The 110,861-nt window shown below is 69.4% G+C and carries 109 protein-coding genes and 1 tRNA gene (2 of these 110 cut by a window edge); 49 read left to right on the top strand and 61 right to left on the bottom strand.

Annotation, left to right across the window (positions count from 1 at the left end; genetic code table 11):
- On the bottom strand, positions 1-1,158 hold the 5' portion of the coding sequence (locus ACOZ35_RS05930; RefSeq protein WP_424015512.1) for a DEAD/DEAH box helicase family protein. It extends 225 nt beyond the left edge of the window; the window shows 1,158 of its 1,383 coding nt (coding positions 1-1,158); it begins with the start codon at positions 1,156-1,158; its stop codon lies beyond the left edge, outside the window.
- A gap of 49 nt (positions 1,159-1,207) precedes the next feature.
- On the opposite strand from ACOZ35_RS05930, the gene ACOZ35_RS05925 reads away from it, so the two are divergent.
- Positions 1,208-2,164, top strand: coding sequence for an alpha/beta hydrolase (locus tag ACOZ35_RS05925; protein ID WP_424015511.1), 957 nt, complete (start codon positions 1,208-1,210; stop codon positions 2,162-2,164).
- A gap of 84 nt (positions 2,165-2,248) precedes the next feature.
- Here ACOZ35_RS05925 and ACOZ35_RS05920 read toward each other — a convergent pair whose 3' ends face one another.
- Positions 2,249-2,698 carry a universal stress protein gene (locus tag ACOZ35_RS05920; protein WP_424015510.1) on the bottom strand — a complete coding sequence of 150 codons (450 nt, stop codon included), beginning with the start codon at positions 2,696-2,698 and terminating at the stop codon, positions 2,249-2,251.
- 82 nt (positions 2,699-2,780) lie between these two features.
- On the opposite strand from ACOZ35_RS05920, the gene ACOZ35_RS05915 reads away from it, so the two are divergent.
- Entirely contained in the window at positions 2,781-4,379 is a 1,599-nt protein-coding gene (locus ACOZ35_RS05915) for an amidohydrolase (RefSeq protein WP_424015509.1), read from the top strand.
- Positions 4,380-4,504: 125 nt separating this feature from the next.
- Positions 4,505-4,756 carry a hypothetical protein gene (locus ACOZ35_RS05910; protein WP_209544147.1) on the top strand — a complete coding sequence of 84 codons (252 nt, stop codon included), beginning with the start codon at positions 4,505-4,507 and terminating at the stop codon, positions 4,754-4,756.
- 31 nt (positions 4,757-4,787) lie between these two features.
- Here the strand turns inward: ACOZ35_RS05910 and speB are convergent, their stop codons facing one another.
- The 4 genes from speB to ACOZ35_RS05890 form a co-directional block, all read right to left on the bottom strand.
- Positions 4,788-5,654: an agmatinase gene (gene speB, locus ACOZ35_RS05905; protein ID WP_424015508.1), complete on the bottom strand. Its 867-nt coding sequence runs from the start codon at positions 5,652-5,654 to the stop codon at positions 4,788-4,790.
- 5 nt (positions 5,655-5,659) lie between these two features.
- The gene (locus ACOZ35_RS05900; protein WP_424015507.1) at positions 5,660-6,037 is read right to left on the bottom strand and encodes a translation initiation factor IF-5A; all 378 of its coding nucleotides are present in this window, start codon (positions 6,035-6,037) and stop codon (positions 5,660-5,662) included.
- Between the two features lie 76 nt (positions 6,038-6,113).
- Positions 6,114-6,398, bottom strand: coding sequence for a hypothetical protein (locus ACOZ35_RS05895; RefSeq protein WP_424015506.1), 285 nt, complete (start codon positions 6,396-6,398; stop codon positions 6,114-6,116).
- Entirely contained in the window at positions 6,398-7,552 is a 1,155-nt protein-coding gene (locus tag ACOZ35_RS05890; protein WP_424015505.1) for an aminotransferase class I/II-fold pyridoxal phosphate-dependent enzyme, read from the bottom strand. Before ACOZ35_RS05890 ends, ACOZ35_RS05895 begins: the two co-directional genes overlap by 1 nt.
- Before the next feature lie 605 nt (positions 7,553-8,157).
- Between ACOZ35_RS05890 and ACOZ35_RS05885 the strand changes: the two genes are divergently transcribed.
- Positions 8,158-9,213 (top strand): AI-2E family transporter, encoded by a 1,056-nt coding sequence (locus ACOZ35_RS05885; RefSeq protein ID WP_424015504.1) that lies wholly within the window; start codon positions 8,158-8,160, stop codon positions 9,211-9,213.
- 76 nt (positions 9,214-9,289) lie between these two features.
- Positions 9,290-10,936, top strand: coding sequence for a succinic semialdehyde dehydrogenase (locus ACOZ35_RS05880; RefSeq protein WP_424015503.1), 1,647 nt, complete (start codon positions 9,290-9,292; stop codon positions 10,934-10,936).
- A 61-nt stretch (positions 10,937-10,997) separates the two neighbouring features.
- On the opposite strand, the gene ACOZ35_RS05875 is transcribed toward ACOZ35_RS05880, so the two are convergent.
- Complete coding sequence (locus ACOZ35_RS05875) at positions 10,998-11,588, bottom strand: FAD-dependent oxidoreductase (RefSeq protein ID WP_424015502.1); 591 nt, start codon at positions 11,586-11,588, stop codon at positions 10,998-11,000.
- Between the two features lie 171 nt (positions 11,589-11,759).
- Here ACOZ35_RS05875 and ACOZ35_RS05870 point away from each other — a divergent pair, with 171 nt between their 5' ends.
- Positions 11,760-13,481 (top strand): S8 family serine peptidase, encoded by a 1,722-nt coding sequence (locus ACOZ35_RS05870; RefSeq protein ID WP_424015501.1) that lies wholly within the window; start codon positions 11,760-11,762, stop codon positions 13,479-13,481.
- 43 nt (positions 13,482-13,524) lie between these two features.
- Here ACOZ35_RS05870 and ACOZ35_RS05865 read toward each other — a convergent pair whose 3' ends face one another.
- The gene (locus ACOZ35_RS05865) at positions 13,525-14,457 is read right to left on the bottom strand and encodes a hypothetical protein (RefSeq protein WP_424015500.1); all 933 of its coding nucleotides are present in this window, start codon (positions 14,455-14,457) and stop codon (positions 13,525-13,527) included.
- Between the two features lie 161 nt (positions 14,458-14,618).
- Here ACOZ35_RS05865 and ACOZ35_RS05860 point away from each other — a divergent pair.
- Positions 14,619-14,692 (top strand) — tRNA-Tyr (locus tag ACOZ35_RS05860).
- Positions 14,693-15,008: 316 nt separating this feature from the next.
- Here ACOZ35_RS05860 and ACOZ35_RS05855 read toward each other — a convergent pair.
- Complete coding sequence (locus ACOZ35_RS05855; protein ID WP_424015499.1) at positions 15,009-15,515, bottom strand: hypothetical protein; 507 nt, start codon at positions 15,513-15,515, stop codon at positions 15,009-15,011.
- A 112-nt stretch (positions 15,516-15,627) separates the two neighbouring features.
- Between ACOZ35_RS05855 and ACOZ35_RS05850 the strand changes: the two genes are divergently transcribed.
- Both ACOZ35_RS05850 and ACOZ35_RS05845 read left to right on the top strand, forming a co-directional pair.
- Entirely contained in the window at positions 15,628-16,902 is a 1,275-nt protein-coding gene (locus tag ACOZ35_RS05850) for an IS4 family transposase (RefSeq protein ID WP_424016034.1), read from the top strand.
- Between the two features lie 10 nt (positions 16,903-16,912).
- Positions 16,913-17,299, top strand: coding sequence for a hypothetical protein (locus tag ACOZ35_RS05845; RefSeq protein ID WP_424015498.1), 387 nt, complete (start codon positions 16,913-16,915; stop codon positions 17,297-17,299).
- 180 nt (positions 17,300-17,479) lie between these two features.
- Here the strand turns inward: ACOZ35_RS05845 and ACOZ35_RS05840 are convergent, their stop codons facing one another.
- Both ACOZ35_RS05840 and ACOZ35_RS05835 read right to left on the bottom strand, forming a co-directional pair.
- Complete coding sequence (locus tag ACOZ35_RS05840; protein ID WP_424015497.1) at positions 17,480-17,656, bottom strand: hypothetical protein; 177 nt, start codon at positions 17,654-17,656, stop codon at positions 17,480-17,482.
- Positions 17,657-17,881: 225 nt separating this feature from the next.
- Complete coding sequence (locus ACOZ35_RS05835; RefSeq protein WP_424016038.1) at positions 17,882-18,298, bottom strand: type IV pilin; 417 nt, start codon at positions 18,296-18,298, stop codon at positions 17,882-17,884.
- 203 nt (positions 18,299-18,501) lie between these two features.
- On the opposite strand from ACOZ35_RS05835, the gene ACOZ35_RS05830 reads away from it, so the two are divergent.
- The 6 genes from ACOZ35_RS05830 (at position 18,502) to ACOZ35_RS05805 (ending at position 27,351) form a co-directional block, all read left to right on the top strand.
- Entirely contained in the window at positions 18,502-19,278 is a 777-nt protein-coding gene (locus tag ACOZ35_RS05830; RefSeq protein WP_424015496.1) for a hypothetical protein, read from the top strand.
- Between the two features lie 80 nt (positions 19,279-19,358).
- Positions 19,359-20,600: a hypothetical protein gene (locus ACOZ35_RS05825; RefSeq protein WP_424015495.1), complete on the top strand. Its 1,242-nt coding sequence runs from the start codon at positions 19,359-19,361 to the stop codon at positions 20,598-20,600.
- Positions 20,601-20,667: 67 nt separating this feature from the next.
- Entirely contained in the window at positions 20,668-21,252 is a 585-nt protein-coding gene (locus ACOZ35_RS05820; protein ID WP_424015494.1) for a DUF7437 domain-containing protein, read from the top strand.
- An 11-nt stretch (positions 21,253-21,263) separates the two neighbouring features.
- Positions 21,264-21,797 carry a hypothetical protein gene (locus tag ACOZ35_RS05815; RefSeq protein WP_424015493.1) on the top strand — a complete coding sequence of 178 codons (534 nt, stop codon included), beginning with the start codon at positions 21,264-21,266 and terminating at the stop codon, positions 21,795-21,797.
- Positions 21,798-21,880: 83 nt separating this feature from the next.
- The gene (locus tag ACOZ35_RS05810; RefSeq protein ID WP_424015492.1) at positions 21,881-24,463 is read left to right on the top strand and encodes a PD-(D/E)XK nuclease family protein; all 2,583 of its coding nucleotides are present in this window, start codon (positions 21,881-21,883) and stop codon (positions 24,461-24,463) included.
- Positions 24,460-27,351: a UvrD-helicase domain-containing protein gene (locus ACOZ35_RS05805; protein WP_424015491.1), complete on the top strand. Its 2,892-nt coding sequence runs from the start codon at positions 24,460-24,462 to the stop codon at positions 27,349-27,351. Before ACOZ35_RS05810 ends, ACOZ35_RS05805 begins: the two co-directional genes overlap by 4 nt.
- A 24-nt stretch (positions 27,352-27,375) precedes the next feature.
- Here the strand turns inward: ACOZ35_RS05805 and ACOZ35_RS05800 are convergent, their stop codons facing one another.
- Positions 27,376-29,061, bottom strand: a complete 1,686-nt coding sequence (locus ACOZ35_RS05800; RefSeq protein WP_424015490.1) for a histidine kinase N-terminal 7TM domain-containing protein — start codon at positions 29,059-29,061, stop codon at positions 27,376-27,378.
- A gap of 156 nt (positions 29,062-29,217) precedes the next feature.
- On the opposite strand from ACOZ35_RS05800, the gene ACOZ35_RS05795 reads away from it, so the two are divergent.
- The 4 genes from ACOZ35_RS05795 to ACOZ35_RS05780 all read left to right on the top strand — a co-directional run bounded on the left by ACOZ35_RS05795 (position 29,218) and on the right by ACOZ35_RS05780 (position 32,394).
- Positions 29,218-29,574, top strand: coding sequence for a hypothetical protein (locus ACOZ35_RS05795; RefSeq protein ID WP_424015489.1), 357 nt, complete (start codon positions 29,218-29,220; stop codon positions 29,572-29,574).
- A gap of 78 nt (positions 29,575-29,652) precedes the next feature.
- The gene (locus ACOZ35_RS05790; RefSeq protein ID WP_424015488.1) at positions 29,653-29,922 is read left to right on the top strand and encodes a hypothetical protein; all 270 of its coding nucleotides are present in this window, start codon (positions 29,653-29,655) and stop codon (positions 29,920-29,922) included.
- 158 nt (positions 29,923-30,080) lie between these two features.
- On the top strand, positions 30,081-30,965 hold the full coding sequence (locus ACOZ35_RS05785) for an IS1595 family transposase (RefSeq protein WP_424013737.1): 885 nt from the start codon (positions 30,081-30,083) through the stop codon (positions 30,963-30,965).
- A 64-nt stretch (positions 30,966-31,029) separates the two neighbouring features.
- Entirely contained in the window at positions 31,030-32,394 is a 1,365-nt protein-coding gene (locus tag ACOZ35_RS05780; RefSeq protein ID WP_424015487.1) for an MFS transporter, read from the top strand.
- 15 nt (positions 32,395-32,409) lie between these two features.
- Here ACOZ35_RS05780 and ACOZ35_RS05775 read toward each other — a convergent pair whose 3' ends face one another.
- Positions 32,410-33,516: a radical SAM protein gene (locus ACOZ35_RS05775; RefSeq protein ID WP_424015486.1), complete on the bottom strand. Its 1,107-nt coding sequence runs from the start codon at positions 33,514-33,516 to the stop codon at positions 32,410-32,412.
- Between the two features lie 127 nt (positions 33,517-33,643).
- Here ACOZ35_RS05775 and ACOZ35_RS05770 point away from each other — a divergent pair, with 127 nt between their 5' ends.
- The gene (locus ACOZ35_RS05770; RefSeq protein ID WP_424015485.1) at positions 33,644-34,534 is read left to right on the top strand and encodes a DMT family transporter; all 891 of its coding nucleotides are present in this window, start codon (positions 33,644-33,646) and stop codon (positions 34,532-34,534) included.
- A gap of 15 nt (positions 34,535-34,549) precedes the next feature.
- On the opposite strand, the gene ACOZ35_RS05765 is transcribed toward ACOZ35_RS05770, so the two are convergent.
- Together ACOZ35_RS05765 and ACOZ35_RS05760 are read right to left on the bottom strand one after the other, a co-directional pair.
- On the bottom strand, positions 34,550-35,707 hold the full coding sequence (locus tag ACOZ35_RS05765) for a Fic family protein (RefSeq protein WP_424015484.1): 1,158 nt from the start codon (positions 35,705-35,707) through the stop codon (positions 34,550-34,552).
- A 133-nt stretch (positions 35,708-35,840) separates the two neighbouring features.
- Positions 35,841-36,203, bottom strand: a complete 363-nt coding sequence (locus ACOZ35_RS05760; protein WP_424015483.1) for a DUF2249 domain-containing protein — start codon at positions 36,201-36,203, stop codon at positions 35,841-35,843.
- 43 nt (positions 36,204-36,246) lie between these two features.
- On the opposite strand from ACOZ35_RS05760, the gene ACOZ35_RS05755 reads away from it, so the two are divergent.
- On the top strand, positions 36,247-36,987 hold the full coding sequence (locus ACOZ35_RS05755; RefSeq protein WP_424016037.1) for a helix-turn-helix domain-containing protein: 741 nt from the start codon (positions 36,247-36,249) through the stop codon (positions 36,985-36,987).
- A 47-nt stretch (positions 36,988-37,034) separates the two neighbouring features.
- On the opposite strand, the gene ACOZ35_RS05750 is transcribed toward ACOZ35_RS05755, so the two are convergent.
- The 10 genes from ACOZ35_RS05750 to ACOZ35_RS05705 all read right to left on the bottom strand — a co-directional run bounded on the left by ACOZ35_RS05750 (position 37,035) and on the right by ACOZ35_RS05705 (position 46,759).
- Positions 37,035-38,024: an ABC transporter permease gene (locus ACOZ35_RS05750; RefSeq protein WP_424015482.1), complete on the bottom strand. Its 990-nt coding sequence runs from the start codon at positions 38,022-38,024 to the stop codon at positions 37,035-37,037.
- Positions 38,021-38,878, bottom strand: a complete 858-nt coding sequence (locus ACOZ35_RS05745; protein ID WP_424015481.1) for an ABC transporter ATP-binding protein — start codon at positions 38,876-38,878, stop codon at positions 38,021-38,023. The genes ACOZ35_RS05750 and ACOZ35_RS05745 overlap by 4 nt, the downstream gene beginning before the upstream one ends.
- Entirely contained in the window at positions 38,875-40,386 is a 1,512-nt protein-coding gene (gene nosD, locus ACOZ35_RS05740; RefSeq protein WP_424015480.1) for a nitrous oxide reductase family maturation protein NosD, read from the bottom strand. The genes ACOZ35_RS05745 and nosD overlap by 4 nt, the downstream gene beginning before the upstream one ends.
- Positions 40,387-40,391: 5 nt before the next feature.
- Positions 40,392-41,144, bottom strand: coding sequence for a hypothetical protein (locus ACOZ35_RS05735; RefSeq protein ID WP_424015479.1), 753 nt, complete (start codon positions 41,142-41,144; stop codon positions 40,392-40,394).
- 4 nt (positions 41,145-41,148) lie between these two features.
- Positions 41,149-43,068, bottom strand: coding sequence for a TAT-dependent nitrous-oxide reductase (gene nosZ, locus ACOZ35_RS05730; RefSeq protein ID WP_424015478.1), 1,920 nt, complete (start codon positions 43,066-43,068; stop codon positions 41,149-41,151).
- A 240-nt stretch (positions 43,069-43,308) separates the two neighbouring features.
- Entirely contained in the window at positions 43,309-43,848 is a 540-nt protein-coding gene (locus ACOZ35_RS05725; protein ID WP_424015477.1) for a halocyanin domain-containing protein, read from the bottom strand.
- Positions 43,849-43,981: 133 nt separating this feature from the next.
- The gene (locus ACOZ35_RS05720) at positions 43,982-44,524 is read right to left on the bottom strand and encodes a DUF2249 domain-containing protein (protein ID WP_424015476.1); all 543 of its coding nucleotides are present in this window, start codon (positions 44,522-44,524) and stop codon (positions 43,982-43,984) included.
- Positions 44,525-44,617: 93 nt separating this feature from the next.
- Complete coding sequence (locus ACOZ35_RS05715) at positions 44,618-45,328, bottom strand: alpha/beta hydrolase (protein ID WP_424015475.1); 711 nt, start codon at positions 45,326-45,328, stop codon at positions 44,618-44,620.
- Positions 45,325-46,323 carry a VOC family protein gene (locus ACOZ35_RS05710; RefSeq protein WP_424015474.1) on the bottom strand — a complete coding sequence of 333 codons (999 nt, stop codon included), beginning with the start codon at positions 46,321-46,323 and terminating at the stop codon, positions 45,325-45,327. Before ACOZ35_RS05710 ends, ACOZ35_RS05715 begins: the two co-directional genes overlap by 4 nt.
- Positions 46,324-46,393: 70 nt before the next feature.
- A complete protein-coding gene (locus ACOZ35_RS05705; protein WP_424015473.1) occupies positions 46,394-46,759 on the bottom strand; it encodes a hypothetical protein in 366 nt (121 codons plus the stop codon).
- 123 nt (positions 46,760-46,882) lie between these two features.
- On the opposite strand from ACOZ35_RS05705, the gene ACOZ35_RS05700 reads away from it, so the two are divergent.
- Together ACOZ35_RS05700 and menD are read left to right on the top strand one after the other, a co-directional pair.
- Positions 46,883-47,281: a DUF5830 family protein gene (locus ACOZ35_RS05700; RefSeq protein WP_424015472.1), complete on the top strand. Its 399-nt coding sequence runs from the start codon at positions 46,883-46,885 to the stop codon at positions 47,279-47,281.
- A gap of 99 nt (positions 47,282-47,380) precedes the next feature.
- Positions 47,381-49,318, top strand: coding sequence for a 2-succinyl-5-enolpyruvyl-6-hydroxy-3-cyclohexene-1-carboxylic-acid synthase (menD, locus tag ACOZ35_RS05695; protein WP_424015471.1), 1,938 nt, complete (start codon positions 47,381-47,383; stop codon positions 49,316-49,318).
- Positions 49,319-49,344: 26 nt separating this feature from the next.
- On the opposite strand, the gene ACOZ35_RS05690 is transcribed toward menD, so the two are convergent.
- Positions 49,345-49,794, bottom strand: a complete 450-nt coding sequence (locus ACOZ35_RS05690) for a hypothetical protein (protein ID WP_424015470.1) — start codon at positions 49,792-49,794, stop codon at positions 49,345-49,347.
- Positions 49,795-49,865: 71 nt separating this feature from the next.
- Positions 49,866-50,231, bottom strand: coding sequence for a BsuPI-related putative proteinase inhibitor (locus ACOZ35_RS05685; RefSeq protein ID WP_424015469.1), 366 nt, complete (start codon positions 50,229-50,231; stop codon positions 49,866-49,868).
- A gap of 123 nt (positions 50,232-50,354) precedes the next feature.
- Here ACOZ35_RS05685 and ACOZ35_RS05680 point away from each other — a divergent pair, with 123 nt between their 5' ends.
- Both ACOZ35_RS05680 and ACOZ35_RS05675 read left to right on the top strand, forming a co-directional pair.
- The gene (locus tag ACOZ35_RS05680) at positions 50,355-51,182 is read left to right on the top strand and encodes a DUF2797 domain-containing protein (protein ID WP_424015468.1); all 828 of its coding nucleotides are present in this window, start codon (positions 50,355-50,357) and stop codon (positions 51,180-51,182) included.
- Entirely contained in the window at positions 51,179-51,838 is a 660-nt protein-coding gene (locus tag ACOZ35_RS05675; protein WP_424015467.1) for a trimeric intracellular cation channel family protein, read from the top strand. The genes ACOZ35_RS05680 and ACOZ35_RS05675 overlap by 4 nt, the downstream gene beginning before the upstream one ends.
- Before the next feature lie 37 nt (positions 51,839-51,875).
- On the opposite strand, the gene ACOZ35_RS05670 is transcribed toward ACOZ35_RS05675, so the two are convergent.
- The 5 genes from ACOZ35_RS05670 to ACOZ35_RS05650 all read right to left on the bottom strand — a co-directional run bounded on the left by ACOZ35_RS05670 (position 51,876) and on the right by ACOZ35_RS05650 (position 57,816).
- Positions 51,876-52,922 carry an ABC transporter permease gene (locus ACOZ35_RS05670; RefSeq protein ID WP_424015466.1) on the bottom strand — a complete coding sequence of 349 codons (1,047 nt, stop codon included), beginning with the start codon at positions 52,920-52,922 and terminating at the stop codon, positions 51,876-51,878.
- Positions 52,915-54,957 (bottom strand): PrsW family intramembrane metalloprotease, encoded by a 2,043-nt coding sequence (locus ACOZ35_RS05665; protein ID WP_424015465.1) that lies wholly within the window; start codon positions 54,955-54,957, stop codon positions 52,915-52,917. The genes ACOZ35_RS05670 and ACOZ35_RS05665 overlap by 8 nt, the downstream gene beginning before the upstream one ends.
- The gene (locus ACOZ35_RS05660; RefSeq protein ID WP_424015464.1) at positions 54,954-56,006 is read right to left on the bottom strand and encodes an ATP-binding cassette domain-containing protein; all 1,053 of its coding nucleotides are present in this window, start codon (positions 56,004-56,006) and stop codon (positions 54,954-54,956) included. The genes ACOZ35_RS05665 and ACOZ35_RS05660 overlap by 4 nt, the downstream gene beginning before the upstream one ends.
- A gap of 108 nt (positions 56,007-56,114) precedes the next feature.
- Complete coding sequence (locus ACOZ35_RS05655) at positions 56,115-57,197, bottom strand: succinylglutamate desuccinylase/aspartoacylase family protein (protein WP_424015463.1); 1,083 nt, start codon at positions 57,195-57,197, stop codon at positions 56,115-56,117.
- A 103-nt stretch (positions 57,198-57,300) separates the two neighbouring features.
- Entirely contained in the window at positions 57,301-57,816 is a 516-nt protein-coding gene (locus ACOZ35_RS05650; RefSeq protein ID WP_424015462.1) for a CNNM domain-containing protein, read from the bottom strand.
- Between the two features lie 482 nt (positions 57,817-58,298).
- On the opposite strand from ACOZ35_RS05650, the gene ACOZ35_RS05645 reads away from it, so the two are divergent.
- Complete coding sequence (locus ACOZ35_RS05645) at positions 58,299-58,745, top strand: SRPBCC family protein (RefSeq protein ID WP_424016036.1); 447 nt, start codon at positions 58,299-58,301, stop codon at positions 58,743-58,745.
- 53 nt (positions 58,746-58,798) lie between these two features.
- On the opposite strand, the gene ACOZ35_RS05640 is transcribed toward ACOZ35_RS05645, so the two are convergent.
- Together ACOZ35_RS05640 and ACOZ35_RS05635 are read right to left on the bottom strand one after the other, a co-directional pair.
- Positions 58,799-59,281: a VOC family protein gene (locus ACOZ35_RS05640; protein ID WP_424015461.1), complete on the bottom strand. Its 483-nt coding sequence runs from the start codon at positions 59,279-59,281 to the stop codon at positions 58,799-58,801.
- A gap of 123 nt (positions 59,282-59,404) precedes the next feature.
- Complete coding sequence (locus tag ACOZ35_RS05635; protein ID WP_424015460.1) at positions 59,405-59,854, bottom strand: DoxX family protein; 450 nt, start codon at positions 59,852-59,854, stop codon at positions 59,405-59,407.
- Between the two features lie 69 nt (positions 59,855-59,923).
- Between ACOZ35_RS05635 and ACOZ35_RS05630 the strand changes: the two genes are divergently transcribed.
- Positions 59,924-60,340 (top strand): winged helix-turn-helix transcriptional regulator, encoded by a 417-nt coding sequence (locus ACOZ35_RS05630; protein WP_424015459.1) that lies wholly within the window; start codon positions 59,924-59,926, stop codon positions 60,338-60,340.
- 468 nt (positions 60,341-60,808) lie between these two features.
- Positions 60,809-61,309 (top strand): hypothetical protein, encoded by a 501-nt coding sequence (locus ACOZ35_RS05625; protein WP_424015458.1) that lies wholly within the window; start codon positions 60,809-60,811, stop codon positions 61,307-61,309.
- Positions 61,310-61,319: 10 nt separating this feature from the next.
- On the opposite strand, the gene ACOZ35_RS05620 is transcribed toward ACOZ35_RS05625, so the two are convergent.
- Positions 61,320-61,598: an acylphosphatase gene (locus ACOZ35_RS05620; protein WP_424015457.1), complete on the bottom strand. Its 279-nt coding sequence runs from the start codon at positions 61,596-61,598 to the stop codon at positions 61,320-61,322.
- Positions 61,599-61,681: 83 nt separating this feature from the next.
- Here ACOZ35_RS05620 and ACOZ35_RS05615 point away from each other — a divergent pair, with 83 nt between their 5' ends.
- The 5 genes from ACOZ35_RS05615 (at position 61,682) to ACOZ35_RS05595 (ending at position 68,686) form a co-directional block, all read left to right on the top strand.
- Positions 61,682-63,208, top strand: coding sequence for a phosphomannomutase (locus tag ACOZ35_RS05615; protein ID WP_424015456.1), 1,527 nt, complete (start codon positions 61,682-61,684; stop codon positions 63,206-63,208).
- 242 nt (positions 63,209-63,450) lie between these two features.
- Positions 63,451-64,533: a BMP family lipoprotein gene (locus ACOZ35_RS05610; protein WP_424015455.1), complete on the top strand. Its 1,083-nt coding sequence runs from the start codon at positions 63,451-63,453 to the stop codon at positions 64,531-64,533.
- A 142-nt stretch (positions 64,534-64,675) separates the two neighbouring features.
- The gene (locus ACOZ35_RS05605; RefSeq protein ID WP_424015454.1) at positions 64,676-66,328 is read left to right on the top strand and encodes an ABC transporter ATP-binding protein; all 1,653 of its coding nucleotides are present in this window, start codon (positions 64,676-64,678) and stop codon (positions 66,326-66,328) included.
- Positions 66,325-67,647, top strand: coding sequence for an ABC transporter permease (locus ACOZ35_RS05600; RefSeq protein ID WP_424015453.1), 1,323 nt, complete (start codon positions 66,325-66,327; stop codon positions 67,645-67,647). The genes ACOZ35_RS05605 and ACOZ35_RS05600 overlap by 4 nt, the downstream gene beginning before the upstream one ends.
- Positions 67,640-68,686 carry an ABC transporter permease gene (locus ACOZ35_RS05595; RefSeq protein ID WP_424015452.1) on the top strand — a complete coding sequence of 349 codons (1,047 nt, stop codon included), beginning with the start codon at positions 67,640-67,642 and terminating at the stop codon, positions 68,684-68,686. Before ACOZ35_RS05600 ends, ACOZ35_RS05595 begins: the two co-directional genes overlap by 8 nt.
- A 39-nt stretch (positions 68,687-68,725) precedes the next feature.
- Here the strand turns inward: ACOZ35_RS05595 and fer are convergent, their stop codons facing one another.
- Positions 68,726-69,526: a ferredoxin Fer gene (gene fer / locus ACOZ35_RS05590; RefSeq protein WP_424015451.1), complete on the bottom strand. Its 801-nt coding sequence runs from the start codon at positions 69,524-69,526 to the stop codon at positions 68,726-68,728.
- A 158-nt stretch (positions 69,527-69,684) separates the two neighbouring features.
- Here fer and ACOZ35_RS05585 point away from each other — a divergent pair, with 158 nt between their 5' ends.
- Together ACOZ35_RS05585 and ACOZ35_RS05580 are read left to right on the top strand one after the other, a co-directional pair.
- A complete protein-coding gene (locus ACOZ35_RS05585) occupies positions 69,685-71,055 on the top strand; it encodes a geranylgeranyl reductase family protein (protein WP_424015450.1) in 1,371 nt (456 codons plus the stop codon).
- 4 nt (positions 71,056-71,059) lie between these two features.
- Positions 71,060-71,521: a Rieske (2Fe-2S) protein gene (locus tag ACOZ35_RS05580; RefSeq protein ID WP_424015449.1), complete on the top strand. Its 462-nt coding sequence runs from the start codon at positions 71,060-71,062 to the stop codon at positions 71,519-71,521.
- 524 nt (positions 71,522-72,045) lie between these two features.
- On the opposite strand, the gene ACOZ35_RS05575 is transcribed toward ACOZ35_RS05580, so the two are convergent.
- Both ACOZ35_RS05575 and ACOZ35_RS05570 read right to left on the bottom strand, forming a co-directional pair.
- Entirely contained in the window at positions 72,046-73,326 is a 1,281-nt protein-coding gene (locus tag ACOZ35_RS05575) for an amidohydrolase (RefSeq protein ID WP_424015448.1), read from the bottom strand.
- Positions 73,327-73,412: 86 nt separating this feature from the next.
- Positions 73,413-73,892, bottom strand: a complete 480-nt coding sequence (locus ACOZ35_RS05570) for a pyridoxamine 5'-phosphate oxidase family protein (RefSeq protein ID WP_424015447.1) — start codon at positions 73,890-73,892, stop codon at positions 73,413-73,415.
- Between the two features lie 120 nt (positions 73,893-74,012).
- Here ACOZ35_RS05570 and arcS point away from each other — a divergent pair, with 120 nt between their 5' ends.
- The gene (gene arcS / locus ACOZ35_RS05565) at positions 74,013-75,866 is read left to right on the top strand and encodes an archaeosine synthase subunit alpha (RefSeq protein ID WP_424015446.1); all 1,854 of its coding nucleotides are present in this window, start codon (positions 74,013-74,015) and stop codon (positions 75,864-75,866) included.
- A 31-nt stretch (positions 75,867-75,897) separates the two neighbouring features.
- Here arcS and ACOZ35_RS05560 read toward each other — a convergent pair whose 3' ends face one another.
- Entirely contained in the window at positions 75,898-77,508 is a 1,611-nt protein-coding gene (locus ACOZ35_RS05560; protein ID WP_424015445.1) for a SufS family cysteine desulfurase, read from the bottom strand.
- 40 nt (positions 77,509-77,548) lie between these two features.
- Here ACOZ35_RS05560 and ACOZ35_RS05555 point away from each other — a divergent pair, with 40 nt between their 5' ends.
- On the top strand, positions 77,549-78,190 hold the full coding sequence (locus tag ACOZ35_RS05555; protein WP_424015444.1) for a type 1 glutamine amidotransferase: 642 nt from the start codon (positions 77,549-77,551) through the stop codon (positions 78,188-78,190).
- Between the two features lie 160 nt (positions 78,191-78,350).
- Here the strand turns inward: ACOZ35_RS05555 and ACOZ35_RS05550 are convergent, their stop codons facing one another.
- The 6 genes from ACOZ35_RS05550 to ACOZ35_RS05525 all read right to left on the bottom strand — a co-directional run bounded on the left by ACOZ35_RS05550 (position 78,351) and on the right by ACOZ35_RS05525 (position 84,381).
- The gene (locus ACOZ35_RS05550; protein ID WP_424015443.1) at positions 78,351-78,776 is read right to left on the bottom strand and encodes a universal stress protein; all 426 of its coding nucleotides are present in this window, start codon (positions 78,774-78,776) and stop codon (positions 78,351-78,353) included.
- Positions 78,777-78,944: 168 nt separating this feature from the next.
- Positions 78,945-79,235 (bottom strand): hypothetical protein, encoded by a 291-nt coding sequence (locus tag ACOZ35_RS05545; RefSeq protein ID WP_424015442.1) that lies wholly within the window; start codon positions 79,233-79,235, stop codon positions 78,945-78,947.
- 189 nt (positions 79,236-79,424) lie between these two features.
- Positions 79,425-80,960, bottom strand: a complete 1,536-nt coding sequence (locus ACOZ35_RS05540; protein ID WP_424015441.1) for an MATE family efflux transporter — start codon at positions 80,958-80,960, stop codon at positions 79,425-79,427.
- 97 nt (positions 80,961-81,057) lie between these two features.
- The gene (locus ACOZ35_RS05535) at positions 81,058-81,498 is read right to left on the bottom strand and encodes an EamA family transporter (RefSeq protein ID WP_096393129.1); all 441 of its coding nucleotides are present in this window, start codon (positions 81,496-81,498) and stop codon (positions 81,058-81,060) included.
- A 30-nt stretch (positions 81,499-81,528) separates the two neighbouring features.
- Positions 81,529-83,316 (bottom strand): histidine kinase N-terminal 7TM domain-containing protein, encoded by a 1,788-nt coding sequence (locus ACOZ35_RS05530; protein ID WP_424015440.1) that lies wholly within the window; start codon positions 83,314-83,316, stop codon positions 81,529-81,531.
- A 99-nt stretch (positions 83,317-83,415) separates the two neighbouring features.
- Positions 83,416-84,381 carry a UbiA family prenyltransferase gene (locus ACOZ35_RS05525; protein ID WP_424015439.1) on the bottom strand — a complete coding sequence of 322 codons (966 nt, stop codon included), beginning with the start codon at positions 84,379-84,381 and terminating at the stop codon, positions 83,416-83,418.
- A 179-nt stretch (positions 84,382-84,560) separates the two neighbouring features.
- Here ACOZ35_RS05525 and ACOZ35_RS05520 point away from each other — a divergent pair, with 179 nt between their 5' ends.
- Positions 84,561-85,328 carry a VOC family protein gene (locus tag ACOZ35_RS05520; RefSeq protein WP_424015438.1) on the top strand — a complete coding sequence of 256 codons (768 nt, stop codon included), beginning with the start codon at positions 84,561-84,563 and terminating at the stop codon, positions 85,326-85,328.
- A 62-nt stretch (positions 85,329-85,390) separates the two neighbouring features.
- Here the strand turns inward: ACOZ35_RS05520 and ACOZ35_RS05515 are convergent, their stop codons facing one another.
- The 9 genes from ACOZ35_RS05515 to ACOZ35_RS05475 all read right to left on the bottom strand — a co-directional run bounded on the left by ACOZ35_RS05515 (position 85,391) and on the right by ACOZ35_RS05475 (position 93,054).
- On the bottom strand, positions 85,391-88,102 hold the full coding sequence (locus ACOZ35_RS05515; RefSeq protein WP_424015437.1) for a PAS domain S-box protein: 2,712 nt from the start codon (positions 88,100-88,102) through the stop codon (positions 85,391-85,393).
- Between the two features lie 120 nt (positions 88,103-88,222).
- Positions 88,223-88,657, bottom strand: coding sequence for a Zn-ribbon domain-containing OB-fold protein (locus ACOZ35_RS05510; RefSeq protein WP_424015436.1), 435 nt, complete (start codon positions 88,655-88,657; stop codon positions 88,223-88,225).
- A complete protein-coding gene (locus ACOZ35_RS05505) occupies positions 88,654-89,820 on the bottom strand; it encodes a thiolase domain-containing protein (protein ID WP_424015435.1) in 1,167 nt (388 codons plus the stop codon). The genes ACOZ35_RS05510 and ACOZ35_RS05505 overlap by 4 nt, the downstream gene beginning before the upstream one ends.
- 115 nt (positions 89,821-89,935) lie before the next feature.
- The gene (locus ACOZ35_RS05500; RefSeq protein WP_424015434.1) at positions 89,936-90,688 is read right to left on the bottom strand and encodes a proteasome assembly chaperone family protein; all 753 of its coding nucleotides are present in this window, start codon (positions 90,686-90,688) and stop codon (positions 89,936-89,938) included.
- 102 nt (positions 90,689-90,790) lie between these two features.
- Complete coding sequence (locus tag ACOZ35_RS05495; RefSeq protein ID WP_004595878.1) at positions 90,791-90,970, bottom strand: RNA-protein complex protein Nop10; 180 nt, start codon at positions 90,968-90,970, stop codon at positions 90,791-90,793.
- A gap of 33 nt (positions 90,971-91,003) precedes the next feature.
- Positions 91,004-91,804: a translation initiation factor IF-2 subunit alpha gene (locus ACOZ35_RS05490; RefSeq protein ID WP_424015433.1), complete on the bottom strand. Its 801-nt coding sequence runs from the start codon at positions 91,802-91,804 to the stop codon at positions 91,004-91,006.
- 18 nt (positions 91,805-91,822) lie between these two features.
- Positions 91,823-91,996: a 30S ribosomal protein S27e gene (locus ACOZ35_RS05485; protein ID WP_004595868.1), complete on the bottom strand. Its 174-nt coding sequence runs from the start codon at positions 91,994-91,996 to the stop codon at positions 91,823-91,825.
- 2 nt (positions 91,997-91,998) lie between these two features.
- Positions 91,999-92,280, bottom strand: coding sequence for a 50S ribosomal protein L44e (locus tag ACOZ35_RS05480; RefSeq protein ID WP_008004085.1), 282 nt, complete (start codon positions 92,278-92,280; stop codon positions 91,999-92,001).
- A gap of 96 nt (positions 92,281-92,376) precedes the next feature.
- Positions 92,377-93,054, bottom strand: coding sequence for a cyclase family protein (locus tag ACOZ35_RS05475; protein WP_424015432.1), 678 nt, complete (start codon positions 93,052-93,054; stop codon positions 92,377-92,379).
- 132 nt (positions 93,055-93,186) lie between these two features.
- Between ACOZ35_RS05475 and ACOZ35_RS05470 the strand changes: the two genes are divergently transcribed.
- Positions 93,187-95,316: a S9 family peptidase gene (locus tag ACOZ35_RS05470; RefSeq protein WP_424015431.1), complete on the top strand. Its 2,130-nt coding sequence runs from the start codon at positions 93,187-93,189 to the stop codon at positions 95,314-95,316.
- Positions 95,317-95,372: 56 nt separating this feature from the next.
- Here ACOZ35_RS05470 and mce read toward each other — a convergent pair whose 3' ends face one another.
- Positions 95,373-95,759 (bottom strand): methylmalonyl-CoA epimerase, encoded by a 387-nt coding sequence (gene mce, locus ACOZ35_RS05465; RefSeq protein WP_424015430.1) that lies wholly within the window; start codon positions 95,757-95,759, stop codon positions 95,373-95,375.
- A 130-nt stretch (positions 95,760-95,889) separates the two neighbouring features.
- Here mce and ACOZ35_RS05460 point away from each other — a divergent pair, with 130 nt between their 5' ends.
- Positions 95,890-96,693 (top strand): formate/nitrite transporter family protein, encoded by an 804-nt coding sequence (locus tag ACOZ35_RS05460; protein WP_424015429.1) that lies wholly within the window; start codon positions 95,890-95,892, stop codon positions 96,691-96,693.
- A 33-nt stretch (positions 96,694-96,726) separates the two neighbouring features.
- On the opposite strand, the gene ACOZ35_RS05455 is transcribed toward ACOZ35_RS05460, so the two are convergent.
- Positions 96,727-98,400 carry an acyl-CoA mutase large subunit family protein gene (locus ACOZ35_RS05455; RefSeq protein ID WP_424015428.1) on the bottom strand — a complete coding sequence of 558 codons (1,674 nt, stop codon included), beginning with the start codon at positions 98,398-98,400 and terminating at the stop codon, positions 96,727-96,729.
- A gap of 129 nt (positions 98,401-98,529) precedes the next feature.
- Here ACOZ35_RS05455 and ACOZ35_RS05450 point away from each other — a divergent pair, with 129 nt between their 5' ends.
- Positions 98,530-99,195 carry an O-methyltransferase gene (locus ACOZ35_RS05450; protein WP_424015427.1) on the top strand — a complete coding sequence of 222 codons (666 nt, stop codon included), beginning with the start codon at positions 98,530-98,532 and terminating at the stop codon, positions 99,193-99,195.
- Positions 99,196-99,241: 46 nt separating this feature from the next.
- Entirely contained in the window at positions 99,242-101,884 is a 2,643-nt protein-coding gene (locus tag ACOZ35_RS05445; protein WP_424015426.1) for a PAS domain S-box protein, read from the top strand.
- 61 nt (positions 101,885-101,945) lie between these two features.
- Here the strand turns inward: ACOZ35_RS05445 and ACOZ35_RS05440 are convergent, their stop codons facing one another.
- Entirely contained in the window at positions 101,946-102,344 is a 399-nt protein-coding gene (locus ACOZ35_RS05440) for an OsmC family protein (protein WP_424015425.1), read from the bottom strand.
- 177 nt (positions 102,345-102,521) lie between these two features.
- A complete protein-coding gene (locus tag ACOZ35_RS05435) occupies positions 102,522-103,244 on the bottom strand; it encodes a metal-dependent hydrolase (RefSeq protein ID WP_424015424.1) in 723 nt (240 codons plus the stop codon).
- 104 nt (positions 103,245-103,348) lie between these two features.
- On the opposite strand from ACOZ35_RS05435, the gene ACOZ35_RS05430 reads away from it, so the two are divergent.
- From ACOZ35_RS05430 to ACOZ35_RS05405, 6 genes are all read left to right on the top strand, one after another.
- Positions 103,349-104,431: a double zinc ribbon domain-containing protein gene (locus ACOZ35_RS05430; protein ID WP_424015423.1), complete on the top strand. Its 1,083-nt coding sequence runs from the start codon at positions 103,349-103,351 to the stop codon at positions 104,429-104,431.
- Positions 104,432-104,509: 78 nt separating this feature from the next.
- Positions 104,510-105,253: a fumarylacetoacetate hydrolase family protein gene (locus ACOZ35_RS05425; RefSeq protein WP_424015422.1), complete on the top strand. Its 744-nt coding sequence runs from the start codon at positions 104,510-104,512 to the stop codon at positions 105,251-105,253.
- Positions 105,254-105,492: 239 nt separating this feature from the next.
- Positions 105,493-106,959 carry a GTPase gene (locus ACOZ35_RS05420; protein ID WP_424015421.1) on the top strand — a complete coding sequence of 489 codons (1,467 nt, stop codon included), beginning with the start codon at positions 105,493-105,495 and terminating at the stop codon, positions 106,957-106,959.
- A gap of 51 nt (positions 106,960-107,010) precedes the next feature.
- Positions 107,011-108,105: a histidinol-phosphate transaminase gene (gene hisC / locus ACOZ35_RS05415; RefSeq protein WP_424015420.1), complete on the top strand. Its 1,095-nt coding sequence runs from the start codon at positions 107,011-107,013 to the stop codon at positions 108,103-108,105.
- A complete protein-coding gene (locus ACOZ35_RS05410) occupies positions 108,102-108,653 on the top strand; it encodes an adenylate kinase family protein (RefSeq protein WP_424015419.1) in 552 nt (183 codons plus the stop codon). Before hisC ends, ACOZ35_RS05410 begins: the two co-directional genes overlap by 4 nt.
- Positions 108,654-108,679: 26 nt before the next feature.
- Complete coding sequence (locus ACOZ35_RS05405) at positions 108,680-109,282, top strand: CDP-alcohol phosphatidyltransferase family protein (protein WP_424015418.1); 603 nt, start codon at positions 108,680-108,682, stop codon at positions 109,280-109,282.
- Between the two features lie 16 nt (positions 109,283-109,298).
- Here ACOZ35_RS05405 and ACOZ35_RS05400 read toward each other — a convergent pair whose 3' ends face one another.
- Positions 109,299-109,949, bottom strand: a complete 651-nt coding sequence (locus ACOZ35_RS05400) for a hypothetical protein (protein WP_424015417.1) — start codon at positions 109,947-109,949, stop codon at positions 109,299-109,301.
- Positions 109,950-110,021: 72 nt separating this feature from the next.
- Positions 110,022-110,408, bottom strand: a complete 387-nt coding sequence (locus ACOZ35_RS05395; RefSeq protein ID WP_424015416.1) for a hypothetical protein — start codon at positions 110,406-110,408, stop codon at positions 110,022-110,024.
- Between the two features lie 72 nt (positions 110,409-110,480).
- Here ACOZ35_RS05395 and ACOZ35_RS05390 point away from each other — a divergent pair, with 72 nt between their 5' ends.
- Complete coding sequence (locus ACOZ35_RS05390) at positions 110,481-110,717, top strand: hypothetical protein (RefSeq protein ID WP_004595847.1); 237 nt, start codon at positions 110,481-110,483, stop codon at positions 110,715-110,717.
- Between the two features lie 36 nt (positions 110,718-110,753).
- On the opposite strand, the gene ACOZ35_RS05385 is transcribed toward ACOZ35_RS05390, so the two are convergent.
- A protein-coding gene (locus ACOZ35_RS05385) for an MFS transporter (protein WP_424015415.1) crosses the window boundary here: on the bottom strand, positions 110,754-110,861 show its 3' end. 1,077 nt of this gene lie beyond the right edge of the window; the window shows 108 of its 1,185 coding nt (coding positions 1,078-1,185); its start codon lies beyond the right edge, outside the window; it ends in the stop codon at positions 110,754-110,756.

Raw genomic sequence — 110,861 nt, 5'->3', positions numbered from 1 at the left:
GCGGAAGCGTTCGAGGATCTCGCGGCGCTCCTTCGCGCCCGTCTCGGCGGTGATCGCGGGGAGGAGGAAGCGCTCGGAGAGGCGGTAGACGAGGTCCGTATGGGCCGTGAACACGATCACGCGGTCGTCGCGGTGGCGGTCGAGGATCTCCGCGAGCCGGTCGACCTTCCGGTCAGCGTTCATCATGATCTCGCGGGCGTCCTGCTTCGCGAGGAGCGCCTCCCGGGCGGCCGGATCGTTGCCGGAGCGCTTGACCAGCTCCTGGTAGTCGCTCCCGCTGGAGAAGGTGATCCCCGCGTCGCGGACGTACTCGACGAAGGTGCCCTGTTTCTCCTCGTAGCGCTCGCGTTCCGCGTCGGTCAGGTCGACTTCGATTCGCCGGATGTCGTAGGGCGCGAGGTGGTCGCCCGCGAGGTCGTCCACGTCGAGCGCGTAGACGCGGTCGCCCACCAGCTCCGCGACGGCCTCGTGAGCGCCGTCCGGGCGCTCGAAGGTGGCGGTGAGCCCCAGCCGCGCCGGCGCGGCGAGCAGGCGCGCGGCGTCGCTGTACCCCTCGCCGCCGAGGTGGTGGACCTCGTCGAAGACGACGAACTCGAAGGCGTCGCCCACGCCGTCCGCCTTCAGGTACGCCGAGTCGTACGTCGACACCGTGATCGCCTCACGGCGCTGCTCGCCGCCGCCGAACCGCCCGATCGGTACGTCGAACTCGCGCTCCAGCTCGCGCTGCCACTGGTCGAGCAGGTCGACCGTGGGGACGACGACGAGCGTCGGCACGCCCAGTTCGACCATCGCGCGGATCGCGATCACTGTCTTGCCCGCGCCGGTCGGGAGCTCGATCACCCCGCGGTCGCCCGCCTCGTGCCACGCGTCGAGCGCCTCTCGCTGGTACTCGCGGAGCTCGTAGTCCGTGACGAGCGCGTCCGGCAGCCCGACTTCCTCGGCGGCGCGGTCGCTCGCGTCGAGGACCCGGTCGTCGACGGAGACGCCGGCCACCCGAAGCGCGCGCCGGAGTTCGGCGTAGCGGTGCGCCGGCGCGCGACCGGTCCCCGTCCGGGGGTCGGTCTCGACCCCGGGCAGCGGGGGGAGGGTGTCGGCCGCGAGGTCGGCGTCCGCGTCGACCCGGATCGTGCCGTCCTCGTAGGTCACCCGGACGTCCATCGCCCGGAGTTGCCGACCGACTTACAAAGGCCCACCGCCTCGCCCCGGTATGCGCGCGGCCGAACTCGACCCGGACCTCGCCGCGGCGATCGCCGAGATCGAGTCGCTGGGACTGCCCGCGTGGAGCGACCTCTCCGTCGATGCCGCCCGCCGCCTCGAAGACGACCTGTTCTCCGGGGCACCCGAGCCGTCCGTGGCCGAGGTGAGGAATTTCGCGTTCGACGGCCCCCACGGCGAGGTGCCGGTGCGGGTGTATCGGCCCGAAAGCGCCGTCGAAACGGCGGAAGGTGCGTCGCCCGCTCGCGCCCTCGTCCACTTCCACGGCGGCGGGTGGACGCTTGGCACGCTCGACTCTGTCGACGGGATCTGCCGCGAGCTCGCGGTCCGCACCGACGCGGTCGTCGTCTCCGTCGACTACCGCCTCGCCCCGGAGTACCCGTTCCCGGTCGCGGTCGACGAGGCCGCCGCCGCGGTCGAGTGGGTCGCGAAGACGGCCGACGAACTCGGCGTCGACTCCGACCGCATCGGTGTCTCTGGCACCAGCGCCGGCGGCGCGCTCGCGGTCGCGGCGTCGCTCCGCGCCCGGGAGGTCGGCGACCTCCCCCGGCCCTCGGGCCAGTTCCTCCTCTACCCGATCGCCGGTCACGACTTCGAGACGGACTCCTACCGGGAGAACGCGGACGGCCCGCTGCTCACCCGCGACGACATGCGGTGGTTCTACGAGCAGTATCTCAGGAGTCCGGTCGACGCCGCGAACCCCTACGCGGTCCCGCTCGTGGCGGACCACCTCGGCGACCTGCCGCCCGCGACGGTCGTCACCGCCGGGTTCGACCCCCTGCGCGACGACGGGGTCGCGCTCGCGGAGCGGTTCGAGCGTGAGGGGACCCCGGTCGAACACCGTCACTACCCGGCGATGGCACACGGGTTCTGTAGCCTCGCGGACCGCGTCCCGAGTGCGGAGGCCGCGCTATCGGCGGTCGCGGCGGACGTGCGCGAGCGTTTATAAACACCCGCGAGGCGCCGGCGTCAGCCTCGCGCCTCGGGTGTCGACGCCGGTCAGGCGTCGACGCCGGTCAGGGGTTGACTCCTGTCAGGCGTCCACCGTCGTCTTCACGATGCTCACCGGCGCGGGCGACTGCCGGGAGACGCGCTCGGTGACGGAGCCGAGCATCCTGCGGTAGTCGCCGGAGCGCGTCTTCGACCCCATCACCGTGAGGTCGACGTCCTCCTCGTCGGCGTAGCGGAGGATCTCTTCGTGGGGGACGCCGTACCGCAGGGCGGTGACCGCCTCCACGCCGGCGTCACGGGCGTGCTCGGCGACGGCGTCGAGCGCCTCGCGGCCGGTCTCTTCGAGCGTCTCCTCCGCGCCCTCGGCGCCGTCGACGAACTCGTCGCCGGAGTAGGCGTTCACGACGTCGCTGTCGACGACGTAGAGCACGTGGAGCGTGGCGTCGTAGCGGTCGGCGGCGTCGATCGCGTGGTCGATCGCGCGGTCGACGCCGACGCTTCCGTCGGTGGGCAGGAGGACGTTGTCGTACATACGCGGCGATTCGTCGGGCGCCCGAATAAATCGGTCGCCGTTTCCCGAACGGTTAACACGCTGTGTGCCCCCCTGAATTCCCATGACCGAGGCCGCGGACCGAATCTTCGTGAACGGGGAGGTACACACGCTCGCGGACCCGGACGACGGCGGCGACGCGGTCCGCGAGGCCGTCGCCGTGCGCGACGGCGAAATCTTCCGGACCGGCCGGACCCACGACGTGGAACTGCTCGCCGGCGTCGACACCGACGTGGTCGACCTCGACGGGCGCGTCCTCCTCCCCGGGTTCGTCGACGCGCACACCCACCTGACAACCGTCGGTCGCTATCTCGTCCACGCTGATCTCTCCGCGGCGGACTCCCCCGACGAGGCCGTCGACCTGCTCGCCGAGCGCGCGGCGGAAGTGGAATCGGACGAGGACGGAGCGGAGAGTGCGGAAAACGCCGACTGGGTGCTGGGCTACGGCTACGACGAGTCGACGTGGGACGAGTCGCGCTATCTGACCCGCGCGGACCTCGACCGCGTCTCGACGGAGCGCCCGGTCGCAGCGTTCCGCGAGGACATGCACGTCGCCGCGGTCAACGGCGTCGCGCTCGACCGGTTCGCCGAGGCGCTCGCCGAGGCGCCCGACGAGACGGTGCCGACCGGCGACGACGGCGAGCCGACCGGCGTCCTCCTCGAGGCCGCCATCGACCCGATCTATCGGGCCGTCGAGCCGGGACCGGCCGAGACGCGCGCGGTCGTCGAGGCCGCGCTGGCGCACTGCGCTGAACGCGGAATCACCGGCTTCCACGACATGGTCCGCGACTCGCACGCCCCGCGCGTCTACCGCGACCTCGACGCGGCCGGCGAGCTGACCGCCCGCGTCCGGATCAACTACTGGAGCGACCACCTCGACGCGGCGCGGGAGGTCGGCCTCGCGACGAACGCTGGGAGCAATATGGTCGAGACCGGCGCGATCAAGTCGTACACGGACGGGAGCCTCGGCGGCCGGACCGCCCGCCTCTCGGAACCGTACGCGGACGCCCCTGACGAGACCGGCCAGTGGGTCGTCGACCCCGAGGAGCTGAACGAAACGGTGGCGGACGTGACCGACGCCGGGTTCCAGTTCACCGCCCACGCCATCGGCGACGAGGCGGTCGACGCCGTGCTCGACGCCTACGAGGACGCCTCGCGGACCGACCCGGGCGAGGCGCGCCACCGGATCGAACACGTCGAGCTGGCCGACGACGACGCGATCGAGCGGCTCGCGGAGACGGGCGTCGTCGCGAGCGTCCAGCCGAACTTCCTGAAGTGGGCCCGGGAGGACGGCCTCTACGAGGAGCGACTGGGGGAAGAGCGGACGGCCCGGACGAACCGCTACCGCGAGATGCTCGACGCGGGCGTCGAGCTCGCCTTCGGCTCGGACGGGATGCCGATGGACCCGCTGTTCGGCGTCCACCAGGCGGTCACGGCCCCGGCCGAGCCCCAGCGGCTCACCGTCACTGAGGCGCTGCGCGCGTACACGAGCGGCGCCGCGTACGCCGGTTTCGACGAGGACCGGCTCGGAACGATCGAGGCGGGGAAGCGGGCCGACCTCGTCGCGCTCGACGCCTCGCCGTGGGAACGCGACGACGCGATCGACGAGATCGACGTCGCGCTGACGGTCGTCGACGGCGAGGTCGTGTTCGACGGGCGGTGAGTCGGCACCGAGGTCGTGTTCGATGGCCGATGAGTCGGCGCGCACGGGCCCGGCCGGGACCCGTGGAACCCGCAATCGCTGCCAGAAAACGGCAGTTATTAATCGTGTAGATTCAATTCAGCGGTATGGCAGAGATAGCCATCGAGTACGCCGCGGGGGACCGCCTCCGGTCCGAGGCCGAGACCGCCCGACGGCTCATCGACGCCTACCTCGGCGACCGTCCGGACGTCGACCGCGTCACGCTGTCACCCTCCGGCGAGTCGGTCTTCTGCGTCAGCGTGGAGGGCGACCGCATCTGGTGTACCGACCCCCGCGAGTGGATCGACGCGATGGAGGCGGTGACCGCCGCACGGCGCCGGCTCTCTGAGGTCTCGTAAGGTCCGCCGTTCCGCAGCCCGGTGCCGTCCCTCACTCCGAGCTGTCGGTCCGGTCGTCGTCTTCGGCCGCCTCCGACGCGTCCGCGTGCGAGTACGCGAACTCCCGCAGCAGCTTGCCCGCAACCGCCGCCGCCTGTCCGTCGTCGCGGTCGTTCACTTCGACGACGTCGAACCCGTCGGCGAGCGGCGCGACCGCGCGGACGAGGTCGCGGACCTCTCGGGGCTCCAGCCCGAACGGCTCCATCGTTCCCGTCCCGGGCGCATAGGCGGGGTCGAGGCCGTCGATGTCGACGGAACAGTAGACGGAGTCGTCGTCGGCGAAACCGTTCTCGTCGAGCGCGTCGAGCCACTCGCGGGCGTCCTCGGGCGCGACGACCTCGACGTCGGCGTCGGCCGCGCGGTTCCACTCCGCCTCGGATCCGGTCCGAGCGCCGACGATCACGGCGCGGTCGACGCCGAGGTCGTCGAGGCACCGGCGCGTGACGCAGGCGTGGTTCCACGGGTTCCCGTCGTACGCCTCGCGGAGGTCGAGGTGCGCGTCGGCGACGACGAGCACGTCTGGGTCGACGGCGTCGACGCCCGCGTACGTGACGGTGTGCTCGCCGCCGAGGAGGAGAGGGGTCGCGTCGTCGTAGACGACGCTCCGCAGCTCGGCGGCGAGGTGGCCGAGGTACTCGGGAACGTCGTCCCACGGGCGGACGTCACCGGCGTCGTGGACGCCCAGTGCGGAGAAGCGACTGTCGGTGCGGCGGTCGTAGTCGTCGTACGTCTCGGCGAATTTCCGGACTCGGTCCGGTCCGAACCGAGTGCCCGGCTGAAAAGTGGTCGTGGCGTCGAGCGGAGCGCCGACGACCACGTAGGAAGCAGCTTCGCGGTCGGTCGTCGCCCCGGGGAACATACCGACTACCCGATGATCTTCCGTTGGCCCTCGTAGTCGAGGTACTCAATGTTGTCGTCCGAGGTGAAGTCCTCGCCCTCGGGGATGCGCATCGTGAACGTGTCGTAGGTGTCTAAGTCCATCACCTGGACCTCGTCGCCGCTGACGTTGACGACCTGGCCCTGCTTTCGCTCGATGATCGGGACCCACACCTTTGCGTCGACCGGCTGCGAGAGCGAGCGCTTCTTGTCGTCGAAGACGCCCTTCCCCTCAACGCGGGCCTTCGCGCTGCCGTGTTTGCCGGGTTTGGCGGTGCTGTAGTGATTGATCTTACAGGGCGCGCTGTCCATCATCACGTAGCTGCCCTCCTGGAGTTCGCGAACCTGCTTCTGCTCTCGCGGCATGATCTGCCTTTCCCGCGGCGCGTGTATAAACGGTTTGGAACGCCGTCGGGCGTGGATTCACCGGTGGTGGCGGCGGTCAGGGGTCCAACTCGTCGACGTACTCCTCGGGCTCCTCGTCGTCGTCGACGTTCCCGTCCGGCGGGACGAGCTGTCCCGTGTACAGGTAGCTGACGAGGAACATGACGATGAAGCCGACGCCGACCGCGGCCGTCGTCCGCACGACGAACGGGAAGTCGACGAAGTAGAGCGCGCGGTCCGCGATCGCGATGGCGACCGCCGCGGTCACCAGTATCTTCTGCTCGTCTGTGGGGTCGCGGACGAACTCGACCACGTCCTCCTTGAGGTCGCCGAACAGACCCATCAGACGTCACCCCCGCTCGTCGCGGCCGAGTCGGATTTCGCTGTTTGCTCCTCGATCACGCGACTCACGCGGTTGAGCCCCTCCTCCAGCTCCTCTGTCGGGAGGCCGAACCCGATCCGGAAGCGGTCCGGGAAGCCGAACAGGTTCCCGGGCGCGAGGACGACGCTCGCCTCCTCGACGACCGTCCGGCAGAATTCCTCCGCGTCGTTGAAGCCCTCGGGGACAGTTACGAACGCGTTGACGCCGACCGGATCGAGCCAGTCGAGGTCGTGGTCGTCGACCCAGTTCGCGACCGTCTCGCGGTGCTCGGCCGCCAGCTCGCGGTTCTCCGAGAGGATCCGGTCCTCGTGCCGCCCCATGGCTTGCTTCGCGACGTGCTGCCCGAACAGGCTCGGCGAGATGGTGGTGTAATCCTTCCACTGCCACGCGCGCTCGACGACCGGTTCCGGGCCCGCGATCCAGCCGAATCGCAGTCCCGCGAGGCCGTACGCCTTCGTGAGGCTGGTGGTGGAGATGCCGTGCGCGCCGTAGCTCGCCACCGGCGGCTGGGGCTCCTCGGCGAGCAGTCGGTACACCTCGTCGCAGAGCAGGTAGGCGTCGTGATCGACGGCGACGTCGTAGGCCGCCCGCATCGCGGCCTCGTCGTGGTACTGTCCGGTGGGATTGTTCGGGTTGTTGACGACGATGACGGCGGTGTCGTCGCGGGCCGCGTCAGCGACGGCGTCGGGGTCAAGCTCCCACTCGGGGGGCTCCAACTCGACGCGGGTCACCTCGCCGAACGCGTCCGGGACGGCGTGAAGCGCCTGATAGGTGGGAGTGACGACGACGGCGTGGGTGCCGGAGCCGACGCCGGACTCTCCGTTCTCCCCGTCAACGGCGCCCTCGTCGCCGAGCAGCGAGAGGAACGTCAGGAAGTTCGCCTCTTGGGTGCCGCAGGTGAACAGCACCTCGTCGGCGGAGCGGTCGTAGCGGTCGCCGACGGACGCCCGGAACTCGGGGTCGCCGTTCGTCGGGATGACGTAGCCGAGCTTCCCGGGGTCGAGATCGAACCGACTCGCGTCGAGCGACCGGATGCCGCTTTCGGCCAGCATGATGTCGGCCTCGTGTTCGTGCTCCGCGAACCAGCGTTCGAGGCCGAACGGGTCGATGCGCATACCTGTCTTCGGGTGGGCGCGAGGTTAGGTGCTGTGGTTGCTGGTGGTAGTCGAGAGGCGGGCGTGTTCCGTGTTAGGACTTCGAGACTTCGACAAGGAACGCTTCCAAATCTTAGTGGATTGCTTATAAATGGCTGATAGCGGATCGGCGGTGAACATCTCCAAAGCTCCAGCCGCTCGCTTATAAATCGTTGTCTGTGGATCGACGGTGAACACCTCCAAAGCCCCAGCCGGGAGGCGGGCGCACGCTCGCTGCGCGCTTCACTCGGTCGCTCACTCCGTTCGCTCCCTCGCTCCAGTGCTTGCTTCGCCTGCGCCCGCCTCCCGGCTGCCCCTTTTAGTCCCGCCCCGCACCGCTCCGCACAGCACCTCACACCTCCCCAGCCTCGCGGTTCCCTCGGGGCTCCCTGCGGTCGCCCCTCACTCACCGCGTCCCTCGCGCGTGCTCCTCGCGGCCGCCTCCGGCGGCCACTCGGAGGCACGCGCCACCGCAGCAGGCGCGCTATTTATAAATGAACGAGTCGACTGCGCGGATTATTTAAATACTCACTCGCGGTTGCCGCGGCCACCGCAACGACTTTGCTCGCCGATTGCGACACGCCGACATGGTTCTCAACCGGCAACGGCTGCTGGGCGTGCTGCTCCTCGCCTTGGCGACGCTCGCGGCGGCCGTGCTGGCGGAGGTGTTACGGACGGTCGTGTTCGCGGTCACCGTCGCCTACGTCCTGTTCCCGCTCCGGCAGCAGCTCGTCGATCGCGGCCTCTCGCGGCGGATCGCGTGCGCCGTTGCGACCGCCGTCGCATTCGGCGGCGCCACGCTCCTCGTCGCGCCGCTGTTGTACGCGCTGTACCGGCGCCGCTCTCAGCTGATCGAGATCCTCGAACGGATCCCGGACCTCGTCCCGATCAGCGTCGGCGGCTTCGAGACGGTCGTCGAGATCGCGCCGTTCGTCACGGCCGCAGAGGCGTGGGTTCGGGGAATCGCGATCGCGGTCGCGGGCGCGGCGCCCGTGCTCGTCTTGGAGCTCGTCGTGTTCACGTTCCTCGTGTACGGCATCCTCTACCGGCCGGGAGCGGTCGGGACGGCGGTCTTCGGCGTCGTCCCGGCCGAGTACCACGACATCCCCGCCCGACTCCACAAGCGGACGCGGGAGACGCTGTACTCGATCTACGTGCTTCAGGCCGCGACCGCGGCGGGGACGTTCCTCCTCGCGCTCGGCGTGTTCTGGGCGCTGGGCTACGGCTCGCCGGTCCTGTTGGCCGTCATCGCGGGCATCCTTCAGTTCATCCCCGTCGTCGGCCCGAGCGTCCTCATCGTCGCGCTCGGGGTCGGTGACTTCCTCGTCGGCGAGACCGCACGGGCGGTCGCCGTGGTCGTGATCGGGCTCGTCGTCGTCGCCTTCGTCCCCGACGCGGTGATTCGGACCCGGCTCGCGGGCTGGACCGGGAAGATCTCTCCCGGGCTCTACTTCGTCGGGTTCGTCGGCGGCATCCTCACGCTTGGCGCGGTCGGCGTCATCGTCGGCCCCCTCGTCGTGTCGCTCTTGCTCGAAGTGATCGACATGCTCTCGGAACACGGCGCGTCGTCCGAGGGCGTCGAGGATGAGTCCGTCGCGGCGGCGGCCGAGTCAGGCGAAGGGAGCGATGACTCGGCGGACTGACCGGCCACCAAGCGCCTGAATTCACTCTTCGCCGCCGGTACGGCTTTCCCTCCGCCGACCGTCTCTCCGGTATCTGATGGCCTCGACGGATCCACCCACCGCTGTCGCCGACGCGCCGACGCTTACAGCGCGACGGCTCGACGGCCTCGCCGACCGCGTGGCCCGAGCGCGGCCCGCGAACGACGGCGACGACCCGAGCGGCGACCCAGACGCGCTCGACGTGTTCGCCCCGGCGACCGACGAGCGGATCGGGAGCGTCCCGGCCTGCGACGCGGACGACGTCGCGGCCGCGGTCGAGCGCGCCCGAGCGGCCCAAGAGGAGTGGGCCGAGACGCCCGCGGCGGAGCGCGCGCGGATCGTCGAGCGGTTCGGCGAGCTCGTCGCGGACCGCCGAGAGGAGCTGCTCGACGTCCTCCAGATCGAGACGGGCAAGTCCCGGCGCACCGCGGTCGAGGAGCTGTTCGACGTACCGAGCGGCTGCTCGTACGTCGCGAGCGAGGCGCCCGACGCGCTCGCCGAGGAGCGGCGCCGGGGCGTCGCGCCCGGGATCACGACCGCGACGGTCACCCGCGAGCCGGTCGGCGTCGTCGGCGTGATCTCTCCGTGGAACTACCCGCTCACGCTGTCGATGGCCGACGCGATCCCCGCGCTGGCCGCGGGCAACGCGGTCGTGCTCAAGCCCGACGAGAAGACGCCGTACGGGGCACTGCTTCTCTCCGAACTGCTGGAGCTCGCCGGCCTCCCGGACGACCTCTTTCAGGTCGTCACGGGCGAGGGCCCGACGATCGGCCCGCCGCTCATCGACGCGGTCGACTACGTCGCGTTCACCGGCAGCACGGCGGTCGGGCGGACCATCGCGGAGCGCGCGGGGCGGAACCTGATCGGCTGCTCGCTGGAGCTCGGCGGCAACAACCCGCTCGTCGTGTGCGGAGACGCGGACGTCGGCGAGGTCGCCCGCGGCGCGGTCCAGGCCTGCTTCTCGAACGCGGGCCAACTGTGTCTCTCGGCCGAACGGATCTACGTCGTCGACTCCGCGTATCAGGACTTCCTCGACGCGTTCGTCCGCGAGACCGAGGCGCTGACGCTCGGGGTCGGCTACGACTACGACGCCGACCTCGGCTCGCTCGTCGACGCCGACCAGCTGGCGCGCGTCGAGTCGCACGTGGAGGACGCCCGCGAGCGAGGCGCGACCGTCGAGACCGGCGGCCGGGCGCGCCCCGACGTGGGGCCGTACTGCTACGAACCCACCGTCTTGACCGGTGTCGACCCGGACGCGACGCTCGCCTGCGAGGAGACGTTCGGTCCAGTCGCCGCGGTGACGCCGGTCCCGGACGCGGCGGCCGCAGTCGAGGCAGCCAACGACTCGCCGTACGGACTCAACGCGAGCGTCTGGACCGCGAACCGCGAGCGTGGCGCCGAACTCGCCCGCGAGATTGACTGCGGCACCGTGAACGTCAATGACGCGTTCCTCGCGACGTGGGGCGCGAACGACGCGCCGATGGGCGGGTTCGGCGACTCGGGACTCGGCCGCCGACACGGGCCGGAGGGGATTCAACGCTACACAGAGACCCGAACGGTCGGGGTCTCGCGGGTCGGCCCGCTGACCTTCCCGGATCGAATTCCGACCGACTGGTTCGTGCGGGGCGCGTTCGCCGCGATGCGAGTCGGTCGGCGGGCGCGGCGCGGCGTCGACGCGGTCCGGCGGCGCCTGTCGCGTCGCTGAGCGGGTCGAGTCGAGCCGAGTCGACTCGACGGCGCCCGTTCGACGGCGCCGAGAAGGGTGGTTACTCCTCGTCGTCGATCAGGTCGCCGAACACGGACGCCGCGGTGTCGGGGACGTCGAAGTCGTGGTAGTGTTCGCCCTTCTCGTTCGAGAGGATGTTGAGCGCGGCGGCGGCGCCGTCGCCCGCGGAGATGACCGCCTGCCACTCCTCGGCGCGGGCCATCGCGCCGGTCGCGTAGACGCCCTCGACGCTGGTCTCCATCGAGACGCCGACGCTGACGGTGTCGTCGTCGTCGAACTCGCAGCCGAGCGACTCCGCGAGGTCGCGGTTCGCGCCTGTCGCGAGAACGACGTAGTCGGCGTCGTACTCGGCGTCCTCAGTCGAGACCGTGAAGCCGCCGTCGGCCGCCTCGACGCCGGTGACCTTCTCGCCCTGGTGGCGGTCGACGCCGAAGTCGTCGACCTGCTGGCGCGCGGTCGCCATGAACTCGCTGCCGCCGACGGAGCCCACGCCGAGGTAGTTGAACAGGTGCGCCTTGTGCATCCACGTTCCGTCCGTGTCGAAGAGGGTGGTGTCGAGGCCGTTCTTGCTCGCGAACAGTCCGGCGCTCAGCCCCGCCGGGCCACCGCCGACGATTACGACGTTTGTCATACGTGACACAACGCACCCCGACGCATAAGGGTTGACGGAAGCGGGGATCAGCGAGGGTGCGGTGCGAGGAGAGCGGTCCGCACAGCCGGCGTGCCCCGGTCGACGCGCGACGAGCCGAGTCACACGACCGAGCAGAAGGTATTTGCGCCGACCCCCGAAGGGTGGCGTGTAATGAACGGTCGGTCGCGGAACGAGTCGACGCGGGGGTCGCTTGGGGAGGGACGGTCCCGGTTCCGCGACCCGCGTGTCCGCGTCGCAGTCGCGGTCGCGGTCGGCGTCGTCCTCGTCGCGCTCGCGGCCGGGACCGCCGCCGTCGCGGCCGCCGACCCCGCCGCGGCGTCGGTCCACGACGGAGCCCCCTCGACGACCGAGCGGGTCGGGTCCCCGCTCGCCGGCGAGAACGGGACGGTCGAACTCGTGGTACGGTTCGATCCGGTCGACGACCCCGCGGTCCTCGGCGCGACGGAGGGGGTTCCCGCGACAGGCGCGAACGCGACCCCAACCGTCGCCGACCTCCGGGAGCACGCCGACGCCGAGCAGGCGGCCTTCGAGTCGTTCGCGGCCTCGCGGCCCGGCGTCACGGTGGAACGCGAGTTCTGGCTGGCGAACGCGCTGCTCGTCACCGTCGACGCGGGGCGCGTGTCGGCGGCCGACCTGCGCGCGGTCGAGAACGTCTCCCGGATCCACGAGAACGTCGTTATCGAGCCGATCGAGGGCGCTGTCGACCCCGCGCCGGGAGGGACTGTGAACCCCCAGCTCGGCGCCGACCCGAGCGGCCGGGCCGTGGCCGGGGTCCGGCGGATCGGCGCGCCGACCGCGTGGGGGGAGTTCGACACGCGGGGTGCGGGCGCGACCGTCGCGGTCGTCGACACCGGGGTCGACCCGGGCCACCGGGACATCGACCTCGCGGGGTGGGCGTCGTTCGACGAGAACGGGACGCTCGTGAGTGACGACGTCGCGGACGCGAGCGATCCGGACGGCCACGGGACCCACGTCGCGGGGACGGCGACGGGCGGGAACGCCTCGGGGACGTACATCGGCGTCGCGCCCGAGGCGACGCTGTACGGGATCGACGCGTTCGAGGAGAACGGGACGGCGACGTTCGCCGGGGTCGTCGCGTCGATGGAACACGCGACGACGACGGCCGACGCCGACGTGCTCCAGCTGAGCCTCGGCGCAAACGGCACCTTCCGCGGGTTCATCGGCCCTGTCAGGAACGCCCGCGCGACGGGGACGATCGTCGTCGCCGCCGTCGGCAACGAGGGCGCAAACGCCTCCTCGTCGCCCGCCAACGCGTACGACGCGGTCGCCGTCGGCGCGGTCGACGAGGAGCAGCGGGTCCCGCCGTTCTCGGGCGGCCAGCGGATAAATTCGAGCGAAGCCTTCGGCGAGCATCCGGCGGACTGGCCCGCGACGTACGTCGTCCCCGACGTGACCGCGCCCGGCGTCAGGATCCCGAGCGCCGCCGCCGGCACGCGCGAGAGCTACGTCTTCCGACAGGGGACGAGCATGGCGGCGCCGCACGTGAGCGGGGTCGCGGCGCTCGCGGTCGCAGCGACCGACGGGAGAGCCGCCGCCCCGACTATCGAATCGGCGCTCGTCGACACTGCGGTCCACCCCGAGAACGCGACGGTGCCCGACGCCCGATACGGGCACGGCGTCGTCGACGCGCCCGCCGCCGTGAGGGCCGCCGTCGAGGCGGCGCCGCCGGAGTCGGTCGCGAGCGACGCGAACCGGACCGAGACGAACGCGACCGACGGGGCGGCCGGAGGCGATTCGGAGGGCGAACGCGACGATACCGACAACAGGACGCCCGGATTCGGCGCCGTCGCCGCGGTCGTCGCCGTCGCGTTCGCGAGCCTGACCGCGGCCGCCCGCACAGGGAAAGAGTGAGGGCGCCGGTCGCCGTCGACGGCGTCGTCGACCGAGTTCGCCGTCACTCCGCGAAGTCGCTGAGCGAACCGTCGTCGTCGCCGCGGTCATCACCCGAATCACTGTCTCCGTCGCTCGTATCCCCGTCGTCGCTGTCGCCCGTCTCTCCGGCGTCGCCGTCGCTGGCGCCCGAACTGGTCGCGTCGCTCGCGCTCGGATCCTCGGCGTGCGATTCCGAATCCGCCCACGGGTCGTCGGGATCGACCGGCTCGACGGCGCGGTCGAGCTCGTCCGCGTCGTACTCGACGTCCTCGTCGAGGATCATCGCGAGGCGCTGCCAGCGCGCGCTCTGCTCGTCTTCGCCCTCCGGCCCGACACGGGCGCCGTGGGTCTTGAAGAATCGGGTGCCGCGCCCGCGCTTCGACCCCTCGCCGGTGTGGCCGTCGAAGACCGCGTCGAACCTTCCCTCCGGTTCGAGGTCGCCGACGGGGAAGTCGTGGGCGGGCTCTTCGCCGCGCTCGCGGGCCTCGGCCCGGATGTCGGCGACGGCGGAGAAGTAGGCGTCCGCGTTCGACGCCTCGCGGGTCGAGCGGGCGCGGGCGACCGCGAGCGCAGCATGGATCGCACAGAGGCGGCCCTTCCACGCGTCCGGCTCCCAGCGCTCGGTGGCGAGCTCCTCGTAGCGCTCGATCAGGAGCGCGACCTCGTCGCCCGCGCGGAGGTCCTCGACGACGTAGAGGTTGAGGCGGTCCCAGAGGTTCCACGCGTACCCGGAGCGGGCGAGCTCCCAGGCCGCCCACGCGGCGACCTCCTCGTCGGAGCGCCGGACCGCCTTCTGGAGGAGGCTGGAGACGACGTAGCGGCTGTACCCACCGTCCGTCTCGTTGGCCGCCTTCTCCTCGCCGAAGTCGTTCTCGCCCGTCGCGTCCGGCGTCGTCTCGGTTTCGAGGCTCCCGTCCGACCCGAACGTCGCCTGTCTGTCGTCGCCGTCGGCCATGCCCTCGCTCCCGCCGCGAGCGACTTAACTGCCGCGCGGCGAGGCGGTCCAGTCGCGACGAGAGCGGCGTTCGAGTCCGTCGATCCGCGCCGCGGTACGGCGGATCACACCTGCTCTGAAAGGGAACCCTTAAGTCGAATCCGGCGGCTATGTTTCGGTAACCGCCCTTAGCTCAGCTTGGTAGAGCAGTCGACTGTAGATCGACTTGTCCCCCGTTCAATTCGGGGAGGGCGGACTGAATTTCTACACTTGTGAGCGATAGCGAGCGGTTGATGGCTTTACTTTTCGCGAAGGACAAGGTTGGGTGAGTTACCACCGTACCAATTCTTCGTGGGCGCGGCGCTGCCGCTGTTCGGTTTCGCGTCGATCTAGCCGTACTATCCGGCGACGGGCGCGGGCTTCGCGTTCATCGGCCTGCTGGTCGCGCTCGACGACGTGATTGAGCATATGACACCGTATTCGACGCCGCTTGATCAGGTGTGGAAGCGGGTGCTCCACCCGTTGGTAAAAAAGATAGAGGTCTGCGTGGGGTAAACCAGGTCTATCGGAGCTTAGAGGTTATCTTCGATGGCATCAATCGCATCTTGCTGTGCTCTGGATAGATCTTCGAACGATTCTCGAATTCTTTTCTCGCGTTGTTTGCTTGCCCTATTCCCAAATCTCCCGAGCGTAACCAGCCTGATGACTCGATCAAGCAGTGCCCCAATATTTTCGAAATATTCCGTTAAAAAGTCCATCTCAGCGGTTGTATCTAATTCACGTTGTGTCTCTAAGCTATTCTCGACTTGCTCCAACCGCGTGTAATACTCTACGATCAGATCAACCTCCTCGTCACTCAACAATCCAATCATGTCCGCGTTTGATTCATATATTGTAGAAGGGGCTGTGATCCCCTCAACGCTCACTCCCACCTGATAATTCTCAGCGAGATCCTCATAATAGCGCACCTTCCCAATTTCCTCTTTCAACCCACGACGAAGGGATTGAACCTCTCGCTCGTATTCTTTCTCTCGTTCCTCTTTCCGCATTTCACGGTCTGCCTTTGTTTCTTCAACCATTCGTCTTTAGCTAAGCGAAGAACCGCATGACAGCAGCGGCTTATCGAGGCTACTTTTTGAGAGGAATGAGGAGGCGGCAAGTGTGCACCAAGACGCCTCCTCATCAAGAATCATGCGTCGGCTTACTACACTGTTTCCCTCTGAGTTCCTCGAAGAGCACGCCGAGGAACTCGGCGTGGTCGAGCGTGAGGGCAAACTTCAGATTCCCGTCCTCGTGTGGGCGCTCGTGTTCGGCTTCGCCGCAGGCGAGAGCCGAACACTCGCTGGATTTAGACGCAGCTACAACTCTACAGCCGATGAGACGATCTCTCCCGGTGGCTTCTATCACCGGTTGACACCGTCACTTGCAGAGTATCTCCGCGACCTCGTCGAGCGTGGTCTCGACGAGGTCGCTGTTCCCGACGCTGTTGACGCTGATATCAACCGATTCAGGGACGTGATGATCGCTGATGGAACGGTGTTGCGGTTGCACGAGTTCCTTTCCGACGAGTTCCAAGCTCGCCACGAGGAGCAGGCTGGAGCGAAGCTCCACCTGCTCCACAATGCCACCGACCAGACGATTGAACGGATCGATGTGACCGATGAAAAAGCGCACGACAGTACGCTGTTCAAGACGGGATCGTGGCTGCGTGGACGGCTGGTTTTGTTCGACCTAGCGTACTTCAAGTACCGCCGCTTTGCGCTGATCGACGAGAACGACGGCTACTTTGTGAGCCGGTTGAAGCAGAACGCGAATCCGGTGATAACAGAGGAGTTACGGGAATGGCGCGGGCGCGCCATTCCCTTAGAAGGGGAGAAGATCCACGACGTGGTCGGTGATCTCTCGCGGGAGTACATTGACGTAGAGGTCGAAGCGGAGTTCAAGCGGGGTCAGTACGAGGGAACACGGTCGCTAGACACGAAGCGGTTCCGCGTCGTCGGCGTCCGGGACGAGGACGCCGACGACTACCATCTGTACATCACAAATCTACCGAGAGAAGAGTTTTTCCCGGCAGATCTAGGGACGCTATATCGGTGTCGATGGGAGGTAGAAACGCTGTTTCGTGAGTTGAAGACGCAATACGAACTAGATGAGTTCGACACGAGCAGCCCTGTTGTGGTGGAGATTTTGCTGTATGCGGCGTTGCTGTCGCTGCTAGTGAGCCGTGAGTTGTTGGATCTGGTCTCCGAGCAGGCTGACGACGAGATCGTGTTTCCACCGGAACGCTGGGCGGCGACCTTCCGGTCGCACGCCCAGCTCATTCTTCACGAACTCGGTGAGTTCCTCGGCTACTCACCACCGCCGCTGTTGGAGCGGCTGATCGAAGACGCACAAAAGATCCACCAGCAACGACCGATCTTACAAGAGACGCTCGCTACCGCTACTCAACCAAGGTGTGAGGCTTAACTAAAGACGAATGCTGCGCGAGGTAATTCGTGAGATTGAACAGCGAGCTGAGGCGCGAAAGGAGACACTTTACTCTACGTTCCAAGGATGGCTGAGGCTTAGTTCACACGAATCGGTACAAGACGAATTGACTCAACTCCGGGCCCAAGACGAGGAAGATTTCTGGATTGTGATCGACGCTCACGATGTCGCCGCAAACGTATCGTGCGAAACAGAGCTAGCGACAACGAATCCAGCAGAATTCGCTGATGACCAGATCAGAGAGGAGATTTTGGGGGCAACGGCCATCGATAGTATCGAATTAGTGTTTGTTTCGAGCGAATACTCGCCATCAGCGCTCAGTGACGATCACAGTGACGGGAGCGTCCCGATGGATGTATCTGGAGACGATGCCTGACCACACTACTATCGGATCCTCGCCGCGTTGATTTGTACTTCTCGGGAGTGACTACGATAGTGCGTCTCCCCGGGATTCGTCCTATTCGTGATCTCTAAGTCCCGAGCGCGGACCGTGCGCGACGACACGACTGTTATCTCTCTCCCTTCCACTCGGTACCACACGAGCGCGTAGCCGCCGTCAGCGTCCGCGAGCGTCTCGTGCTGGTCCTCCCAGAAATTGAACGTCGGTCGGCACGCCGTTGACCATCGACCCCTTCACGTTCCACGGGCGGCCGTACTCATCGCTCGCGTCGAACTTGAGCCCGTCCACGACCGGGTAGTCAAGCGCGATTGAGTAGTGGTGTGTTGCCCACATATCGACATGTTTCTCATCCAAATGATTCGCCGATGAGCGTGGTCATCGACACCGCGCTCGCGAACCTGATTCAACCAGATCGAACATCCGTGAAGCTTGTGACAAATTCGATCCAGCGATGATCCAGTGATTCAATATCGTTGTCGTCGGCTTACGATCTAGGGCTCGTGCCGAGAACCGATGGCAGTAGCTCTCTAACCTGAATTAAAAATAGAAGGTGTCAGATTAGACTCCAGAGAAGTCGACTTCTTCTTCGAAGATCGCATTCCCGCTCGGATCGTGGATGATACGCACTGTTGCGGAGTCACCAGTCGGACTGGGGTATGACGCGTTTCTCGACTCACCGCTTTGCCAGTCACCGCCGCCGATCGCGCTGCCCTCTCTTGTTCCGTCGACGGACACAGTAAGGTCGTCCCCGTTAATCGCCTGACCGCCAGTTTTTGCGAATGTGATATTACTCGAATCGACGTTCTGGATGTCGAAACTCGCCTGCGGCGCGGTGTCACCTAATTGATCGCCGAGTCCGAGGACGAACGTCCCGATAACGGCCGCCAGGATGACGGTAATCGCGACCATGAGGATGACGCCGATGACGGGACTCACTGCCCTGTCGTCCGCGTTGGATTGATTGTTTGGTTTCATTGTTTGAACCCAGCGGCCACCGCCGAACGAAATTCCCGGATACTCGGGCGCCGTCATTGACGCCCAAGAAACCCCGATTTCGTCCGGATCGGTTGCTGGTTGCTACAGATTATGCGTGGCCTACTTATGTACTTACTGGCGCGAGTATCACCGGAGAAAATTAGACGGACAGCGTCAAATCAGTTGGCCGAATTACATCAGCTATGAAACCCACGGCGAAAGCCCTCTCCCGGACCTACAGCGATCGCGTGTATCCGGACCCGTGGGAGAAGGTCCTCGACTACCGCCGCGTCCGCGAGTACGCCGCCGACCACCCGAACGCCGGCCGGGTTCGCGTCGGCCGTGCGCTCCACCTTCCCGCCGAGCGCGTCCGCGGCTGGCTCGAAGACGCCGTTCCCGATCCGGTTCGAGGCGTCAATACGGCGATCGATCGCGGTTGGCTCGACCCAAACCCCGAGGAGGAAACAGCTGGCGCGCTCGTCGACCTGCTCGCGCACGTCCTCGCCGGCGGGAGTATCCCTGCCGGGAACTACGTCCCGGCCGTGACGCCGGGCGAGCGAGTCCCCGCCGCGGAGATTCGAGCGGCCTTCGAGCGCGTCGGCGTCGAGACGCGCACCCGCAACGCCGACACGTCCGGCCGCGCGACCGAGATCGTCCCCACCTGTGACGGCACGGTCCTCGGTCGATGCCTCGTCGCGATGGGCGCGCCGACCGGCGTGAAAACGTCGCTCGACGGCCTCCCCGCGGTCGTGTGGGACGTCCCTCGACCGGTTCGGCGATCGTTCGCGCGGATCTACGTTCGACACCGTGGGCTGAACTACGCCGACAAGTCCACGACGCGCGTCCAGGTCGAACGGCCGAGTTCGTTCATCGCGGAACTCCGCGACGTACTCGACGACGTGATCGACGAGCGCGTGACCACGGCCGACGCCGGGCTCACCATCTCGGCGGCCGCCGCCCGCGAACTCGGCGTCGAGTAGCGCCGCCGGGTCAGTCCGCCGTTCTTCCCGCGCTCACCGATACCCCCATCTTCATGAGCCGGTGAGAGCATTGTCCTGTCATGGCAAGCGCGGCGTCGCCGCTCTCGGAACCGCGCGTGTTGGCACACGCGAAGCGCCGTCTGTTTCCCGACGACGCGGACGACGGGTACGCGGTCGTCAACACCCAGTTCTCGTCCGACCGGTGGCTCGCGAACGAGGCCATCGATCCGGCGATCACGGACGAACTGGCGCCGTTCAACCACGTCCGCGTCGGCTCCGGCTACCCCGACCTCGTCGGCGTGCGGCTGCTGAGCGACCAGCTACTGGCCGTGGACCGACTGGGCGACGACCCGCCGCTGGTGGTCGTCGAGGCGAAGGGCCACACGACTCGGAGCGACGCCGACGTCGAGCGCGGCATCGTCCAGGCGTACGACCGGCTCCACGAGGCGAACGCCGCGTACGTCGCGGTCCCGGCGGACACCGTCTCGCAGTCCGCGCGGACGCTGGCTCGCGAGCTGAACGTCGGCGTCCTCGGCGTGGCCCCCGACGGCACCGTCGATCCGGTCGAGACGCCGCGCGTCGTCGGGAACCGAACGACGACCGAGACGACGGCCATCCGGTTTCAGGCCAGCGCGCAGGGCGTCGCCGGCAAGTCGTTCGGCCTCAACCACCCGAAGAACTACCTCGCGTACCCCCTCGCAGTCTCCCACGAGCGCGACACGGAGCGAGTCCTCGCGGAGCACGTCGTGCGCGCCACCGACGACGCCCGGACCGGAGCCGCCTTTCTGAACCTCATCGACGACCAGCCCGCCGCTACTCGGCTGACGCCCCTCGGCCGGGAGGTCGTCAGGTTCGCGTTGCGGGAGTACGGGTCGGTGGACGCTGCGCTCCGGGCGTTCGACGACTGGAAGCGCTCGCGGGAGCGCTTCTGTGACCTGGCGCCGAAGTGGGGCATGCTCACCAGGCGCGTCGTCTACGACTATCCGGCGACGCAGCTGCTCGTCGAGGAGCTCCAGCACATGCACGAGGACGGGATCAGCGAGCCGAGCCTTCCCGACGTCGTCGAGTACCTCCACGCGCTGCACCCCTCGTTCACGATCGAACTGTTCGTCCGCGGGGACGACGATGTCCGGAGTCGCGTCCTGAACGCCGACGGGGAGTTACAGCGCGAGCCCCTCACCGACGGGGATGTCTACCATTCGCCCACCGTGTTCCAGCTCAAGGCCATGCTGTATCACGCCGGTATCCTGACTTCACGGGGTGCGGAACCGTCGAATCTGGACCCCGCGGCCGACGTGTGGGCGTTACGCGAGTCGGTGTAACTCGATTCGGTCTCGGTTCCGAGACGTGCCCCAAGCGTTATTACACAATACACGAATTATGTATTGTATGTCAAAAACCGCCGAGAGCCCTGAGAGCGCCGTTAATGGCCTCCTGTCGGTGGCTCAGCTCTTGGAGGAGCCACGACTGGCGCGGTTGTACACGTTCGTCCTCCGTGAAGGAAATGTCACGATTGACGGCGTCGTTGACGCATTGGAGATGCCGCGGACGACCGCGTACTCGGACACGGGCACGCTCGTTGAGCTCGGGGTATTGACGCGAGACGAAGAGCAGAAGACGCACATCTATTCGGCGGTCCCGATCACCCTCACCGTCGATCTCGACGGGGACGAATACACGGTTACTCCGACCCTCATCGAAGCGATCGGACGCGCACCCCGAGATCGGGACCTCGATCTCCTGCTCGAAAAGCACGGCCTGGGAAAGCTCGCGGCCGCACTAACGTACGCGATCCCCTACGCCGAAGGCGAGATGTCAGAGCGGGTCGCCGCCCGTGAACTCGATCTGCAGCCCGCGTTCGCTATCGCCGTCTTACAGGCCCTCCGAGAGGTCGTCCTCGACATGGAGTCGGTCGACCCGTACTTCGAGGACATCCGGGGTGCCCGCGAGCGACCGCCCGAGACAGAGAACTGACGGCAGCAGCGATGAGTGAGGCATTCGATCCGATACAGGCGGACGTTCTCTGGGTCGCGGATACGGGGCTGTTCGTCGCCTGTGGCCGCCAGCAGAACAACAAGTACACCGCGCTGGAGCAGTTCACCCGACGGAACGATATCACGTTGGTGATTCCACAGCGCGTGTACGACGAACTCGGCGGCGCACCGGATCGGAGTACACCGGGCCAGACTCCGATCAACAGCGCGATCGATGCGGGGTGGGTGGCGGTCGCTGACGAACCTGACTACACGAACAGCACCGTGTCGCAGGTGATGGACGACGTGCGGACGTTCATCGCACGGACGTCGAACCGACGGGAGGACCAGATTGAGAAAGCGGATACCGCGCTCGCGGCAGTTGCGGCGGAACGTCTCGGCGCGGGCGACGGAGAGTTCGCGTGTGTCGTGACAACCGATATCGACGCCGGTGAGGGGATCGTCTCCGTACTCTCGCGAAACGGGTTCGACGATCGCGTTCAGTTCAAGAACGGTTTCGAGTTGATCGAGGAGATCACCAGCTGAAGAGTAACGTATCGCTGTACGGGTGAGACGAGCGAGGCGGCGTCCCCGCTATCTTTTTGTGACTCGTCCGGCTCGCGGTAGTCGTGCCTATTCGGAGAGCGAAACCCGCGGAGTCACTCTACGCGGAGGTCGCCGACTACGACCTCGTTGTGACTCCCGACGCCGCGCTGGCGAGCGCGATCAACCGCCGACTCGACCGCCCCCACTTCGGGACGTTCGCGACCACGCCGCGCCGTCTCGCCGCCGGCCGGCGCGAGCAGGCGGAGGACCGTCGCGCGTTCCTCAAGCTGGTCACCGAGACGGACCACGACTGGAAGGCGGTCGCGTACGCCGTCGGGAACGTCCTCCAGTGTTGGGAACACACAGGCCGCCTCGACGCGATCTTAGCGTACGACGCGTACGTCGACGACGCGACCCGCGAGGTCGTCGAGGTGATGCGCACCCTCCGCACGACGTCGAAGCGGCTCTCGGAGTTCGAAATAGACGACGGGCAGTCCGTCGCGGTCGTCGGCCACGACCAGCTGACCGAGCTGGAGCGGAGCGTCCTCCCGGACGCGTTCGACCGCGTCGACCTCTTCACCGACGAGGCGTTCGACTACCCGCCCTTCCACGTCTTCGAGTCGGCGACGGACATCGTCGCCGCGCTCCTCGACACGGTCTCGGCGCGCAACGCCGAGCACGTCGCGGTCGTCCTCGACGGCGGCGGGAAGTACTCCTCGCTCGTCGAGTCCGCGTTCGAGGCGGCGGACGTCCCCTTCTACGGCGGCCCGGGATTCGCAGACGACCCGCACCACAGGGCGTTCGTCCGACTTCTCCGGCTCTGCTTCCGGGGCTCTGAGACGACCGTCGGCGACGCCGTTCCGGTCCTCACGCAGCTGGGAATCGACGCCCCGATAGCCGACCACGAGCGACGTCTGGCGGCGGTCGACGGACTGAGCGTCGAGTGGCTGCGGACGTTCCGCGACCGTCTCGAGGACCGGACGTTCGCGGAGGCGCTCGACGCGTACGCGTCCGAGGCCGGCGTCGAACTGAGCCGGCTCGACGAGGAGCTGGGGAGCCTCGGGCTCGCCGACGAACCCGTAACGGACGGCGCCGTCGACCGGCTCGCCTACTACCTCCAAACGTACGAGGTCCCGGTCGACAGAGACAACGAGGGCGTCCTCCTCGCCGACGCGAAGTCCTCCGCCTACGTCGACCGTCCCGTCGTCTTCCACCTCGGCATGGGGGAAGAGTGGACGCACTCGGCGCCCAAGCGACCGTGGGTGGACACCGAGACGCAGTTCGAGCGCTACGTCGGGAGCTTCCAGCGCCTGCTCCAGAGCGGCGACCGGCAGTACTACCTCGTTCAGGACGCGGCGGGCGGCGAGCCGATCACCCCCTGTCTGTACCTCGGCGACCTGCTCGACGAGGAGTTCGACCGGTTCAGCGACCTCGAATCGGTCGAGCATCGACGGCGACCGCGGTCGACGGGTGACGGCTTCGACCGCCGATCGACCGGGATTGATCCCCAATCGGTCGAGACGGTCAGCCAGTCGACCCTGAACAGCTACGTCAACAGCCCGCGGGACTACCTCTTCGGGCGGCTCCTCGACACCCCCGATCAGGAGCGGTTCGTCGAGGGGAACCTCTTCCACGACTTCGCGGAGTTCTACGTGAACCACCCGGACGTCGTCGCGGCGGCCGAGGCCGACGATCTCGTCGACGCCATGATCGCGGAGGCCGAGGCGTTCTTCTCGGCCGCCGACGAGACGCTTCGTCGTCGGAAATACCGCATCGGCATGGACCTGATCGCGGAGTACCTCGACGAGGAGGGGCCGGAGTCCGACGACTTCCTCACGCCGGCGTCGGGGTGGGGGACCAACTTCTTCGCCGAGCACTTCGACGAGCCGGTCGACTCCCCGCTCACCGAGCGCTGGTTCGAGGACGACGCGCTCGGCGTGAAGGGGAAGATCGACCTCGTGCGGTCGCCGACCCAACTCCTCGATTACAAGAGCGGACGCAAGAAGCGAGCCTCGCAGGTCGTGGGCGGCGCGGCGCTCGACCCGCCGGCGGACACGCCGAACTTCCAGGCCGCGCTGTACATGACCTACTACCGGACGGTTCGCCCGGACGAGCGGCTGGAGTTCACGTTCTTCCACTTCCTCGAACCGATGGCCGACGTCATCGCGGGCGACGCCGACCTCGAAGACGCGCTCACGACGGTCACCTACCACCCGGTCGCCTTCGACGAGTACGTCGGCTCCCGGGAGGCCTTCGAGCAGCTGCTGGACGGCTACGCAGACTGCCGTGAGACGTTCGAGGACCTCGGATACGCCGCCTACGAGGAGATCGTGGCGCCGCTGACGTTCCCCGAGACGACGGACAGAGGGGAACTGCGCGACTCCGAGTTCGCCGAGCGATTTACTGCCGCGGTCGACGCGGAGACCGCAGCGGACGTCGACGCCGAAAAGGGGACGGATCAGGCGATCCGCGAGTTCAACGGCGTCCGCAAGCAGGCGTTCTTCCGCGAGGACCTGGACGCCTTCGAGGCGTTCGTCGACGAGCGCCTCGACGAGCTCAACGCCCGGCGGGCCGGCGCGGAGCGGTTCCCGATCGACGGGCTCGCCGGCGAGCCGAACTACCGGCGCGTGGACAACCGCGACCTGCTGCTGGAGGGCGACCGATGAGCGAGCCGACACCGAACGACGCCCAGCGGGAGCTCATCGAGTCCACGGAGGGGTCGTACCTCGTCGACGCCGGCCCCGGGACGGGGAAGACGTTCGCCGTCACCCGCCGCTACGGCCGGATCGTCGACCGACCGGACGTGGAGCCGGACGACGTGCTGCTGGCGACGTTCACGCGGAGCGCCGCGACGGAGATGAAAGAGCGGATCGTCGACCACAGCGGGTACGGGCTGCGGGAGCTGGCCGACGCGCCCATCCGGACGTTCCACTCGCACTGCCACGAGCTCCTCCAGGAACACGGGTACGCCGCGCCGACGCACCTCGGCCTCGACGAGCGGATCACGGGCTCGACGCGGATCCTCGAAGACGAGCTGATCGAGGCCGAGCGGTTCCGCGAGTTCTTCGGCGGCTTCCGCGACGACCACCCGGAACACGCCGACTTCTACCGAGCGCTCTCCGCGCCGGGCGAGCTGCTCGACCTGATCGAGGAGCTCGCGTCGAAGGGGATCTTCCCGACGACGGACGGCTGGTACCGGGACGGCGAGTCCCACCTCGACGGCGACTTCGAGGAGTTCGAAGCGCGGTTCGACGCAGCGAACCAGCCCCGGAACGACGGCCGGAAACAGTCGGAGCTGCGCGAGGATCTGAGCGGCTTCGGCCGGGACAAGGCGTACCGCGCGGACGCGCCGTCGAAGTCGACGCTTCGGGGCGGCCGCGGGACGAAGCGGCTCGACGACGACGTGGCGCGGCAGGTCTTCTACGAGGAGCGGGACGGGCTCAAGGCGTTCGTTCACGACGTCTACGTCGAGTACCTGCGGTTCGCGCTGCGCCGGAACTACCTATCCTTCAGCTTCCTCCAGCTGTTCGCGTTCGTCCTCCTCTGCGAGGACGAGCGCGCCCGGGAGGCGGCGGAGTTCGAGTACGTCATGGTCGACGAGTTCCAGGACACCAGCGAGGTCCAGTTCAAGCTCGCGCTGCTGCTCTCCGGGACGGACAACTTCTGCGTCGTCGGCGACTGGAAGCAGAGCATCTACTCGTTCCAGTACGCGGACGTGGACAACATCTTAGAGTTCGAAGACCGGTTGGAACGGTTCGCTGCCGACCTCAACGCCGACGCGGATCGGGTCCCCTTCGACGCGCCCGACCCGACCCGGATCGAACTGCGGGAGAACTACCGGTCAACCGAATCCGTCATCGACCTCTCCGAGCGGGCGATCGTGACGCCAGCCTCGAGCGGCGACGCGGTCGAGACCGATCTCGACGATGTCGTCGGGCTCTCCTCGAACGCCGCCTTCGACAACACGGTCGTCGAGGGGATCCGCCACGAGGACGAACACGAGGCCGTCCTCTCGAAGGTCCAGGAGATTGTTGGCAGCGACGACTATGCCGTCGAGGGCGAGGACGGCGAGCCGCGCCCGCCGGAGTACGGGGACGTCGCGGTGTTCACGCGGACGCGGGACTACGGACGGGAGCTGCTCGACGTCGCCGCCGAGTACGACTTCCCGATGGCGTACGACGGCGGGGTCGAGCTGTTCCGCACCGATCCGGCGAAGCTGCTGCTCGCGTGGCTCCGGATCCTCGAGTCGGACGCCGAGCGCGGCTGGGCGGTGGTGCTCGAACGGATCGGGTACGCGTTCGACGAGATCGACCACGCCCTGGAGACGGAGTCGTACCCGACCGAGCCGAGGGAATTCCGCGACGAACTCCGCGAACTGGAGTCGGTCGGGGCGGTGGCGCGCCGCGTCCTCGACCGCTACGGGTACACGGGCGACGTCGCGGACGTCCTCCTCCACACGGTCCAGTCGGTCCACGACTCGACGACGGCCACCCGCGGCGACGTGATCCGGCACATCGAGCGCGGCGTGGAGACCGGCAGTACCGTCGACGTCCGCGCAACTGCGGGCGACGACGCGGTGACCGTTCAGACGATTCACACCGCGAAGGGGTTGGAGTACCCGATCGTCGTCATGGCGAACATGAACGAGGGGCGCTTCCCGCCGCGGGCCGGCGGGTCGAGCGTGATCCAGTACCAAGATCCGGTCGGCCTCCGCCAGCGGAAGATCTACTCGGAGGAGGCAGATCACCCGCACGTGTACGACAACTGGCGGCACGACGTCATCAGGCGTTGTCTCCCCCGGGCGTACGACGAGGAGCGGCGCCTGCTCTACGTCGCGGTCACGCGAGCGGAGAACCACGTCGTGTTCGCGGCCGGGGAGGATCCGAACACGTTCCTCGAGGAGCTCCCGGTCGCCGTCGAGGAGTTCGAGCCGGACGTCGAGCCGCTCGACCGCGGCGAGCCCGCCGACGCGGAACTGCCGTTCGCGGTGACGGCGCCCGACGGCCCGATCGGTCACTCACCGCACTCGCTGATGGACGAGTCGGTGTTCGAGGATGCGGGCGAGCGGACGGAAGCCGGCCCCGAGCCCGAGACGGAACCCGAGACGCGGGGGATGGACTTCGGCTCGCGCGTCCACGACTTCGCGGAGGCGTACGCGCTCGGCGACGACGTGACGCCGTCGAATAACCACGAGCGCCGGATCGTCGACCTGCTCGACGGCCTGTCGGGCGAGAAATACGTCGAGGAGCCGGTGACGCTCCCGATCGACGTCGACGGACGCCGCGTCACCGTCTCGGGGATCGCAGACCTCGTCCACGTGACCGGCGACCGGGTCGAGGTGATCGACTACAAGACGGACTCCACGCGGCGCGCCGAGTCGGAGTACAAAAAGCAGCTCAGCGTCTACTACCACGTCCTCGACGAGTGGTTCGCCGACAAGGCGGTCGAGACGAGCCTGTTCTACACGAGCGACGGGACGCGCGAACGGATCGACCCGCACTCGATCGAGGAGCTGCGAGCGCTCGTGCGGGCGGCCGAGTCGGATCCCGAGTGACGCTCCGAAGAGTCGGGCCTCCCGTCACTCGGTCAGGTCCGGCAGCGTCACCGTGAGCACGTTCCCGTCGTCGTACTCGAAGTCGATGCTCCCTCGCAGGTTCTGGACGCACCAGTAGACGATCCACAGCCCGATCCCCTGCCCGTGCTGGAGCGGCGTCTCGTCGCCCGCGCGGAGTGTCTCGACTTCGATGTCTGGGATCCGCTCGTTGTCGTCGCGGACCTCGAAGGCGACGTCGCCGTCTGGCGCCTCGGTGACGCTGACGAACACCGCTCGGTCGGACGCCTCCGAGTGAACGATCGCGTTCTCGACGAGATTTCCGAGCAGCGCCGAGAGCAACGTTGGATCCGTTCGAAGGCGGAGATCCGATGGCGTGACCGTCCACTCGACCGTCGCGTCGTCTTGGACGGCGGAACGGCTCGCTTCGACGTCGGAGAGGACGGCCGACACGGAGAGGCTCGTCGGCTGTCGGTCCCGTTCTTGAAGGCGTTCGAACGTGCGCGCCTTCTCGCCGATGGCGAGCAGCCGATCGCTCGCGGCGCCGATCTTCCCCGCCCGCGCCGCCTGCTGCGGGTCGGCGGCGTCGGCTTCGAGCAGGCTCGCGTAGCCGCCGATGACCGTCGTCTCGTTGCGGAGGTTGTGTCTGAGAACTCGATTTAACACCGCGAGCTGCTGCTCTCGCTGCCGGTCGGCGGTCACGTCGTACAGGACGAGCATGCTCCCGACCGCGGCGTCGCTCTGGTCGGTCAGGCTCGTGTACGACACGGCGAAGGTCCCGCCCCGCTCCGCGCCGAGCGTGATCTCGCCGGTCTCGCGAAGCGTCTCCAGCTCGACGCCGAGGGCCGCGTCGAGGGCGACGGGAAGTGGATCCGAGAGCGCGGTCGGAAACAGCGCCTCCGCGCGGTCGTTCACCCGGACCACCTGCCCGTTCGTGTCGAGGATGAAGACGGGGTCGGAAAGCGACTCCAGCCCGGTCTGTTCGGCCATGCGCTGCGTCGCCGGGTTCGTCGCGAACATGTGCGTCCCGACGAACGCGTACGCGTCGAGCGCGACGTGGACCAGCATCAGCGGCGCCGTGAGATGGAGCTGCGGAACCGGACCCAGCCCGAACAGCCACACGGACACGCCGACCGACGGCGGGACGGTGCTCAGAGTGACCGCCGTCGCCTCGCGCCGGTACAGCGGCCCGTAGCTCAGTATCGCACCGATCAGCAGGAGCGATCCGACGCCGGCGGTGCCGATGGAGAACAGCAGGGCGAAGACGCCCCACGGCTGGACCGTGTACGTGGCCGTCGCCAGCCCGAACACCGGTGCGAGCTGGAAGTCGGCCCACACCAACTGATACACGGGGTTCGTCGCGACGAACACCACCGTCAGCAGCGGAACGGCGGCGGCGACGCCGAAGAGCGGCGTCCGAATGAGCTCCCCGCGCCCGGTGTAATCGAGGCCGAACGCGAGGAAGAACGGCCCCATGAAACAGACGCAGACGAACGAGATCGCGCCGAGCGCGGTCCGAAGCGTCGGGTCGGAGACGAGGAGCGCAGCCCCGTAGGCAAAACAGAAGACGGCGACGGACGCCATGTTGCCCATGAACCAGTCTGCTCCCGACCGGTCCCGCTGGCGGTACAGGTACTGTAGCAGGTACAGCGCGCCGAAGCTGGCGCCGAAGGAGGCGAGGACAAACCCGATTCCGAGCGCCCCCAACGTCATTTCTCGTTGATAACTCGGCACGGAGTCGACTATAAGATTGTGAACTGTCTCCGGTCATCGCCCCGCTCGAATCCGACGCGGATCGGTCGAACCGGGAGGCCCGACGTTCATCCGGCACAAGCTTGATGCCTATTAGACATATAATAGGAAGTGAATATGCCCGAAAAACATCAAACGATCGCGGGAGCAACCATCGACTACGGCGCCGCCGACCGCCTCTTCCCCGTCGAGGAACTGGACGCGACGGTGGTACAGTACCGGGACGCGCAACTGGCGCTCGACGACGTCGACGGGTCGGCCGTGGTCGCCGTCGCGCCAACGAACCTCGCGAGCGGCTACCGCCTCGCTCAACACCCGCTTACCGCGATCCGCGTCGACACGCTCCCCGCCGCGGTGCGGACGCGTCTCGCCGACGAGCTCGACGCTCCCCTCGACGCGTTCGAGTTCGTTCGGATCGGAAAACGGAACAGCGAGAGCGCGAACCGCTCGCTCGCCGAGTTCGCGGATGCTTGACCCCCGATCCGTGGGGGGCTGGGCGCCTGACCGCGACCGTTCCCGCCGTCGCATGACCGCAACCGCACGCACCGACGCATGACCGAGAGTCTCGCCGAGGAGTACCCCGAGGCTGCCCCGTTCATTCAAAAGGCCGTCGACAGACACGGCGAGGAGTGGGTACTTGAGAACTACTACCGAGAGATCTATCCGCTCGGGCAGGTGATGCGGGTTCCGGAAAAGGAGGAGCTCCCGTTCTACGATCCGGACGAACACGAGGCGATGACGAACGAAGAGAAAGCGGAGATGTACGGCGCGTGGGCCGAATACCGGGAGAACCTCAAAAACGGGACCAAGCCGGGAGAGTGACCCCGCCCGGCTTCCCCGAGGGGCCCTGTCGGTCGGGACCGGTTTCGGACGGGAGCGTGTCGCGTGGACGCTCTTCTGTAGGAGATTGTTGATACTGCTGAGCTGTCGCTGTGGAGTCGAAGAGGACAAGGACACCGCGTCAGCGGTGTCCGACACGAATGATTCCGCTGGATGTGTTTGGGTCGGAATCGGTCGCAGCGGACCTGTTACAGCAGGTTCGCTGGCGTGACGGCGTTTCCTGTCCTCGCTGCCGTTCTGACCGAACGGTCAGAAACGGCAGCTATGGGCAGTTTCAGCGGTATCTCTGTAAGGATTGCGGCCGCACGTTCAACGACAAGACCGGCACGATCTTCGCTCACTCGAAGATCGCACTCCGCAAGTGGCTGTTTTCGATCTACGCGTTTTTGCGGTTTAACACGAGTCTCAGGCAGTTACAATGCGAAATCGAGGTCGCCTACAAAACGATTCACAGGCGTGTCGAGCGCTTCGCTGAAGCGCTCGACGCGCCGTCACTCGATCTCCGCGGCCCGGTTGAAATTGACGAGTTCTACGTCTCTGCCGGCTTGAAAGGCCGCGAGCGCGACCAGTGGTCGCGCTCTCGCGGCCTCTCTCGACGCGGGCGCGGAACGTATGATCAAGACAAACCGCCCGTGTTCGTTCTCGTGGATCGTGGCACCGAGCAACGGTACGTTGTGCCGGCGAAATCCGCAGACGAATCGACGATCCGGCTCCTGCTGGCAGACCGCCAGCAGGAGCCTCTCACTGTCTATACAGACGGATTTCGTGCGTACGATCCGCTTACTGAAGACGAGCAATTCGACCGCGAATACGTCGTTCACGGAGACGGTGAGTACGCCGACGAGACGGTCCACGTGAACACCTGCGAGAGCCACGCGTCGCTGGCGCGACGGTGGCTCTCGCCGCATCGAGGCATCTCAAAAGATCGCCTCACACAGTATCTCCGAGCGTTCCAACTCAGACGAGAACTCTACCGCAAACCCGGACGAAAAGCGCTCAAACACGCCGTCAAAGCAACTCTCTGAAATCAACAATGTGCTACACAAGAGCGCGCGTGGATTTTTGCCGACGCCAGCCGCAGAGGGTTCCATGAGCGACGACCCGGCGGGCACCGAGGCGGAAGGGTCCGGCGCGCTCGACGGGTTTCGGCGGTTCTTCGCGCTGGAGCGAGACGTCCTCGTCCTGTCGGTCGCGCTGTTCGCGTTCAGCCTCGGCTTCCAGATGACGAACCGGTTCCTCCCGGAGTACCTGGTCGCGCTCGGCGCGTCCGGCTTCGTCGTCGGGCTCTTCGGGACGTTCGGCAACGTCATTTCGGCGCTGTACCCCTATCCCGGCGGCGCCGTCTCGGATCGGATCGGCTCTCGATACGCGCTCACCCTCTTCGGCCTCCTGTCGACGCTCGGCTTCCTCGTCTGGCTGGTCGCGCCCGGCGTCGGGTCGTTCACCGTCGGCGGGCTCACCGTCGAGCCGTGGATCTGGATCTTCGTCGGCTTGGTCCTCGCACAGGCGTGGAAGTCGTTCGGGCTCGGCGCGACGTTCGCGGTGGTGAAGCAGGCGACGGCCCCCTCGCGGCTGGCCGCGGGGTTCGCCAGCACGGAGACGTTCCGGCGGACGGCGTTCCTCGTCGGCCCGGTGCTGGCGGCCGTCCTCATCGGGCTTCGCTCCGAGTTCACCGTGAGCTTCCAGTTCGTCCTCGCGGTCGCGGTCGTTTTCGGCGCTCTCGGCACGCTGGTCCAGCACGTCCTCTACGACGCGAGCGACGACTCCTTCGGCGGTTCGTTCGCGGGCCTCGACCAGGTCCGTCGGGACCTCCGTGAGATGCCGGCACCCCTCCGGCCGCTGCTCGTCGGCGACACGCTCGTGCGGTTCGCGAACGGGATGGTGTACGTGTTCTTCGTTCTCGTCGTCACCCAGTTCTTCGAGGTCGGCCTCGATACCACCGTCGCGCTCGGCGGGTTCGCGTACGGCGTCGACCTCTCCCCGCAGGCCTTTTTCGGCTACCTCCTCGGCATCGAGATGCTCGTCGCGCTGTTGATCATGGTCCCCGCCTCGAAGCTCGCGGAGCGGGTCGGACTGAAGCCGGTCGTCGCGGTCGGGTTCGCCGTCTACGCCGTCTTTCCCGTCGTGCTGATCTACGCGCCGGCGCTGGCGGGATCGGCGCTGCCGCTCTGGGCCGTGATGGTCGCCGTGTTCGCGTTCTCCGGCCTCCGGTTCGCCGGGCTGCCGTCGCACAAGGCGCTGATCGTCGGACCGGCGGAGCAGGGAACCGGCGGCCGCGTCACCGGGACGTACTACCTGATACGGAACACCATCGTGATCCCGAGCGCCGCCGTCGGCGGTTACCTGTGGGACTTCGTCAGTCCGGAAGTCGCGTTCACCGTCGCGGCCGTCATCGGTGCCGTCGGCACGGGATACTTTCTCGCGTTCGGCGAGGAGTTCGAGGCGTACGCCTGAGCCCGAGTCCTCCACTCAGTCGGCCGGCTCAGGCCGATCGCCGCCATCGACCCCTCGCTGCCGTTCCGGAAGCGGCCCGTCGTACCCCTCCGGGACGTACGGGCAGAGGGGGTCGCTGCCCGTCGGGTCGCCGGTGGCGGCGTACGCCCGAGAGCGGCTCCCGCCGCAGACGTGCCGGAACTCGCAGGCGCCGCACTTCCCCGAGAAGCCGTCGGGGTCGCGGAGCGACTCGAAGAGGTCGGAATTGCGGTAGACGTCGACGACCGACCGCTCGCGGACGTCGCCGGCCGACTCGGGGAGAAAGCCGGACGGGTACACCTCGCCCGTGTGACTGACGAAGGCGAACCCGCGCCCGGCCGTGATCCCGCCGCGTCGCTGAGCGGCGCCGTCCGTCTCGCCCGCCTCCGCTCGCTGGATCCCCACCCGGCGGTAGAACGGAGCCTCGGTCGTCTTCACACCGAAGCGCTCCTCGTCGGACACCTCGTGGAGCCACGCCATGGCGTCCTCGGCGCGCTCGGGCGAGACCGGGTCGAGGACGCGCCCGCGACCGATCGGGACGAGGAAGAAGACGCTCCAGAGGACGGCGCCGAGCTCGCGAACGCGGTCGCGGATCGCGGGGAGGTCCTCAACCGTGTCAGCGCAGACGGTGGTGTTGACCTGGAGCGGGATCCCGGCGTCGCGGGCTGCGCGGGCCGCCTCGACCGTGTCCTCGAAGCTCTCCTCGCCGCGGAAGGCGTCGTGGCGCTCGCGGGTCGACCCGTCGAGGCTGAGCGCCATCCGCGCGATCCCCGCGTCGCCGAGGTCGCGGACGCGCTCGGGCGTGAGCGACCGCGTCCCGCTCGGCGTGATCGTCATCCGGAGCCCGCGGTCGTCGCCGTGCGCGACCAGCTCCGTGAGGTCGTCGCGCGCGAGCGGGTCGCCCCCGGAGAGGACGACCAGTTGCCCGTCACCGAACTCGGCGGCGTCCTCCAGCAGTCGCTTTCCCTCCGCGGTCGTCAGCTCGTCAGGGTGTCGCTGCGGTTTTGCGTCGGCCCGGCAGTGCCGACACGCGAGCCCGCAGGCCTGCGTCACCTCCCAGATGAGGACCAGCGGCCGCCGGTCCGTGTCGAGGTCGTCGAACATCGCTTACGCCCGGCTACGATCCCGATCCGTTTGGGGTCGTTCCCGAACGTGTTCCCCACTGGTGGCAGCGAGCGGTAGCCGAGGTAGTTCGACGGGTATTTCGCCGGGGGCGGCGACCTCCTCTTGAATGAGTCGCTACCGGACGGCCGGCCGCTTTCTGTTGCTGTGTGCCGTCTGGGGAACGGCGTTCATGGCGACGGACGTCGGCCTCGCAGATCTCCCCGCGGTACCGTTCGCAGCCGTCCGCTTCGACGTCGCCGCCGTGCTGCTGTTCGCTGCCGTCCTCGCCTCCGGTGTGGACATCCGTCCCAGGACCCGCGACGACTACGTCTACGTGCTCGTCGGCGGTGCCCTCATCATCGGCGCCCATCACGCGTTCCTCTTCGCCGGCCAGCGGTACGTCACGGGGGGCGTCGCCGCCGTGCTGTTGGGGCTCGTCCCCGTGGTGACGCCCGCGCTCACGCGGCTCGTCTCCACCGACGAGGAGTTCACCGCCGCGACCGCGCTCGGCGTCGCGCTCGGGTTCGTCGGCGTCGTCGTCATCGCCGACCCCGACCCCGCGAACCTCGCGGACAGCGTCCTCGGTGTCGCGCTCGTGCTCGCATCCGCGCTCGCGTTCGCCGTCGCCGCGGTCGTCACCCACAGCCGATCGCCGTCGATGCCGTTCCTCTCCACACAAGCGTGGATGATGGCTGTCGGCGCGGCGGTCCTCCACGCCGCCGTCCTCGCGCTCCCCAGTCAGTCGTTCGCGACCGCCGCGTGGACCCCGTCCGCGCTCGGCGCCGTCGCGTATCTCTCCGCGGTCGCCGGTGTCGGCGGCTTCCTGCTGTATTTCACTCTCCTCGACGACCTCGGCCCCATCGAGATGAGCTTCATCGAGTACGTGATCCCCGTGTTCGCGGCGCTGGCGGGCTGGCTCGTGCTCGGACAGGAAGTGACGCCCGCGACGGTCGTCGGGTTCGCGTTCATTCTGGCGGGGTTCGTCGCCGCGAAGTGGCGGACGCTGCGTGGGATATAGTGCGTATAAGCGCTGCTACCGCCGTACCGGCCGTTCGAGAATGTCGAATATGTCGATTGCTTTGTACTCGCGATTTCGCTGTCGGCCGGTCGCTTCGACAACGAGGCCATCCGATTCGAGCTCTCCAATCGCATTGTAGGCAGTCTGTCGACTCACATCGAACCGGTCCGTGACATCCTCTGCGGTGAAGTACGGTAGTTCGAACAGTCCTCGGGCGAGCTTGTGGCTTGTCTTTTGGTTCGGATACTGCGCTTCGTACCCTCGCCGGAGTTCGAGTAATTCGAATGTTCGCTCGTAGGAATCCTTCGCTTGTTCCTCAATGCCCTCGATAAAGAACGCAATCCAATCGCGCCAGCGGCCTTCTTCGCTAACCGCACGCATCGTCTCGACGTACTCCTGTTTGTTTCGATTAAAGTAGGCACTCGGATAGAGGTACGGATCAGACAGATAGCCGGCCTTGTGTAGCTGGAGGACGATCAAGATGCGTCCGAGACGACCGTTGCCGTCCGAGCAGGGATGAACCGTTTCAAACTGATAGTGAGTGATCGCAAGGTCGACCAGCGGATGATACTCACCGTCCATCTGTATATACGCTTCAAGCGAATCCATCAGCTCCGGGACGCGGTCCGCCGGTGGTGGAACGAACGGAGGCTGTTCGCGACGTGGCGACGGAATATGAACGTCGTCATCTCGCCACTCACCAACGACGTCGCCCTCGTTCCGAACTCCTTCGAGTAGTGTCTCGTGGAGCGATTTGAGCAACGCGACCGAAATTGACTCACCGCTTTTAATTGCGTCAAATCCGTCCCTGAGTGCGCGCTCGGCGTTGAGAACTTCCCGTAAGTCGCGGCTCACACGCCCAGAATCGCCGGACTTCCGGCGTGTGTGATACGCGTAGACTTCGTCCATCTCGACGTCTGCGCCCTCAATTTCTGCTGTTTCGACTGCTTCGAGCCGAAGGAGCGACGTATACAGTACCGGTGAGAAATCGACAATCGGGCTAATCCCGTCGATGCGTCCGAGTTGGAACGTCGCATCCGATATCGTCGATGCGAGATCCTCGTCGATCTCGATCGGCGACGAGAGCGGCAACTTCTCTGGAATGTAGTAGGGGCGTGGATGCGACTGTTGGTAGTGCCCCGGCGCATCTGGTGGTAAATTCTCTGTTCTCATTTTGAATTAGTTGGCATCTAACGCGCCTTAATCATATTGATTATAAACACATTTGGATAAGAGGGGTCGAAGACAGTTCCAAATCAAATTCTAGTCATCTCGTTGTGCTACAACTGCTTCCGTTCGTGCGTCGCTAACGTCTCTGATTAGCTCTTTCTTCATCGCCGGCGATGGTAGGACGAGAGCGGCCGGCGCGCTCGCCGTTGGCCGGCCAGATCGCCGTGACGACCGCGTCGGTCGCGTCTGTCTCGACCGCTGCGTACGCGAACCCGCGGTCCTCCAGCCGCGGGAAGAGGAACTGTGGGGTCCGGTCGTTGTACTGGACCAACACGTCGTCGTCGCCGAGTGTCTCGACGCGTTCGAGCGTCTCGCGCAGCGGCTTCGGCGGCCCGAGGTTCCGAACGTCGAGGGAGACGGTCTCCCCGTCCGTCGGCGCGTCCGTCCGCTCGGCCACCGCCCGTTCGACCGCCGCCGGATCGCCGAGTTCGGAGCTCATGTTTGACGATACGGAGCCGATCCCCGAGTCGTTTGTGACGAACATGTTCCGGCGAGCGCGGAGCCGAAGGTACTTCCACGCCGGCGCCGAAGCGGCGGGTATGGCACAGGCACGCCTCCGCGTGACGATTCCCGACGGGCCGTGGGTCGGCGACGTCTCGCGGGAGTACCCCGACGCGCGGTTCCAGGTGTTGACCGCGACGCCCGACGACGGCGCGGGGTTCGCGCTGGTTCGGATCACCGCGGACGACACGGACCCGATCCTCGAGACCATCGCCGATCACGACACGATCACGCACACCTCCGTGATGGCCGAGGACGACGGGATGATCACCGTTCAGGTCGAGGCGCTCGTCCCGCTGTTACAGATGGTCGCGCGCAAGGCCGGCGTCCCCATCGAAATGCCGGTCGAGATCCGCGACGGCGTCGCCCGCGTCGACGTGACGGGCGACCACGAGCGTGTCGCGAAGTTCGGCGAGGCCCTCCGCGACGTCGGCGCGGAGTTCGAGGTCGAGTACGTCCAACAGCGCGTCAACCCCGGCGGGTCGCTCACGGAGCGCCAGCGCGAGGTCCTCTTCGAGGCGGTCGACCGCGGCTACTACGACGTGCCCCGAGAGACCACGCTCACCGAGGTAGCGGATCACGTCGGCATCGCGAAGTCGACCTGTAGCGAGGTGCTCCAGCGCGTGGAGCGTACCATCGTCCGGGAGTTCGTCGACGACCTCCCGCGACGCCCGGTCGACTTCGAGTCGCCCGAGGACGACGGGATCGAGCGGATTCAGTAGCGGCGACCGAGAAGAGTCAGCACGGTCGCCGCACGCGACCGACTTTTTCAGAGCCGACGGCGACGGACGAGCAGCGCGGCGACCGCGACGGGGACGACGACCCACGCGACGAGCGACGCCGCGAGCGCGACTGTCGACAGTCCACTCCCGGCGAGGACGGCGGTGAACCCGCCGCCAGCGGTGGTGCCGAGCCCGCTCAACACGAACACGCGGAACGCGCTCACCGGGTTCGAGTACACCAGCGCCGACAGCGCGGCGTCCGGCAGCTCGGTGGCCGCGACGATCCCGAGCGCGAGCAGGTCGTGGACTAACACGAACCACACCCACACGAGCAGCGCCGCGCCGAGCGCGTGAGTCTTCTCGCGGGCGACCGTCGACAGCAGCAGCGCGACCGCGAGGAACGCGGCCCCCACGGCGACCGTCCCGCCGAGGAACCCGAGGAACGCGGAGAACGCGTCCGTCCCGAACTCGCGGACGATCAGCGCGCCGCTGAAGCCGAAGCCGAGTATCGTCGCGCCCGCAAGCACCGCCAGGCGTCCGAGGTACGTCCCGGCGACGACCTCGCTCCGGCGGACCGGCAGCGAGAACACGACAGCGAGCCACCCCTCGTCCTCGCGGCCGACAATCGCGTCGTAGCCCAAGGCGAGCGCCGCAAGCGGGACGAGGTAGGCGGCGAGGCTCGTCAGCGACGCGACGACGCGCTCGGCGCCCGCCGGCCCGACCGCGGAGCCGCTGAAGGTTAAGATTACGCCGCCGAACACGACGAACAGCGCGGTGAGCGCGAGTGCCCACCGGCTCCGGACCGCCAGCCGGTACTCCGTGACCGCGACGACGAAGACGTGCCGGAGCGCCCCGCGGGCGCCGCCCGCGGTCGCCGTCTCGGTCGGCTCGGCGGTCGCCGTCGACTCCGAGTCGCCGGTGTCCACGTTCGGCCCGCCGTCGAGCGCGCCGACCGCGCCCGCCGCGTCCGGGTGGCCGCCGTCGGGACGCGTCGCTTCCTCGGTCCCTGCGTCGGACCGATCGCGTGAGTCGCTCATGGCGCCACCTCCTCGCGGTCGGCGGTCGCGTCGTCGGCCCGACCCTCACCGACTCGCGCGTCGGTCGTCGAACGACGCGCCGCGTCGTCTCCGACCGCATCCCGGAACGCCGCCCGGAGCCCCTCGCGGTCGCGACCGGGGCGGGTCTCCGAGTCGCCGTCGCCGTCGCGGTCGGTGGCGGCCTCGGCCTCCGCGGCGAGCTCGTCGACGGTCCCAGCCGCGCGCACCTGTCCGTCGTGGAGGACGGCGGCGCGGTCGCAGAGCCGCTCGACCTCCCCCAGCACGTGCGAGCAGAACACCACCGTCGCGTCGGTCTCCGTCGTTATCTCCTCGACGATGGCGTGGAACTCGTCGACGCCGCGGGGGTCGAGCCCCGCCGTCGGCTCGTCGAGGATGAGCACGTCCGGGTCCGGGAGCAGCACCGTCGCCAGCCCGAGCCGCCGCTGCATCCCGTTCGAGTAGCCCGAGACGCGGCGGTCGGCCTCCTCCGGTGTCAGCCCGACGCGCTCGATCGCCTCAGCGATCCGGCCGTCCTTCGGGAGGCCGCGCATCGCCCGGTGAACGCCGAGGACCTCCCGGCCGCTGAGCCCGTCCGGGAACCCAATGTGTTCGGGGAGGTAGCCAACCCGCTCGCGGATCCGCCGCCCGTCCTCGGTCACGTCGGTGCCGCCGACGCTGACGGTCCCCGCGTCCGGTCGGTCGTGGCCGACGAGCAGCCGGAACAGCGTCGACTTGCCGGCCCCGTTGGTGCCGATGATCCCGAACGTCGAGCCGCTCGGGATCGCAAGCGAGAGCCCGTCGAGGGCGGTCACGTCCCCGTACGTCTTCCGCACGTCGGTCGCGTCGATTCTCATGGTGTGTCCTCCGTGTCCGCGGTTCGGTTCGCGGCGCCGGTCGCGTCGCCGCCGCGCTCGCCGCCGCTCGCCGCGTCGCGCGGCTCGTAGGCCCGCCAGTCGTGGTTCGGCTCGACGAGCGGGTGCCGGTCGACGACGCCGGGCGTCTCGATCACCGGGAACGAGCTCTCGGCCAGCCGCACCGCCTCGAACGCCGGGCTGTTCGCGAACGCTGCGGCCTGCGGGTTGTCGGCCACGAGGTTCTCGACGATCCCGATCGGTCGGTGCCGGATCTCGCTGACTCCGTCGCCGTCGCGGTCGGCCACCTGCGCGCCCGACCAGTAGTTGCCGCGCTCGCTGCCATTCCACGCGACGAGCGAGTTGCGGGCCGTCCGGACCGCGCGCTCGTTGCGGACGAAGCTGTTGCCCGCGACGACCTCGCTCCCGCTCTCTGCGGCGCTGTGGATCCCGATCCCGTTGCGGTAGATCAGGTTGTCGACGAGCCGATTCCCCTGGGCGTTGTAGAGGTAGAGCCCGTTGCGGTTCGCGACGAGGTGGTTGCCGGCGATCGTCGACTCCTCGATATCCTTCGCCATGATGCCGTGCCCGCTGCTGTCGTCGTTGCGCAGGGCGGTGTTGTTCCGGACGGTCAGCCCCTCGCTCACCATCAGCGCGTAGCCGACGCCGTTGTCGGCCGCGACGTTGTCGACGAGCGTGTTGTCGTCCGAATACATGTAGTGGACGCCGTAGCGCGTGTGGCGGATCGTGTTGTTCTCGGCGCGCACGTCCGTCGCCCACGAGAAGTAGATCCCGTCGCGGGTGTCCGTGATCTCGCTGTCGCGGACGACGGTCCCCTTTGTCTCGTACAGGTGGATCCCGTTGCCGCGGTCGGTTTTCGGGTACACGTCCTCGCGGCCGTCGATCCGCACATCCTCGATCACGGCCTCGTCGACGCTGTCGACCCAGATCCCGTACGCCGTGTCGGTGATCCGGACCGACTCGATCCGGGCGCTGTCGCCCGCGACGAAGACGCCAGCGTCCTCCGTGCCGAGGTCGCTGCCGGAGCCGCGGACCCAGACGCCCGAGACGGTGACGTTCTCGCCGCTCACGGTGAGCACGCGCCCCTCGGCGCCGCCGTCGATCACGGCGCCGTCCTCGCTCGCGACGATCCGCAGGTCGTCGACGCTCGCGTTGACGCGCTCATCGAACCGGCCGTCGAGGACGATCGTGTCGCCCGGCTCGGCGGCGTCGATCGCTGCCTGCGCCGAGGCGAACGACTCGCCGTCGACGGTGGCGGTCCCGTCGCGGTCGGGCGCGGTCACGCCCGTCGCGGCGAAGTCGGTCGTGACGTCGAGCCCGGGGGCGCCTGAGGCGTTCGGGACGGCGGCCGACCCGCTCGCGTCCGCGGCGCCGCCCGCCCCCCCTGCGCCCGCGCCGGCCACCGGGAGCGCCACGCCGAGCGCGACCGCGACGACCGCGACGGCGCAGGCGGCCGCGAGGAAGCCGACCTCGAAGCGGTCACCCGACATGGCGATCACCCGACATGGTCGCCCCCGCCGACGTCGCGGTCTCGGTCGGCGCTCTGGTCTCCCGTGACGCGCTCGCGGATTTTTCCGGGGAGCGCGCGGGCCAGTTCCGGGAGCTCGCTCACGGTCGCCTCGATGTCCCGCGCGAGGTAGGCGGCCACGAGCAGCAGCACCGCGAAGACGGTCATGTACCCGCCGGGGCCGAACCACGCGAAGCCGCTGATGTTGGCCACCTCGTAGGGGCCGAGCAGGGGCGGCGTGAACGACTCGATGCCGCGGAGCGGCGCGTCCGGATCCAGCGAGTGGCCGGCCTGATACAGCCGGTACTGGATGAACGCGAACATCCCCACGAAGACGGTGATCGTCCCGACGAGCTGGGCAGTGAGCCCGGCCTTCAGCTTGCGGACCGTCGGCGCGAACGCGACGAACGCGCCCGTCAGGGCGAGCCCGACGAACACGACCGGCCCGAGCAGCCACTCGGGGACGTCGATCGCGGCCTCGTTGACGGGGTAGTTCGGGTCGATGAACACCGGGTCGGGGTAGTAGAACCCGGCGTACTTGTTGAGCCCCTGTACCTCGGCGAAGTCGCCGCCCAGGCGCGGGTAGGCGTACAGCTCGATGAGCAGCTCCTGACCGGGGTACTGCGGCGCCGTGAGCGTGATCTTCCACACCGGGACCAGCAGCGCGCCGACGAGCAGCGCCGCGGCTACCAGCGGGAGCGCGCGTCGGATCTCGGCCAGCCGCGCGAGCGACGAGTTCATGGCGTTACTCCTCCGGTTTGACGATGAGCCGCGAGCGCATCTCTAAGTGCAGCGCGCTGCAGAAGTGCGCGCAGTAGATCCAGTAGACGCCCGGCTCGTCCGCGGTGAACGTCGCCTTGCGCGTCTCCTGCGGAGCGAGCCGCATGTGGACGTCGTGTTCGGGGATCGCCACCGAGTGGAGCATGTCGCTCGTGGTCTCGATGTTCGTCACCTGCATCTCGATCTCGTCGCCCTCCTGGACGACCATTTCCTGGAACCCGTAGTGGTTCCGGGTGGAGTACATCTCGATCTCCACGCGGTCGTCGCCGACCCGCTCCATCGTCTCCTCGCCCTCGGCGGTGTAGTCGAGTTCGAGGTCCTCGGGGTCGTACGTCGCCTTCGGGTCGATCTTCGATTTGTGACAGATCGAGGCGTCGTGCGGCTCGGCCTGCGCCGGCGAGTCCTTCACCAGTTCCATGCCGTTCTCGTCGTCGCCGATGTAGATCAGCTGGTCGTTCTCGGGGTGTTGTGGGCCGACCGGGAGGAACCGGTCCTTCGAGAGCTTGTTCAGCGAGACGAGCCAGTCGCCCGCGGGGTCCTCGGTGTACGACTCCGAGGCGATGAGGTGGCCGGGGTTGTAGTGGACGTCGATCTTCTCGATCACCGGGCTCTCCGAGCGCGCCTCGGCCTCGACGGCCTCCTCGATGTCCCACTTGACGACCTGCGAGTCGATGAACAGCGTCGTGTACGCGTGGCCGCGCCCGTCGTAGGCCGTGTGAAGCGGACCGAGCCCGAGCTTGGGCTGGCCGACGATGGCGTCGGCGGGGTCGTCGACCTCGTCGATCTTGTCGATCTCGATGATCGACGCGGTCGGGTCGAGCTTCCCGCTGATGATCGCGTACTTGTTGTCCGGCGTGACGCTGACGCCGTGGGGGCTCTTCGGCGTCGGGATGTAGGTGACGATGGGCTCGTCGCCCTGGTTGAGCGGGCTGTCCTTCCGCCCGTCGACGACCGGAACCTCGTTTATGGTCTCGTACTCCCCGGCCTCGACGGCCGCCTCGATCCGCGGGATGTCGAACGCCTTCACGTCGTCGCGGTCGGCGCGGGTCATCCCGGACTCCGTGGCCGCCTCCTCGGTGTTGTAGGCGCTGGTGAAGAAGTACCGGCCCTCCTTGCTCCCGTCGCCGTTGTCCATGTTCCCGTCGATGAGGACCTCCCACTCGACGTTCATCGACTCGGGGTCGATGGCGGCGAGGACGGAGCCGTACGAGTCCGGATCCTCGAGGTCACCGGTCCCGTCGTTGGGAATCGGGGTCCGGAACTCGCCGACGCCGAAGATGAGGTCGGTGTCGGGCAGCTGCGCGCAGGCGCCGTGGGTCCCCTGCTGGTTCGGGATATCGACGATGGCGTCCGTCTCGAAGTACGTCAGGTCGATCCGGGCCATCCGGCCGTTCGCCTTGTCGTTGACGTACGCGAACCGACCGTCGTAGTCGCCGTCGGTCTGGCTAATTCGCGGGTGGTGGGTGTCCCCCCACGTGTAGCCGCCGGCGTCTTCGAGCATCTGCTTGCTCTCGTCGTCGAAGCCGTAGCCGCGCGAGGCGTCCGGATTGAACACCGGAATCCGGATGAGCTCGCGCATTGACGGGAGCCCGTACACGCGGACGTCGCCGGCCTGCCCGCCGGAGAGGATCGCGTAGTACTCGTCGTGTTCGCCCGGCGGCACGGAGTTGTCGACGCCGCTCGCCGAGGCCGTCCCTTGGACGTCGTCCTCACTCAGCAGGCTGGTACAGCCCGCCAGCCCGCTGAGTCCGCCGGCGGCCGCGCCGGCCTTCATGAAGTCGCGGCGACGGACGCCGGGAAGCATCGAGTCGAACCCGTCCGTCGAGCCTGTCGTCTGGTCGCCCGATTCTCCCGCGTCCGTGGACCGCTGTGTGTCGTTCGACATAGTGGATCCGCGAGCGGCGATTCCCTCGCGACAGTCGGACGTTGCGGACTCCCGTATATAGCCTGTAGAGCGGCTTGCTGTGCGGTAGGAAGCGCGCGAACACGTTCGGCGATCGCCCCCCGCTTTTCAAGGGCGTGAGAACGCGGTCCGGGCGCTGACCGTTCGATACCCGGTGAGTACAGCGGAAAAAGCGTTTTCGTCCGGTCGGCGTCCGGAGCGCGGCTCAGGCTCGCCGCGTCGTCACTGAACGACGACGGCGCCCTTCATGCCGACCGACTCGTGGGGCGTACAGACGTACTGGAAGGTCCCCGTCTCCTCGAAGGTGTACTCGAAGGTGTGGCCCTCCTCTTGGACAGTCTCGCTCTCGAAGTCGCCCGACTCGGCGGAGACGTTGTGCCCGCCGCCGTTACCGGTCCACTCCCAGACGACGGTGGTGCCCGTGCTCACCGCAACGGCGGCCGGGCCGAAGGAGAGCCCGTCCGCCGCGCCGACATCGACCGTGACCTCGTCCTGGCCGGTGGCGTCGACGGTCTGCTCGTAGTTGTTCGCGCCGTCGAACCAGCCGCCGTAGTCCGGCTCCTCGCCGAGGTACTCGACGTCGCCGCCGTCGCCGCCATCGCTTCCGTCTCCCCCGTCGGAGCTGTCGCTCCCGTCGGAACCGTCGGAACCGTCGCCGCCGTCACCGCCCCCGCCGGAACACCCGGCGAGCAGGAGGGTCGCGCCCGCAGCAGTCGTCGCCTGTACGAATCGCCGCCGATCGAGCGTCGTGTCGTCTGTCATGTGGTCGGTCATTGGTGGGGTGTAGTTGTAACGCCCTGTGCGCTGCCTCGGCGTGCGGGAATTCAGCGAACATGTTCGGTTTTTGCCCGCCGCCCGCCGCCCTCCGAGAGGTGGGCCGCGCGTCTCCGGTCGCCTACGGCTCTCCCCGCGGAGCCAACACGATCAGCGCGGTCCCGTCCTCGCGGGCGGTCGGTTGCACGGTCCGCTCGCCCTCGAATCGGAGCAGCTCGCCGGCCTCGACGTGGTGGGTCTCTCCCTCGAGGGCGACGTCGAAGGCGCCCTCCAGCGCGTGGAACAGCACCGTCCTGTCGGGGTGATCGTGTTCCGCGACGCCCTCGCCGGCCGCCAGCGAGAGGCGGACGGTCTTCGGTTCCTCACCCGGGAACACCGACGCGTGCGGGTCGCCGTCGAGCTTGTCGAGCCGGACCGTCTCCGACTCTGCCCCCGACGCCGCCTTCGGTAGTTCGGCGACGAACCGCTCCGGTCCCTTGCGCTCGACCGCGTACGCCTCGTCGTCGAACGCTGGCACCTCGGCCGACAGCTCGTAGTAGAGCGGCTTCGGGTCGTGGTCGTTGACGATCGTGAGCGACTCGCCCGGCTCCAGGTCGGCAAACGCGTCGTGGATCCGGTCGTGTCGCTCGTTCGGTGGGATCTCCCTGACGTCGAGTTCTGCCATCGCCTCACCCTCGACGCTACACCCGCATGTCGGGCGGCGCGAACACGTTCGGGACCGGCGGAGCCGCGGGGGGCCGCTCGACGACCCGACACGTCACCTGTCGCCGAGTAGTCCGTCGATCCGCTCGCCGATCCGGTCCATTGTCGCGTCCGAGAGGCCGTGTCCGTCCCCCGGGTCGATCCGGAGATCGACCGCGGCGCCGGCGCGGTCGAAGACACGCGCGGTCGCCCGGACGCGTTCCGCGGGCACGTACGGGTCGGCCTCGCTGCTGTCGAGCGCGACCGGCGTTCCGGCGAGGGGACCGACCGCGTCGCTCTCCGACCCCTCGCTTTCCGCCCCCTCGACCGCTTCGACCTCGGTCGAGTCGACCTCCTCGCCCGGCAGCGCGGCCGAGACGACGAACGCGCCCCCGAACCTGCGGGGTCGACGCCGCAGGAACTCGGCTACGACAGCGCCGCCCTGCGAGACGCCGACGAGGACGACGCGCTCGGGCGGGACCCCGGCGTCGCGCGCGACGTCGACCGCGCTCGCGACGCAGTCGACCGCCGAGGTCAGCGCGGGTTCGTTGGCCGACAGCGGCGCCTCGTGCGGCGCCGGGAACCACGTCGACCGGACCGCGCCGGGCGCGAGCAGCGTCGCGCCCGACCGGTAGAACTCGTCGGCGAGGCGGACGAGGCCCTCGGCCGTGCCGCCGCGGCCGTGGACGAGCACGACCGCGACCTCGGCGGCCGCGACCGGGGCGCCGCCGGTGACGAGCGTCGCTTCGGCGTGTGGTCCGGAGACGCCGGGGATCCGCCGGCTCATCGCTCCGTTTCTCCCGCCCCGTCGCGTCCGCCGGTTTCCCCTGGCCCGTCGAACGTGGGGAGCTGCGACTCGATCAGCTCACGGTCGTCCTCGAACCGCGGCGGAAGGTAGAGGTCGGTCGCGTGGCCGGTCTCCTCGGGGTCGGCGAGCCCCGGGCCGGGAGGCCCGTCGGGGGTCGGCGCCTCGGTCGCGAGCTCGACGAGGAGCCCGCCGGGGCCGCGGACGTACAGCGAGTGAAAGAAGTGCCGGTCCTTCACGCGAGAGACGTCGTACCCGCGGTCGCGGAACAGCGTGTGCCACTCTAAGAGCGTCTCGCGGTCCGCGACGCGCACCGCGGCGTGGTGGAGCGTCCCCGGCCCCTCCCGGAGGTACGCCGCGTCGCGGTCGAGCAGGTCGACGGCCGTCGCGCGGTCGCCGGGCGCGCGGTACCGCACGCGGTCGCTCGCCTCCGCTTCGTACTCGAAACCGAGCGTCTCCAGCACGCTCGCGGTTCCATATGGGTCCGCGGGGAGCGCGGTCACTCCGTGGAGTCCGCGGATCGCGTGCTCGGGCGGTACGGGGCCCTCGGTCCAGGGGTCCGACCCGCTGCTCTCAGTTTCGACCAGTTCGACCCGGGTCCCGGAGGGGTCCGCGAGCGTCAGCCCGCGGTCGCCGAAGCGCGCGTCGGAATCGAGCGGGCTCGCCTCAACCCCGCGGTCGGCGAGGCGCTCGCGCCAGTAGTCGAGCGACTCCGGCGGCACGGCGAAGGCGACGGCCTCGTACCCCGGCTTCCCGGTCCGTCCGGGGTCGGCGTTCGGGTCGGGAAAGACGGTGAACACCGAGCCCGGCGACCCGGTCGCGTCGCCGAAGTAGAGGTGGTGCTGGAGGCGGTCCTCGTAGTTCACCGTCCGGCGGAGCAGGCGGAGCCCGAGCGTCCCGCCGTAGAAGGCGGCGTGGGCCTCGGGGTCGCCGACGATCCCCGTGACGTGGTGGAGCCCGGGGGTGTCAGAGAGCATGGGGCAGATCGGCGCCGCGCGGGAAAGTCGGTGTCGGTGGGGGCGATCGCCGAGGCTCGCGAACGAGGCCTCAGGAGAGCCACAGCAGCCGCACGTTGCTCGCGGTGAGGTACGTCCCTGTCGCCGTGAGCAGCACCGGCGGGAAGTAGTACAGCAGGCCGTCGCCCTCGCGCGCGCCCTCGACGCTGATCCAGAGCATGACGAGGTAGACGGCTATCTTCAGCGCGACGAGCCCGGAGAGCCCGAACGACTCCAGCGCGAACCGCACGACGGGGTTCGCTTCCTCGATGGTCGGGACGTATCGGAGGAAGGCGATAGTGGAGACCACGTCGCCGACGCCGTACGTCGCGGTCGCCGCGATCCACAGCCAGTAGAACTCGTTCGGGCGCCGGCGGTAGGCGGGGCGTCGACGCGTTCGGTCTCGGGATCGGACCACGACCGGAGGTGTCGGCCGCGCGACGTGAATCTGCCGGTCCGCGGAGCGTCGAGACTCGTACCGCTCCGAGAAGCCCCGCCGCCATCCAGCCAATTTAAAAGGGATCGCGCCGTCTCGCCGGGCGTGACGGAGCCGTCGACCCGCGAGGAGAAGCTGGAGCTCGGCGTCGAGCTGCTGGCGCACCTCGAACGCGAGGAGCTCGACCTCGCCGCCGCGGTCGACCGGATCGAGACGATCACGACGAGCCCGGCGCTCACCCGCGACATCCTCGACGCGGCCGAGAAGCGCGGCGTCATCGACCGCGAGGGCGCCCGACTGCGGGTCCGGCGCAACGGGACCTACGTCGAGTACGACAGTCAGGTCGTCGCGCGCGAAGGCGAGTTCGAGTGCCGGCGCTGCGGCACGTCGATTTCGACGGGCCATTTCATCCAGTTGGACGCGGGCGAGCTCGGCCCCTTCGGCTCCTCGTGTATCCGGAAGGTGACCGGGCGAGAGTCGGAGTCGCCCTCGGAGTCGGAGTGAGGTCGGCCTCCGTCCCTCGGGGGAGTAGGCACCGGCCCTGCCGTCGGACCGCCGACCGAACTCGCCGGAGTATTTAGGTCGGCGCCCGAAGCGACGGTAATGACCGCGCCGAACCGGAACGTCTTGTGGGCGAACGCGCTCGTCGACGAGCTCGTCGCCGCGGGCGTCGACGCCGTCGTCGCCTCGCCGGGCAGCCGCTCGACGCCGCTGACCGTCGCCGCCGCGGGCCACGAGGAACTCACGGTGTTCTCGCAGCTCGACGAGCGCTCCGCCGCGTACTTCGCGCTCGGCCGGGCCCGTCGGACCGGCCGCGTGACGCCGCTGATCTGTACCTCGGGCACCGCCGCCGCCAACTACCATCCCGCCGTGATGGAGGCGAGCGAGGCCCGCGTCCCGCTGCTCGCGCTCACCGCCGACCGGCCGCCGGAGCTCCGCGACTCGGGCGCGAACCAGACCGCAGACCAAGAGAAGCTGTACGGCGACGCCGTGCGCTTTTATAAGGACCTCCCGGAGCCCGCCGCGAACGACCGGGCGCTCCGCTCGCTCCGCACGACTGTCGCCCGCGCCGTCGCGGCCGCCGAGGGCGCCGACCAGGGACCGGTCCACCTCAACGTCCCGTTTAAAAAGCCGCTGGAGCCGACGCCGGTCCCGGGCGACGTGCCCGACGATCTCCCGGAAGCGGCCGAGCGCGGTCGCGACGGACCCTACGTGGACGTGACGGCCGGCGCCCCGGAGCCGGGCGACGACGAACTGCGCGCGCTCGCGACCGAACTGGGCGACGCGGACCGCGGGCTGATCGTCGCCGGCCCCGCCGACCCGCCGGGGATCGACCCGGAATCGGTCACGGCGCTTGCGCACGCGACCGGGTTCCCGGTGCTGGCCGATCCGCTCTCCGGGCTCCGGTACGGCGGGCACACGCGCGTCGCGCCCGTGATCGGGAACTACGACGCGTACCTCTCGGCCGACCTCGCGGGCGGCCGGGAAGAGGGGGACGACAACTCCACGGACGCGGCGCGTGAGTGGGCCGACCCGGACCTCGTCCTTCGTCTCGGCGCCTCGCCCACCTCGAAGCGTCTCCGGAAGTACCTGGCCGAGACGGGGGCGGACCAGTACCAGGTCGACCCCGCGGGGCGCTGGCGCGAGGCCGAGTTCGCCGCGACCGATCTCGTCGTCGCCGAGCCGAGCCGGCTCTGCGCCCGTCTCTCACGGCTCGTCGCGGGTGGGAGCGGCGATCTGGACTGGCGCGCGCAGTGGGAGGAGGCGGACCGGGTCGCCGAGGCGGTTCACGGCCGCGAGGCGGAGGAGCTGGACGAGGCGGTCGCGAACGGCGAGTCGGACTCGGTCGGCTCCGGTTTCCACGAGGGAGACGCGCTCCGCGCGGTCGCGAGCGCGCTCCCCGACCCGGTGACGCTGTTCGTTTCCAACTCGATGCCAGTCCGCGACCTCGACCGGTTCGTCGGGCCGACGACCGCGAACGTCACCGCGCTCGGCAACCGGGGCGTCTCTGGTATCGACGGGATCGTCTCCAGCGCGCTCGGTGCGGGCAGCGGGACGACCGACGACCTCACGCTCGTTGTCGGCGACATCGCCTTGTACCACGACTCGAACGGCCTGCTCGCGGTCGACCGCTGCGACGTCGACGTCACGGTCGTGACGGTCAACAACGACGGCGGCGGCATCTTCCACAAGCTCCCGATCGAGTCGTTCGAGCCGCCGTTCACCGAGTCGTTCAAAACGCCGCACGGGCTTTCGTTCGAGCCGCTCGCCGAGCTCCACGGCCTCGAGTACGCGCGGATCGACGCGCGACCCGACGCGCTCGCGGACCGCGGCGAGAGCCCGGTCGAGCGCGCACAGGCGGCCGCCGCCGACGTCGCCGCCGCCGTTTCACGGGCCCACGAGGAAGAAGGGTCGCACCTGATCGAGGTCGACACGGACGCCGAGGCCAGCCACCGCACGCGCGAGCGGCTCGCGGCCGCGGTCGAGCGCGCGATCCATGGCGAGAGCGCGGCGCGGGGCGAGGGGGCTGATTCGGCGTAGTCACGCGGGCGTCCGACTCGCCGGGGTCAGGGGACGATCGGGCTCGGTCCTTCGCTGCGGCGTTCGCCGAGCGAGACCCCGGCGTACGCGACCACCGCGAACTGGATCCCGACGCCGAGGCTCGCGCCGAGCGCGAAAACGGCGGTGACGACGGGACCGCGGTCCGGGCTCAGGTACCAGAGGACGACGGCCGAACCGAGCAGGAAGGAACCGGTCGCGCTCGCGCCCGTCGCCAGCGCGGTCAACGTGGCCGAGACGTCAGTGTTCCCCAGACCGGCGAGGAGCGCGGCGCCGAACAGCAGGCCGTAGACCAGCAGGAACGCCGTAAACTGGGCGCTCACGAGGTACGTCGAGAGCGCCTCGGCCGACGGGAGCGAGAGGGACGATTCGAGGAGGATCGGCGAGAGCCGTCTGATTCCGCTGACCGCGAGCGCGACGATCGCGGCGACGATAGGGGGGAGGGCTGCCGTGCGCATACCCGAGAGCCCACGCCGGTATTACTTATAAATCTCGGTCGTGAGGGGTGCCTGAACGCCCTGATTCCGGCTCACGCCACGGCGACGACCGTCTCCGCGCGCACGTCGTGGTCCGTCGCCGTCGCCTCGCCGACGATTCGATAGGTCCCGGATGCCGGGTCCCGCCACGTCCCCTCGTAGCCGACCGCCTCGCCCGGGCCGATCGTCTCGCTCCCGAGCGCCTGCGTGTACATCCGGCCCTCGCCGTAACGCCAGACAGGGTCGGTCTCGTCCGCGGCTGTGCCCGCTGTACCCTCGTCCGCCGGGTACGCGGTGAACTCCGCGCGCTGGCCGGTCCGGAAGTCGAGCGTGACCGGCTCTGAACCCGCGTTTTCGATGCGTAGCGAGAGCGCCACCCCGTCGTCGGACTCGGTCGCCGCGAGCGCTGCCTCGAGCATGGTCGCGTCTGCGACGCCCGCGGGGAAAACTCCTCGGCGGGCGCGCTCCGGCTCCCTCAAGGGCCACGGGCGAGAGAAACGGCCGACGACGCCTATAAACCCCGCCTCCCCGTACCTCGCGGCGTGCAGGTCGTCGGCTACGAGACGGACGTCGCGAGCGACTCGCCGGACGCGGACGGCGACGCCGAACGGACTCCGAATGCCGAGGCGGACGGACCGATCGGCGGCGGGCTCTACGTCGCGAGCGGCGGGACCGTCGACTACGTGGACGCGAGTCCCGGCACCGAGCTCGCCTTCGGGCTCGGCGACCGCCGCTGCGCGGGGACGGTCCACGAGGGAGATCACATCGTCTGCGACGCGCCGGACGCGCCGTACTGCGACGACCACTCGCACGTCTGGGTGTGCGCCCGGTGCACTGGGACGTGCCTGAAAGACGAGATGGACTGCCACGAGACGCACGCAATGTACCTCGCCGCGTTCGCGCCCAACGTGCTGAAGGTCGGGGTCACCAAGGAGTGGCGGCTCGGGACTCGCCTCCGCGAGCAGGGCGCCGACCGCGCGGCGCATATCCGGACCTTCCCGAACGGGCGGATCGCCCGCGAGGTGGAGGCCGAGCTGGCAGCCGGCGACGACCTCGTCGACCGCGTGCGCGTCCCGACGAAGCTCGACGGGTTCGGGCGCGCCGTCGACGAGGCCGCGTGGGAGGCGCTTCTCGACCGGTTCGACCCGATCGAGCGGTTCGACTTCGACTACGGGCTCGACCTCGACGAGCGCCCCGTCGCCGAGACGATGGCCGCGGGGACCGTCCGCGGCTGGAAGGGGCGGGTAATCGTTCTCGACCGCGGCGGCTCGACGTACGCGGTCGACGCGCGCGAGCTCGTCGGCTACGAGCTGACGGACGCGGTGCCCGAGCGCGAGCTCCAGTCGAGTCTCGGGGCGTTCGGCGGGTGACCGGGGGCGTCCTCTCGCTTTTGTTCGGCGACCCGTTCGCCGTCATGAACACGGTTGGGCTCGTCGCGTTCGCGCTGGTCGGCGCGAGCAAGGCGGTCCGAGAGGAGTTCGACCTCTTCGGCGTCGCGGTCGTCGGGCTCGCGATGGCGTTCGCCGGCGGGGTCACCCGCGACCTTCTCGTCGCCCGCGTCCCGCTCGCGCTGCGCTCGCCGGTCGAGATCCTCCTCGGGCTCGTCGGCGTCGCGCTCGCGGTCGGACTGAGTGCGTGGCTCGCCTCTCCCGACGAGCACCCGGTGACGCTCGTCGCGGACGCCGTCGGCCTCGCCGCGTTCGCCACGACGGGGGCCATCGTCGCGACGGACGCGGGGGTGTCCGCCTTCGGTGTCGTCGCCGTCGCGACGATCAACGCCGTCGGCGGCGGCGCGCTCGCCGACATCCTCCTCGACCGCGCCCCCTTCATCCTCTTCGAAGACTTCTACGCGAGCTGCGCCGTGCTGGGCGGCGTCACGTACTGGCTGGTCGGCGCGCTCGGCGGGCCCTCGGGAGTCGCGGCCGCGGCGTGCGCGGCGGTGACGGTCGCCATCCGGCTCGTCGCCGTCGCTCGCGGGTGGCGGCTCCCGACCGCGAAGCGATTCGGCGACCGCTTCGACGGCTGATCTCTTTAACGACCAAATCCCTTCATGACCAAATCCCTCAGCGACCGAATCCCTCGACCGCGACGACGCGACGGACGCCGAGGTACGCCGCCGCGGCGATACCGGCGTACGCGACCACGAGGACGCCCGTCGTCGCGTCTGCGCTGTCGATGGCGAGCCGCGCCACCGCGTTCGCGGGGCCGCCGGCCATCGCCGTCGCGCCGCCGAACAGCACGAGGACCGCGACCGAGTAGAGCAGTTGGGCCGCCTGCCGGTCGGGCGCGACCGCCGCGATGCCGACCGCGACGGCGACGACGAGCGTCGTGAGCGCGGTCATCAGCGCGAGGATCGGGCCGACGTTCGCGACCGAGGTGCCGTTCGCCTCGAGGAGGAGCAGCCACAGCAGGGCTTGGCCGGGAGCGATCCCGATCGCCGCGGCCGCCTTCCCGTCGACGATCTCCGCGAGCGTGACGGGCGCGACGCGGAGGAGTTCCATGGTTCCCTGATCGAGCTCCTCGGTGATCGAGTCGACGATCAGCGACCCCGAGATGAACACCGGGAGGAAGACGAGGAGCGGGATCAACACGGTGTACGTGAACGTGAAGTACGGGCTGGTGTCGCTCCGGTCGGGCAGGGGAAGCGGCGACTCGTCGAGGTACGAGGCGCGGGCGTCGCGCTCGTTCAGCTCGTAAGTCCGCAACAGCTCGCGGAGCTGCACCACGATCACCGTCGTCTCCACGGTGGAGTCGGGGGCGGTGACGGCGGCCGACACCCGCCCCGACTCCGTGCGAGTGGTGACCACCACCGCGTCGGCCGCGTTCCGATCGAAGGCGCTCCGCGCGGCGCTCGCGTCGTCGTACCGCGTGACGGAGGCGCCCGGCACCTCGCTCGCTGCGCGCTCCAAGTCCTCGACCGCGTCGCCCGCGGCCGCGACCTCGATCTCCGCCCCGTCGAGCGCGCCCGGGTCGTACATCGAGACGAGCCCGACGACGAGGAACGACGAGAACATCGCGATGAACAGCTGTATCCCGATCGCCAGCAGGATCGTCTTCTCGGCGCGGAGCCCGGCGAGCTCGCGCCCGGCGATCGTCAGGCGGCTATCCAAGGCTCACCACCCCCACGTTGTAGGCGGCGTGCCCTAGTGTCGCCAGGGTCAACGCCACGGCGTAGGCGGTCCGGCCGCGGCTCGCGCCGACGCTCGCGACGCTCGTCGTCGCGACGTGGAGGACGAGCGGCGCGAAGAACAGCGCCGCCAGCGCGAGCGGCGGCAGCCCGGAGAGCCCGGCCACGTCGGCGAAGGCGGCCCGGCCGAGGAACAGGTCGGTGAGCCCGACCGCCTGGACGACCGCGGTCGCCTTCTCCGCGAGGAAGAACCCGGTTCCCGAAGCGAGACCGACCGCGAGCGCGACGCGGAGCGTTTCGTCGCTCCCCCCGTCGCCGTCCCCAACGCGGCCGCTCCGCTCGAAGACGCCGCGCTCGAAGCCGGCGTAGAGGCCGACGCTCTTCGCGACCTCCTCGATGAACGCGATGGTCACGAGCAGCACCGGGATCGACACGGTGACCGGCAGCGCGAACAGCACCGCGACAGCCAGAAGCTCCGCGACGAACACGAAGGGGAGCGTACAGGCGGTGAGGAACGCGACCGAGCCGAGCGCGCGGAGTCGTTCGCGGTCGAGAAGCCCCCGCCCGACCGCCCCGTCGCCGGCCGGTACCGGGGAGAGCCGGACCGCGAGCGCGTCGAGGAACTTCCGCGTCACTGGCTTCTGCGAGAACATGTCCTCCTCGCGATAGACGCCGAGGCCGAGGCCGAACAGCAGCGCGGCCCCGACCGCCATCGGCGCCGTCGAGAAGAGTACCTCGCCGGCCGAGACGGCCTCGCCCTGGAGGTCGAAGACGACGAGCGTCAGCGGCGAGACGAGCGCGACGGGCGTCACGTTCGTGAAGATGGCCGGCACGAACGCATAGGTGGTCAGGAGGACGCTCACGCCGACCGTCACGAAGGTGAGCTCCTTGAACGAGCGCGCGAACATCGCGCCGACGAAGGTGGCCCCGAGGAACGTCGCCGCGACTGGCGCCACCGCGACCACGGAGAGCGCCCCGCCGCCGACGAGGACCGCGATGAGACTCGTGACGACCGCGGCGGCCACGGCGTACGGCAGCGTCTTGCCGGCGACGATCTCGGCCGGCGACAGCGGCGTGACGAGCAGCGGCTCTCCCCGGCGGTTCGTCCGCTCGTCGAGGATCGAGGAGCCGTACGCCTGGATCAGGAAGTTCATCGGCACGAGGAAGGCGAACGCTAACAGCAGCGAGGTGAACGGGAACGGCGGCGTGATCGACCCCGGCGAGCCGACCGTGTTCGCACCGAAGGCGGCGCCGCCGATCGACGGCACTGCGAAGCCGCCGTCGTCCGATCCCGCGCCGTCGTCGGTGGAGTCGGGCCCGCCCGTCGCGCTTCCGTCGCCGTCGCCTCCGTCGCCGTCGCTCGTGGTGTCGCCGCCATCGCTTCCGTTGTCGCTACCGCCGCCCCCACCGTCCGAGCCGTCCGTCGAGCTGCCGTCGCTCCCGCCGAGCGTCGCGCCGTCGTCGACGCCGGCCGTTCGGCCGACGTACCGGAGCGTGACGACGACCGGGAAGGCGGCCGTCTGGTTCGGCTCGGCGCGCATCAGCCGCTCGTTGTGCGACGCGACGGCCTCGCGGACCGACGCGGCCGCTGCCTCGCCCTTCTGTGTGTTGCTCGCGCGCACGACGACCTCCTCGACGTCGCTGGCGTCGATCGATCCGTCGTCCCCGGAGCCGGGTCGCACCACCGTCATCACGACCGCGTCGGCGGAGTCGCCGAGCGACGCCGACCCGGCCGAGACCGGGCGCAGCGACGGCGCGTCCTCGATCGCGTCCGAGTACGGCGACTCGGCGTCGACGCCGACCCGGTACACGTCTTGATCGACATCGAGCCCGGCGACGCCCGTCGCCACGCCGACGCCGACGACGCCGCCGGCAACGAGGAGGAGGGCGACCCCCGCCGCGAGCGTCCGGCGGTCGACGCCCCCGGACGCGCGGGCGGACTCCCACCTGGCAACCCGGAGGACGCGGCGGACGCCGACCGCGAGCCGGCGGCCGACGCGGCGCAGCCTGTCGATCACTCGGTCGCCTCCGTCGTCGCCGTTTTCCTCGTCTCGGTTTCAGATTCGTCGCTGTCGGCATTGCCGGCGGCATCGCCGCCGTCGACGTCGCTCGCGGCATCGCCGCCGTCGTTCCGTCCGTCTACGCCGAGGTCGCCGGTGTAGCGCCCGGGCATCGGCCGGCCGACGATGTCGAGGAACACGTCTTCGAGGCTCGGCTCGCGGCTCCGGATGTCGACGACCTCGCCGCCGGCGTCGTCGACGGCCTCGCGGACCGCCGCGACCGCGTCCATGCTCGGCACCTTCGTCCGGAAGCGGTCGCCGACCTCCTCGGTCGTCGCGTCGAGCTCGTCGAGCGCGGGCGTCGCGGTCGGCTCGGCGTCGGTGAACACGCGGTACGTCGTCTCGCCGTGTCGCTCGCGGATCCCGTCGACGCTCCCGCGGGCGACGATCCGGCCCTCGTTCATCACCACGACGCGGTCGCAGACGGACTCGACGTGGTAGAGGTTGTGCGCGGAGAAGACGACCGTCTTCCCCGTTTCGCGGAGCTCGCGGGTGAACGCCAGCACGGAGTTCGTCGTCACGGGGTCGAGCCCGGAGGCGGGCTCGTCGTACACCAGCACGTCCGGGTCGTTGACGAGCGAGCGCGCGATGGCGACCTTGCGTTTCATGCCCTTCGAGACGTCGCCGAGGCGGCGCTCGCGGTGGTCCAGTTCGAGGCGGTCGAGCGCGGCCTCGATCCGCTCGTCGGCGACGTCCCGGGGCACGTCGTAGAGGTCGGCGAAGAAGCGGAGGTACGACAGCGCGGTCATCTCCTCGTACAGCGGCGACTCCTCCGGGAGGAACCCGAGGTGCCGGCGCATCTCGGGGTCCGAGGCGTCGAACCCGGCGACGGTCACCTCGCCGTCGGTCGGTTCGACGAGGCCGGCGATTATCTTGAGCGTCGTCGTCTTCCCGGCCCCGTTCGGGCCCACGATCCCGAACACCTCGCCGTCGTCGACGGCGAAGTCGCTGTCGACCACGGCCGCGAAGTCACCGTAGGTCTTCCGCAGCCCCGACACCTCGATCATGCGCTCGGCTCCGCCGTCGGCCGGGTTAAACCCACGCCCGCGGTTATCGGCGGCGAGAACGCGGTGACGGCGCGGCTGGCGAGGGTTTGCTCGGCGGTCGCGACCCGCTCAGTCGTCGCCCCACGCGTCGCCGTGGGAGCGGTAGCCGTCGAACTCGCCGGTGTCGATCTCGCGTTCGATCTCCTCGCGCGTCGCCGCGTCGAGCTGGACGAGGTGACAGAGCGGGTGGCCGGGGGCGGCGACGGGGTTCTCCAGCGACCCGACGATCAGGCCGTCGAAGGGCGCCTCGACGGCGTGCTCCTCCGTCTTGAAGTGGTTCGTGACGGTGCAGATCGTCTCGCCCTCGTAGACGAGCGGGTACGGCCCCCACTCCATCTCGACGAGGCCGCCGGTGTCCGCGCGGAGCCACCGCTTTGTGCTGTCGGCGGCGGTCGACTGATACCAGCCGGGCCAGTGGACCGGCTCGCCGGGGGTGAGCCCGTACTCCGCGAGGACACTCTCGACCCCCTCCAACGCCTTCTCGATGAGCACCGGCTGGAACCGGTGGGCGCGCCCCATCTCGACGGTCACGGTCGGAATTCCGTCCGCGGTCGCCGTCGACCGGAGCGACCCCTCGTCGCCGGTCCCGTACAACACCACGTTCGTGGCGAACGCCCGCGCGAGCCGCCTGACGTCGGCGTCGTCGAGGTCGGCGCGAGCATGGTAGATCGTCGTCCGGTTGCGCGTCGAGGTGTGGAAGTCGAGCCCGAGGTCGCACTGCGCGACGAACCGCCGGTAGATCCGGTTCGCCATCCGCTCGGTGGTGTTCGACCGCTCCTTCCCTGGGAACGACCGGTTCATGTCTTGGTCGTAGATCGGGGTGTCGCGCCGCTGCGCCTCGTAGGCGGGGACGTTGCACACGTGGAGACAGACCAGCGTCCCGTGGATCTCGCCGGGCGAGTAGCGGTCGGCGACCTCTTGGACCACCTTCACGCCGTTGAGCTCGTCGCCGTGGATCCCGGCAGAGAGGAACAGCGTCGGCCCGCCGCCCTCTCCGTTTATCACCGTCACCGGCATCTCGATCGGGTCGCCGAGGTAGGTCTCGCCGACCTCGTACCGGATGTGCCGCTTCTCGCCGGGGTCGACGACGCCGTCGTACCGGAACGGCTCCGGCTCCGACGCAGAACTCGGCAGGGGGTGCGGATCGCTCATGGGTCGGAGTCGCGGCACGGGGACAAAATCCCTCGGGCCGTCGGGGGCCGCGCGTCGGTCTCGGCAGTTCGGCGGCCGTCCGATCTCGGCGGCCGCCGGCGCGTCACTCCGTGTATGGCTTCTCGATGCTCGCGTCGCCGCTGATGTACGCGTTCATCCGCCGGGTGATCCCGTCGAACAGCGTGATGAGCGGCGAGAGGGCGCGCTCGACCAGCCGCACCGGCGACGCGACCCGCAGCGACCAGGTCTCCGCGTTGCCGAGCCCGAAGGCCTTCGGGACGATCTCGCCGAAGACGAGGACGAGGAAGCTCGTACACAGCGTCGTCACCACAATTGCCGGCCCAGGCGGGAGGTAGCTCGCGATCAGGACGGTCACGATGCTCGAAATGGCGATGTTGACGACGTTGTTCCCGACGAGCAGCGTCACGAGGAGCCGGTGGGGGTCGTCGTGGAGCTCCTTCAGCACATCTCCCCGCGGGTCGTCAGTGCCGGCCTGTTGGTCGAACCACTCGCTCGGCAGCGAAAAGATGGCGGTCTCGGAGCTGGAGAAGAACGCGCTGAACCCCAGCAACACGATCACCGCTGCGACCCCGATTACGCCGAGTGTGGCTCCGACCATGCCTCGTGTCGAGAAAGGAGGCCAAAGAGGGTGTCGACGGGTGCCGATTTGTGCGACGGGAACCGACGCGGTCGCGCGGCTCTCCGGTCGTGTGACGGGCTGATGCCGGGACCGTTCCGGCGAGAAACGACGGTCGGCTGGCGTTACTCTTCTTCTTCCTCTTCCTCGACGGCCACGCGGCCTCGCTCCCAGACGGCGTCCGCGGACGTGTCGTTCGGTGCTGTGTGCGAGATGTCTTTCATGGTGTCGCGATCGCTTGCCATATTGACCTTCGATAGCTCGGAACCCCGTATTAACCCTTCGTGGAAAGAGATAATGAGTCCTGATACCATATAAGGTATTAATATTGAGCAGTCCGGTGACGCTCCGATTGATGGACGAATTGTGAATTAGTACTGTCGAGCGCGTCGGAAACCGGAAGAACGTACAAATACGAGCGGCGGACCGTAGCGATGAGGGGAACGGGCGCCGGAAGTGGTCTCGTGTTCGGAACCCGCACCGCGGCCGGAGACGCCGACTTCGACGGCCGAGTCTCCGTGGTCCGTGAGGGCGCGACGCTCGCGGTCGGTCGTGACATCGACGCGCCGCCGGAGCGGACAGCCAGGGCGCTCCGCGACACGCGCCGGTGGCTCGACTGGAGCCCGTCGGTCAGCGGCGTCGAGAGCACGGATCGGTTCGTCGAAACTGGGACGACCGGACGGGTCCGAGTCGTGGGCGCCTGGATCCCGTTCCGGGTGACTGGGGCGACGCGCCTCCGGTGGGACTGGGTGGTGGCCGGAATCCCCGCGACCGGGCACCGCGTCGACCGGTACTCGGAGGATCCGGACAGGTGCCGGGCGGTGATCGAGGTTCCGCTGATCGCGGCCCCCTACGTCCCGGTCTGTCGGCGCGCGCTCGACCGGTTCGCGGCGCTCGTCGAGGGGGAGTGACTCCAGCGAGGCCCGGGCGTTGAGACGTCCGGGCACTGAGAGTTCTGGGCGCCTCAGTTCTCGTAGCCCTTCTCGAACGGGTCGATGACCTTGCTTCCGGGCTCGTCCTCGTCGCGGGTGAAGCCCGGCCCCTGGGTCGCCAGTTCGAAGACGAGCCCGTCGGGGTCGGTGAAGTAGATGCTCTTGAAGTAGGTGCGGTCCTTCACCTCGGAGACCTCGACGTCGTGGGCTTCGAGGTGGGCTTGCCACTCCTCAAGCGTCGCCTCGTCTTCGACGCCGAACGCGAAGTGGTGGCTCGCGCCCGGGCCGGGCGTCCCCTGTGAGTTCGGATACTCGAAGTAGGTGACGGTGGTTCCGGGCTCGCCCGCGGGCGTCGACGAGAAATAGTAGTGCGGCGTCCCGGGGTCGTCGTAGTTCTGGGTCCGCTTGACCGTGTGCCAGCCGAGGACGTCCTCGTAGAACGCGGTGGTCTCCTCGATGTCGGTACAGATGTTCGTGACGTGGTGGAGCCCGGTCGTCGGCGGCGCGTCGGTCATGATCTGTGCGATCGCTTGTCGGGAGGACAGTTAGTCGTACTGGCGGTTCGAAGCGGTCGTCGAGCGGCGGCGAAAAGGGAACGGAAGCGTGTGCGTCGGTCGGAAAAACGTCGCGTGTGCGGCTCAGAACAGGCCGATGCCGACCGCGTAGGGCCACGAGCTACCGCCGACGGCGAGGAGCGCCAGCGCGGCGCCGGCGCCGTAGACGTTCTTCAGGAAGCTCGTCATCTCGTTCTGCTTCTCCTCGGGGTCGTCCATCGACCAGAAGTCGTGCATCGTCACGGCGGAGACGAGGAGGAAGAACGCGAGCGCGCCGGCGGAGAGGACGGGGAAGGCGCCGGCGGCGACGCCGAGCCCGCCGAGAACGAGGACGGCGCCGGACGCGATAACGGAGAACTGCGGCGCCGGCAGGCCCTTGAACTCGGCGTAGCCGGCCATCGTCTCGAGGTCCATGAAGTGGTTGAGGCCCATGAACGCGAGCGTGACGCCGAAGAGGATCCGGCCGAGTAAGAAGAGTTCGCCCGCGAGAGGGGTGTCGAACTGGAGCGGTAACGTCGCGAATTCAGCTAACATCGTGTAACCTGCTATACGGACGTAACCTATTTATCGCTTCCCGGACAATACGGTTAGTAGGTAACACCGATGTCATCACAGGACCTTTCGGCGGCGGAGTCGGCGGAGACGGCGGAAGCGGCGGACTCGGGCGCTGACGGGGCGACCGAGGCGACCGCGACCGAGGCGACCACACCCGACACGCCCTGCCCGGTCATCGACTCCATCGAGCAGATCGGATCGCAGTGGCGGCTCGTCGTCCTCCACGAGCTGTTGAACGGCGAGGCGCGCTTCAACGAGCTCAAACGCGAGACGGACGCGAACGCTCGGACACTCTCGCGCGTGCTCGACGACCTCCAGGAGACCGGGTTCGTGGATCGGCGGTTAGAGGAGGACTCGCCGGTGGCGACGTACTACAGTTTAACTGCCAAAGGCGAGTCGCTCGCGCCCGTCTTCGAGGAGATCGACGACTGGGCCCACGAGTGGCTCGCGGAATGTGACGCGTAATATTTCGGGATCTGTACTGTTGTTTGTTTATAAGTGATGCTTGGCCGCGTGGCTGTCTATTTATAAACCGCTGCTTCCAGACTGACGGACGACACCTTCAAAGCCCCAGCCGCGAGGACGCCGCACACTCGTTGCGCTCCTCGCTCGTTCGCTCCGCTCACTCGCTGCGGTGCTTACGTCGTCTGCGGCGTCCTCGCGGCTGCCCCTTTGAGTCCCGTCCCGTCCCGCACGGCACCGCAGCCTCTCACCTCCCCAGCCTCGTCGGCCGGCCTCCGCTTCGCTCCGGCCGGCCGACTCCCTCGCGCGTGCTGGCTCGCGGCCTGACGGCCGCTCGCAGGCACGCGCCACCGCACCGCCTTGTCTATTTATAAGTGAATGGCGCCGCAGTTCAGATCTTTCGAGATATCGGGGGTCGGAACGGCGTTCAGCGGCGAAACGCACACCCTTCTCCGGCGCATAGCGATCGATGTGTACGCCGGACTGAAGAACACCCCCTGCTGTCTGTGCGGCCGCGACGACACCCACACCCGGATCGCGGTGCCGCCGCGAGCGCTCCGGCTGATGGAGAACGGAGGGCCGATCGCGTGGCGCGACGTGGTCGGCACGGTGACGCTCCGCTTTTGCGCCGACGACTGGGACCTCGTGAGCGACCTCGCCATCGAGATGGACACGCATCCTCTCTCGCGGTGTAACGCGGCGCACGTCTCCCTCGACCTCCGCGAGGACCACGAGGCGCTGCTGTCCGCGACGAAGGCCGAGACGGATCAGACTGAACTGGAGGCGCGGCTCGCGAGCGAGGCCGAAGCGACCCTCGACGCGGTCGACGACCCCTATACCGAGGAACGCGACGTGGTGGAGGCCATCGTCGTGTTGCGCGCGCTGGAGGAACTCGGCGTGCGGGACGGTCCCGGCCGCGGCGCCGAGGGCGCTGCCGGCACTGGGGAGTCGGCGACCGCGGACGACGACTGACCCGGCCGCGTCACCGTCTGATCTCGAACCCGTCCTCGCCCTCGGGCTCGCCGTATTCGGCGTCGACGTCCTCGACCTCGGCGGCCTCGCTCCCGGTCTCGCACCACGCCACCATGTCCCGGACGTCGCCCTCTGGCCCCTCGAAGACGGCCTCGACCCGGCCGTCGTCGAGGTTCCGCACCCAGCCGTCGACGCCCGTCTCGCGGGCGGCGTCGCGGGTGCTCGCTCGGTAGAAGACGCCCTGAACGCGGCCCGAGACGAAGACGTGCGCGCGAACGCGGTCGGTCATCGCTCGGTCGTGCGTCGTCCGCCCTGTTAAACGCCCCGCCCGCAACCGACGCCTACTAACTCCCGGGCGCCGAGGTGGGCGATATGAACCTGTTCGGAACCGCCGGGATACGCGGCGGCGTCGAGGAGCGCGTCACGCCGTCGCTCGCGCTCGCCGTCGGGCGAGCCGTGGGCGCCGAGATCCGATTGCGAAGCGAAGAGTCATCCTCCGAGCCGAGCTCCGAGCCGACCGTCGTCCTCGCCCGCGACGGGCGGGTGACCGGCCCGGCGCTCGCGGCCGCGATGGAGGCCGGGCTGGCGGCGGGCGGCGTCGACGTGCGCCGCGCCGGGCAACTCCCGACGCCGGCGCTCGCGCACGCCTCGCGCGGTCGCTACGGCGTGATGCTCACCGCCTCGCACAACCCGCCGACCGACAACGGGATCAAGCTCTTCCGCGACGGCACGGAGTTCGACCGCGACGCAGAGCGCGCCGTCGAGGAGCGGGTCGCCGACGAGGCGGCGGTCGCGCCGTGGGACGAGTGGACTGAAGCGACTCGGACTGACCCGCTTGACGGCTACCTCGACGACGTCCGCGAGTACGCCGCGGGGTTCGGCGCACCTCTCGACGGCCTGCGGGTCGCGGTCGATTGTGGCAACGGGATGAGCGCGCCCGCGACGCCGACCGTCTTGCGGGAGCTCGGCGCCGACGTCGTCACGCTCAACGGCAACGTCGACGGCCACTTCCCCGGCCGCGGGAGCAAGCCAACCCCGGAGACGCTCGCCGATCTGCGCGCGTTCGTCGCCGACGCTAACGAGGGGGTGGACGATCCGGGCCGCCAGCGGCCGGACGCCGAGGGGGCCGGCGACGGCGACGCCGAGGGGTTCGCCTTCGGCATCGGCCACGACGGCGACGCGGACCGGATCGTGATCGTCGACGCGGACGGCGAGGTCGTCCACGAGGACACGGTCCTCGCGGTGCTCGCGGAGCGGTACACGCGCGAGAGCGACGCCGCGGACCCCGTCGTGGTGACGACGCCGAACGCCTCCGGACGCATCGACGAGCGCGTCCGGGCGGCCGGCGGGCGCGTCGAGCGCGTGCGGCTCGGCGCGCTCCACGAGGGCATCGCCGCCGTACGGGAGGAGGCCAACGAGGCCGGAACCCTCGGCGAGGCGGGCGCGGTCGGCGAGGCGGGCGCCGCCGGCGAGGTGGGCGACGACACCCGCATCGTCTTCGCCGCCGAGCCGTGGAAGCACATCCACGTCGCCTTCGGCGGGTGGATCGACGGCGTGGCCTCCGCGGCGGTGATCGCGCGCCTCGTCGCCGACGAGGGGCTCGACGCGCTCCGGGAGCCGGTCACCGAGCGTCCCTACCGCAAGGTGAGCGTCTCGTGTCCCGACGACGCGAAAGAATCCGTGATGGACCGGCTGGAGACGACGCTCCCGGACGCGTTCCCCGACGCCGCGGTGGACACGGACCACGGCGTCCGGCTGGAGTTCGCGGACGCCTCGTGGACGCTCGTGCGGCCTTCCGGCACGGAGCCGTACGTCCGCGTGTACGCCGAGAGCGACGACGTCGACGCCCTCGTCGCAGAGGTCGAGGACGTCGTCGAAAGCGCGGTCGCGGCGGCGTAGGCGACGGACGATCCGGGCGCCGCGACCTTCGGCGCTCGGTTCGGGTGCCGCGACCTTCGGCGCCGGACGGCCTCCGCTTCCGGCCCTCGTTTACGACCGTGAGGAATCCGGGTTCGTGGATCGGAAGCCGGGATCGACCGGCGATTACCCCGGTATTCCGCCGGCTGTTTTCACGAACGTGTCACCTCGATGCGGCGGGGAACGACGAATTTATGGCGCGTTCCGACGGGGATAGTAGTGAGATGGCATCCGACTTCGATCGGCGGCGGTTCATCAAGGCGGCAAGCGCAGCGGGCCTCGTCGGCCTCGCCGGGTGTAGCGGCGGCCCGAGTGGCGACGGAGGCGACGGGGGCGACGGCGACGTGCCGGCGCGGGTCGGCATCGTCTACTCCGACGGCGGCCTCGGCGACAACTCGTTCAACGACGCGGCCCAGCAGGGCATCCTTCAGGCCGAAGAGGAGTTCGGCATCGCGTACGACGAGTCGGAGCCCGACGGCGCCGGCGAGTTCGAGCAGTTCCAGCAGCAGTACGCCGGGTCGACGGACCCCGCCTACGACCTGGTCTCCACCATCGGGTTCAACCAGGGCGACGCGCTCAGCCAGACCGCGCCCGACTACCCCGACCAGGACTTCATGATCGTCGACACCGTCGTCGACGAGCCGAACGTCGCGAGCTACCTGTTCCGCGAGCACGAGGGATCGTTCCTGATGGGCGTGCTCGCCGGCCGCCTGACCGAGACCGAGTTCTCGGCTGGCGCCGGCGAGACGGACCCGGACTCGACGACCGTCGGGTTCGTCGGCGGCGTCGACAGCCCGGTCATCCGCCGGTTCCAGGCCGGCTTCGAGGCCGGGGTCGACTACGCGACCGACGACGTCGACGTCACCTCGAGCTACGTCGGCAGCTACGCCGACCCGACGGGCGGCCAGGAGGCGGCGCTGTCGATGTACCAGAGCGGGGCGGACATCATCTACCACGCCTCGGGCGCGACGGGCGTCGGCGTGTTCCAGGCCGCAGAGGAGGAGGGCCGGTTCGCCTTCGGCGTCGACCAGGACCAGTCGGTCTCCAACGAGTCGTTCGCCGACGTCATTCTGGCGTCGATGGTGAAACGCGTCGACACCGCGGTGTACGAGTCGATCTCGAACGTCATCGACGACGACCACCAGGGCGGCTCGACGACGGCGCTCGGGCTCGACTCCAACGGCGTCGAGTGTGTCTACGGACAGGAGATCGGCGACGAGGTCCCGGACGATATCACGACGGCCGTGGCGGACGCGCGCGACGAGATCATCGCCGGGAACATCGAAGTCCCGGAAACGACCGACTGAACGCGGCGCGACGGATCGCGGTCTCGGGACTGACCCCCCGACCGCGGAGGTTTTCTGCTACTCTGGTCGGACGACAGACAGGACGACGCGCGTTGGCTCGGAATCCGCGCGTTTTTAGGCTCCGACGCGGAGTTACGGGTGAATGAACCCGGCGGTCCACTTGGACGGCATCACGAAGCGATTCCCCGGGGTCGTCGCGAACGACGACGTCGATCTCGCGGTGGAGCGCGGGAGCGTCCACGCCCTGCTCGGCGAGAACGGGGCCGGCAAGACCACGTTGATGAACGTGCTGTACGGCCTGTACCAGCCGACCGAGGGGACCGTCCGCCTCGACGGCGAGGCGCAGTCGTTCGACTCGCCGCGGGACGCGATCGACGCCGGCGTCGGGATGATCCACCAGCACTTCATGCTGGTCGACCCGATGACGGTGTGGGAGAACGTCGTCTTGGGCAACGAGCCGAAGACCTGGGGCGGACTGCGCGTCGACAGGGAGGCGGCCCGCGAGGCCGTCGTCGAACTGAGCGAGCGCTACGGGTTCGACGTGGACCCGGACGCGACCATCGCCGATATCTCCGTCGGCGAACAGCAGCGCGTCGAGATCCTGAAGGCGCTGTACCGCGGCGCCGACGTGCTCATCATGGACGAGCCGACCGCGGTGTTGACGCCCCAAGAGGTCGACGAGCTGTACGGCGTCTTCGACGAGCTCACCGAGCAGGGGAAGACGATCATCTTCATCTCGCACAAGCTCGGCGAGGCGCTGTCGGCCGCCGACGACATCACCGTCCTCCGCGACGGGGTCAACGTCGGCACGGTCGCTGCGGCCGACGTGACGCGCGAGGAGCTCGCGGAGATGATGGTCGGCAGAGAGGTGCTGATGGACCCCGCGACGTCGCCGCAGGAGGCGGGCGACCGCGTGCTGGAGGTGACGGACCTCAGCGTCGAGGACGACCGGGGCGTCGAGGCGGTCTCGGACCTCTCCTTCGAGCTCCGGGGCGGCGAGATCCTCGGGGTCGCCGGCGTCGACGGCAACGGTCAGTCCCAGCTCGTCGAGGCGATCACGGGCCTGCGCGAGTCGGCGTCGGGCGACGTCCGCTACCGCGGCGAGTCGATGGTCGGGAAGACGCGCCGCGACCGGATCGACCGCGGGATGGCGTTCATCCCCGAGGATCGACAGGAGCGCGGCCTCGTGATGTCGTACGACCTCGTCGAGAACGGGATCTTAGGGAGCCAACACGACCCGCCGTTCGCGAACGGCGGCCGCCTCAACTGGCGCGCCGCGCGGGACCACGCGGAGTCGGTCATCGAGCAGTACGACGTCCGGCCGCCGAACGCCGGGTCGGAGGCCGAGTCGTTATCGGGCGGCAACCAGCAGAAGTTCATCGTCGGCCGCGAGTTCGAGCGCGACCCCGAGCTGGTCGTCGCCACCCACCCGACCCGCGGCGTTGACATCGGGTCGACGGAGTTCCTCCACGACCGACTGCTCGAACTGCGCGCCGAGGGGAAGGCCGTCCTCCTCGTCTCCTCGAAGCTCGACGAGGTACAGGGGCTCTCCGACCGCCTCGCGGTGATGCACGAGGGCGAGTTCACCGGCGTCGTCGACCCCGCGACCGTGACAGAAGAGGAGATCGGGCTGCTGATGGCCGGCGAGTCGCTCGACGACGACTCCGTCGAGGGGGCGGCGATCCACGACGCCGCGGCCGACGGTGCGAATGACACGGCGGGTGACGGCGCGAACGGCGCGTCGGGCGACGGGATCGACGGAGCGACCGGCGGCGACGAGGGGGTGGACGCGTGAGCGACTCGGACCCCGACACGGACGGGGATCCCTCCGTCTTCGCCCGCGTGGTCGCGCCGTTCGTCGACCGGAGCGTCGCGGAGCGGCTCGTCATCAGCCTCGCCGCGATCCTTCTCTCGATCGTCGTCGGCTTCGCGCTCGTGCTCGTCTCGGGGAGGATCGCGCAGTGTTCGACCGCGGCCTGGACGATGCCGATCACCGGGCTGGGGTTCTGTTATAATCCGTTCGAGGTGTACGTCGTGCTGTTCAACGGCGCGCTCGGCTACCCGTTCGCGGTCGGCGACCCCGGCCTCTTCAACCCCGGTTGGACGCCGTTCAACCTCTCGTTCGGCCTGACGCTCTCGGAGACGACGCTTCTGATCTTCACCGGGCTCTCCGTCGCCGTCGCCTTCCGCGCCGGCCTGTTCAACATCGGGACGCAGGGCCAGCTCGTCGTCGGCGCGCTCGCGACCGCGCTCACTGTCCTGGCGCTCGCACCCCTCCTCCCGGCCGGCCCCGTCGCCGGCCTCGTGCTGATCGTCGTCGGGACCGCGGCCGGCGCCGTCGGCGGTGGCCTCTGGGGCGCGATACCCGGCGCGCTCAAGGCGTACGCCGACGCTAACGAGGTGATCACGACGATCATGCTCAACTTCGTCGCCGCGAACGTCGCGTACGTGCTCGTGTTGGAGGTGTTCCGCGCCGAGGGCTCCTCCGTGGTCGCCACCCGGTACGTCCCGGAGTACGCGCAGTTCCCGTCGGTGCTGTTCCCGCCGTCGACCGACTTCTCGCTGCTCGCGCTGCTGGGGGGGATCGGCTTCATTGGGGCGCTCTACTACTTCGTCGAGCACACCTCGCTCGGGTACGACCTCCGGACGAGCGGCGTCCAGGCCGCCGCGGCCGAGTACGGCGGCGTGAACGCGAAGCTCACCACCGTGCGGGCGATGACGCTCTCCGGCGCGCTCGGCGGCATCGGCGGCTCGGTGTGGGTGCTGATGTCCGAGGGCCGGTGGATGGCCTCGATCCCGGACCTCGGCTTCGACGGGATCACCGTCTCCATCCTCGCCGGAAACAACCCGATCGGCGTGCTGCCGGCGGCGTTCCTCTTCGGGATCCTGAAGGGCGGCGCCCTAGAGATCGGGTTCCGCACCGACGTCCCCACGGAGCTCGTGGCCGTGTTGCGCGGGCTCATCATCCTGTTCGTGGCGATGCCGGAGTTCTTCCGGATGATCGGCCGGTATGCCGGCGTCGACGGCGCGGGCGGTGCGGGCGGTGCGGGCAGTGCGGGTGCGACGGACCCCGACGAGTCCGCGGGTGGCGACGGGGGTGAGACCGATGCGTAACCCGCTCTCGCCGACCTCGCTCTTCCAGTGGGCGAGCGAGTCGAGCTACGTGCGCTCGCTTCTTGCGGGTACCGTCGGGGTGCTCGCGGTCCTCGGCGTGCTCGGGGTCGCGTTCCCCGAGTCAGTGGCCGGCGACCTCGCCGGGATCGTCTTCTCGACCAGCACGGCGAAGTCGACGGCGCGGCTCGCGGCGCCCATCGTGCTCGCCGGGCTCGGCGGCATCTTCGCCGAGAAGTCGGGCGTCATCAACATCGGGCTGGAGGGACTGCTCATCATCTCGGCGTTCGTGTCGGTGTACGCCGCGTCGGTCGTCGGCGTCGGCAACGCCGTCCTCGGTATCCCGGCGCTCGGGGTCGCGTTCCTCGCCGGCATCGCCGCGTCGACGTTCCTCGCGGGGGTGTTCGCGGTCGTCTGCATCGAGTTCAAAGCCGACCAGATCATCGCCGGGCTCGCGGTCTGGCTCATCGCCTTAGGGCTCGCGCCGTTCATGTCGACCGTGTTCTTCGGCGGCGTCAACACGCCGAACCTCGGCGTGAGCGTCGGGTGGCAGTACTCCGCGACATTGGTGGTCATCGCGACCCTCGGCTCGTGGTGGCTGCTGAACCGGACCGCGTTCGGCAAGCACCTCCGGGCGGCGGGCGAGAACCCGAAGGCGCTCGACACGGTCGGCGTCTCCGTCTCGAAGGTGCGCTACGCGGGCGTCCTGCTCTCAGGCGTCCTCTCCGGGGTCGGCGGCTCGGCGCTGGCGCTGTCGATCGGCCAGTTCGTCGGCTCCGGCGAGACGATGGTCCAGGGGAAGGGGTTCATCGCCATCGTCGCGTACCTCTTCGGCAACTACAACCCGCTCGGGACGCTCGGCGCGGGCGTGCTGTTCGCCGGCCTTGATGCGATGCAGATCCGGCTCCAGCAGCTCGGCTACGCGGTCCCGGACACGCTGGTCCAGACCATCCCGTACGTCGTCGTGATCGTCGTCCTCGCCTTAGTCGGCCGGACCCAGATTCCCGAGGCGGCCGGGGAGCACTACGAGACCGAGGAGTAGCGCCCGCCGCCGGACCGGCGGGTCCCGGATGCCGCGACCTCAGTCCGACGCGCCGGTCTCGTCGGCCGGCGACGGGAGCCGGAGGTCGGCGAAGTCGTCGGCGTCGCCGACGCCGGTGACGACCTTCACCTCGTCGGTGATCGGGACGCCGACACAGGAGAGGCGGGCGTTCGCCTCGCGGATCTGCTCGTCCGAGAGGATCGACTGCCCGGGCATCGCCACGTCGCCCTCGACGACGATCACGGCGCAGTTCGAGCAGGCCCCGCCGCGGCAGGCGTACGGCCACGAGCGGCCGCCCCGCTCCGCGGCCTCCAGGATCGACTCGCCGGGCTCGACGAGGAAGCGACCGTACTCCGGGAGGTCGAGGTCGGCGTCGGCCGCCTTCGCGAAGAGGTCGTCGTCGTCGAGCGACCAGCCGCGCTCGACGGCGGCGTCGCGGTCGAGGTGGTAGACGGTCGACGACGTCCCCGTGCGGACCGGCTCGGCCGACCCCTCCGCGTACCGCCGAACCACGTCGGCCGCGTCCGCGACCGGCTCGTCGGCGAGGTCGTCGAACCAGTCGCGGACCGTCGTCGGCGCGAGGTTCGACTCCGCGGCGATCGCCTCGATGTCGACCCCTTCGAGACGGGCGACCGTCGAGACGAACCCCGGCGAGTCGAGCGCCGCGATCGTTTCCTCGACCCACGCCTCTGAGCGGCCGTACCACGAGGCGAGCTCCGACGTACCGATTCCCCTGTCGTACGCGACGGCGACCATCAGCGCCGCGGTCGCCTCCGCCGACCGGACCTCCGCGAGCCACGCGCGCAGGCGGTCGGCGTCGGCCTGTTCAAGGTGACCCATACCACGGATGTCCGCCTGCGACCCGTTAAACGGTGAGCCTGAACAGTTAGGGTCCCCATACGCTCGCGTCCGACGGCGGGCCGCCGAGAAATGCGTCCCCGCGAGGCCGACCGAAACGGGAGCAAAGAGTTTTGCCGGGCGCACGACACGGTCCGGTAATGGATATCGACGAGTACGACGTCGTCGTGGCGGGCGCCGGGACCGCCGGCTGCTACGCCGCCGCGACGATCGCGAACGAGGGGCTCGACGTCGTCATCGTCGAGCGGAAGGACGCTGAGGAGGCCGGCCACATCGCCTGCGGCGACGCCCTGAAGGGGGCCGACGCGTTCCCCGAGGCGATCCCGAAATCGCGCCTGGAGCCGGCCTTCACGAACACGGGCGTCGACCACGGCCGCTTCGAGATCCCGCAGGAGGACACGATCCTGGAGATCCCGGTCCCCGGCGAGCTCGCCGTCATCGACCGCTGGGAGTACGGCCGCCAGATCATCGCCGGCGCCGAGGATGCGGGCGTCGACTTCCACTACGACACCGTCATCAACGACGTGCTTCAGGACGAGACCGGCCGCGTCACGGGCCTCCACGCGGTCCGGAAGGGCGAGCCGCGGACGTACGCGGCTGACGTCGTGATCGACGGCGCCGGCTCGCTCTCGCTGCTCCAGGACAAGGCCGACTTCGAGGAGACGACGTTCGACACGAACGTCCGGTACTCGCAGTTCTGCTCGGCGTACCGCGAGATCGTCGAGGTCCCGGAGCCGGTCGAGTGGGACGACGCCCTCGTGTTCAAGGCGACCGACCGCGCCGCGGGCTACCTCTGGTACTTCCCGCGGACGGCGACGGAGATCAACGCCGGGCTCGGCTTCCAGATGACCGAGGAGCCGATGCAGCTCGTCGAGTCGCTGAAGAAGGACCTCCGGGACCGCCCCGAGTTCGAGGGCGCGGAGGTGCGCGACAAGCTCGGCGCCGCGCTGCCCACGCGACGCCCCTACGACTCGGCGGTCGCGCCGGGGTACATGGCGGTCGGCGACGCCGCCGGCCACGTGAACCCGACGACCGGCGGCGGCATCGCCGGCGCGGCGTACGCGGGCAAGTACGCGGGCGAGCAGGCGGTGAAGGCGATCTCGGACGGCGACGTGAGCGAGGAGAACCTCTGGCGGTACAACACCCGCGTGATGGACCACTTCGGCGGGCGCTACGCCGGCCTCGACGTGTACAACGTCCTCTCGACCGCGGTCGACGTCGACGACCTGATGGGCCTGCTCGCGTCGCTGCCGGGCGAGAAGCTCGCGGAGGCGCTGTACGAGGGGTCGACCTCGATGTCGTTCGGACTGAAGGTGAAGGCCGCGGTCAAGTCGTTCGGCTACTGGGGGACGATCCGCAACTTCTACCAGACGAAGTCGCTGGCGGACGAGCTGATCGGCCACTACGACGAGTACCCGACGAGCCCCGCCGCGATGGCCAACTGGACCCGCGAGCGCGACGACATCATGGACCGCGTGTACGAGACGACCGGCGCCGACGCGAAGTACTGAGGCCGTGAGCGGGTACCGACTCACCACCGTCGAGACAGTTCGGGAAGAGGGGTCGTGGGCGTTTACGGCCCGCGAGGGCGACGAGGACCGCGAGGTGTTTCTCGTTCCTTGTGTCGACGAGCCGGACGGTGGGGCGGCCGAGGAGGGTGTGGATGAGAGCCAGCCAGTTCGCGCGTGGATCAACCGCTGTACGCACGAGAACCAACGGCTCCACCGCGAAGGCGTGGGCGCCGTGACGCGGGGCGGCTCCGTCGTCTGCCCGAAGCACGGCTCGGCGTTCGATACGTGTGAGGGCTTCTGTGACAACGGCGAGGCCGCGGGGACAGAGCTGCGCTCGATCGATATCGAGGTTCGCGACGGGGCGGTGTTCCTCACCGACGACGACCTCACGTACCTCTACGAGGGGCTGCCGGACGACGACGGCGACGACGAGGGACCGGCGTCGAGTTCGCACCTGACGTTATGAGTCGAGTACGCGGTGCGTGGATAGCGTACTGGCCGTCCGCGAGGATTGGACGCTTTCGCTTATAAATCGCAGATCGCTACCGACACCTCCGAAGCCTCAGCCGCTCGGCCGTACGCTTTTGCTTATAAATGTCCGATCGATACCGACACTTCCGAAGCCCCAGCCGCTCGGCCGTACGCTTTTGCTTATAAATGTCCGATCGATACCGACACTTCCGAAGCCCCAGCCGCGAGGTGGGCGCACGCTCGCTGCGCTCCTCACTCGGTCGCTACCGCTCCCTCGTTGCGGTGCTTGCGTCGCCTGCGCCCACCTCGCGGCTGCCCCTTCGAGTCCCACCCCCCACAGCTACCGCACCTCACACCTCCCCAGCCTCGCCGCTCACGCCCTGCGGGCGTTCGCGGCGTCCCTCGCACGCGCTCCTCGCGGCCGCCGAGGGCGGCCGCTCGGAGGCGCGCGCCACCGCATTCGTTTATAAAAGTCGTCGAAGGCGTTTTAAATACTGGTCAGAAAAGCGCTCCAGATCGCTACGGTCGCGTCTCGGCGACCCGCCGGATCGCGCCGGAGATCACGTCGATACCGATCGCGATGTCGTCCTCGACGACGTCGAAGTCGCTCGTGTGGTGGCCGCCGGGGTGGTCGGTGCCGACGCCGAGGTAGCAGGCGAGGCCGCCCTGCTCTTGGACGCGGTTCATCAGGAACGTCGCGTCCTCGGAGCCGCCGAGGTCGTCGCTGTCGACGATGCTCGTGACGCCGGAGACGTCGCTCGCGGACTCGCCGACGAGCTCAGCGAGCGCGTCGTCGCTCGTCGCGCTGGGCGCCTCCCCGAGCGTGGAGACGTCGACCTCGCAGTCGTGCATCTCGGCGGCCGAGTCGAGGACACGGTCGGCGTGGTCGGACATGTATTCCGCGAGCTCCGTCGTCTGCCCGCGCACCTCGCCCTCGATGTACGACTCCTCGGGGATGATGTTCGTCGCGGTGCCGCCGCCGACGAGCCCGGCGTTCACCCGCGTGGGTCCGTCGGCGTGCCGCGGGATCGCGTAGAGGTTCTGGATCGCGGCCGCCATCGCCTGAACCGTGTTCCGGCCCTCTTCGGGGCGCGCGCCGGCGTGGGCGGGCTCGCCCGTGAACTCCGCGAGGAAGTGTCGCACCGCGAGGAACCCCTCGATCCCGCAGACGACCTCGCCGGAGGGGTGATCTAAGCCGACGTGGACCGCGTAGAGGTAGTCGACGTCGTCGAGGTGCCCCGACTCGGCCATCGGCTTCCCGCCGGCGACCTGCTCTTCGCCCGGCTGGAAGAACACTTTCAGCGTCCCCGAGAAGTCGGAGTCGAGGACCGCATCGAGCGCGCCGAGCCCCATCGTCGCGTGGGCGTCGTGGCCGCAGGCGTGCATGAACCCCTCGTGTTCGGAGCGGAACCCCTCCCCGACCGGGACGTGGTCGCCCGACTCCGACTCCGTGATCGGGAGGCCGTCGATGTCGACGCGCAGGCCGACCACGGGGCCGTCGCCGCGCTCGACGACCGCGACGCAGCCGGTGTAGCCGCCCGAGAGCTGTTCGAGGATTTCGGGGTCGGCGCCCGCCTCGCGGGCCTGTTCCTCCCACTCCGCCAGCTCCTCGTCGTCGGGAACGTTCAGGCGCTCGTCGGTCGCCAGCGCGTCGGGGCCGACGTGGAGTGCCGTCAGGTCCCGCTCGCGGAGCTCTTCGACGATGCGGGCGGTGGTGTAGAACTCGCGCCACGCGGGCTCCGGGTGGCGGTGGAGGTCGCGGCGGAACGCGCGGTACTCGTCGTTGTCGAGAACGCTCATACGTCCGGGTGGCCCGGCGACCGCTTAAACGATCGCCTCGCGGAGAGCGACGCGCACCGCGCCGAGACCGCCCGCCCGCGCTCGAATCACTCCTCCGCCGGCCCCATGCGCTCCGTGTAGTCCCACGCGTGGAGCCGCTCCGGCTCGATCCGGATCTCGACCTCGTCGCGCTCGGGGCGCAGGAGCCTCTCGGCGGTCGCGTTGTCCGTCCCGCCGAGGTACTTGGTCAGGAGCGAGCGGAGGAGCCGCTTCTCCTCGTCGGGGACGACCGTCGCGCGGCCGCGGCCGCGTATTCCCTTGTACGGCGGGTCGTTCGTCGACACGTCGAAGGAGACCTCGTCGTCGTGCTCGACGAACTCGACCAGGTCGGCGTTTGCGCTCGTCGCGCAGCGGATCGCGCCGGTCGGCTCGTCGGAGGCGCTTCCAGCGTCCGCGTCCCACGCGAACCACAGCGAGACGATCCACGGGCGGTCGCTCGGCGTGCGGCAGCCGAGGCGGACCGGGACGCGCGCGTCGGCGAGGAACTCGTCGACGCGGTCACGGTCCCACGGGCCGGTCGAGTCCATATCGATCCCTCGGCCGCGTTCCGCCTAACAGTTGCGGCGGGGCATCGATACGGGCCCGTACCGCGTCGGCCCCCGACCGCGGAACACAAGAGAATTGACCGTCCCCGCGCGAGTGGTGGTATGACCGACTACTTCGAGGTCCACGAGCGCGACGGCGCCGCCCGCCTCGGGGCGGTCCGCCTCGCCGACCCCGTCACGACGCCGGCGCTCGCGGACCCGTTCCTCGACGACGCCGGGAGCCTCTGGGCCGGCGACCGCGAGGTGCCCGACGGCGACGAGAGCGCCCTCACGGTGTTACCGCACCGATCGTTCCCGGCCGGCACGCGCGAGGAGGTGCGCGAGTCGTTCGCGGTCGACCATCCCGACGCAGAGTTCCCTTCAGCCGCAGTCGTCGACAGCCGGAGCGCCCGCGACCTCGGCGCCGACGCGTACCTCCTTTCGGACGCGCAGGGGTTCGTCGGCCACGGCGAGGCGTTCCGTGACGCGGTCGTCCGCGCGAAGGAACGCCTGCCGCCGGACGCCGCGCTCGGCCTCTCCGGCGTCGCGACCCCCCGCAACGTCGCGCTGCTCGCGTACGCCGGCGTCGACCTCGTCGACGAAACGCTCGCGCGGACGAAGGGCACGCAGGGGATGTACCTCACCGTCGACGCGGAGCACTTCCTCGAGGACCTCGACGAGCTGCCCTGCGCCTGTCCCGCCTGCGCGAAACCCCGCGAGGAGTTCACGCGCGCCGACTGCGCCGACCACAACGTCAACGCCCTCCGCGCCGAACTCCGCCGCGTCCGCGAGCGGATCCGGAGCGGCCGCCTGCGAGATTACATCGAAGGACAGGCCCGCCACGAGGGGTGGCTCACGGCCGCGTTCCGCGAGTTCGACGACCAGTGGGTGTACCTCGAAGAACGCACGCCGCTCATGCGCGACGCGGAGGTGACGGCGGCGTCGGCGGAGACGCTCGACCGTGTCGAGATCCGGCGGTTCGCCGACCGCGTCACGAGCCGGTACCGGAATCGGTTCACCGACCAGCCGCTCGTCTTAGTCCCCTGCTCGGCCACCAAACCGTACAGCGACTCACAGAGCCACCGCCAGTTCCACGACGCGATCCAGTGGCGCGGCCACACCGTCTCGATGACCTCGCCGATCGGCGTGGTGCCCCAGGAGCTGGAGACGACCTATCCCGCCCAACACTACGACTCCGTGGTCACCGGCGACTGGAGCGGAGACGAGATCGGGTTCGTCGCGGAAGTCCTGCGCCGGTACCTCGAACGCAACGACTACTCGCGCGTGATCGCGCACGTCCCCGAGGACGGCTACCGCGAGATCTGCGAGCGGGTCGAGGGCGCGGTCGACCTCGACTTCGAGTACACCTGCGTCGACCACCCGACGACCGACGAGTCCCTCGGCGAACTGAACGCGGCGCTTCAGGGCGAGCCCGCCTACAGCAAGCGAGAGCGCGAGCACAACACGGTCCGCGCCATCGCCGACTACCTGCTCGGCGACGGCGCGGGCGACGATCTCTTCGGCGGACTCGGCGCGGGCGGCGACGGAACCGGCGCGTACGGCAGCGACGGAGCCGGGGCGTACGGCGGCGAGGCCGACGTGCGCACCACCGGTCGCTACCCGAAGCTCCAGGTGTGGGGCGACGACCCCGACGCGGGCCGCGAGGGCGAGCCGGGCGAGCAGCTGGCGACGATGGTCCCGCAGTACGGCACGCTCTCCTTCACCCTCGACGGCGCGCGCCGCTGGGTCGAGAGCGACGCGCCGACGAAGCGGGTCGAGATCGACGGGTTCGTCCCGCGCGGCTCCGTCCTCGCGCCCGGCGTCGTCGACGCCGACGACGAAATTCGGGTGGGCGACGAGGTCGTGGTCGAGGGCCCGAAGGCGTTCGCGGTCGGCCGCGCGGCGATGTCCGGTCCGGAGATGGCGGGGGCGACACGGGGGGTCGCGGTCGAGGTCCGGCACGCAGACGAGAAGTGACCGAGCCGCGAAAGACGATGCGGTAGGGGGCCTACGCGCTGTTTTTCTGGACGTACTCGCGGGCCGCCTCCCGGATGACGTCCTCCGGGCCTTCGACGCACTCGCGTCGGAGGTCGGGGTACTGCCCGTCGAGCTTGCTGGTGACGTACCCGTCGAGGTCGGCGACCTCCTCGACCGGCATCCCGTCGAGGTGCTCCGAGAGGAGGCTGGCGACGGCGCGGCTGACCGCACAGCTCCGGCTCTCGAAGGCGATCTCCTCGATACGGCCGTCGGCGATCGTGACGTGGAATTCGCCGTCGTCGCCGCAGGTCGTCTCCTCGGAGGACTTCACGAACGTCGGATCGGTGAGGGCGCCCGAGTTACGGGGGTGGTGGTAGTGTTCGCTGACGAGATCGTGGTAGCGGTCGGAGGCGAGGTACGCGTCCAGGTCGTCTCGGGCAGTGTCGACGACGTCGAGGAGGCGGTCGACGTCCGCGCGGGTGTTGTAGACGTAGAACGACGCCCGCGCGGAGCCGGGGATGTCGAGCCGGTCGTGGAGCGGCTGCGTACAGTGGTCGCCGGCGCGGATGGCGATACCCCGGTCGTTGAGGAGGCTGGAGAGGTCGTGGCCGTGGACGCCCTCGACGTTGAAGGAGACGAGGCCGGTGCGCTCCTCGCCGACGCCGGGCCCGTACGTCCGGACGAACTCTCGGTCGGCGAGTTCTCGGAGGAGGTACTGCGCGAGCTCGTTCTCGTGGTCGCGGACGGCGTCCATGCCCAGTTCCTCGAGGTAGTCGACGGCCGCGCCGAGCGCGATGCCCTCCGCGATCGGCGGCGTGCCGGCCTCGAACTTCCAAGGCAGTTCGTTCCACGTCGAGTCGGTGAGCGTGACGTTCCGGATCATCTCCCCGCCGAACAGGAACGGGTCGAGCTCCTCCAGAATCTCTCGTTTCCCGTACAGCCCACCGATTCCGGTGGGCCCGGCAAGCTTGTGGCCGCTGAACGCGAAGAAGTCCGCATCCATATCTCCCACGTCAACGGGCCGCGTCGGGGCGGACTGGGCGCCGTCGACGACCGCGTACGCGTCGTGGTCGTGCGCGAGGGCCGCGAGGTCCCCGACGGGGTTGATCGTCCCGAGCACGTTCGAGACGTGGGGCGCAGAGACGACCGCGGTGTCGTCGGTAACGAGGTCCCGGGCGGCATCCATGTCGAGGTGGCCGTCGGCCGTGACTGGAATGTGGCGGACGGTCGCGCCCGTGCGCTTGGCGATCTGCTGCCAGGTGACCAGCGTGGCGTGGTGATCCATCTCCGTCGCGACGATCTCGTCTCCCTCGCCGAGGTGCTGGCTGAGGCCGTACGCGACGAGGTTGATGCTCTCGGTGGTGTTCTTCGTGAAGACGACCTCCTCGCGGCCGTCCGCGCCGAGGAAGTCGGCGACGCGGTCGTGCGCCTCTTCGTAGGCGAGCGAGGCCTCGTGGCTGAGTTCGTGGATCCCACGGTGGATGTTCGCGTTGTAGCCCGCGTAGAACTCCTCGAAGACGTCGTACACTTGGCGGGGCGTGTGCGTGGTCGCGGCGTTGTCGAGGTAGGTGAGCGGATGCCCGTTTACGCGCCGGTCGAGCACGGGGAAGTCCGCACGTACCGCGTCGGCATCGAAACTCATGTTACTACCAAGACATCAGTTCTTCTTAAATAAACCCCAGATGATATTGGTACTCAATAACGCGGTCGACGGCGGCTACATGGCCGACGAGATCGTCCACTTCCTCCCCGACGCCCGCGCGTACCGCTACCCGCACGAGGACGGCGACCCGAGCCTTGAGGGCGTGGACGGCGTCGTCATCGGCGGAAGCGAGATCGGCGTGTACGACGAGTCCGACCAGCCGTGGATAGGGGCCCAGAAGCGGTTCGCGCGCCGACTCGTCGAGGAGGGGGTCCCGACGCTCGGCATCTGTTTCGGCCACCAGATTCTGAACGCCGCCCTCGGCGGCGAGGTCGTGGACAGCGGCACGTCCCGGCTTCAGCTCCGCGACGCCGAACTCGACGCCGACGAGCCGCTGTTCGACGGCGTCGAACCGAGCGTCCCCGTCCTTCACTCCGACGTCGTGACCGAGCTCGGCGACGGGATGGAGGTGATCGGGCGTGCGGACTACTACGAGTACTTCGCCACTCGACACCGCGACCGGCCGGTCTGGTCGGTCCAGTATCACCCCGAATTCACCCCGCGGATCGCCGACGAGTACGACGACTGGGAGGCGGCCGACGGGGCCTTCGAGGACTCCACCGCCACCCGCACACTCGCCAACTTCGCGGAGCTCGTCGAGTCGTCCGGGCGCGAATCGTAGCGGTTGCGGGCTCGGACCCGGGAAGGCGTCGAGACGCCTGCTGTGGCGTGGCATCGCCTCTGCTGACCGCAGTCCGAGACGGTGGTAGGCGGTCACCGCGGGAGTGGAGTTCTCCCTCGCTCCCCCCGACTGTTCGAGGTGCCTGTGCGTCGGTCGCGCGTCACGCGCGCCGGTCCGGGAACACCATCACCGGGACGTCCGCCTCTCTGATAAGGCGGCCGCCCGGGTCACCGGTGATCGTCCGTTTCCAATCGTCGATGTCACGGGGGGTGAACGCGACGAGCGTCGCCTCGGTCATGCCGACGGCGTCGACGAGCGCCGCCGCGACCTCCTTCGCCTCGAGCGTCAGCCACTCGAACTCGAGGTCGTCTCGGTAGAGGATGTCGAAAAAGGTATCATAAGTCGCTCCCGCGAACTGGTCTCGGCCCGTCTTGATCGTCGTCTCGCCGCTCTCACCCCGCGTCACGTGCGTCACGATGAGCGTCGTGCCCGAGTCGAGGTGCGGCCGCAGCGCCCGCGCCGTGGCCTCGGCGTCGTCGGGCCCAGCGATCGGCACCAGGATGCGTTCGAATAGCTCGTCGTTCACGAGCGTATCCTCTAAGGGCGCGAACAAAAGCGTGCGGGGCGTTCTCGGTTGTCGACGGTGCGACTCGCAACGCCGGTCGGCAGTCGGTGGTGAACGCTCCTTGGAGTGATCGCCCAGACTCGAAACCGTTCGTTGGGGGTTCGTCGGGATCGCACCCCCGAAAGCCGTTCACTCCTCGTCGTCGGCCTCTGCGCCGGCGAGTTCGGAGACCACTGCCTCCGGCTCCTCTGCGTCCTCAAGGAGCAGCCCGGTCCCGCCCGCGGCGATCATGCCCACGCCGATCGCGCGCAGCTGCCGGATGTACGCCGGCTTCGCTTCGAGGTCGGAGGCGTTGTCGAAGTTCTTTCCGAGCATTTTCTTCGTGAGGCGGACGCTCGCCTGTGGGAACAGCGCCGTCACGACACCCTGTAAGAGTATCAGCGCTGCCCCGAACAGACGGCCTTTCTCGCAGTCTTTCATGTTGATACGTACGCGTCGGTGGCGCATAAGTATTGCTCGCATTATCCAATACTGGTTTCGCTCCACCGTCTGAATTCGCCCCTCGTTCCATCTGCCATACAGCTTGTAGTTAAGAACAACACTGTTCTACTGAGACAGCGTTCGCATACGGTTCGCGAGGCGAGGCGGCGAAGCGACTCGTCGCCCGCCTCAGTCGTCCGCGGTTGCTTCGGGCCGGTACGCCTCGCTTATCTTCTTCCACTTGCCCGAGCGGAACCGCAGGTAGTTGATCGCGGCGGGAATCGTCGTCTCGGCCATGAACGCGAGGTAGAGTCCCCACAGCCCGATGGCGGGGAGCGCGACCTCCGGGATCGTGACGCCGACCAGCGGAAGATCGATCGCCGGGGTCGCGTCGTGCGCGCCGACGTACGCGAGGGGTATCGACACGCAGAACATCCCGAGGAACTGGCTCGCGAAGGGGATCTTCGTGTCGCCCGCGGCGTCGAGGGGGCCGGCCGCCCCGCCGGAGACGCCCTGGAAGATCACCGCCGCGCAGGCCGCGTACACGAGGTTGACGGCGATCGGGATCTCCGGGCTGTCTGGCGACTCGGCGAACAGCGAGACGATGTCGGTCGCGAAGGTCGCGATGAGTACCGCGGAGACCGCGTACGTCGCCACCGAGAAGCGGATGATGTCGCGGGCGTACGCCTCGGCCTCGTCGGGGCGCTCGACGCCGAGCTCTTGGCCGACGAGGCTGGAGGAGGCAAGGCCGAACCCCCAGCCGGGGGTGTTCATAATCCCCCAGATGCGGCGGGCGATGACGAACGCGGCCACGGTGTTCTCGCCGAACACGTCGAGGATGGCGAGCATCGGGAACTCGGCGGCCGTCCACACGAGGTTGCGCGCGCCGACCGGCACGCCGATTTCGATTAGGTCGCGGAGCATGCCGGGGTTGAGGTACGAGCCGGCCGGGTCGATGGCGACCGGGAACTCGCCGACGAGCGGGGCGCTCCCCCGAACGAGGCCGACCGTGAAGCCGGCGACGGCGAGCACGTTCGAGAGGACGGTGCCGACCGCGGCGCCCTCGACACCCCAGCCGAACCCGAAGATGAACAGCGCGCTCAGGACGATGTTCGCGACCGCGCCGCCCGCGCGGACCTGCATCGCGGTGTAGGCGTCGTCGCAGCCGACCAGCACGCGGCTGCCGACGAGGTTGAGCGCGGCGAACGGGACGCCGAGCCCGACCACGCGGAGGTAGTCGGCGCCGTACGCGATCGCTCGCTCGTTGCTGCTCAGCACGTCGATGAACGCCGGGGCGTACAGCCAGAACGCGCCGCTGACGGGGACGCTGATCGCGATCACGAGGAGCACGCTCGACCGGACGGCGTCGCCGAGCTCGACGAACGCCTCAGCGCTGTACCGCTGGGAGACGAGGGCGATGGTGCCGCCGGCGACGCCGCCGCCGAGCGCGAACGCGAGCCCCCAGTAGGGGCCCGCGAAGCCGACGCCGGCGACGGCGCTGGTGCCGACCGCGACGCCGACCATCGCGACGTCGACCGCGTTCTTCGACATCCGGGCGATCCCCGTCACGATCCGCGGCCACGCGAGGTCGGTGGTCCGAACCACGCGGTGGCGGTCGATCAGCCCGGCCCGAGCGAGGGCGAAGCCGATGTAGAGGATGAGCGCCCGGAACGGGTTCGGGATGCGAGAGATCAGGGCACGGAGGGAGTCCAGCAGGCGAGACACGGCAGGTGCGCTCCTTTCCCGCTGGCGGCTAAAGGGGTTTCGTCACGCGGCAGACGGTTCCGGATCGCGGGGGTCGTCGCTCCCGATCGCCCCGCGACTACGCGCCCGAGACGAGGTACACCGCGGCGGCCGCGAAGACGATCCCGAGCCCCTTCCGTGCCGTGAACGACTCGCCGAGGAACAGGAAGCCGATCACCGACGAGAAGACGAGGAACATCGCGAAGATGGGCGTCACGACGCTCACCGGGCCCAGGGAGAGCGAGCGGTACAGCGCGAGGATGCCGATCCCGAGGAATACGCCCGCGGCGAGCACGTGCGCCAGCTTCGGCGAGGCGAGGTGCGTCGTGAACCCCTGTCCGGTGTAGGCGATCACGCCGACCGCCATGGCGACGAGCAGCGTGTTCGAGACGACGACGGCGACGTCGCTCGGGATCGCGTTCGGTCCGGTCGTGGCGACGCGCATCAGCGGGGAGACGAGCGCGTACGCGCCCATCGCGAGCAGCGCGTACGGGAGATACGTCGTGGCCGTAGCGTCCATACGTCGGGGTCGCCGCCCGGAGGCAAGTGCCTATCGACCCGCGTTCGGCGGCGGCCCCCGCGAGGCCGACCCGTCGGTCGGCGCCGAGTCATCGAGGGGCGGATCCGGGGACTCCCCGTCCGGGTCGGCTCCCGGTGTCCCCGAGCGGTCGACCGGGACGCAGACCGTCACGACCGTCCCGGTCGGCTCGCGCTCGTCGAACGAGATCCGCCCGCCGATGTGGTCGACGCCCCACTTGACGATCCATAAGCCGATCCCGCTGCCGTGTCGCAGCGGCGTCTCCGTGCCGCGGTCCAACACGTCGTACTCGGCGGGGTCGATCCCGGGGCCGTCGTCAGCGACGGTGACCTCGACCCAGCCGTCCGCGACCGCGGCGTCGATCCGCATCCACGGCGCCTCCGCGTCGTTGTGTCTGACCGCGTTCGTACAGAGGTTCCCCAAGACGACCTCCAAGACGGCCGGAACCGGGACGGCCGCCACCCGACCGACGTCGATCCGGGCGTCCGGGGCGGCCGCTCGAGCCTCCGCGACGGCCTCGTCGACGACGTCCGTGAGCGGTGCCGACTCGGACTCCTCCGTCGGGTCGAACAGCTCGCCGGCGGTCCGGGTGCGCTCGCTGAGTTCGAGCATCCGTCCGGCGCTCTTCTCGATGATCGACAGGGCGCGCTCGTCGGTCGGGTCCGAGCGGAGCTGTTCGGCGTACCCCTGAATGAGGTTGGTCTCCGTCCGAACGTCGTGACGGAACACGCGGTTGAGCACGTTGAGCCGCTGTTGTTGGCCGAGGTACGCCCCGACGTCGTGGAAGGTGATCACCCGGGCGGTGGTTCGGTCGTGGTCGTCGACCACGTCCCGTACCGTCACCTCGTACGGTCGCTGGCCGTCGCGGCCGACGATCGGAATCGCTCGCGGCTTGTCCCCCTCGGCGTCGACGTCGCTGACCGCGTCGTACCGCGGCACGACCGCCGACGCGGACTCCCCGATCGCGGCGCGCCGGTCGATGCCGAACGTCTCGGCCGCGCTCTCGTTCAAGTCGACGAGGAGCCCCTCCGTGCCGACGACGAAGACGGGGTCGTGGAGCTGCTCGAAGACGAGCTGTCGTGCGCGGCGGCGGGGGGCCGGCGCGAGCGTCAGCAGCCGGAACCGGGAGAGCGCGAGCAGGTACGCCACCCCGGAGATCACGAACACGAGCGGGGTGGGGTCGAGCCCGGGGATCGGGATCGCGCCGGAGAGGTACGCGATGCTGCCGGCCCACGGCGCGGCGGTCCCGACGAGCAGCGCCGCGCTCTGCCCCCGGAACGGGCGCGCGTCGTCGCGGATCAGCTGGATCAGGGGGACCGACCCCGCCGCGCCGAGGAGGTAGGTGTACCCCGCGATGATGTAGTACAGCGGGCCGGGGACGACGTCGAGGAACGTCCCGACGACGGTCTCGCGCACGACGCGGTCGACCGCGAGGAGGTTGCCCGGGTCGCCGGCGGCGGCGACCGCGACGGTGGCGGCCGGGACGACCGACACGAGCGCCACGGAGAACGGTGTCACGTAGCGGTCGTAGCCGGTGTACGCCAGCGCGAAGAAGAGCCAGCCGACCGGGATGGCGACGACGCCCACCCACTGGACGTCGTACCAGAGCGCCTTCGCCGGCAGCGTCGCCGCCTCCAGCTCGAAGACAAGAAACGTCGCCCACCAGACCTGACCGGCAAGCAGCACTGCGAGCCACGTCGCGCCCGGCTCCGGTCGCTCGCGCCACGCGAGGATCGCCCCAGCCAACCCGACCGTCACCGCGACGAGGAGGGCGACTGACAGGGGACTCAGCGCGGCCATATCGTTTTTTACGCGCATTGGTTTTATAACTCATCGGATCGATTCGTCTTATTGAAAAAATCGGCCGCTGGGCACCTCGGAGCCGTGTACGTCGCTGCCTCACCCGCCGATCGCGAGGAGGACCGCGCCGGCGACGAGGTAGCTGGCGTCCGGCGCGACGCCGAGCGCCGCGCCGCCGAGCCGGTCGGCCAGCGCGGTGACGGTCACGGAGACCGCGAGACCGACGCCGAGTGCGGCGATGGCTAGCGGCGACGCGGCGCCGGTCGCGGCGGTGGCCGCCAGCAGTCCGGCCGCGACCGCGTCGACGGCGAACAGGACCCGCCGCGTTCCGGTGACCCCGTACACGACGGGGAGCGTCGCCACGCCCTGCGCTGTGTCGGCCGCCACGTCCCTGACGTTCGGGACCTCGACGTCGACGAACGAGCGGGCGAAGACGTAGGCGAACAGCAGGCCGACCGCGGGCGTCCCCACCGAGTCGACGGGGACGCCGGCGAACGCGAGCGGGGCGGCGACGACGGCGACCGCCCAGGCGAGCGCGACCGCCGCGGAGTTGAGGAGGAACACGTCCTTCAAGCGCGGCACGGAGACCTCGCCGAGCGGTGCGAGGAGATCCCCGGCAGTCGGCAGCCAGTCGGTGGCGTAGCCGATCCACATCGAGCCGGGGACGAGGACCAACGCGAGCGCCGCGGGACCCGCACCGGCCGCCAGCGCGACGGCCAGCCCGTAGCTCACCGCGGCGGCGACCATCAGCTGATCGGCGTAGCGGAGCGCGATCCGCGCCCGTAACGGCGTCGAGCCGGCGTCGCCCTCGGCGTCGGCGACGTGGTCCGCGGCGTACACCGCGAACGCGGCGAGCCCCACCGCGACCGGCGCGGTCGAGAGCGGCACGCCGAGCGCGACCGTCACGACCGCCACCTCGACGGCCGCGACGAGCCCCGTGAACGGCGCTCCGACCGCGAACGCGGCGATCTGTCGGAGCGTCCCCGAGTCGGGGGGTGTTGTGTGCGAGCGATACTGCGCTGTCGTGCCGTCCGGCGCGGACGGCCTCGTGGGTTCGTTTGCCATTTGAACGTTCGCCGCTCGAAGACGGCGAACGTCCGGAATGGGGGATCGAAACGTATCTATCCACTCCGTACGGCGTTAATAAAACGTGAATTCTCGCGGTATCAGTTCGGCAAGTCCGTCGTCACGGGACGGGTTCGGGCTTCAGTACGCTTTTGACCCGAGCGGCCGATCGCTCGCGTATGGATGGAACCTTCGACCACGTGATGATCCGCGTCGAGGACTTAGAGGAGAGCCTCGACTGGTACCAGACCCACCTGAACTACGAGGAGAAGGGCCGCTGGGAGGCGGACACGTTCACCAACGTCTTCCTCGGGCCCGAGGACGTCCACGAGGACGGCGCCCTCTTAGAGCTCACGTACAACCACGACGACCGCACCTACGACCTCGGCGACGCCTGGGGGCACATCGCGGTCCGCGTCCCCGAGGACGCGCTGCAGGAGTCGTACGACCAGCTGATGGACGAGGGCGTCGAGGACTACCGCGACCCCGAGTCCTGCGGGAACCGCTACGCGTTCGTGAAGGACCCCGACGGTCACGAGATCGAGATTGTCAAGCGCGACCACGGCGCGAAGTGGAGCATCGACCACACGATGATCCGCGTCGAGGACGCCGACGAGGCGCTCGGCTACTGGACCCGGAAGTTCGAGTACGCCGAGTTCCCCGGCCGCTGGGAGGCCGACTCGTTCTCGAACTACTTCGTGGCGCCCGAGGACGCCCCGCAGGAGGCGATGAAGCTCGAACTCACCTACAACTACGACGGCCGCGAGTACACGATGGGCGACGCCTGGGGCCACGTCGCGGTGCGCGTCGACGACCTCGACGACGCCTGGGACGACCTCATGACCCGCGAGGCGCCCGACTACCGCGACCCCGAATCGTGCGACCACAACTACGCGTTCACGAAGGACCAAGACGGCCACGAGGTCGAACTGGTCACGCGGGACTGACGAGAGTCCGCGATAGGCCGACCGTTCGAGCCCAACGTTTCTCCCGTCGCGCTTCGATCCGGTTAGTCCGCGGACTCGACCCCGGTGACCTCGAACCGCGCCCCGCCCGCCTCGCTCTCGACGGCGCGCACCGACCACCCGTGCGCGTCGGCAACCTGCTCGACGATCCGCAGTCCGAACCCGGTCCCCGACTGCGAGGTCGAGTGGCCGGTGTCGAACACCTCCTCGCGCCGGTCCGGGTCGATCCCCGGCCCGTCGTCGGCCACGTAGAAGCCGTCCGGGAGCGTGCCGACCGTGACCGTCACGTCCTCGCCGCCGTGTTCGATCGCGTTTCGGATCAGGTTCTCCAACAGCTGCCTGAGCCGTCCCTCGTCCGCGAGGATCGTCCCCTCGGCCTCGCTGCGGAGCGTCGCGTCCACAGTGTCGACGGTCCGCCAGCAGGAGCCGACGATCCGTCCCAGGTCGACCCGCTCGGCGTCGGTCACGGGCTCGCCCTCGCGGGCGAGCGTGAGCAGGTCGTCGATCAGGGCGGTCATCCGGTCGTGCGCGCGCTCGACCGCCGCCAGGTGGTCGCTGTCGCACTCCTCGCGCGCGAGTTCGGTCCGGCCGCGCGCGACCTCCAGCGGGTTCCGGAGGTCGTGTGACACCACGCCGGCGAACTCCTCTAACCGGTCGTTCTGCCGCTCCAGCTCGGCGGTCCGCTCGGCGAGCCGCCGGGTGCGCGCCTCGGCCTGAAACGCCGTCTCGGCCGCAGTCGCGAGGATGCCGGCGAGGTACTCGTCGACCCCGTCGAACACGCCCGGCTCCGTCTCGCCGATCGCGATCGTCCCGTACTCGCCGATCGGGACGATCAGCAGGCTGCGGAGCGCCGTGCCGGCGTCGAGCGCGTCGGTCGCCAGGATGTCGTCGTACATCCGCGGCTCGCCCGCCTCGAAGACCGCCCAGTTGAGGCTCTCCCCGTCGGGTGTGAACGTCTCGCGCTCCGGGAGCAGCTCCTCGGCCTCGGGCGAGACCGCCGACGGCACCAGTCCGCCCGCCGCCTCGTCGTGGACCCGGACGGTTACGATCGAGAACCCCAGCACGTCGGTGGCTGCCTCCACGGCCCGCTCCGCGATCTCCGCCCGAGACTCCGCCCCGACGAGCGTCCGGGTGGCGCCGTGGAGGCGCTCGACGCGGCTCTCTCGCTCGATACGGTCGAGCGCGGCCTCGAGGTGGCCGGAGAGGATCTCGGCCACGAGGACGTCGGTGTCGGTGAACTCGCGCGGCTCCGGGGAGGAGACGACGAACAGCCCGTGGTTACCGATCGGGCGCAACACGAGGCTCTCGGCGGGCGAGGACTCGTCGAGCCCCTCGTACGTCGACAGCTCGTCGATGACCACCGACTCTTCGCCCTCGAAGGCGTCCCACGCCAGCGCCGCCCGCGTCCCCGGCGGCGCGTCCCGGTCGTACGCCGGCTGCGTCTCGAACAGCGCCGGCACCGACTGGCCGAGGGCGGCCGGTTCGAGGCGGCCCCCGTCGTCGGTGCGCAGGTGGATCCCGCTCAGGCCGGCGTCGATCAGGTCGTCGACCGCTTCCACCGCCAGTTCGGCCGCCTCTTCGGTAGTCCGGGTGTAGTTGAGCTCTCGGGTCCACTCCCGGAGCCGGGAGAGGGTCCGCTCGCGCTCCTTCCGCGCGGAGACGTCGCGCGTGGTGACGACGTACCCCTCGATGCCGTCGGTCTCGATCCGCTCGCTGCCGACGGACTCGAGCCAGCGGTACTCACCGTCGGCCGTCTCGAACCGGTACTCGGCGGTCGGGAGATCCTCGCCGGGGGTGAGTTCGCCGAACGCGGTCCTGACCGCCTCCCGGTCCTCCGGGTGGATGTAGTCCAGCGCCCGCTCGCCGAGCAGGTCGGACGGAGCGTGGCCGGTCACGCGCTCACAGGAGGGGCTCAGGTACCGGAACCGCCAGTCGCTCGACAGCACCGCGACCACGTCGCTCGCATGCTCGATGAACGCCCGGTGTCGCTCCCGCTCGCCGTCGTCGCGGATCACGCCCACGAACCGCCGCTCGCCGTCGACCTGGTACTCGCCGTACGACAGGGAGACGGGGATCTCGCTCCCGTCGCGGTGGAGCGCGTTAAACCGAACGTCCGACCAATCGACGCCCCGCTCGCCCGTGTCGAGGTACCGCTCGACCGCCTCGCGGTGGCGGTCCCGGTGTCGTTCGGGCATCAGCGTCGTCAGCGGCTCGCCCTCCAGCTCCGACGGTTCGTACCCGAACACCGACTCGACGGCCGGGTTCGCGAACCGGATCACGCTGTCGGTGTCGATCGACACGATCGCGTCCGACGCGCCCTCCGCGACCGCGCGGAACTGCTCGACCGCCTGCTCCGCCTCCCGCTCGGCCCGCCGCTTCTCGACGGCCTCGACGATCCGGTTCGCCAGCCGCTCGTACCGCTCCGTGCCGCCGCGCTTCTGGAGGTAGTCGGTGACGCCGGCGGAGATGGCCTCGCTCGCGACCTCTTCGCTCCCCCGCCCGGTGAAGAGGATGAATGGGAGATCCGGGTCACGCTCGCGCACCTCGGCGAGGAACGCGAGCCCGTCCGTCCCGGGCATCTCGTAATCGGAGACGATGCACTCGATGTCGCGCTCCGCTAAGACGTCGAGCCCGGTGGCCGCGTCCGGCGCCGTCTCGACCGCTATCTGGTCAGCCTCGCGCTCCAGAAACGTGGCGGTGACCGCGCGGAGGTCCGGGTCGTCGTCGACGAGGAGGACCGTAATGCGGTCGGACATGTGTTTCGACTACCGACGACCCGGATATAACGGTTTTGGCGTTGACACGCTCGGCACAGAAACGCACCCGGAGACCGGTTTCCGCTTCGGCTCACCGAGCCCGTCGGTCGGCTATCGCGCTCAGCGCTCGCCCGCGGGCCGGAAGACGACGAGCCGCTCGCCGTCGGTGGTCCGTTCGCCCACGCCGACCGCGACCGAATCCCCGATTTCGACCGCGGGCGCCTCGTCGTCCGCGCCGCCGTCGCGGACGATCCCCGTCAGCCGCGTCGGGCCGAAGTCGACCACGGCGGTCGCGTACGGCGCGTCGTCTGCGAAGCGCGGCGACGGGACGTGGACGACGCTGTACGTCTCGACGGTCCCCGTCTCGTCGAGGGGCTCCCGCGAGAGGTCTGGGGAGCCGCACTCGGGACACACCCGCCGCGGGGGAAGGGAGCCGTGCCCCTCCGGGCAGACCAGGGCGAATCCGTCTCCCTCGGCGAGCGCGTCGAGCCACTCGGCGTAGCCGCGGTCCGTCGACGACGAGGCGTCCGCCGCGTCCGCGCCGTCGCCACTCATTCTGCCACCTCCAGCACGTGGACGACCGCGCTGGCGACCGTGCCGCCCGCGTTGTGCGCGACGCCGACCTCGGCGTCCGAGACGTGCTCGCTGTTGGGGTGGTCGCCGCGGAGGAGCCGGGTCAGCTCCGCGATCTGCGAGCCGCCCGTGGCGCCGACCGGGTGCCCCTTCGCCTTCAGCCCGCCCGAGAGGTTCACCGGGAGGTCGCCGTCGGCGGTCGTGACGCCCTCGCGGGCCGCCGCGATCCCCTCACCGGGCTCGAACAGCCCCAGCGACTCCAGCGCCAGCACCTCGGCGATGGTGAAGCAGTCGTGGACCTCGGCGACGTCGACGTCGGCCGCCTCGACGCCGGCGTCGGCGTAGGCCGCGTCGGCCGCGTCGTCGGCGGCCGGCGTCCGTGCGAGGTGCTCGCGGTCACCGAGCGCCATCCGGTCGGTCCCCTGTCCGGTGCCCGTCACCGCGACTGAGGCGTCGAGGTCGTGCTCGGCCGCGTACTCCTCGGAGACTAACACGAGCGCGCTCGCGCCGTCGGTGATCGGGCAGGCGTCGTAGAGGTGGAGCGGCTCCGCGACCGGCGGGGCGTCCATCGCCTCCGCGACGGACACCTCCTTGCGGTACTGGGCGTACTCGTTCGGCAGGGCGTTCTCGTGGTTCTTAGACGCGACGTGGGCGAGGTCCTCGCGGCTACCCCCGTACGCGTCGAAGTAGGCGTTCGCCATGAGGGCGTACGCGCCCGGGAAAGTGACTCCCGCGCGCACCTCGTAGAGGTCGTCGGCCGCGATGGCGAGCCCCTCCGTCACCTCCGCGGTCGGGAGGTTCGTCATGCGTTCCATCCCGCCCGCGAGGACGACGTCGGCGTCGCCCGCCGCCACCGTCCTGACCGCCTCGCGGACCGCCACGCCGGCCGACGCGCACGCCGACTCGTAGCGCGTCGCCGGGCAACGGACGCCCGCGGCCTCTGCCATCAGCGGCGCTTGGTGGCCCTGATGTTCGGCGAGCGCACCCATGAAGTTCCCGTAGTTCAGCTCCTCGACGTCGGCCCTGTCGACCGCCGCGTCCTCGAACGCCCGCAGCGCGGCCTCGCCGAACAGGTCGCGGCCGGTGCGCTCCGGGTGGCTGCCGAATGGGGTGAGCCCGACCCCGGCTACGCGTACGTCTGACATACACGAACGATGATCGGGGATGCGGTTTAGCTCTGCCGGAAGCGGGGGTTCCGGTCGCCGAACCGAAGCGAACTGCCGCGGAGAAAACGAGGCGAATCCAGCGAATGCGTCCGATTCAACCGATGTAGCGCAGGTCGTCGTCGGGCACCGCCGGTCCCTCCTGCATCTCGCGGATCTTTCCGACGACCTCCTCCATCTCCTCGGCACGGTCCTCCAGGCTCTCGTAGTCGAGGGTGAACTCGAGGACGGTCTCAAGCGTCTCCAACACGGCGCGCGCGCTCTTCGGGTCGACGAGGTAGCCGCTCGTCTCGCCCATCAGGCAGGCGGCCTCGAAGCCGCGCCGGCCGCCGAGACCGAGCACGAGCCCGGAGACGCCGACGATGCCGCCGGCCGGCTCGTCTGCGCGGAACTCCACGCCGGCGTCTTCGAGGTCGTCGAGGAGGGAACCGTCGGAGACCGCGCCGAGGACGGTGTACTCGTCGACGAGCTCGCCGGTCGGGACGCCCCCGAGCGCGAACGCCCGCTCGGCGCCGAACTCCTCGGCCACGTCCAGGAACGTCGAGGTGAGCTTGTAGTGGCCCGCGTTCGACCCCGCCTGGTGGTTGCCGGTCAACACGAGCAGGTCGGCGCCGTCGGTCTCGACGGCGTGGAACTCGGCGCAGGTCAGCTCCGCGACCCCCTCGTCGTCGACGCTCACCTGCGGCGGGAACTCCGTGGCGTACACCCGGCGGACCAGCTCCCCGTCGAACTCCTCTAACAGGTGTTCGGCCGCCAGTTTCCCCACGTGGCCGACGCCCGGCAGCCCCTCGATCAACACCGGGTCAGCTAACTCCGGCGTCGCGACCTCGTCAATCTCGATATCCTCCATACCCTGTCCGTCCGGGCGGCGGTCACAAGAGCGTGGCTATTCGGGCGGCTCGCGATCGATCAGGGCAGAGGTGAGGCCGCCGCGTCCTCGACCGATTGACCGCTACTCCGAGCGCCGCCGCGCCCGCCGGCGGTACTCGCCGTAGGGGTCCTCCGGGCCGAACGGCGCCGGCGCGCTGTTCTCGGTCGGGCCGTCACACGCCGGACAGCGGTCGCCGAGCGCGTACACCGGTCGGTCGTGAGCGGTCTCCCAGTTCGCGCAGACGCGGATATCTGATTTCACGGATTGAAAAGGCGTCGCGGGGTCGAGCCGTCGTTACTCGTCGTCTTCGCGCCGTTCGCGGTGGAACTCGCCGACGCCGCCGGCGGCCTCGATCGACTCGCGGGCGCGCTCGGCGGCGGTTTCGAGCTGCGACTCCGCCGTCTTGTAGTCCGGCGCGCGGACCTTGATCCGGTACTCGGGCGAGCCCACGTAGCCGACGTCGAGCTCGACGCCGTCCGGGACCTCGCCGTTCCCCTCGGCGGCCGCGAGCGCGTCGCGGACGTCGTCGACGCCGTCGGGGGCCGCCGACTCGAGGTCGACGTAGCCCGTCACGTCGACGTACGGGACCGAGACGTTGTCGCGGGCGGCCGTGACGACCGCGTCGGCGGTATCGTCGTCGACGTCGACGTCCTCGAGCGCCTCGTCGCCGCTGATCGCGGCCGACTCGAAGGCGTCGTAGAGGCTCTCGTACTCCGCGAGGAGGGCGTTCGCGACCGACGTGTAGCGGTCGTCGTCGACGTCCTCGCCGAGCGCGATGAGCATCCAGTTGTCGGCCTTCTGGGCGTTCTTCCAGTCTTGGATCGTCTCCTTGCGCTGGTGTTCGTTGACGTCTTTGATCGAGAGGTCGATCTGGTTCGACGACTCGTCGACCTCCAACACCTTCGCAACGACCGTCTGTCCCTCGCGGACGTGGTCGCGGACGTTCTTGATCCAGCCGGAGGCGACCTCGCTGATGTGGCAGAGGCCGCGCTTGTCCTCGTACTCGTCGAGGTCGACGAAGACGCCGAAGTCGGCGATCTCGTCGACGTCGCCGACCACCAACTCGCCGGGTTCGGGCCAGCCGCTGTACTTCATGACGGAGCGGTGAGGCGGTTACCGCGCCTCAACGGTTTCGACGATTTCGCCGTGAAGCTCCGCCTCCCCGCCGGTAGGGGTCGCGAGGGTCGTGCCGCAGACCGCACACGACACCGTGGAGGAGGCCTTGCCGAAGACGACCTGTTCGTTCTCGCAGTCGCCGCAGGCGACGCGGTGGAAGTCTCCCGCCATGCTTACTCCTGGAACGTGAGACGGCCGGCGCGCCATCCCTCGCGCATGTGGGCCTTCCCGCAGTCGCCGCAGCGGTACTTCAGGTGGGTCTTCTTGGTCGGCTTGTCGCCACCGGGCACCTTCGAGTACCCGCCGGCGTTGCCGATGGTCGCGAGCGCGCGGCGTCGCTGCCGCGCGTCGCGCTTCATTCCGGTCGCGCGACCCGATCGAACCTTCTCCACCTCGTGCTCCTGGTGGGAGTCACAGTTGGGGCAGTACGTGTTGAAGCGGCGTGGCATTTCCATGGATATCGACCTTATGGCGCGGTTCGTCGCCGACGCTTAAAACGGGTTTGGTCTGGGGCGCCCGCAAGCCGGCGCGCGCGGCGGTCCGCGCCCGCCCTATTTCTCCCACTCCGCGACCGCGCGCACCGGCGACCCGTCGGCTCCGCGCAGCCGGAGCGGGAAGGCGTACAGCCGGAACCGCTCGGGGAGACCGTCGAGGCCGCAGAGGTTCTCGACGATCGGCAGCGAGTGGCCCAAGAGGACGTCGTGGGCGGGGGTGCCGTCGGGCTCGTCGTCCCCGGTCGACCCCCCGTCGGCCCCTCCGCCCGCGGTCGGCGTCGGGTCCGGTCCGAACGTGTCGAGGCCGACGCCGACGCCCGCCGCCCGACACCGTTCGGCGGCAGCTTCGGTCAGGTACGGGTGGTCGCGGTATCGATCGGTCCCCCAGTGCGACTCCCAGCCGGTTCGGAGGACGAGGAGGTCGACGTCGGGACCGATCGCGTCCGGTTCGGGCAGCGCGCCGGGCGTGATGGGTTCTCGCGGGTCGAGAGGACGGCAGTCGACGAGCCGGGCATCGAAGGCGAACCGCCCGATCGCCTGCTCGTCGATCGCCTCGCCACCGGGAACCGTGTGTTTCGGCGCGTCGACGTGCGTTCCCGCGTGGGTGCCGGTCCGGAGCTCGCTCGTCGCGTAGCCGTCGGCCTCGTGGGTCGCGTCGGGTTCGAGCGTCACGTCGGGGTCGCCCGGGTACGTCGGCATCCCCGTCTCGATCGGTCGCGAGCAGTCGCGGAACACGGTCGACGGTGGGGCCGCGTCGCGGTTAAGTCGGTCGCCGTCGGCCGCTTCGCGACCCAACAGCGTCGGGTGGGCCACCCCCGAGGTTCCGCGGCCCGAACGTATTTCCTGCGCCCGCCGCTGGATGCGTTCATGTCGGAACTGCCGCTGGACGCGTACTACGACCTGACGCAGGTCGGCGAGGTCGCCGTCTCCCCGACCGGCGACCGCGTCGCCTTCACCGCGACCGAGTACGATCAGGCCGCCGACGAGGCGGTCACCTCGCTGTTCGTCGCCCCCACCGACGGCTCTCGCGAGCCGCACCGGCTGACGAGCGCGTCGGGCGCCTCCGCGCCGACTTGGGGCCCCGACGGCGACCGACTCGCGTTCGTGGCCGCCCGCGACCGCGACGCCGAGCGACGGGTCGGCTGGCGCGACCGAGACGAAGAGGGCGACGAGGACGAGGGAGAGGCGTCGGAGGCGGACGACGGGAGCGACGACGGCGGCGACGACGAATCACCCGACAACGGCGACGAGGAGCCCAAACCGCAGGTGTGGATCTTCGACCTCGCCCTGGGCGGCGACGCGCGTCAGGTCACCGAGCGCGACGAGGGCGTCGCGGGCTTCGACTGGTCGCCGGAGGGCGACCAGCTGGTGATCGAGTCGCGCGACCCGACCGACGAGGAGTCGGAGTACCTCGATCAGGTGCGCGAGGAGGGCGGTCCGATCGAGACGACCCGGCTCCAGCACAAGGTGAACGGCGCCGGGTGGACCGACGACGTGACGCGGTACCTCTTCGTCGTCGACCTCGACGACTCCGAGAGCGACCCCCGCCGGCTCGACGACGCGTACGGCGGCGGCGCATTCGAGGACCTCGCCGGGATGGACCCGGCGTGGGGCCCGGACGGCCGGATCGCGTTCACGTCCTGCCGGCTGGACCGCCCCGACGACACCACCGTCCGCGACCTCTACGCGGTCTCGCCCGACGGCGGCGACGCGGAGCGGCTCACTGGCGGTGACCTCTCCCACGGCGTGCCGGCGTGGTCCCCCGACGGCGACGGGATCGCGACGGTCGCCAGCGACCCCGAGGACCCGCCCGCCCCGGCGGAGGTGTATCTCGTGGACGAGGGCGGGGATGGGGCGGCTTCGCTCACGGCCGACCTCGACCGGACGGTCGCCCGCGGCGGCGCAATCGAGTGGGTCGACGGCGCGATCTACACCCGGATCGCCGACGAGAGCCGCACGCGGCTGGTCCGCGTCGAGACCGACGGGACCGCGGAGCGGATCTTCGAGGCGCAGGGGCGCGACCGCGCGATGGCCGGGTTCGACGTCGCCGACGACGGGTCGACGGCGGTGACGGTCCTCTCGGACCCGGAGTCCGGGGCCGACCTGTACGCGGTCGACGTCGACGACCTCGATGAGGAGTCCGAACCAGACTCCTTCCGGCGGCTCACCCGCGTCAACGAGTCGCTCGTCGACGAGTTCTCGATGCCGGAGGCCCGCCGCGTCGAGTGGGAGTCGGACGGCTGGACGCTCGACGGCGTGCTCTACCACGACCCCGACGTTGACCCCGATGACGGCGATCACCCGCTGGTGGTGGCGATCCACGGCGGCCCGATGTCGTACGACGAGCCCGTCTTCAGCTTCGGGCACGCGGCGCTGACGAGCCGGGGCTACCTCGTCTTCCGCCCGAACTACCGCGGCGGCACCTCCCGCGGCCGGGAGTTCACCGCGGAGCTGACCGGGAAGTGGGGGACCGCCGAGGTCGACGACATCGCGGCGGGCGTCGAATCGCTCGCGGAGCGCGGCTGGGTCGACCCCGACCGCGTCTTCGGCCACGGCTTCTCGTACGGCGGCATCGCGCAGGGGTTCCTCGTCACGCAGGAGCCCGACCTGTTCACCGCCGCAGCGCCGGAACACGGCATCTACGACCTCCGTTCGGCGTTCGGCACGGACGACACCCACGTCTGGCTGGAGGCCGAGTTCGGGCTCCCGTGGGAGAATCCCGAGGCGTACGACGCGTCGACGGCGGTCCTCGACGCCGGGAACATCGAGACGCCGCTGCTGGTGATGGCCGGCGGCGAGGACTGGCGCTGTCCCCCCTCGCAGTCCGAGCAGCTGTACGTCGCCGCCCGGAAGCAGGGGATCGACGCGGAGCTGGTCGTCTATCCCGACGAGCACCACAACATCGGCGACCCCGACCGCGCGATCCACCGGTTGGAGAAGATCCTCGACTGGTACGAGACGCACGATCCGACGGTGGAGGCCGAGGCGGACAACTGAGCCGCGGCGCTCCTTCTTCGAGCGCGGTGCGTCCCCTCCGAGCGCGGCGCGGGCGCTCAGTGTTCGACGAACTCCACGAGCACGCCGCCCGTCGACCGCGGGTGGAGAAACGCCACCTCGTGGCCCCACGCGCCGGGGCGCGGCTCCTCGTCGACGAGGTCGATGCCGAGCTCGCGCGCGTCGTCGAGCGCGGCCGCGAGGTCGTCGACCGCGAGCGCGACGTGGTGGACCCCGGGCCCCTCGCGATCGAGGTAGTCCGCGATCGTCCCGCCGGTGTCCGGTTCGAGCAGCTCAAAGTAGCCGCCGCCGTCGAGTTCGAGGAAGACGACGCGCATCCCGTCGAACGCTTCCTCGTGGGCGACCGGTGCGTCGAGCAGGCCGCCGAACAGGTCGGCGAGGGCGGTGGCGTCACTCGTCGCGACGCCGACGTGGTCGAATCGCATACGTGTCAGATCTGGCGCCGGCGACTTATAAGGACCGAGCGAGTTGGGGTCCGAGCGATCCTCCCCGCACGCCCCGCCGGGATCCAAAGGTTTGGGTGCGGTCCGATGGAAGTCAGGGGTGACTCCACCCGTGAGCGACTCACAGACCGACGCGTCGACAGAGCAGATGAGTTCGCGGAACATCCTCGGCTCGCTGCTGGAGAGCGGGCTCCACGAGATGAACCGGGAGCGCTCCGGACTGCTCCTCTCCGGGCTGTCGGCGGGGCTCGACATCGGGTTCGGCCCGCTGATGATGGCGGTCGTGTTGACGCTCTCGCCCGGCGGTTTCGGCGACCTCCCGACCGAGCTGCTGCTGGCGAGCGTCTACTCCATCGGCTTCATGTTCGTCATCCTCGGCCGCTCGGAGCTGTTCACCGAGCACACGACGCTGGCCGTCATCCCGGTCCTCGACCGCCAGGCGTCGGTCCGCCAGCTCGGCCGGCTCTGGGGGCTGGTGTACGTCGGGAACATCGTCGGCGGGCTGCTGTTCACGTTGCTCGTGACGCTGCTGATGCCGGAGCTCGGCGTCGTCGACCCGGCGGCGTTCGAGACCATCGCCCTGAAGCTCGTCGACCACGACCTCACGTGGCTGTTCGTCGGCGGCGTCTTCGCCGGCTGGCTGATGGGGCTGCTGGCGTGGCTCATCACGGCGGCGCAGGACACGACCGCGCGGATCCTGCTCGTGTTGATCGTCACCGGCACGATCGGCCTGCTCCACCTCCCGCACTCGATCGCGGGCAACGTCGAGGTGCTGTTCGGGCTGATCGTCTCACCCGCGATCACAGTCGCCGACTACGCCGCGTTCCTCGCGCTGGCGACGCTGGGCAACGCCTTCGGCGGCGGGGTGTTCGTCGCGCTGCTGAAGTACGGGCACGTCGTCCGGGGCGCGAACTGAGCCGTCCGCGAACGACGCGCGTCGCGACCCGACCTACCGCCCCGGCTTGTACTCGCCGAATTCGTCGCGGAGCACGTCCGAGACCTCCTGGACCGTCGCGTACGCCTTCACCGCGTCGACGATGTGGGGCATCACGTTCTCGGACCCCTGTGCGGCCTCGCGCAGTCCGGCGAGCGCGTCGTCGACCGCGTCGTCGTCGCGCTCGTCTTTCACCCCGTTCAGCCGCTCGCGCTGGTTCTGCTCCTGGTCAGGGTCGACCTCCTCTAAGTCCATCTCCGGTTCCTCGTCGACCTCGAACTCGTTGACGCCGACGATGATCCGCTCGCCCTCCTCGATCTCCTGCTGGCGCTCGAAGGCGACGTCTTGGATCTGCCGCTGGACCCAGCCGCTCTCGACGGCCTCCAGCATCCCGCCGCGGCGGTCGACCTCTTCGAGGATCTCGAACGCCTCCTCCTCGATCCCGTCGGTGAGGTCCTCGACGTAGTACGAGCCCGCGAGCGGGTCGATCGTGTCGGCCGCGCCCGACTCGTGGGCGAGGATCTGCTGGGTACGGAGCGCGGTCCGGACGGACTTCTCGGTCGGGAGCGCGAGCGCCTCGTCTTTCCCGTTCGTGTGGAGGCTCTGGGTGCCGCCGAGGACCGCCGCGAGCGCTTGGTAGGAGACGCGGACGACGTTGTTCTCGATCTGCTGGGCGGTGAGCGTCGAGCCGCCGGTCTGGGTGTGGAACTTCAGCTGCTTCGACTTGGGGTTCTCGGCGTCGAACCGCTCGTCCATGATCTGCGCCCACATCCGGCGGGCGGCGCGGAACTTCGCGGCCTCCTCGAAGATGTTGTTGTGGGCGTTGAAAAAGAAGGAGAGCTGCGGGGCGAACTCGTCGACGTCGAGCCCGGCGTCGATCGCGGCCTCGACGTACTCGATGCCGTCGCCGAGGGTGAAGGCGATCTCTTGGGCCGCGGTCGAGCCCGCCTCCCGGATGTGGTACCCCGAGATGGAGATGGTGTTGAACGACGGCGTCTCGGTCGCGCAGAACTCGAAGATGTCCGTGATCAGCCGCATCGACTCCTTCGGCGGGTAGATGTAGAGGTTCCGCGCGATGTACTCCTTCATGATGTCGTTCTGGATCGTCCCCCGGAGCTGGTCGCGCGGGACGCCCTGCTTGTCGCCCATCGCGACGTACATCGCGAGCAGCACCGCGGCGGGGGCGTTGATCGTCATCGACGTGGACACCTCGTCGAGCGGGATGCCGTCGAAGACGGTCTCGAAGTCGTCGAGCGTGTCGATGGCGACGCCGGAGCGCCCCACCTCGCCCTCGGCCATCGCGGCGTCGGAGTCGTACCCCATCTGCGTCGGGAGGTCGAACGCCATCGAGAGCCCGGATGAGCCCTCGTCGATGAGGTAGCGGAACCGGTCGTTCGTCTCCGCGGCGGTGCCCATCCCCGCGTACTGGCGCATCGTCCACAGGCGCCCCCGGTGCATCGTCGAGTAGACGCCGCGGGTGTACGGCTCCTCGCCGGGGTAGCCGAGGTCCTCGCGGTAGTCCACCTCGACATCGGCGGGGGTGTACAGCGGGTCGACCTCCTGACCGCCGGTGTCGGTGGTGAACGTCTCCTCGCGCTCGCCGAACCGCTCGACCGTCTCGCCGTAGGTACCGTCCTCCCACGACTCCTTGGCCTCCCGGATCGCGGCGAGTTCCTCAGGGTCGTACATTATTGAATCGGTCGACCGAACGGGACTTAACAGTTTTCAGGGCCGCGGCGGTCGCCGGGCGGGTCCGGCCGCCTCTGCCCTGCCCGCCCCGCCGTCCCGATTTAAGTGTCACGCGTTCGAGTCGCGGGTATGGACGTGCTCACGGACCCCGCGCGTCGGTTCCTGACGGCGACGGCGCCGGACCACACCCCCATCCAGGCGGAGATGGCCGACCTCGCCGACGAGTGGGGGTTCCCGATCATCGGCCCCGAGGCGGGGGCAGTCCTCCGCCTGCTCGCGCGCCTGACGGACGCCGACCGCGTCTTCGAGTTCGGCTCCGGGTTCGGCTATTCCGCCACGTGGTTCCTCCGCGGCGGCGCCGGGAGCGTGGTCTGTACCGAGTTCGACGCCGACGAGGCGGAGCGCGGCGTCGCGTTCGCCGCCGATCACGGGTACGCCGACCGCGTCACCTTCGAGGTCGGCGACGCGATGGAGACGATAGACCGCTACGAGGGCCCCTTCGACGTGGTCCTGATCGACCACCAGAAGGGACGGTACGCCGACGCCTACCGGACGGTCCTCCCGAAGGTCCGGTCCGGCGGCGTGATCGTCGCGGATAACATCACTCGCGGCCCCATCGACTTCGAGACGCTCGTCGCGCACTTCGAGGCGGGCGAACCGCTCCCGGACGCCGCGGTCGACGAGGAGACGCGCGGCATCGGCGAGTACGTGGGGACCGTCCGCTCGGACGACGCCGTGGAGACGGCGATCCTCCCGGTCGGCTCCGGCATCGCCGTTTCGACGGTCGTCCGATGAAACCGAACGAAACGGTTATCATGTCGAATTGAAAACATCAATCAACATGGAGGAACCGGTCGGAGCCGACGAGGGCGAGGGGCCGCGAGCGGCGTCGCTCGTACGCGTCCTCGCGGTCGACGACGAGTCGGGGTTCGCCGACGCGGCGGCCCGCCGCCTTGAGACGCGCGACGGCCGGACCGAAGTGGTGCCGGTCGAGGGCGCCGAGGCGGCGCTGGAAGCGCTCTCGTCGGCCTCGTTCGACTGCGTGGTGTCCGGCTACGAACTGCCCGAGACCGACGGTGTCGAGCTTTTGGAGGCCGTTCGCGACCGACACGGCGACGTGCCGTTCGTGCTGTTCACCGGATCCGGGTCGGAGGGGGTCGCCAGCGACGCCATCTCGGCCGGCGTCGACGAGTACGTCAGGCGAGACGAGCCCGCCGACCAGTACGCGCGGCTCGCGGGCGCTATCGAGGGCGTGGTCTCCCAGGCACGCGGCGACCGGCGGCTGGCCGCCCATCTGGAGCGCACCAGCGACGCGTTCTGTCAGGTCGACTCGGAGTGGCGGCTGACGTACCTCAACGACCGCGCGGTCCGGATGACCGACCTCGACGCCGACGAACTGCTCGGGGAACGGATCTGGGATCTGTTCCCGGAGACTACGGACACCGACGGCGAGGAAGCCCTCCGCGAGGCCGCCGAGACAGGCGAGCCGGTACGGTTCGAAGAGCACGTCGAGCGGCTCGGCGCCGACCTCGTCGTGAACGCCCACCCCACACCCGACGGCCTCGCGCTGTACTTCCGGGACGTGACGGAGAAGCGGGAACGGGAGCGGGAGCTCCGCGAACTCTCCGAGCGGCTCCAGCTGGCCGTCGAGGGCGCCGACGTCGGCGTCTGGGACTGGGATGTCCGCACGGACGAGGTCCGGTTCGACGAGCGGTGGGCCGCGATGCTCGGCCACGAGACCGACGAGATCGACTTCGACCTGTCGACGTGGGAGGACCGCGTCCACCCCGACGACATCGGCGACGCTTGGGACGCCATCGAGGCGCACTTCGCGGGGGAGACCGATCTCTACCAGTCCGACTACCGGATGCGGACCGCGTCGGGCGACTGGAAGTGGATCCGCGACCGCGGCCGAGTCGTCGAGCGGACGGACGACGGCGAGCCGCTCCGGGCCGTCGGGATCCACATCGACGTCACCGAGGAGAAGGAACGCGAGCGAGAGCTCGAGCGGTACCGCCGCATCGTCGACGAGCTGCCGGAGTCGGTGTGTATCTACGACGCCGACGGCCGCATCGCGCTCGCGAACGACCACACCGCCGACGTGTTAGCGGCCGACCCCGAGGCGCTCGTCGGGCGCGAGAGCCGCCTCATCGACCGCATTCAGGCGGCGGGCGACGGAGACCGTTTCGACGCCCTCGTCGATGGCGACCGCGACTCGCTGGCCGGAACGGTCGAGGTCGATCTGCCCGGGAAGCCCGAGGCGATCGTCGACTACGGGCTGACCCGGCTCGTGATCGACGGGGAGTTCGACGGGGTCCTCGGCATCTCCCGCGACGTGACCGACGAGCGGCGGCGACAGCAGCGGCTCGAACGCACCACTGCGCGGCTGGAGGCGCTGTTCGAGCGCTCGCCGGACATGATCGACATCCACGACGAGGCGGGCGAGATCGTCGACGCGAACCGGGCGATGACCGACGCGCTCGGGTACGACGACGGGGAGATCGTCGGCATGGACGTCTGGGAAGTGGACACCGAACTCGACCCCGACGAGGGCGTGCGGCTCTGGAACGGGCTGGAGATGGACGAGACGGTCCGGCTGGAGACGACGTTCGCTCGCGCCGACGGCTCGACGTTCCCCGTCGAGGTCCACGTCAGGCGGATCGACGTCCAAGGCGAGGACCGCTTCCTGGCGAGCAGCCGCGACATCTCCGAGCGCAAGGCGTACGAGCGCCGCATCGAGCGGGAGAACGAGCGGCTCGACGAGTTCGCGAGCATCGTCTCGCACGACCTCCGAAACCCGCTCAACGTCCTCTCGGGGTACCTCCGGCTCGCCCGCGAGACGGGGACCGACTCCTACTTCGACCGCTGCGAGCGCGCGCTCGACGAGATGGAGCGGCTCATCGAGGATGTGCTCGCGCTCGCCAAGCAGGGCGAGGCGGTCGGGTCGTTCGAGCGCGTCCACCTCGGCGATCTGGCCGCCGGGTACAGCGACGACGCGTTCGGATCGGCAGGCGGCGAGGATCCGTTCGGCGGCGAGGCGAGCGGCGACCCCGACGACACCGCTGACGGCGAGACGGAGGCCACTCCGATCGGGGTCGAAGTCGACGCCGACGGCGAAATCTGCGCCGATCCCGGGCGGGTCCGCCAGCTCCTCGGAAATCTGTTCCGAAACGCCGCCGAACACGGCGGCGACCGGGTCGTCGTCGGCGACCTCCCGGACGGCTTCTACGTCGAGGACGACGGCCCCGGGATCGACCCCGACGAGCGGGAGACGGTGTTCGAGAGCGGCTACACGACCTCCGAGACGGGGACCGGCTTCGGGCTCTCCATCGTCCAGCGCATCGCCGAGGCGCACGGCTGGGACGTCACGGTCACGGAGGGAGAGCGCGGCGGCGCCCGGTTCGAGTTCACCGGCGTCGACCGCCCAGAGCCGTCGCCGCAGGAGTCAGAGTCGCCCGGCGAGGCGGTCGAGCCGCAGGACTGAGCGGGCGGGTCGCGCGTCCGAACCGACTGCGAAAAGGAACGGTCGACGCGGCGGTAGGCCCTTAGAACGCGCCGGGGTAGACGCTGACGTCGGCGTGGAGCCCCTCGCGGAGCGCGCTGTGGACGTGACAGATGCCCTCGGCGCGCTCGGCGATGTCGGCGGCGGTCTCCTCGTCGAGGTCGGCCTCGATGTGGACGTCGAAGGCGATCGATTCGAGGTCGTCGTCATCGTCGAGCTCGGCGCTCGCGTCGATCTGGATCGTGCCGAGGTCCTCCTCGCCGCGCTGGCTCCCGCCGACGCGGAGCGCCGGGAGATAACAGGAGGCGTACGTCGCGACGAGCGTCGCGTTCGGGTTCGGGCCCGTCTCGTCGGTCGCGTCGATCTGGAGGTCGAACTCGCCGACCTGGCTGGTGCTCGCGTACCCTTCCTCGGAAACCGTGGACGTCTCGATGTCTGCCATAGTCGAGTGTCCGTTCGGCCTCCCGGCGCTAAAGGCTGCCGACACGGGACGTGGCTGCCGGGGAGGGAGAGCGGCGCGATCGTGGGCGACGCAGTGGTGACGCGATGCCGACGCTGCGCGTTCGAACTCCCGTCGAAAAATGGCGGAGTCACCGGTGGCCCGCTCGCCCCGAGGTCGTTACTCCAGCGTGTACGTCTCGTCGCCGTCGAGGACGACCGGCTCGGCGGCGGCGCCCGCGGCCTTCACCTCGTTGACGAACTCGCGGGTCTCGATCTCGATCGGGCCGAACGAGTCGTAGTGCATCGGGAAGACGACGTCGGCGCCCACCCAGTCGGCGGCGATGCCGGCGCCCGCGGGCCCCATCGTGAAGTGGTCGCCGGCGGGCAAGGCGGCGGCGTCCGGTTCGAGGTACGGGGCGATCACGTCGACCATCTCGGACATCAGGCCCGTGTCGCCGGCGTGGTAGAAAGTGGTGCAGTCGCCGTCCGACTCCTGTGTCGGCTTCTTGTCGCCGATGACGAACCCGGCCGGCATGCCGGCGGAGTAGTCGGGGTCGTTCTCGATGCCGTTCGAGTGGTCCGCGCGGACCATCGTCACCCACGCGTCGCCGCACTCGACGGTCCCGCCGATGTTCATCCCGCCGGCGGCGACGGCGTTCTCGAGGCCGAAGTTCTCCTGGACGTAGGCGGTCAGCTCCGGGGTGGCGACGACGGTTGCGTCCTCGAACTCGGCCGCGTCGGCGATGTGGTCCGCGTGCCCGTGAGTCAAGAGCAGGTAGTCGGGGTCGAGCTCCTCGGGGTCGACATCGGTCTTCGGGTTGTCGAAGAACGGGTCGATGAGTAGCTCCGTGTCCTCGACGACGACGTGCCACGTGGAGTGGCCGTGCCAGGTGAGTTCCATAGTCCGTCCGGTATATCTCGGCGCGCCGTAATAAAACTCGACGCCGCGGAAGCCGTCGCCCGGCGGCGAAAGCAATTAACAGTGAGAACGCGAATCTCGATTAGATGCCCTCCGAGACCAGCGACCCCGGCGGCCCGCCGGCCGCCTGCCCCGCCTGCGGCGAGGCGGTGCCGGCCGGGGCGAGCTTCTGCCCCGACTGCGGCGCCGACCTCAGCGACCCGTCCGACCCCGCGTACTGCGCCGCGTGCGGCGAGGCGTTCGACGACGATGACCGGTTCTGTTCGAACTGCGGCGCGTCGCGGTCGGGCGGCGGGTCCGTCGCGTCGGGGCGGTCGAGCGGCCGGCCAGAGCGGTCGGGCAACGCCGATTCGCCTTCAGCCGAGGAGAGCGAGCGCGCCTTCCGCCGCCGCGTCCAGGACCACCTCGACGCCGGGTGGGACATCGAACGGGACGACGGGGACCGAGTGGTCCTCGTCGACCGCGGTATCGGCTCCGTCGGCATCCACATCCTCCTGTTCATCTTCACCAGCGGCATCGGGAACCTGCTGTACGGCTGGTGGCACTACTCCAAGCTGGCGGAGCGGCGCCGACTCGTCCGGGGTGACGAGACGCCGGCACGCGCCCCGTCGAGCGTCGAGGACGCGGGTCGGATGGAGACCGCCACCGCGTACGTCCTGACCGCGCTGCTGTTGTTGATCGGCGGCTGGATCGGGTTCCTCGCGGCGACGAGCAGCTCCCCGCCCGCCGCGCTGATCGGGCTCGCGTTCGCCGGGCTCGGCCTCGGCGTGGCCCCGCCGGTCCGCCGGCGACTCGACCGCCGCCACGGGCTTACGTCGTTCGGCCGGCAGAAGACGGTCGACCACCGGGTCGTCCGGCCGCCCGAATCCGTCGACGAGCCCTGCGTCGTCTGCGGCGAGGGGTTCGAGCGCGGCCTCGTCAGGCGGCGCCGCGATGAGACGGTCGTCGCCGGCATCCCGGTCCGGACCCACTCGATCCGCCACAACCACTACTGCGTCGACTGCGCGCAGTCGGAGCTGTTCGGCGACCGGATCGGGGCGCCGTCGCTCGACGACATCGCGGCCGACGACGGCGGGATTGACACCGCGTCCGGTGACGACGCGACCGGGGATTCGACTGACGAGACGACGACCGACTCGGTTCGCGAGACGACCGATTCGACCGAGTGAATCGGTGAGCCCTCGCCGTCGCGGTCGTCGCTTGCCTCTCCGGGAACGCTTTTCGGGCGGCCGCCCGTTCGCTCGCGTATGTACCGCGCACGGTACCGCGACCCGGCCGGATCGATCCGCGAGGGCGAGTACGACCCGGCGACCGACACGGTCGCCTTCGGCGGCGACGAGTACGCGCTCTCGGACCCCGCGATCGACGTGCTCGCGCCGACCAACCCCTCGAAGATCGTCTGTATCGGCCGCAACTACGCCGACCACGCCGCTGAGCTCGGCAACGACGTCCCCGACCGCCCGCTGCTCTTCTTGAAGCCGCCGAACGCGGTGGCGAGCCACGGCGACACCGTGACCGTCCCCGCCGGCAAGGACCGGATCGACTGGGAGGCGGAGTTCGCGGTCGTCATCGGCGAGCAGTGCAAGTCGGTCGACGCCGCGGACGCGATGGACGTCGTCGCGGGGTTCACCTGTATGAACGACGTGTCGAACCGCGACGACCAGAACCGCGAACAGAACTGGGTGCGTGGGAAGGCGTTCGACGGCGCCGCGCCGCTCGGCCCGGTCCTCGCGACGCCCGACGAGGTGCCCGAGGACGCGAGCGTCGAGCTCCGCGTCAACGGCGAGACGAAACAGTCGAGCGACCGCGAGCACATGATCTTCGACGTGCCGACGCTGATCGAGGAGATCACGACGTACCTCACGCTCGAACCCGGCGACGTCATCGCGACCGGCACCCCCGAGGGCGTCGGCGCCCTCTCCGACGGCGACACCGTCGAGGTGGAGATCGAGGGCGTGGGGACGCTCGAACACGACGTTCGCGTGCCCTGAGCGGCCGAATCTCCAGCCGGATCGCCGTCTTTTGCGGTTCGGTACCACACCTCGTTTCCGGTGAACGCTTATGTGTCAGCCCCCGGAGTCGGAGGTATGGAGACCAGTTCGTTCGTCGCCGGTTCCTGACGGTACCGTCGCGGCGCGCTCCGACCGGTTCGATCCCGACGGACGCGCCGACGAGGCCGTACGCGGAGCGAGACGCTCCCCTCTCCGGGCCGACGCGAGCGCCCGACCGAATGTCACGAGACGACGACACGACGAACGAGCGCGACGCATCGAGCGGACCAGGACCGAGCGGAGCAGGACCGAGCGACCCCGACGCCGTGCCGGCCGACGCGACCCGAGCCGTCGTCGCGGCCCGATCCGACGGCGATCCGGCGGACACGACCGAGGTCCGGGAGCTCGCCGCCGCGGCCGGCTACGCGGTCGTCGGCGAGGTCACGCAGCGGCGCCGCGAGGACCCGACCTACGACCTCGGCCGCGGGAAGGCCGAGGAGCTGATGCGGCTCGCGGCCGACGTCGGCGCCGAGGCGGTGATCTACGACGGCGGGCTCTCGCCCGGTCAGACGTTCTCGCTGGGCGACCTGCTGCCGCCCGGGACCGCGGTGATCGACCGCCCGCGCCTCGTGTTGGAGCTGTTCGCGGACGCCGCCGACTCCCGGGCCGCCGACCGCCAGCTGGAGCTGGCCCGACTCCGCTACGAGCTCCCGCGGCTCCGCGAGGCGGTCGCCCGCGACGCGAGCGAGGACGTGCGCCTCCAGCCGGAGGGCGACAGCCGCGTGCTCGACGTCGAGAAGCGGATCGAGTCGGCCGAGCGAGCCCTCGACGAGATCGCGGACGAGAGGGCGGCGCGCCGGGCGGAGCGCCGGGCCGCCAGGTTCGACCTCGTCGCGCTCGCGGGGTACACCAACGCCGGGAAGTCGACGCTGGCCCGCCGGCTCGCCGACGAGGTCGACGACCCCGAGTTCGGAGGGGAATCCGAACCCCGCGGCGGTGACCCCGGATACCCGGACGGCGCCGAGGGCGACCCGGCGGACGGCGACGGCCCGCTCGCGGTCGCGGACCGGCCGTTCGAGACGCTCTCGACGACGACGCGCCGAGCGACGGTCGGCGGGCGGCGGGCCCTCGTCACCGACACCGTCGGCTTCCTCGACGGGCTCCCCCACGAGGCGGTTCGCTCGTTCCGGACGACGATCGACGCGATCCGGGCGGCCGACTGCGCGCTCCTCGTCGTCGACGCGAGCGACGAGCCGGCGGCCCTGCGCCGCAAGCTCATGGCGTCGCTGTCGGCGATCGAGGCGACCGACGGGCCCGTGATCCCTGTGCTGTCGAAGGCGGACGAGGTCGGGGCAGACGGGCTCGCGGCGGCGGTCAATGCCTACGAGGGCGCGGTCGCCGACTTGGACCCGCGGGACGCCCCCGTCGTCGACGCGCTCCGCTCGCCGATCCCGGTCAGCGTCCGCGACGAGACCGGGCTCGCCGACCTCGCGGACGCGGTGGCGGACGCGCTGCCGACGGCGACGGCGAGGGCCGAGGCGCCGAACGGCGGCGACGCGCAGGCCGCGCTCTCGTGGGCGTACGACCGCGGCGTCGTCGCCGGCGTCGACTACGGCGGCGGGACCGTCACCGTCGATCTCGCCGGACGCCCCGGGGTCGTCGAGGAGGCCGAGCGACGGCTGACCGGCGAGGCTTCACAGCGGTGACCCGCGGCCGCCAAGACCACGCTTAAGCCCGGCGGCCCCCGAGTCCCGGGCATGCGACCACGGGATCTCTCCGATCACTCGCCGTACGTGCCCGGGCGAGGCGTCGAGGAGGTCGCCCGCGAGCGCGGGCTCGACCCCGACGACCTCATCAAGCTCTCCTCGAACGAGAACCCGCACGGCCCGAGCCCGGCGGCCGTCGAGGCGATCCGCGAGCACGCCGACCGGGTGAACCAGTACCCGAAGTCCTCGCACACGGACCTCACCGCGAAGATCGCCGCGAAGTGGGGCGTCGACGACGAACAGGTGTGGGTGTCGCCGGGCGCCGACGGCTCGATCGACTACCTCTCGCGGGCCGCGTTGGAGCCCGGCGACGAGGTCCTCGTGCCGAGCCCCGGCTTCGCCTACTACGCGATGTCGTCGCGGTACCACCACGGCGAGGTGACGGAGTACGAGCTCTCCGCGGCCGACGGCTTCGCGCAGGACGCGGAGACCGTCCTTGGCGCCTACGGCGGCGAGCGGATCGTCTACGTCACCTCGCCGCACAACCCCTCCGGCTCGACGATGCCCCTCGACGAAATCGAGGCGATCGCGGACGCGACCGCCGAGGAGACGCTCGTCGTCGTCGACGAGGCGTACGGCGAGTTCGCCGAGGTGGACAGCGCGATCCCGCTCGTCGACGAGCGCGACGACGTGGCGGTCCTCCGCACCTTCTCGAAGGCGTACGGCCTCGCGGGGCTCCGGATCGGCTACAGCGTCGTCCCCGAGGCGTGGGGCGAGGCGTACGCCCGCGTCAACACGCCGTTCGCGGCCAACGAGCTCGCCTGCCGCGCCGCGCTTGCCGCGCTCGACGACGACGAGCACGTCGAGCAGTCGGTCGAGACGGCCCGGTGGGCCCGCGAGTACATCGCGAGTGAACTCGACGCGCCCACCGTCGACTCCGCGGGCAACTTCGTCCTCGCCGCGGTCGGCGACGGCGAACGCGTCGCCGAGGCGGCTCAGGAGCGCGGCGTGATCATCCGCGACTGCACCTCGTTCGGGCTCCCGGAGCACGTCCGGATCTCGACGGGCACCCGCGAGGAGACCCGCGAGGCGGTCGACCTGCTCAACGAGACGCTGGCGGACCTCGAACTCGGTGTCAGCGCGTGAGCGACACCGAGACCTCCGATGAAAGCGACCGCGGCCGCGCAGACCGCGTCGCCGTCACGGGAACCCCCGGAACCGGCAAGTCGACCGCGACAGCGCTGCTTGAGGGCGAGTACGACGTGATCCACCTCAACGACCGGATCAAGTCGGACGACGAGCTCTGGACCGAGCGCGACGACGACCGCGACACGCTCGTCGCAGACCTCGACGCGGTCCGCGAGCACCTCGGCGACTGGAGCGGCGTCCTCGACTCGCATCTCGCGCACCGATTCGACGTCGACCGCGTGGTCGTGTTGCGCTGTCACCCGGAAACGATCGAATCGCGCTTGATCGAGCGCGGCGAGTCACCGGAGACCGCCGCCGAGAACGCCGAGAGCGAGGCGCTCGACGTGATCCTCTCGGAGGCGGTCGACGAGCACGGCGTCGAGAACGTCTACGAGGTCGACGCGACCGACCGCGACCCAGAGGCGGTCGCCGACGCGATCCGCGCGGCGATCGACGGCGAGCGCGAGCCGAGCGCCGGCACCGTGGACTTCATCGATTATATATGAGCCGGCCGCGAGCGTCGAGACGATAGATGACTCTCGACCAGTACCGCTCCGTCGCGGACCGCCTGCTCGGCCCGTGGGTGTCGGCGGCCGACAGGCTGGGCCTCTCGCCCGACCAGGTGAGCGTACTCGCGTTCCTCGTCGCCGTCGCGGCCGCCGGGGCCTTCGCCGCCGGGTCGAGTCCGCTCTACGCCGCCGGCGCCCTCCTCGTCCTCCTCAACGGCTGGCTCGACGTCGTCGACGGCGCCCTCGCGCGCCACCAGGGGGTCGCCTCCGACGGGGGCGACTTCCTCGACCACGTCCTCGACCGCTACGCCGACGTGGCGATCATCGCGGGGTTCACGGCCGGCGTCGAGGCGTACGCGCTCGGCTTCGCCGCCGTCACGGGCGTCCTCCTCACCTCCTACCTCGGAACGCAGATCCAGGCGGTCGGCATCGGGCGCGAGTACGGCGGGCTCCTCGGCCGGGCCGACCGGCTCGCGCTCGCCGGGATCGTCGGCGTCGCCGCCGCGGTCTACTCCGCGCCGATCATCGCCGGGCTGAACGTCGTCGGCCTCCTGCTCGCGCTGTTCGCCGTCGTCGGGCACCTCACCGCGGTCCAGCGGTTCCTCGGCGCTTGGCGCGACCTGTGATCGGCGGGGTCGCCCCTCAAAACGGCGCGTCCGTCGACCGAGTCCGTGCGGCCGGATCCCCCGTTTCCCCCATCGGACTCGCCCCGATTCCGACGCCCTCCTCCCCTTCGGCCTCCACGTCGCCTGTTTCGAGGTACGACTCCTCAAGCTCCGCGAGCCGGTCGTTCACTGCCTCGCTCTGGTTGTGCATCGGGGCCGCGCGGACCCGAACAAGGTCGTACTCGTGGCGCTCGGAGAGGCCGTTCCACGCGCGGAAGGCGCCGATGGTCAGCGTATGCGTCTGCGGGCAGAAGGGCGTGGTTGGCGTGAACTCCGCGCGGAGCACGCGGTCGACGTCGCCTTCGTTGATGGCGTCCCCGTCGACGTCAGCGGGGGCGACGGCGTCGGCGGCGTCGCCGCGCTCGACGGCGTACCGGAACCCGGCGTTCCCGTGGCGCGTGTCGAGGTTGAGCCGCGCGAGGTTGTAGTTGAACGTCATGTCGTACACCGTCCGCTCCTCAAAGCAGTCGCGGGTGAGCCGGTGGAACGCGAGGTGGTCCGCCCCCGTGAGGACGTCGTGGCCCTCGAGGAACCCGCCCGGCCGCGGGAGGTTGTCCGCGACGAACTCGTCGTAGCCGTCGAACAGGCCGTCGTCGTCGGAGCCGAAGGGAGACGGGAAACTGGGCATGTGCGTAACGTGGCGGCCCTCCGGGGTACTCCTGACCCCGTAGATGTTCGGGGCGTTGCCGGTGATCGGCTCTCAGCCGTTTTCGTCCGCCCCCGAACGGAGTTCCGCCGCCCGCGCGTGGACGCTGTCGACGGCGTCTCGGACGACCGACTCGTCGACGTCGAACGCCCGCGCGGCGTAGGTCACCGACAGCTGGACGGCGAGGTAGGTCATCCGAACCTCCTCGTCGGCGCTGACGATCGAGGGCGGGACGCCACGCCTGCCGGTCTGCTTCTCGTCGAAGCCGCCCGCAATCGCGTACAGGTCGGCGTACAGCCGTGCGGCTTGCGGGAGGTCGAACGACGCGATCCGGCGGTTCCGGTCCTCGAAGTGGTACACGTCGGGACGGTTTCGTTCCTCGTGAACGATCCGACTGCCGTCGTCGTACGCCTCGATCACCGTTTCTTGTGAGTCGGTCACTCGAACCAGCCTCTCCGAACGCGTCACGAAACGAGGGAACGATTTAAAAGCGTCCGGTCGGAACGAGGGGGTATGCCCACTTTCGAGCTGAACCTCTCGGACGACGTGTACGCGGAGTTTCAGCAGCTGGCGGACGAGGAGTTCGTCTCCGAGGAGCAGGCCGCGGAGGACCTCATCGCGTCCGGCATCGAGGCGTACAACGTGAGCGTCGTCGACGACGAGCCCCGCGACGAGATGCTCGACGGCGCCGAGAACAACATGTTCGACACCGCGGAGGATCCCGGAAGCATCGAAGACGACCGTCTCTGAAGCGCCGTACTCGGCCGCCTAACCACGTTTTCCCGCTCAGTACCCCAACCCGAGCAGCCGGTTCGCCGACAGCGTCGCCAGCCCGAGCGCCATCACGCAGGCGAGCAGCCCGAACGCGACCGCCCACCCCGCGGCGTCCGAGAC

The sequence above is a fragment of the Halorubrum xinjiangense genome, from assembly GCF_049604745.1.
Lineage (GTDB): Archaea > Halobacteriota > Halobacteria > Halobacteriales > Haloferacaceae > Halorubrum > Halorubrum xinjiangense_A.
The sequence above is the reverse complement of the archived record's forward strand: the minus strand, read 5'-3'. Positions and strand labels throughout refer to the sequence as shown.

Bases quoted from the DNA above. Each gene is read 5' to 3' on its own strand.
- ACOZ35_RS05815 (WP_424015493.1), top strand. From the start codon at position 21,264: ATGAGTGAGGCATTCGATCCGATACAGGCGGACGTTCTCTGGGTCGCG.
- ACOZ35_RS05820 (WP_424015494.1), top strand. From the start codon at position 20,668: ATGTCAAAAACCGCCGAGAGCCCTGAGAGCGCCGTTAATGGCCTCCTG.
- hisC (WP_424015420.1), top strand. From the start codon at position 107,011: ATGCGACCACGGGATCTCTCCGATCACTCGCCGTACGTGCCCGGGCGA.
- ACOZ35_RS05780 (WP_424015487.1), top strand. From the start codon at position 31,030: ATGAGCGACGACCCGGCGGGCACCGAGGCGGAAGGGTCCGGCGCGCTC.
- ACOZ35_RS05725 (WP_424015477.1), bottom strand. From the start codon at position 43,848: ATGACAGACGACACGACGCTCGATCGGCGGCGATTCGTACAGGCGACG.
- mce (WP_424015430.1), bottom strand. From the start codon at position 95,759: ATGCGATTCGACCACGTCGGCGTCGCGACGAGTGACGCCACCGCCCTC.
- ACOZ35_RS05620 (WP_424015457.1), bottom strand. From the start codon at position 61,598: ATGACCGACCGCGTTCGCGCGCACGTCTTCGTCTCGGGCCGCGTTCAG.
- ACOZ35_RS05570 (WP_424015447.1), bottom strand. From the start codon at position 73,892: ATGGACTCGACCGGCCCGTGGGACCGTGACCGCGTCGACGAGTTCCTC.
- ACOZ35_RS05630 (WP_424015459.1), top strand. From the start codon at position 59,924: ATGTCATCACAGGACCTTTCGGCGGCGGAGTCGGCGGAGACGGCGGAA.
- ACOZ35_RS05690 (WP_424015470.1), bottom strand. From the start codon at position 49,794: ATGCGCACGGCAGCCCTCCCCCCTATCGTCGCCGCGATCGTCGCGCTC.
- ACOZ35_RS05775 (WP_424015486.1), bottom strand. From the start codon at position 33,516: ATGTTCGACGACCTCGACACGGACCGGCGGCCGCTGGTCCTCATCTGG.
- ACOZ35_RS05640 (WP_424015461.1), bottom strand. From the start codon at position 59,281: ATGACCGACGCGCCGCCGACGACCGGGCTCCACCACGTCACGAACATC.
- ACOZ35_RS05405 (WP_424015418.1), top strand. From the start codon at position 108,680: ATGACTCTCGACCAGTACCGCTCCGTCGCGGACCGCCTGCTCGGCCCG.
- ACOZ35_RS05795 (WP_424015489.1), top strand. From the start codon at position 29,218: ATGCCCGAAAAACATCAAACGATCGCGGGAGCAACCATCGACTACGGC.
- ACOZ35_RS05445 (WP_424015426.1), top strand. From the start codon at position 99,242: ATGGAGGAACCGGTCGGAGCCGACGAGGGCGAGGGGCCGCGAGCGGCG.
- ACOZ35_RS05865 (WP_424015500.1), bottom strand. From the start codon at position 14,457: ATGGCCGACGGCGACGACAGACAGGCGACGTTCGGGTCGGACGGGAGC.
- ACOZ35_RS05390 (WP_004595847.1), top strand. From the start codon at position 110,481: ATGCCCACTTTCGAGCTGAACCTCTCGGACGACGTGTACGCGGAGTTT.
- arcS (WP_424015446.1), top strand. From the start codon at position 74,013: ATGACCGACTACTTCGAGGTCCACGAGCGCGACGGCGCCGCCCGCCTC.
- ACOZ35_RS05400 (WP_424015417.1), bottom strand. From the start codon at position 109,949: ATGCCCAGTTTCCCGTCTCCCTTCGGCTCCGACGACGACGGCCTGTTC.
- ACOZ35_RS05655 (WP_424015463.1), bottom strand. From the start codon at position 57,197: ATGAGCGATCCGCACCCCCTGCCGAGTTCTGCGTCGGAGCCGGAGCCG.
- ACOZ35_RS05560 (WP_424015445.1), bottom strand. From the start codon at position 77,508: ATGAGTTTCGATGCCGACGCGGTACGTGCGGACTTCCCCGTGCTCGAC.
- ACOZ35_RS05535 (WP_096393129.1), bottom strand. From the start codon at position 81,498: ATGGACGCTACGGCCACGACGTATCTCCCGTACGCGCTGCTCGCGATG.
- ACOZ35_RS05515 (WP_424015437.1), bottom strand. From the start codon at position 88,102: ATGTCCGACCGCATTACGGTCCTCCTCGTCGACGACGACCCGGACCTC.
- ACOZ35_RS05785 (WP_424013737.1), top strand. From the start codon at position 30,081: ATGATTCCGCTGGATGTGTTTGGGTCGGAATCGGTCGCAGCGGACCTG.
- ACOZ35_RS05425 (WP_424015422.1), top strand. From the start codon at position 104,510: ATGTACCGCGCACGGTACCGCGACCCGGCCGGATCGATCCGCGAGGGC.
- menD (WP_424015471.1), top strand. From the start codon at position 47,381: ATGACCGCGCCGAACCGGAACGTCTTGTGGGCGAACGCGCTCGTCGAC.
- ACOZ35_RS05635 (WP_424015460.1), bottom strand. From the start codon at position 59,854: ATGTTAGCTGAATTCGCGACGTTACCGCTCCAGTTCGACACCCCTCTC.
- ACOZ35_RS05440 (WP_424015425.1), bottom strand. From the start codon at position 102,344: ATGGCAGACATCGAGACGTCCACGGTTTCCGAGGAAGGGTACGCGAGC.
- ACOZ35_RS05510 (WP_424015436.1), bottom strand. From the start codon at position 88,657: ATGAGTGGCGACGGCGCGGACGCGGCGGACGCCTCGTCGTCGACGGAC.
- ACOZ35_RS05850 (WP_424016034.1), top strand. From the start codon at position 15,628: ATGCGTCGGCTTACTACACTGTTTCCCTCTGAGTTCCTCGAAGAGCAC.
- ACOZ35_RS05900 (WP_424015507.1), bottom strand. From the start codon at position 6,037: ATGCCGCGAGAGCAGAAGCAGGTTCGCGAACTCCAGGAGGGCAGCTAC.
- ACOZ35_RS05715 (WP_424015475.1), bottom strand. From the start codon at position 45,328: ATGAGCCGGCGGATCCCCGGCGTCTCCGGACCACACGCCGAAGCGACG.
- ACOZ35_RS05660 (WP_424015464.1), bottom strand. From the start codon at position 56,006: ATGATCGAGGTGTCGGGGCTGCGGAAGACCTACGGTGACTTCGCGGCC.
- ACOZ35_RS05845 (WP_424015498.1), top strand. From the start codon at position 16,913: ATGCTGCGCGAGGTAATTCGTGAGATTGAACAGCGAGCTGAGGCGCGA.
- ACOZ35_RS05720 (WP_424015476.1), bottom strand. From the start codon at position 44,524: ATGGCAGAACTCGACGTCAGGGAGATCCCACCGAACGAGCGACACGAC.
- ACOZ35_RS05825 (WP_424015495.1), top strand. From the start codon at position 19,359: ATGGCAAGCGCGGCGTCGCCGCTCTCGGAACCGCGCGTGTTGGCACAC.
- ACOZ35_RS05770 (WP_424015485.1), top strand. From the start codon at position 33,644: ATGAGTCGCTACCGGACGGCCGGCCGCTTTCTGTTGCTGTGTGCCGTC.
- ACOZ35_RS05615 (WP_424015456.1), top strand. From the start codon at position 61,682: ATGAACCTGTTCGGAACCGCCGGGATACGCGGCGGCGTCGAGGAGCGC.
- ACOZ35_RS05455 (WP_424015428.1), bottom strand. From the start codon at position 98,400: ATGTACGACCCTGAGGAACTCGCCGCGATCCGGGAGGCCAAGGAGTCG.
- ACOZ35_RS05755 (WP_424016037.1), top strand. From the start codon at position 36,247: ATGTTCCGGCGAGCGCGGAGCCGAAGGTACTTCCACGCCGGCGCCGAA.
- ACOZ35_RS05735 (WP_424015479.1), bottom strand. From the start codon at position 41,144: ATGAACTCGTCGCTCGCGCGGCTGGCCGAGATCCGACGCGCGCTCCCG.
- ACOZ35_RS05760 (WP_424015483.1), bottom strand. From the start codon at position 36,203: ATGAGCTCCGAACTCGGCGATCCGGCGGCGGTCGAACGGGCGGTGGCC.
- ACOZ35_RS05790 (WP_424015488.1), top strand. From the start codon at position 29,653: ATGACCGAGAGTCTCGCCGAGGAGTACCCCGAGGCTGCCCCGTTCATT.
- ACOZ35_RS05880 (WP_424015503.1), top strand. From the start codon at position 9,290: ATGGCCTCGACGGATCCACCCACCGCTGTCGCCGACGCGCCGACGCTT.
- ACOZ35_RS05910 (WP_209544147.1), top strand. From the start codon at position 4,505: ATGGCAGAGATAGCCATCGAGTACGCCGCGGGGGACCGCCTCCGGTCC.
- ACOZ35_RS05435 (WP_424015424.1), bottom strand. From the start codon at position 103,244: ATGGAACTCACCTGGCACGGCCACTCCACGTGGCACGTCGTCGTCGAG.
- ACOZ35_RS05650 (WP_424015462.1), bottom strand. From the start codon at position 57,816: ATGGTCGGAGCCACACTCGGCGTAATCGGGGTCGCAGCGGTGATCGTG.
- ACOZ35_RS05530 (WP_424015440.1), bottom strand. From the start codon at position 83,316: ATGGCCGCGCTGAGTCCCCTGTCAGTCGCCCTCCTCGTCGCGGTGACG.
- ACOZ35_RS05480 (WP_008004085.1), bottom strand. From the start codon at position 92,280: ATGGAAATGCCACGCCGCTTCAACACGTACTGCCCCAACTGTGACTCC.
- nosD (WP_424015480.1), bottom strand. From the start codon at position 40,386: ATGTCGGGTGACCGCTTCGAGGTCGGCTTCCTCGCGGCCGCCTGCGCC.
- ACOZ35_RS05500 (WP_424015434.1), bottom strand. From the start codon at position 90,688: ATGGAGGATATCGAGATTGACGAGGTCGCGACGCCGGAGTTAGCTGAC.
- ACOZ35_RS05885 (WP_424015504.1), top strand. From the start codon at position 8,158: ATGGTTCTCAACCGGCAACGGCTGCTGGGCGTGCTGCTCCTCGCCTTG.
- ACOZ35_RS05555 (WP_424015444.1), top strand. From the start codon at position 77,549: ATGATATTGGTACTCAATAACGCGGTCGACGGCGGCTACATGGCCGAC.
- ACOZ35_RS05925 (WP_424015511.1), top strand. From the start codon at position 1,208: ATGCGCGCGGCCGAACTCGACCCGGACCTCGCCGCGGCGATCGCCGAG.
- ACOZ35_RS05490 (WP_424015433.1), bottom strand. From the start codon at position 91,804: ATGAAGTACAGCGGCTGGCCCGAACCCGGCGAGTTGGTGGTCGGCGAC.
- ACOZ35_RS05685 (WP_424015469.1), bottom strand. From the start codon at position 50,231: ATGCTCGAGGCAGCGCTCGCGGCGACCGAGTCCGACGACGGGGTGGCG.
- ACOZ35_RS05430 (WP_424015423.1), top strand. From the start codon at position 103,349: ATGCCCTCCGAGACCAGCGACCCCGGCGGCCCGCCGGCCGCCTGCCCC.
- ACOZ35_RS05575 (WP_424015448.1), bottom strand. From the start codon at position 73,326: ATGAGCGTTCTCGACAACGACGAGTACCGCGCGTTCCGCCGCGACCTC.
- ACOZ35_RS05420 (WP_424015421.1), top strand. From the start codon at position 105,493: ATGTCACGAGACGACGACACGACGAACGAGCGCGACGCATCGAGCGGA.
- ACOZ35_RS05765 (WP_424015484.1), bottom strand. From the start codon at position 35,707: ATGAGAACAGAGAATTTACCACCAGATGCGCCGGGGCACTACCAACAG.
- ACOZ35_RS05895 (WP_424015506.1), bottom strand. From the start codon at position 6,398: ATGGGTCTGTTCGGCGACCTCAAGGAGGACGTGGTCGAGTTCGTCCGC.
- ACOZ35_RS05520 (WP_424015438.1), top strand. From the start codon at position 84,561: ATGGATGGAACCTTCGACCACGTGATGATCCGCGTCGAGGACTTAGAG.
- ACOZ35_RS05915 (WP_424015509.1), top strand. From the start codon at position 2,781: ATGACCGAGGCCGCGGACCGAATCTTCGTGAACGGGGAGGTACACACG.
- ACOZ35_RS05830 (WP_424015496.1), top strand. From the start codon at position 18,502: ATGAAACCCACGGCGAAAGCCCTCTCCCGGACCTACAGCGATCGCGTG.
- ACOZ35_RS05875 (WP_424015502.1), bottom strand. From the start codon at position 11,588: ATGACAAACGTCGTAATCGTCGGCGGTGGCCCGGCGGGGCTGAGCGCC.
- ACOZ35_RS05800 (WP_424015490.1), bottom strand. From the start codon at position 29,061: ATGACGTTGGGGGCGCTCGGAATCGGGTTTGTCCTCGCCTCCTTCGGC.
- ACOZ35_RS05710 (WP_424015474.1), bottom strand. From the start codon at position 46,323: ATGCTCTCTGACACCCCCGGGCTCCACCACGTCACGGGGATCGTCGGC.
- ACOZ35_RS05750 (WP_424015482.1), bottom strand. From the start codon at position 38,024: ATGAGCGACTCACGCGATCGGTCCGACGCAGGGACCGAGGAAGCGACG.
- ACOZ35_RS05920 (WP_424015510.1), bottom strand. From the start codon at position 2,698: ATGTACGACAACGTCCTCCTGCCCACCGACGGAAGCGTCGGCGTCGAC.
- ACOZ35_RS05525 (WP_424015439.1), bottom strand. From the start codon at position 84,381: ATGGCAAACGAACCCACGAGGCCGTCCGCGCCGGACGGCACGACAGCG.
- ACOZ35_RS05595 (WP_424015452.1), top strand. From the start codon at position 67,640: ATGCGTAACCCGCTCTCGCCGACCTCGCTCTTCCAGTGGGCGAGCGAG.
- ACOZ35_RS05505 (WP_424015435.1), bottom strand. From the start codon at position 89,820: ATGTCAGACGTACGCGTAGCCGGGGTCGGGCTCACCCCATTCGGCAGC.
- ACOZ35_RS05840 (WP_424015497.1), bottom strand. From the start codon at position 17,656: ATGTGGGCAACACACCACTACTCAATCGCGCTTGACTACCCGGTCGTG.
- ACOZ35_RS05610 (WP_424015455.1), top strand. From the start codon at position 63,451: ATGGCATCCGACTTCGATCGGCGGCGGTTCATCAAGGCGGCAAGCGCA.
- fer (WP_424015451.1), bottom strand. From the start codon at position 69,526: ATGGGTCACCTTGAACAGGCCGACGCCGACCGCCTGCGCGCGTGGCTC.
- ACOZ35_RS05545 (WP_424015442.1), bottom strand. From the start codon at position 79,235: ATGAAAGACTGCGAGAAAGGCCGTCTGTTCGGGGCAGCGCTGATACTC.
- ACOZ35_RS05585 (WP_424015450.1), top strand. From the start codon at position 69,685: ATGGATATCGACGAGTACGACGTCGTCGTGGCGGGCGCCGGGACCGCC.
- speB (WP_424015508.1), bottom strand. From the start codon at position 5,654: ATGTTCCCCGGGGCGACGACCGACCGCGAAGCTGCTTCCTACGTGGTC.
- ACOZ35_RS05745 (WP_424015481.1), bottom strand. From the start codon at position 38,878: ATGAGAATCGACGCGACCGACGTGCGGAAGACGTACGGGGACGTGACC.
- ACOZ35_RS05870 (WP_424015501.1), top strand. From the start codon at position 11,760: ATGAACGGTCGGTCGCGGAACGAGTCGACGCGGGGGTCGCTTGGGGAG.
- ACOZ35_RS05470 (WP_424015431.1), top strand. From the start codon at position 93,187: ATGTCGGAACTGCCGCTGGACGCGTACTACGACCTGACGCAGGTCGGC.
- ACOZ35_RS05485 (WP_004595868.1), bottom strand. From the start codon at position 91,996: ATGGCGGGAGACTTCCACCGCGTCGCCTGCGGCGACTGCGAGAACGAA.
- ACOZ35_RS05890 (WP_424015505.1), bottom strand. From the start codon at position 7,552: ATGCGCATCGACCCGTTCGGCCTCGAACGCTGGTTCGCGGAGCACGAA.
- ACOZ35_RS05855 (WP_424015499.1), bottom strand. From the start codon at position 15,515: ATGGTTGAAGAAACAAAGGCAGACCGTGAAATGCGGAAAGAGGAACGA.
- ACOZ35_RS05835 (WP_424016038.1), bottom strand. From the start codon at position 18,298: ATGAAACCAAACAATCAATCCAACGCGGACGACAGGGCAGTGAGTCCC.
- ACOZ35_RS05450 (WP_424015427.1), top strand. From the start codon at position 98,530: ATGGACGTGCTCACGGACCCCGCGCGTCGGTTCCTGACGGCGACGGCG.
- ACOZ35_RS05605 (WP_424015454.1), top strand. From the start codon at position 64,676: ATGAACCCGGCGGTCCACTTGGACGGCATCACGAAGCGATTCCCCGGG.
- ACOZ35_RS05805 (WP_424015491.1), top strand. From the start codon at position 24,460: ATGAGCGAGCCGACACCGAACGACGCCCAGCGGGAGCTCATCGAGTCC.
- nosZ (WP_424015478.1), bottom strand. From the start codon at position 43,068: ATGTCGAACGACACACAGCGGTCCACGGACGCGGGAGAATCGGGCGAC.